Source organism: Brevundimonas vesicularis NBRC 12165 (genome assembly GCF_001592205.1).
GTDB classification, from domain to species: Bacteria; Pseudomonadota; Alphaproteobacteria; order Caulobacterales; family Caulobacteraceae; genus Brevundimonas; species Brevundimonas vesicularis.
The window spans coordinates 1-90,611 of the sequence record NZ_BCWM01000016.1 but is presented as its reverse complement, the minus strand read 5'-3'; the positions used below and the strand labels follow the sequence as shown (position 1 = coordinate 90,611).

The 90,611-nt window shown below is 65.1% G+C and carries 83 protein-coding genes and 1 tRNA gene; 34 read left to right on the top strand and 50 right to left on the bottom strand.

Features of this window, described 5'->3' with window-relative positions:
* Positions 1-284 precede the first annotated feature (284 nt).
* Positions 285-1,385 carry a GTP pyrophosphokinase gene (locus tag BVE01S_RS13205; RefSeq protein WP_066628428.1) on the bottom strand — a complete coding sequence of 367 codons (1,101 nt, stop codon included), beginning with the start codon at positions 1,383-1,385 and terminating at the stop codon, positions 285-287.
* 212 nt (positions 1,386-1,597) lie between these two features.
* Between BVE01S_RS13205 and BVE01S_RS13200 the strand changes: the two genes are divergently transcribed.
* From BVE01S_RS13200 to BVE01S_RS13190, 3 genes are all read left to right on the top strand, one after another.
* The gene (locus tag BVE01S_RS13200; RefSeq protein WP_066628425.1) at positions 1,598-3,649 is read left to right on the top strand and encodes an ATP-dependent nuclease; all 2,052 of its coding nucleotides are present in this window, start codon (positions 1,598-1,600) and stop codon (positions 3,647-3,649) included.
* A complete protein-coding gene (locus BVE01S_RS13195; protein ID WP_066628422.1) occupies positions 3,646-5,568 on the top strand; it encodes a UvrD-helicase domain-containing protein in 1,923 nt (640 codons plus the stop codon). The genes BVE01S_RS13200 and BVE01S_RS13195 overlap by 4 nt, the downstream gene beginning before the upstream one ends.
* Before the next feature lie 302 nt (positions 5,569-5,870).
* Complete coding sequence (locus tag BVE01S_RS13190; protein WP_157076463.1) at positions 5,871-10,385, top strand: NACHT domain-containing protein; 4,515 nt, start codon at positions 5,871-5,873, stop codon at positions 10,383-10,385.
* A 31-nt stretch (positions 10,386-10,416) separates the two neighbouring features.
* Here BVE01S_RS13190 and BVE01S_RS13185 read toward each other — a convergent pair whose 3' ends face one another.
* Together BVE01S_RS13185 and BVE01S_RS13180 are read right to left on the bottom strand one after the other, a co-directional pair.
* Positions 10,417-15,789: an NACHT domain-containing protein gene (locus tag BVE01S_RS13185; protein ID WP_066628416.1), complete on the bottom strand. Its 5,373-nt coding sequence runs from the start codon at positions 15,787-15,789 to the stop codon at positions 10,417-10,419.
* Between the two features lie 402 nt (positions 15,790-16,191).
* Entirely contained in the window at positions 16,192-17,025 is an 834-nt protein-coding gene (locus BVE01S_RS13180) for an NAD(P)H-hydrate dehydratase (protein ID WP_066628414.1), read from the bottom strand.
* A gap of 114 nt (positions 17,026-17,139) precedes the next feature.
* Between BVE01S_RS13180 and BVE01S_RS13175 the strand changes: the two genes are divergently transcribed.
* Together BVE01S_RS13175 and glnA are read left to right on the top strand one after the other, a co-directional pair.
* On the top strand, positions 17,140-17,478 hold the full coding sequence (locus BVE01S_RS13175; RefSeq protein WP_008261682.1) for a P-II family nitrogen regulator: 339 nt from the start codon (positions 17,140-17,142) through the stop codon (positions 17,476-17,478).
* Positions 17,479-17,558: 80 nt separating this feature from the next.
* Positions 17,559-18,965, top strand: coding sequence for a type I glutamate--ammonia ligase (gene glnA / locus BVE01S_RS13170; protein WP_066551526.1), 1,407 nt, complete (start codon positions 17,559-17,561; stop codon positions 18,963-18,965).
* Positions 18,966-19,064: 99 nt separating this feature from the next.
* Here glnA and tatC read toward each other — a convergent pair whose 3' ends face one another.
* Genes tatC through BVE01S_RS13155 form a run of 3 tightly spaced genes read right to left on the bottom strand, consistent with a single transcriptional unit; the run spans position 19,065 to position 20,760 of the window.
* Entirely contained in the window at positions 19,065-19,955 is an 891-nt protein-coding gene (gene tatC, locus BVE01S_RS13165; RefSeq protein ID WP_066628413.1) for a twin-arginine translocase subunit TatC, read from the bottom strand.
* Positions 19,952-20,518, bottom strand: coding sequence for a Sec-independent protein translocase protein TatB (gene tatB, locus BVE01S_RS13160; RefSeq protein ID WP_066628410.1), 567 nt, complete (start codon positions 20,516-20,518; stop codon positions 19,952-19,954). The genes tatC and tatB overlap by 4 nt, the downstream gene beginning before the upstream one ends.
* A 23-nt stretch (positions 20,519-20,541) precedes the next feature.
* On the bottom strand, positions 20,542-20,760 hold the full coding sequence (locus BVE01S_RS13155; protein WP_017503863.1) for a twin-arginine translocase TatA/TatE family subunit: 219 nt from the start codon (positions 20,758-20,760) through the stop codon (positions 20,542-20,544).
* A gap of 110 nt (positions 20,761-20,870) precedes the next feature.
* On the opposite strand from BVE01S_RS13155, the gene rnhA reads away from it, so the two are divergent.
* Entirely contained in the window at positions 20,871-21,323 is a 453-nt protein-coding gene (gene rnhA / locus BVE01S_RS13150; protein ID WP_066628408.1) for a ribonuclease HI, read from the top strand.
* Here the strand turns inward: rnhA and BVE01S_RS13145 are convergent.
* The 7 genes from BVE01S_RS13145 to kdsA all read right to left on the bottom strand — a co-directional run bounded on the left by BVE01S_RS13145 (position 21,320) and on the right by kdsA (position 28,729).
* Positions 21,320-22,717, bottom strand: coding sequence for an MFS transporter (locus BVE01S_RS13145; protein WP_066628406.1), 1,398 nt, complete (start codon positions 22,715-22,717; stop codon positions 21,320-21,322). The two genes, rnhA and BVE01S_RS13145, sit on opposite strands and share 4 nt — an antisense overlap.
* A 30-nt stretch (positions 22,718-22,747) precedes the next feature.
* Positions 22,748-23,206, bottom strand: coding sequence for an NfeD family protein (locus BVE01S_RS13140; RefSeq protein WP_066628404.1), 459 nt, complete (start codon positions 23,204-23,206; stop codon positions 22,748-22,750).
* Between the two features lie 17 nt (positions 23,207-23,223).
* Positions 23,224-24,213 (bottom strand): SPFH domain-containing protein, encoded by a 990-nt coding sequence (locus BVE01S_RS13135; protein ID WP_066551520.1) that lies wholly within the window; start codon positions 24,211-24,213, stop codon positions 23,224-23,226.
* A 75-nt stretch (positions 24,214-24,288) separates the two neighbouring features.
* Entirely contained in the window at positions 24,289-25,380 is a 1,092-nt protein-coding gene (locus BVE01S_RS13130; protein WP_066628396.1) for a DUF3089 domain-containing protein, read from the bottom strand.
* Entirely contained in the window at positions 25,380-26,369 is a 990-nt protein-coding gene (rfaD, locus tag BVE01S_RS13125) for an ADP-glyceromanno-heptose 6-epimerase (RefSeq protein WP_066628393.1), read from the bottom strand. Before rfaD ends, BVE01S_RS13130 begins: the two co-directional genes overlap by 1 nt.
* Positions 26,370-26,377: 8 nt before the next feature.
* On the bottom strand, positions 26,378-27,832 hold the full coding sequence (gene rfaE2 / locus BVE01S_RS13120) for a D-glycero-beta-D-manno-heptose 1-phosphate adenylyltransferase (protein WP_066628390.1): 1,455 nt from the start codon (positions 27,830-27,832) through the stop codon (positions 26,378-26,380).
* A gap of 18 nt (positions 27,833-27,850) precedes the next feature.
* Positions 27,851-28,729: a 3-deoxy-8-phosphooctulonate synthase gene (gene kdsA, locus BVE01S_RS13115; RefSeq protein WP_026108227.1), complete on the bottom strand. Its 879-nt coding sequence runs from the start codon at positions 28,727-28,729 to the stop codon at positions 27,851-27,853.
* A 111-nt stretch (positions 28,730-28,840) separates the two neighbouring features.
* On the opposite strand from kdsA, the gene BVE01S_RS13110 reads away from it, so the two are divergent.
* The 3 genes from BVE01S_RS13110 to sseA are packed head-to-tail and all read left to right on the top strand — an operon-like array spanning position 28,841 to position 32,372.
* Complete coding sequence (locus tag BVE01S_RS13110; RefSeq protein ID WP_084375408.1) at positions 28,841-30,298, top strand: cryptochrome/photolyase family protein; 1,458 nt, start codon at positions 28,841-28,843, stop codon at positions 30,296-30,298.
* A gap of 32 nt (positions 30,299-30,330) precedes the next feature.
* Complete coding sequence (locus tag BVE01S_RS13105; RefSeq protein WP_066628377.1) at positions 30,331-31,551, top strand: SAM-dependent methyltransferase; 1,221 nt, start codon at positions 30,331-30,333, stop codon at positions 31,549-31,551.
* Positions 31,548-32,372 carry a 3-mercaptopyruvate sulfurtransferase gene (gene sseA, locus BVE01S_RS13100; RefSeq protein WP_066628374.1) on the top strand — a complete coding sequence of 275 codons (825 nt, stop codon included), beginning with the start codon at positions 31,548-31,550 and terminating at the stop codon, positions 32,370-32,372. The genes BVE01S_RS13105 and sseA overlap by 4 nt, the downstream gene beginning before the upstream one ends.
* Before the next feature lie 2 nt (positions 32,373-32,374).
* On the opposite strand, the gene BVE01S_RS13095 is transcribed toward sseA, so the two are convergent.
* Both BVE01S_RS13095 and BVE01S_RS13090 read right to left on the bottom strand, forming a co-directional pair.
* Entirely contained in the window at positions 32,375-33,697 is a 1,323-nt protein-coding gene (locus BVE01S_RS13095) for a dicarboxylate/amino acid:cation symporter (RefSeq protein ID WP_066628371.1), read from the bottom strand.
* Positions 33,698-33,730: 33 nt separating this feature from the next.
* Complete coding sequence (locus BVE01S_RS13090; protein ID WP_244878385.1) at positions 33,731-34,822, bottom strand: amino acid ABC transporter substrate-binding protein; 1,092 nt, start codon at positions 34,820-34,822, stop codon at positions 33,731-33,733.
* Between the two features lie 80 nt (positions 34,823-34,902).
* On the opposite strand from BVE01S_RS13090, the gene metC reads away from it, so the two are divergent.
* From metC to BVE01S_RS13070, 4 genes are read left to right on the top strand one after another with little or no spacing between them, the layout of a single operon-like run.
* Positions 34,903-36,081 carry a cystathionine beta-lyase gene (metC, locus tag BVE01S_RS13085; protein ID WP_066628362.1) on the top strand — a complete coding sequence of 393 codons (1,179 nt, stop codon included), beginning with the start codon at positions 34,903-34,905 and terminating at the stop codon, positions 36,079-36,081.
* A 23-nt stretch (positions 36,082-36,104) separates the two neighbouring features.
* Complete coding sequence (locus BVE01S_RS13080) at positions 36,105-37,451, top strand: O-antigen ligase family protein (protein ID WP_066628360.1); 1,347 nt, start codon at positions 36,105-36,107, stop codon at positions 37,449-37,451.
* Positions 37,426-39,510, top strand: coding sequence for a DNA topoisomerase IV subunit B (locus BVE01S_RS13075; protein ID WP_066628358.1), 2,085 nt, complete (start codon positions 37,426-37,428; stop codon positions 39,508-39,510). Before BVE01S_RS13080 ends, BVE01S_RS13075 begins: the two co-directional genes overlap by 26 nt.
* Positions 39,511-39,558: 48 nt before the next feature.
* Complete coding sequence (locus BVE01S_RS13070) at positions 39,559-40,971, top strand: FAD-binding oxidoreductase (RefSeq protein WP_066628356.1); 1,413 nt, start codon at positions 39,559-39,561, stop codon at positions 40,969-40,971.
* A gap of 18 nt (positions 40,972-40,989) precedes the next feature.
* Here the strand turns inward: BVE01S_RS13070 and parC are convergent, their stop codons facing one another.
* The gene (gene parC, locus BVE01S_RS13065; protein ID WP_066628349.1) at positions 40,990-43,191 is read right to left on the bottom strand and encodes a DNA topoisomerase IV subunit A; all 2,202 of its coding nucleotides are present in this window, start codon (positions 43,189-43,191) and stop codon (positions 40,990-40,992) included.
* Between the two features lie 133 nt (positions 43,192-43,324).
* On the opposite strand from parC, the gene BVE01S_RS13060 reads away from it, so the two are divergent.
* Positions 43,325-45,055 (top strand): cytochrome c biogenesis protein DipZ, encoded by a 1,731-nt coding sequence (locus BVE01S_RS13060; RefSeq protein ID WP_066628345.1) that lies wholly within the window; start codon positions 43,325-43,327, stop codon positions 45,053-45,055.
* Here the strand turns inward: BVE01S_RS13060 and recO are convergent.
* The 13 genes from recO to folK all read right to left on the bottom strand — a co-directional run bounded on the left by recO (position 45,052) and on the right by folK (position 55,998).
* Positions 45,052-45,783 carry a DNA repair protein RecO gene (gene recO / locus BVE01S_RS13055; RefSeq protein ID WP_066628341.1) on the bottom strand — a complete coding sequence of 244 codons (732 nt, stop codon included), beginning with the start codon at positions 45,781-45,783 and terminating at the stop codon, positions 45,052-45,054. The genes BVE01S_RS13060 and recO overlap by 4 nt on opposite strands.
* Positions 45,783-46,259: a nuclear transport factor 2 family protein gene (locus BVE01S_RS13050; protein WP_066628337.1), complete on the bottom strand. Its 477-nt coding sequence runs from the start codon at positions 46,257-46,259 to the stop codon at positions 45,783-45,785. Before BVE01S_RS13050 ends, recO begins: the two co-directional genes overlap by 1 nt.
* A gap of 47 nt (positions 46,260-46,306) precedes the next feature.
* Positions 46,307-47,545, bottom strand: a complete 1,239-nt coding sequence (locus BVE01S_RS13045; protein WP_240612097.1) for a serine hydrolase domain-containing protein — start codon at positions 47,543-47,545, stop codon at positions 46,307-46,309.
* A 15-nt stretch (positions 47,546-47,560) separates the two neighbouring features.
* Positions 47,561-48,508, bottom strand: coding sequence for a GTPase Era (gene era, locus BVE01S_RS13040; RefSeq protein ID WP_066628329.1), 948 nt, complete (start codon positions 48,506-48,508; stop codon positions 47,561-47,563).
* Positions 48,505-49,215 carry a ribonuclease III gene (rnc, locus tag BVE01S_RS13035; protein ID WP_066628321.1) on the bottom strand — a complete coding sequence of 237 codons (711 nt, stop codon included), beginning with the start codon at positions 49,213-49,215 and terminating at the stop codon, positions 48,505-48,507. Before rnc ends, era begins: the two co-directional genes overlap by 4 nt.
* On the bottom strand, positions 49,215-50,108 hold the full coding sequence (lepB, locus tag BVE01S_RS13030) for a signal peptidase I (RefSeq protein WP_066628319.1): 894 nt from the start codon (positions 50,106-50,108) through the stop codon (positions 49,215-49,217). Before lepB ends, rnc begins: the two co-directional genes overlap by 1 nt.
* Before the next feature lie 55 nt (positions 50,109-50,163).
* On the bottom strand, positions 50,164-50,565 hold the full coding sequence (gene acpS / locus BVE01S_RS13025) for a holo-ACP synthase (RefSeq protein WP_066628317.1): 402 nt from the start codon (positions 50,563-50,565) through the stop codon (positions 50,164-50,166).
* Positions 50,562-51,302, bottom strand: a complete 741-nt coding sequence (locus tag BVE01S_RS13020) for a pyridoxine 5'-phosphate synthase (RefSeq protein ID WP_066628315.1) — start codon at positions 51,300-51,302, stop codon at positions 50,562-50,564. The genes acpS and BVE01S_RS13020 overlap by 4 nt, the downstream gene beginning before the upstream one ends.
* Positions 51,303-51,306: 4 nt before the next feature.
* Entirely contained in the window at positions 51,307-51,891 is a 585-nt protein-coding gene (gene pyrE / locus BVE01S_RS13015; protein ID WP_066628312.1) for an orotate phosphoribosyltransferase, read from the bottom strand.
* 50 nt (positions 51,892-51,941) lie between these two features.
* Positions 51,942-52,700, bottom strand: a complete 759-nt coding sequence (locus tag BVE01S_RS13010) for an LOG family protein (protein ID WP_066628308.1) — start codon at positions 52,698-52,700, stop codon at positions 51,942-51,944.
* On the bottom strand, positions 52,697-54,856 hold the full coding sequence (locus tag BVE01S_RS13005; protein ID WP_084375407.1) for a RelA/SpoT family protein: 2,160 nt from the start codon (positions 54,854-54,856) through the stop codon (positions 52,697-52,699). Before BVE01S_RS13005 ends, BVE01S_RS13010 begins: the two co-directional genes overlap by 4 nt.
* Positions 54,857-54,990: 134 nt before the next feature.
* Positions 54,991-55,350 (bottom strand): DNA-directed RNA polymerase subunit omega, encoded by a 360-nt coding sequence (gene rpoZ, locus BVE01S_RS13000; protein ID WP_066628302.1) that lies wholly within the window; start codon positions 55,348-55,350, stop codon positions 54,991-54,993.
* 84 nt (positions 55,351-55,434) lie between these two features.
* On the bottom strand, positions 55,435-55,998 hold the full coding sequence (folK, locus tag BVE01S_RS12995; protein ID WP_066628297.1) for a 2-amino-4-hydroxy-6-hydroxymethyldihydropteridine diphosphokinase: 564 nt from the start codon (positions 55,996-55,998) through the stop codon (positions 55,435-55,437).
* Here folK and BVE01S_RS12990 point away from each other — a divergent pair.
* Positions 55,997-56,533, top strand: a complete 537-nt coding sequence (locus BVE01S_RS12990; protein WP_066628294.1) for a LabA-like NYN domain-containing protein — start codon at positions 55,997-55,999, stop codon at positions 56,531-56,533. The two genes, folK and BVE01S_RS12990, sit on opposite strands and share 2 nt — an antisense overlap.
* Positions 56,530-57,168: a uracil-DNA glycosylase gene (locus BVE01S_RS12985; RefSeq protein ID WP_066628291.1), complete on the top strand. Its 639-nt coding sequence runs from the start codon at positions 56,530-56,532 to the stop codon at positions 57,166-57,168. The genes BVE01S_RS12990 and BVE01S_RS12985 overlap by 4 nt, the downstream gene beginning before the upstream one ends.
* Before the next feature lie 3 nt (positions 57,169-57,171).
* Here the strand turns inward: BVE01S_RS12985 and smpB are convergent, their stop codons facing one another.
* Positions 57,172-57,645 (bottom strand): SsrA-binding protein SmpB, encoded by a 474-nt coding sequence (smpB, locus tag BVE01S_RS12980; protein ID WP_066628289.1) that lies wholly within the window; start codon positions 57,643-57,645, stop codon positions 57,172-57,174.
* Positions 57,645-58,529 (bottom strand): 4-hydroxy-tetrahydrodipicolinate synthase, encoded by an 885-nt coding sequence (gene dapA, locus BVE01S_RS12975; protein WP_066628287.1) that lies wholly within the window; start codon positions 58,527-58,529, stop codon positions 57,645-57,647. Before dapA ends, smpB begins: the two co-directional genes overlap by 1 nt.
* A gap of 125 nt (positions 58,530-58,654) precedes the next feature.
* On the opposite strand from dapA, the gene BVE01S_RS12970 reads away from it, so the two are divergent.
* Positions 58,655-60,715, top strand: coding sequence for a lytic transglycosylase domain-containing protein (locus BVE01S_RS12970; RefSeq protein WP_174523855.1), 2,061 nt, complete (start codon positions 58,655-58,657; stop codon positions 60,713-60,715).
* Here the strand turns inward: BVE01S_RS12970 and BVE01S_RS12965 are convergent.
* From BVE01S_RS12965 to BVE01S_RS12950, 4 genes are read right to left on the bottom strand one after another with little or no spacing between them, the layout of a single operon-like run.
* A complete protein-coding gene (locus tag BVE01S_RS12965) occupies positions 60,709-61,464 on the bottom strand; it encodes an ABC transporter ATP-binding protein (protein ID WP_066628441.1) in 756 nt (251 codons plus the stop codon). The genes BVE01S_RS12970 and BVE01S_RS12965 overlap by 7 nt on opposite strands.
* Complete coding sequence (locus BVE01S_RS12960) at positions 61,461-62,450, bottom strand: FecCD family ABC transporter permease (protein WP_084375405.1); 990 nt, start codon at positions 62,448-62,450, stop codon at positions 61,461-61,463. The genes BVE01S_RS12965 and BVE01S_RS12960 overlap by 4 nt, the downstream gene beginning before the upstream one ends.
* The gene (locus tag BVE01S_RS12955; protein WP_066628272.1) at positions 62,447-63,247 is read right to left on the bottom strand and encodes an ABC transporter substrate-binding protein; all 801 of its coding nucleotides are present in this window, start codon (positions 63,245-63,247) and stop codon (positions 62,447-62,449) included. The genes BVE01S_RS12960 and BVE01S_RS12955 overlap by 4 nt, the downstream gene beginning before the upstream one ends.
* Complete coding sequence (locus BVE01S_RS12950; protein WP_066628269.1) at positions 63,244-63,873, bottom strand: TetR/AcrR family transcriptional regulator; 630 nt, start codon at positions 63,871-63,873, stop codon at positions 63,244-63,246. The genes BVE01S_RS12955 and BVE01S_RS12950 overlap by 4 nt, the downstream gene beginning before the upstream one ends.
* Before the next feature lie 204 nt (positions 63,874-64,077).
* Here BVE01S_RS12950 and BVE01S_RS12945 point away from each other — a divergent pair, with 204 nt between their 5' ends.
* Genes BVE01S_RS12945 through BVE01S_RS12935 form a run of 3 tightly spaced genes read left to right on the top strand, consistent with a single transcriptional unit; the run spans position 64,078 to position 67,118 of the window.
* Positions 64,078-65,394, top strand: coding sequence for a glycosyltransferase family 2 protein (locus tag BVE01S_RS12945; RefSeq protein ID WP_066628267.1), 1,317 nt, complete (start codon positions 64,078-64,080; stop codon positions 65,392-65,394).
* 18 nt (positions 65,395-65,412) lie between these two features.
* Positions 65,413-66,324, top strand: coding sequence for an RsmD family RNA methyltransferase (locus tag BVE01S_RS12940; protein ID WP_066628265.1), 912 nt, complete (start codon positions 65,413-65,415; stop codon positions 66,322-66,324).
* A complete protein-coding gene (locus BVE01S_RS12935) occupies positions 66,321-67,118 on the top strand; it encodes a TrmH family RNA methyltransferase (protein ID WP_066628261.1) in 798 nt (265 codons plus the stop codon). The genes BVE01S_RS12940 and BVE01S_RS12935 overlap by 4 nt, the downstream gene beginning before the upstream one ends.
* On the opposite strand, the gene BVE01S_RS12930 is transcribed toward BVE01S_RS12935, so the two are convergent.
* Entirely contained in the window at positions 67,115-68,392 is a 1,278-nt protein-coding gene (locus tag BVE01S_RS12930; protein ID WP_066628439.1) for an MFS transporter, read from the bottom strand. The genes BVE01S_RS12935 and BVE01S_RS12930 overlap by 4 nt on opposite strands.
* A 56-nt stretch (positions 68,393-68,448) precedes the next feature.
* The gene (hrpB, locus tag BVE01S_RS12925; RefSeq protein ID WP_066628251.1) at positions 68,449-70,875 is read right to left on the bottom strand and encodes an ATP-dependent helicase HrpB; all 2,427 of its coding nucleotides are present in this window, start codon (positions 70,873-70,875) and stop codon (positions 68,449-68,451) included.
* 145 nt (positions 70,876-71,020) lie between these two features.
* Here hrpB and BVE01S_RS12920 point away from each other — a divergent pair, with 145 nt between their 5' ends.
* On the top strand, positions 71,021-72,595 hold the full coding sequence (locus BVE01S_RS12920; protein WP_066628249.1) for an amino acid permease: 1,575 nt from the start codon (positions 71,021-71,023) through the stop codon (positions 72,593-72,595).
* A 122-nt stretch (positions 72,596-72,717) separates the two neighbouring features.
* Here the strand turns inward: BVE01S_RS12920 and BVE01S_RS12915 are convergent.
* From BVE01S_RS12915 to BVE01S_RS12890, 6 genes are all read right to left on the bottom strand, one after another.
* Positions 72,718-72,802 (bottom strand) — tRNA-Leu (locus BVE01S_RS12915).
* Positions 72,803-72,851: 49 nt separating this feature from the next.
* Entirely contained in the window at positions 72,852-73,214 is a 363-nt protein-coding gene (locus tag BVE01S_RS12910; protein WP_105625214.1) for a hypothetical protein, read from the bottom strand.
* A gap of 68 nt (positions 73,215-73,282) precedes the next feature.
* Positions 73,283-73,798, bottom strand: coding sequence for a Dps family protein (locus tag BVE01S_RS12905; protein ID WP_066628246.1), 516 nt, complete (start codon positions 73,796-73,798; stop codon positions 73,283-73,285).
* Positions 73,799-74,390: 592 nt separating this feature from the next.
* Complete coding sequence (locus tag BVE01S_RS12900) at positions 74,391-75,164, bottom strand: DUF3307 domain-containing protein (RefSeq protein ID WP_035285540.1); 774 nt, start codon at positions 75,162-75,164, stop codon at positions 74,391-74,393.
* A gap of 70 nt (positions 75,165-75,234) precedes the next feature.
* Complete coding sequence (locus BVE01S_RS12895) at positions 75,235-75,891, bottom strand: hypothetical protein (RefSeq protein ID WP_003170290.1); 657 nt, start codon at positions 75,889-75,891, stop codon at positions 75,235-75,237.
* A gap of 19 nt (positions 75,892-75,910) precedes the next feature.
* Positions 75,911-76,294, bottom strand: a complete 384-nt coding sequence (locus tag BVE01S_RS12890; RefSeq protein ID WP_054765707.1) for a hypothetical protein — start codon at positions 76,292-76,294, stop codon at positions 75,911-75,913.
* A 251-nt stretch (positions 76,295-76,545) separates the two neighbouring features.
* Here BVE01S_RS12890 and BVE01S_RS16855 point away from each other — a divergent pair, with 251 nt between their 5' ends.
* Together BVE01S_RS16855 and BVE01S_RS12880 are read left to right on the top strand one after the other, a co-directional pair.
* A complete protein-coding gene (locus BVE01S_RS16855) occupies positions 76,546-77,151 on the top strand; it encodes a hypothetical protein (RefSeq protein WP_157076462.1) in 606 nt (201 codons plus the stop codon).
* 251 nt (positions 77,152-77,402) lie between these two features.
* Complete coding sequence (locus BVE01S_RS12880) at positions 77,403-78,185, top strand: NACHT domain-containing protein (protein WP_003170293.1); 783 nt, start codon at positions 77,403-77,405, stop codon at positions 78,183-78,185.
* On the opposite strand, the gene BVE01S_RS17110 is transcribed toward BVE01S_RS12880, so the two are convergent.
* Positions 78,125-78,367, bottom strand: a complete 243-nt coding sequence (locus BVE01S_RS17110; protein ID WP_174523854.1) for a thermonuclease family protein — start codon at positions 78,365-78,367, stop codon at positions 78,125-78,127. The genes BVE01S_RS12880 and BVE01S_RS17110 overlap by 61 nt on opposite strands.
* Before the next feature lie 157 nt (positions 78,368-78,524).
* On the opposite strand from BVE01S_RS17110, the gene BVE01S_RS12875 reads away from it, so the two are divergent.
* On the top strand, positions 78,525-79,613 hold the full coding sequence (locus tag BVE01S_RS12875; protein ID WP_066628240.1) for a hypothetical protein: 1,089 nt from the start codon (positions 78,525-78,527) through the stop codon (positions 79,611-79,613).
* Between the two features lie 94 nt (positions 79,614-79,707).
* Here the strand turns inward: BVE01S_RS12875 and BVE01S_RS12870 are convergent, their stop codons facing one another.
* The 3 genes from BVE01S_RS12870 to BVE01S_RS12860 all read right to left on the bottom strand — a co-directional run bounded on the left by BVE01S_RS12870 (position 79,708) and on the right by BVE01S_RS12860 (position 81,285).
* Positions 79,708-80,031, bottom strand: coding sequence for a hypothetical protein (locus BVE01S_RS12870; protein WP_003170295.1), 324 nt, complete (start codon positions 80,029-80,031; stop codon positions 79,708-79,710).
* A gap of 494 nt (positions 80,032-80,525) precedes the next feature.
* On the bottom strand, positions 80,526-80,951 hold the full coding sequence (locus BVE01S_RS12865) for a DUF305 domain-containing protein (RefSeq protein ID WP_066628237.1): 426 nt from the start codon (positions 80,949-80,951) through the stop codon (positions 80,526-80,528).
* 58 nt (positions 80,952-81,009) lie between these two features.
* Positions 81,010-81,285: a metal-sensitive transcriptional regulator gene (locus BVE01S_RS12860; RefSeq protein ID WP_040349360.1), complete on the bottom strand. Its 276-nt coding sequence runs from the start codon at positions 81,283-81,285 to the stop codon at positions 81,010-81,012.
* 102 nt (positions 81,286-81,387) lie between these two features.
* Here BVE01S_RS12860 and BVE01S_RS12855 point away from each other — a divergent pair, with 102 nt between their 5' ends.
* From BVE01S_RS12855 to BVE01S_RS17055, 6 genes are all read left to right on the top strand, one after another.
* Positions 81,388-83,742, top strand: coding sequence for a heavy metal translocating P-type ATPase (locus BVE01S_RS12855; protein ID WP_084375404.1), 2,355 nt, complete (start codon positions 81,388-81,390; stop codon positions 83,740-83,742).
* Positions 83,743-83,793: 51 nt separating this feature from the next.
* Positions 83,794-84,384, top strand: coding sequence for a DUF305 domain-containing protein (locus tag BVE01S_RS12850; protein ID WP_244878384.1), 591 nt, complete (start codon positions 83,794-83,796; stop codon positions 84,382-84,384).
* Positions 84,385-84,501: 117 nt separating this feature from the next.
* Entirely contained in the window at positions 84,502-84,864 is a 363-nt protein-coding gene (copC, locus tag BVE01S_RS12845; RefSeq protein ID WP_066628235.1) for a copper homeostasis periplasmic binding protein CopC, read from the top strand.
* Between the two features lie 4 nt (positions 84,865-84,868).
* The gene (copD, locus tag BVE01S_RS12840) at positions 84,869-85,783 is read left to right on the top strand and encodes a copper homeostasis membrane protein CopD (RefSeq protein ID WP_066628233.1); all 915 of its coding nucleotides are present in this window, start codon (positions 84,869-84,871) and stop codon (positions 85,781-85,783) included.
* A 62-nt stretch (positions 85,784-85,845) separates the two neighbouring features.
* The gene (locus BVE01S_RS12835; protein ID WP_157076461.1) at positions 85,846-86,178 is read left to right on the top strand and encodes a hypothetical protein; all 333 of its coding nucleotides are present in this window, start codon (positions 85,846-85,848) and stop codon (positions 86,176-86,178) included.
* A gap of 48 nt (positions 86,179-86,226) precedes the next feature.
* Entirely contained in the window at positions 86,227-86,373 is a 147-nt protein-coding gene (locus BVE01S_RS17055) for a hypothetical protein (RefSeq protein WP_164952583.1), read from the top strand.
* Positions 86,374-86,471: 98 nt separating this feature from the next.
* Here BVE01S_RS17055 and BVE01S_RS12830 read toward each other — a convergent pair whose 3' ends face one another.
* The 3 genes from BVE01S_RS12830 to BVE01S_RS12820 are packed head-to-tail and all read right to left on the bottom strand — an operon-like array spanning position 86,472 to position 88,640.
* Complete coding sequence (locus BVE01S_RS12830) at positions 86,472-86,963, bottom strand: YybH family protein (RefSeq protein ID WP_066628229.1); 492 nt, start codon at positions 86,961-86,963, stop codon at positions 86,472-86,474.
* Between the two features lie 49 nt (positions 86,964-87,012).
* Positions 87,013-87,489 carry a DUF411 domain-containing protein gene (locus BVE01S_RS12825; RefSeq protein WP_084375403.1) on the bottom strand — a complete coding sequence of 159 codons (477 nt, stop codon included), beginning with the start codon at positions 87,487-87,489 and terminating at the stop codon, positions 87,013-87,015.
* A complete protein-coding gene (locus BVE01S_RS12820; protein WP_244878383.1) occupies positions 87,486-88,640 on the bottom strand; it encodes an acyltransferase family protein in 1,155 nt (384 codons plus the stop codon). The genes BVE01S_RS12825 and BVE01S_RS12820 overlap by 4 nt, the downstream gene beginning before the upstream one ends.
* 140 nt (positions 88,641-88,780) lie before the next feature.
* Here BVE01S_RS12820 and BVE01S_RS12815 point away from each other — a divergent pair, with 140 nt between their 5' ends.
* The 4 genes from BVE01S_RS12815 to BVE01S_RS12800 all read left to right on the top strand — a co-directional run.
* The gene (locus BVE01S_RS12815) at positions 88,781-89,047 is read left to right on the top strand and encodes a hypothetical protein (RefSeq protein WP_244878382.1); all 267 of its coding nucleotides are present in this window, start codon (positions 88,781-88,783) and stop codon (positions 89,045-89,047) included.
* Positions 89,044-89,484: a Spy/CpxP family protein refolding chaperone gene (locus tag BVE01S_RS12810; protein WP_066628222.1), complete on the top strand. Its 441-nt coding sequence runs from the start codon at positions 89,044-89,046 to the stop codon at positions 89,482-89,484. Before BVE01S_RS12815 ends, BVE01S_RS12810 begins: the two co-directional genes overlap by 4 nt.
* A 9-nt stretch (positions 89,485-89,493) precedes the next feature.
* Positions 89,494-90,063, top strand: a complete 570-nt coding sequence (locus BVE01S_RS12805) for an RNA polymerase sigma factor (RefSeq protein WP_066628220.1) — start codon at positions 89,494-89,496, stop codon at positions 90,061-90,063.
* 128 nt (positions 90,064-90,191) lie between these two features.
* Positions 90,192-90,611, top strand: a 420-nt coding sequence (locus BVE01S_RS12800) for a multicopper oxidase domain-containing protein (protein ID WP_157076460.1), incomplete at its 3' end; no start/stop codon positions are given.

The window sequence follows — 90,611 nt, the reverse complement described above, 5'->3', positions numbered from 1 at the left end:
TCACGTCACGTGAACACGACATTGCTCGTGTGAACCAAAGCTACGCTCTCGGGTGCGCTACCTACGTCTCAATCCGAGCCGCTGGAGACCTTCGGACATTCCTCTCTGCACAAGGGGCGCGGTGTCGAGACCGACGGATGAAGTTGAAAAGTCACAGCCGCCTCCCTCTTGATGCTTAGATCGCACCTCCACAGGAGGATGTCATGCCGATACCGGCCGCCCAGGTGGGATATATTCACTGATGCTCTACCTGCTCTAGCTGTCTGCTGGTCGAGGCTTTTTGGTCAGCCACCGGCGGCCGCCCCGGTGTCCTGTTCGCGCCGCCAGGTGTCGAAAGTCTCCCGGATGCCTTTCGTCACCATGCCGGAGAACAGGTCGGGGTCGCCTGCGTAGAGGCACAGACGTATCGTCGTATAAGCGTTGAACCCCTTGCTGGCGTCGTCCGCCATCAGAGACGCTCGGTACCTGCGAACAAGTGCAATGTTCTCGCGCAGGTAAAAGTTGAACTTGCCGCGAGTGATGGATGGCTCGTGTAGGATGATCTCCGCGGTGAAGCCGTCCGCCTTGTGAGCTTCGAATTCGAAATCCAGGAAAAAGTGCTGCGCAATCCGCAGGAATTGAAACGTGTTAAGTGTCGCGTGTCGAGGCTCGACGACGGCCGGCAAGGCCGCGCCCTGTGGTGCCGGCATCGCCGCGGCGGCCTCCTCCTGTTCCCCCTCGACGCGCGCTTTTTCGATCTCCGCCAGGGTGGCGTCCCGGACGTGTCGGAACTCCCGGTCGGCAAGCTCGAAGAGCGCTGCAAGGGTGTTGATCCGCCTCTTGAGGGGCGCAGGTATCGACTTCTTATATTTGATCTTGTGATCTAGGGCGCTCCAGGAGTCCTGGATGATCGTGCGGATCTGGAGCTCGAATCTGAACGGCGCGAACAGGCGGTATTCCGGCATGCCCGCGCGAACCGCATCGAGTCTCAGATCAAGGTGTAGACCCTTATATCCAAAAGCGTCCTCGGTGCTTTCGATCTGTGCGATCTTGTCGGTCACGCCGAGGGTCTTGAACTGAGCCCGGATGAGTTCGCCGATCGGCTCGATCTCATCCTCGTAGAGACAGACAAGCCGCAGGCCGATCAGGTCGGTGATGTGGTCCCTGATCTCGTAGGGCGTCTGGGCGTCCTCCAGCTCCGTCTGGTATTTACGTTGAAACTTCTTGATCGACTCTTCGCGATCCTTCACCCGGCCCGTCGCCACGGCGAACCCGTATTCTCCGTCAGCGAGTAGTGAACGGATTAGGGTCAGAAATGACTCGACCGCCCCGTCAAGCGTGTGAGCGTAGTCGTCGTAGAAAACGCGAAAAGCGGCTTTCTCAGCGTCGAAATCCAGCGATGGCATGGCGTGGCGACTTTCCGTCAATCATCCAAACTAGACGCTGATGGTCGTATCCAGACGCTTGGATCTCGAAGTATGTCTTGGCCCACACCGGTCGCCTGAATCGCTAGACTATCGCCTCGCCCTCGACAACCTAGAGTGACTCTCGATTCGTTCAGGTTCTGCAGGGGGGCGAGAAACCGTGCGGCTCTCCGCTTCAAGTCTCGGAAAACAGAATGCATATCGCCAAGCTGAAACTGTGGAACTTCCGAAGCTTCGCATCGACGCAGCCAGACCTGGAAGACCTACTCGGTCCATGCCCGGTCGAGTTCGACCTCGAGGCGGCTACGAACGTTTTCATCGGCCGGAATGGCGCCGGCAAAAGTTCCCTCATCCAGGCTCTCTTGCGACTGTTCGGCGAGACCCGCGACGAGCGCAGCGTGCAGCCTGCTGATTTCTTTGTGCCACCAGGCCAGCGCCTGGAGAGTGCGGCGGAGAGACGTCTGTTCATTGAGGCGACGTTCCACTTCCCGGAACTCGCTGATGCGAGCGTCGACGCCGAAAAGACGGTGCCGCCGACCTTCCGGCATATGATCGTCGACCATGCCGGCGATCCGCCGACTGCGCACGTCCGACTCGAAGCGACCTGGCAAATGGCCGGAACCCTCGACGGAGTCGTCGAAGAAAACCTCTACTGGATTCTCAGTCCGGACCCAGTTGCATTCGGCGACGTGGACCCGCTCCGCAAGAAGAAGGTCTCCGCAAGCGACCGGGGCCAAGTTCTGGTTCGCTACATCCCGGCGTCGCGCGATGTGACCGCTCTGACCCAACTGACCGTTCGGAGCTTGGGCCGAAGTCTGATGAAGGCCGTGAAGTGGGAAAAGAAGGACCAGATCAACGCCTTGATCTCAGAGGCGGCGAAAGAGCTCGACCAAGAGGCCGCGCTGGGTCAGGTCAACGCCGCCATCAACGCATGCTGGTCAAATCTGAATACTGCGGAGACCGGCACGACTGCCTCCCTGTCGGTCCTGGCCCCAGATCTACAGCAGATCGTGAGGGCAGCCACCATGATGCTGACGCCGTCATCCACGGGACGAGTTATGGGTGTGGAAGATCTCAGCGATGGTCAGCGATCGCTCTTCCACTTCGCTTTGGTCAAAGCGCTTCTGGACCTAAAGCTCGACCTCGAGAAGTCGGCTGCAGCAGGTGACGAAATCGCCTTTCAAGCGGAATTCGCTCGCGCGCCTGCCTTGACGGTGTTCGCGTTCGAGGAGCCGGAAAACCACCTAGCGCCTTACTTCTTGTCGCGGCTCCTGACCCAACTGGAAGCGCTGACCGCTACCGGGCGGGTCCAAGGCGTCGTCACTAGCCACGCGCCAGCCATCGTGGGTCGGATCGAGCCGACCGCGATCCGCCACGTCCGACGCATCCAGGCGACTGGTGCGTCGACGATCTCGCGGCTCGTCCTACCTGCAAGCGATACCGAGGCGGCGAAATTCGTGCGCGAGGCGGTGCGCGCACATCCCGAGATTTACTTCGCCCGCCACGCAATCTTCGGCGAAGGCCCCTCCGAGGAGATTGTTATCCCGCGCTTGGCCGAGGCTCTGGGTGTTCCCATCGACCGATCCTTCGTGGCGATCGTCCCAATTGGCGGGCGCCACATCCAGCATTTCTGGCGGCTGGTCGAGCAGTTGGGCATACCGAGCACCACCTTGCTCGACCTCGACCTAGGCCGTAGCAGTGGCGACTTTCAGCAGTTCAAGGCGGCAGCGACGGCCCTGGAGAAGTCTAGCCGCTCACTGACGTCCGTCGAGCAGAACAACGTTGAGACAGCCCTGACGAACTCGCGACCCGACCCATCGCTGGGCGGCGTGATCGATCTCGCGGTGATCAAGACATGGTCCGAGGCTTTCGAGTCCCAAGGCATTTTCATGTCGTCCTTACTCGACCTCGATATGCTGATGCTCCAGGCGTTTCCGACCGCTTATAAAACGCTTCCCCCGGGGGGAACGGGGCCGCGCACGCCCGAAGATCCAACGCGCCAACTCAAAGCCGCGGAGCGCGTGCTTGGCGATGAAGGTCTTGGGCCGGTCGCGTACGCCGGCGTGCCGGAAATGGCGCTGTTCCCTTGGTACGCTTACCTGTTCCTGGGTGACCGAGGAAAACCCGCCGTCCACCTGGCCGCCTTGGGCGAACTCGAAGATCTCGACATTGAGTTTTATTGCCCGCCCGTTCTTCAACGGCTGGTCGCGCACGTTCGCACGTCGCTTGAAGCACCGCTTGCATGATCGAGCGGCGAGACTGGAAGCCGATCGGCGTCGCCGGCCTGGAGAGTGGCGCATTGAACGCCGTGAAGGTCCGCGGCAGCGCTCTGGTCGTCGCTGGGCCTGGGACGGGTAAAACTGAACTGCTCGGGCAAAGGGCAGCCTATCTGTTGCAAACTGGAAGCTCTCAGTTTCCTCGGCGTATCCTCGCCATCAGTTTCAAGCGGGACGCTGCCAGTAATCTGCGGGACCGGGTCGAGCGTCGTTGTGGCCTGGATCTCGCTCGCCGTCTTGACTCGATGACATTCGACGCCTTCGCGAAGCAGATCTTGGATCGGTTCTGGCGAGCCTTGCCCGCCCATCTTTGTTTGAACGGCGCCTATGGCATCGCGCCCTTCGTCGGAAAAGACGCGCTTCTGGACCTTCAGCGCTTCGCCGCCTCCGGATTGTCGTTTGACGGCCATCCAGCACAGTGGGCCAAAGCCTTGATCGGGAAGAATCCGACCGAGAGCGGGATCCATGGCGTGAGTCTCGACGGGTTCAATACGGCTATCCAGGCATTGAGACTGGAGCCGTTGACCATTGCCGACCACGCCCAGTTCCTGCAGCTGGTACAGCTGCGGGCAGCCCTGACCAGTCCCGATCCGCTGCTGGGATTCCCGATGATTGGACGTCTGGCCCAGGCGATCGTCACCACCAATCCGCAAATCCGCAGGGCTCTCTGCGCCACCTACGGACACGTCTTTCTCGACGAGTTTCAGGACACGACGTCGGTTCAGTACGACCTGATCGCGACAATCTTCAAGGACAGCTCTGCCTCGTTAGTGGCGGTCGGGGACGACAAGCAGCGGATCATGGGTTGGGCAGGCGCCAGAGATGACGTCTTCGACGCCTTCTCGGCCGATTTCCTGGGACGTCCCGAGGATCTGGCGCGGGTAGTCCTGTCCCAGAACTTCCGCAGCAACGAGCGGATCGTGAAAATTCTCAACGGGCTCAAACAACGTCTGGCGCCGACCGAACCCGATTTCATCGCGGTCAGGCCGGCACCGGCCATCCCGGACGAAGAAATTTGCGCGATTCTGGTCGCAAGGGACGAGGGGGGTGAAGCGGCCGCTGCCGCCGATCAGGTGGCGAAGGCGATCGCTGCAGGGGTCGACCCACGCCAAGTCGGCCTCTTGGTGCGTCAGAAGGCCGTCGATTGGGAGCGACGCTTGGGGCCAGCTTTCGCGGCTGCAGGCGTGGCCTTCAGGAACGAAGATCGGGATGTCGGCGGCGCGGCCATACAGGATCTCATGACGGAAGCCTATTCCCGCGTCGTGGTCGATTTGCTCGAGCTCCTGACCCGCCGCCATGGCGGTACGCTTTGGACCGTAGCCTTGACGCACCTAGCGACGGTCTCGGGCTCGATCCAGGACGATGACCCCGAAACCGAGCGCACTCAGGCGCTGTCTCTCGCCGCGTTCCACGATGCTAACAGGGTCAAGGGGTTGGCTACCGCGGCGGCCATCGAGAAGAAACTTGAAAAAATCGAAGCCTTCCTGCAGCTTGATCGGCTCAAATCCATTTCGCCCCAGTACGCGTCCGGCGACTTCTTCGACCGAATCCGTAAGGCCACCAAGACCTTCCTACTTGAATGTGCAGCGACCCCGGGTACATGGGTCGAGGTCGCCGAACGGTTCCGCGGCGCAGGTCAGACGCCGCTTCTCACCATCACCAAAAGCAAGGGCCTTGAGTACAGCCTAGTGATCCTGCTGGGGCTGAACGACGATCAATGGTGGAGCTTTTCAAAGAACCCCTCGGAAGGCCGTTCAGTGTTCTTCGTCGCAGCGTCGCGAGCACGCGACCGCTTGATGATGACCCGCTGCGGATATGACCGCAACACCAAGATCGGCGAAATCTTCGAGGCGCTCAAAGAGGCAGGCGTAAAGGAGCAAGCGGTCTAGGTCTGAGCAGAACGGCTGTTACTCCCCGAACGATCAGCGCGCCCGACAAGTCCGTCGCATCCTTGTTGATGTTCAGAGCGTCTTCGTCGGGGTCGAGACGGGCGGAGCGCTTAGTGAGTATATGCGCCAAGAAGCCGTACAGCATCTGCTGGGCGTCCCTTAGAATGATTGAGCAACGCCACGCGTCCGTGGGGGCATTCCTGCGCCGCGGCTTGGTGGCGCGCAACCGGTTCATTTTCACTAGACTGGGTCCGCTGCGACGCCCGATTCTTGGGCGGCGAACCGTCGCTCATTGAGGCCTCATGCCTGTTTCGACCGGACTAGATTTCCAACGCATACGGGCCCACCGAGGCGATCAGAAGCTGGGATTCGAAGAGCTGATGCGCCAAATCTTGGTCGCGAGCCCTCCGAAGGACTGCATTCGCCTGGAGCATAAAGGCCCAGGCGCTGACGGTGGCGTCGAGACCTTGGCGCACCTTCATGGCGGCGTTCAGTGGGGCTACCAGAGCAAGTACTTCCCCACGACATTTGAGGCTGGTCAGATCAGCCAAATCCGTTCCTCGTTCCGGTCGGCTCTCGTGACCTACCCCGACATGATCGGCTACACGGTGGCGATCCCGCGAAATCTGTCTGATGCGGGCAAGCCTGGTGTCAGCACGCAACGCGCCAAATGGGATGCATTCGTCGCGGAGGCCAAGGCGGACGCAGAAGCCGTCGGCCGCGACATTGAGTTCGAGCTTTGGGACGAAACGGGCCTGATCCATTCGTTGTCGACGCCAGGTGCCATTTTCGACGGCATGCGCGCCTACTGGTTCGATGAAGCGGCTCTGACGAAAGCCTGGTTCAAGGACCGCTTTGAAGTCGTGCGCGCCGATCTTGGCGATCGCTACCATTCCGACGAGCACGTCGATGTGACTGCTCAGCGTTCCCTCGAGACCCTCGCGCGTGAGCCGGGCTATATTGCTCTGTTCGCGGAGCACCTCTCGACGTTCGGCCGGCTCAGGTCCGCGTTAGGCAGGTTCGAACCCTTCGTCGAACGCACGGATGGGGCCGATGGCGAACTGGCGGACCTTCGGCGCAAGCTCGATGCCTGTGAACTCGTTGCGTTCGCGCTGCCCTATGCGTCGCCGAGCAGCTTTGATCTCGACCCTCATATCAAAGCCATCGAGGCTGTCCGGGCGCTGCCCGCCTTCACCCGGCTAAAGGACGCCGGTTACCCTCCCGAGGATGAAACGCGGGACGCCAGAGACAGCAGACTTCAAGCCAGTTACGACTTCAGAGAGGCTTTGGAAGACTTCGACGAGGCTCGACGCGCTCTACCGAGCCGAGTGCTCGCGGACCACCGTCTGCTCCTCGTCGGTGAAGCAGGCGCTGGGAAATCCCACTCACTCGCCCATCTGGTGGAGCAACATATCCAGCAGGGCTTCCCGGCCGTCATGCTTCTGGGGCAGATGTTCGCTTCGGGAGATCCTCGCGGACCGATCCTGTCACATCTGAGCCTGCGACTCGACTTCAGCGCCCTCCTCGGCGCCTTGCAGGCTGCGGCGGGCGCGGCCGGCCGCCCCGCCCTCATCGTCATCGACGCCCTGAACGAGAGCCGCGACAAGACGCTGTGGTCGAGTGCCTTGGCCGGACTTGCGGCCGAGATCGGCCAATACAGCCAGCTTGCCCTCATCGTCTCCTGTCGCGACGTCTACGAACAATCCTGCGTCCCGACCGCACTGAAGATTCCGAGGCATGTGCACAAGGGCTTCGAAGGCGACGGTGCCGCCGCCGCGAAAGCCTATCTCGATCGCAATGGCATCGACCGCCCGGGGACGCCGTTCCTCGACGCCGAGTTCACGAACCCGCTGTTTCTGACCACCTGCGTGCGCCGCCTGCGCGCCGAGGGCAAGTCAGCGTTCCCTATGGGCCTGGACGGCATCACCCGGCTGTTCGAATTCTGGCTCGAAGGGGTCGAGCACAGTATCCTTGCCAGCGGCTACTCAAGGATCGGCGCGGGCGACGGCCGCATCCGTCGAGCCCTAGACAAATTCGCCGACCAACTCGCCCTTGAACGTATGGACGCCCTTCCATTTTCGCAGGCAAGGGCGCTCTTCGAGGAAGAGGTCGCGGGCTTCTCGTCGAGCGGACCCGACGATGATCTGGTCCAGCGGCTGATCGCCGAAGGGGTTCTCCGGCGCGTACCGTCCGAAGCCGGAAGCGATGAGGACGTCAGCTTCACGTTCCAGCGCTTCTCCGATTATTTCACTGCGGACGCGCTGCTTCGGCTATTCGATACGCCGTCCAGTCTGGCCGCGGCGCTCAAGCCCGGAGGCGACTTGGAGCATCTGCTTCCGGGGTGGGAGTACGAGGGCATCGTCGAGGCCCTCTGGGTGCAGGCGCCAGAGCAATTGGGCATCGAGCTGGCCGATCTCGAGCCCGGCTTCAGCAAGGCCGTCAAGCTGGGGCTACCCGGGTTCCTGGAGAGTCTTCGCTGGAGGGCTCCAACGGCCGTGACGGCCCGAACCGTGGAGCTGTTCGAGCGGGTGTGGGAACGCCCCGAGGTACGGCGTTCGCCGCTCCTCGAAGTCCTCCTCCAGGTGAGCTCCCAAGCAGGTCATGCGCTCAACGCCGATTATCTGCACAAGCGAATGACGGCGCTGCCGTTGCCGGATCGAGACGCGCTCCTCACCGTAAATCTGCAGATGCACGACGACGGCGGTCCGGTCGACACATTGATCGCCTGGGCCAGCGAGGCCCGTCTCGAACTGGCGGATCGCGAACATGTAAGGCTGGCCGCCACCGCGTTGAGCTGGCTCCTGTCGTCCCCGAAACGGTTCCTCCGGGACCGCGCATCCCGCGCCTTGGCCAGTGTATTCCGTGCCTGGCCGGATTTGGCGTCGGTCCTCATCGCGTCATTCGCCGACGTCGACGATCCCTATGTCCGGGAGCGGGTTCTGGCAGCCGCACACGCCGCCCTGCTGTTCGTGGACCGGGACAATGCTGCACTACCTGCCGCGGCGCTCGCCGCCTGGCATGCGGTTTTCGCGCGCAGTCCCGTCGAGCGCCACGCCTTCATCCGCCACTACGCCCGAGGCATCGTGGAGCTCGCAGCCGCGCACGACCGACTGCCGACTGAAATCGCCCTCGGTTCCGCGCGCCCGCCGTACGCTTCGGCCCCCATAACGCACTGGCCCTCGATCGAAGACATCGCGCGCCTGAAGGAGGACGCCTCCGAAATCGTATCGTCGGTTGTCGGCTATTATCGAGAGGACGAGAAACAGTTCTCCATGCCGGGTGACTTCGGCAACTACACCATGGGGCAACTGGGTTTGGAGTTTACCGCCTCGCTTCAGCGCAACGGGACGCCACAGACTATGGGCGAATGTCGCAAGGCGTTTTGGGACGGCCTGTTGGCGCGCGCCGAACCAGTACAGAGCCTCGCCCGGGCCGCTCTTGATGCGCGACGGGCATATGATGTCGCGGACCATGCCAGAGGTTTCCGGTATTTCGATCTGGATCGTGATTCCAGAGGCGATGAAGAGACCGATGTCGAAGCCCTTGAGGCCGTGTTTCGCGAAGCCGACAATGCGCTGAAGGCCGTATTGCCGGAAGCCGACATGCCGGAAGGCTACCTCTCATACCCGGGACATACCGACAGCAACTTTGTCCCGTTTGGTAAGGGGAAAGCACGGCGTTGGGTGGCCGCCCGCGCTGTCGAACTCGGGTGGAGCAGGGAGAAGCATACCGAGATCGAGCAAGAGCATCTGGGCGGAAGCGGGAGAAGCGAACATGCCGTCGAGCGGATCGGCAAAAAGTACCAGTGGATCGCCTACCATGAGCTGATTGGTTATCTGGCCGACTATCACTGGTTCCTCAGCTCGCGTGAGGAGTCCATGATCTTGGACGATGTGCTCCTGGTCGAGGACCTGGATATCGATCTGTCCTTCGCCGGTCTGGACAGGTCTCTGCTGCCGGTCGGCCTTCCATCATTGGGGCTGCGGCCGACGGATTTCGAGCCTCTGCCTTCTGTTGAGGCGTCCATCGCATGGGCGCAAAGCCTCGACGACCTGCCTGAGGTCCAGAGCGCCGTCGAAGGGCTGGACGACGCCCGTAGGCGTTGGTGGGTCGTGTCGTCTTGGCGGCAGGATGACCACTACATGGACAAGCAGCAGGCAGACGGCCCCATGAGGTCCAGCCAAGCTCAGATCCAGTTGATCGTCATGCGGCGCCCGGATCTCGAAATGCTCTACGATCAAGCCGTAACGGGTCGGACAGATCTCAATGAACTCTCGGAGGACGAGCACGCCAGAGCCAGGCTTTTTGGCGAGTACCGCCCCGAAACCGCCCTTGCTGAGCCTCTACTCAATCAACGCTTCATGGGCTTCGAAGTCGGGCGACTGAGCCACGCGTTCAGCCCGGATCGCGGCGAATACGATCTGGGCGGTGTCAAAGGGGGTAGTTTCGCCGTGGCGCGTGGACCGGTTTTGACGGGCCTCGGCCTGGGTCCCGCAGGCCCTTCGCAGCCGTGGTTCGTCAATGCATCGGGAGAACTGGTTCTCATCGATCAAGACGTTTCTTCGAAGGAGCACCTTCCCGACCTGGTGAACGCTGACCGACTGGAGCCGTGGCTGGCCGCCCAGGGCCTTGTGGTGGCATGGCGATACTGGGGAGAGAAGGACGGCGGCATGGGGTCCGGGGCCGGCTTCTCGAGGCGGGACGGCCCGTTCGCCCGCGAGACCTTTTGTGGGCTCTGGTGGAAGGACGGGGAGACGTGGAAAGGGTCGAACTGGCACGCGACAGGGACAAAGCCCCGATTGGCTGAACGCCTTTAATCGGCTGGAAAGTGTCCGGTGTTCCGCGCCGTCAAGCGCGGGCGGGATCGGCAACGCTCCGGAGCTGGACCTCGCGGAAGGTTTCGCTCAGTTGCATGGCGGCGCTTCGGCGGTCGCCCATATCGACGAGGAAATCGAGGATCCGCAACATGGCCTGCGCCAGGGGCGGCGGCATCGGGGTTTCGCGGTCGGCGAACTGCTGGACCAGACCGGCGGTCCGGGCAGCCAGGAAGGTCCCGTGCCAGTTCTTCAGGGGCTCATCGCGGCCCAGTTCGAGCACGCCGAGGACGGCCTCCGCATACAGCGTCGCTGGATAGGTCGCGCGCGCGCGCTCGCATAGCGTCAGGAAGTGACGCATCACGTTCGGCGCCCAGGCGGCCGCGCGCGCGAATTTATCCACGAGCGGGACGATCAGGGCGACCTCGGTCCAGTCGCCGTTGGCGAACCGCGCTGCGCCGGAAGCATGGGCCACCTGGACGAACATGAAGGCTTCAGCGAGCCGTGGCTGATCGAATCCCGAAAGCTCGCCGGCTCGGTAAGCGCCGCGATCCAGGGCGCGGTCTGATAGGAAGCGATCGAGACAGACATCCAGAACCGGGATCGCGTGAGCGGGCACCACCGCGCTGTCGAAGACGTATCGACAAATAAAGCCGTCCACGAAGGGCGACAGCAGTTGGTAGGCGTTCTCACCCTCCAGCCGGAGCATTGGCTGAAGCAGGGGTGCATCGAAGTCCACGAGATCGACCAAGCCGCACAGACGCGCGAGATCTCCGCCGAGCGCGTGCGTCCATTCATAGATGCGGGAGGACCGGTCGCGCCCGCGCTGCTGGCTCCACGGCGGCGAAAGCTTGTTGATCGTCCAATCGAGCAGGCTGGTCATGAAGGCCAGAAGTTCAGCCTTGCCGGGCGAGGCTAGGATCGGTTCGAACGGTATGCGTCGGATCAGTTCGGCGGCGTACTGATGTTGCCATTGGATCGAATTAGGGCCCCACTGCGCCCCGTCCTCCGGCCCCTCTTCATCGTCGATATCCTCATTGAAGGCGCGTTGGCGTCGAACCGCGTCCGCGATCGGAACCCAGGGCTCGGGCGGCGGCTTGATCGGTCCCCAAACCGCGCCCGCCCGATAGGCCTTGAAGGCGGTCTTGACCGCTTGCCGGACCCGCGCCGGCGTATGGATCGCATCTTGTTGAGGGCCCGGTCGCCGCGGCCGGGGCTGGATGTCGCACAGGTCGAAGGCCAGCCCGAAGGCCGCCCAGGCGAGCGGAGGATCCGACACGAGCAGGCTCATGGCCTCCTCGAAGGCCGCGAGAGACACTGTCTGAAGAGGGTGCGCCACAAGCTCGAGCAAGGGCTTCGCCAAACCTGCGCTCGGTCCCTCCGCACGAATATCCGCCGCAAGCCCGCGAGCGGCGAATACAGCCTGGTGCCAGGGGACCACCATGCGGGACGACCAGAACACCCCTGTCGTCTCGGACGTGCGCGTGGCGCGCTGAATGGTCCGGCGGGCCCATTTGACGTCCTTCGCCGACACCCCTTCGCGATGGATCAACGCCACCGCCGCCGTGGCCGCGACTGCACCGCGGCGCATGCTGCGGGTCTCGTCCTCGTCGTCGGGCTCTTCGAACAGCCCGGAATGATCCAGCCTTCGGGCGGCTTCGATGGCGCCGGCCACGGCGAAGGCCGCGTCAAGAGAACCGGCTTCCACGGTCTTGGAGGCCCAAGACCAGAGATTCAGCTCGAGCAGAACCGCGGCGGCCCTGGCCTGCTTGTTCTGCGCCTCCGCCGTGGCGGCGGATGGCGGCGTATGGACGATGGCCAGCTGGTTCGGATCGTCTGTCCGATAGGCCGTGTAATTGCCCGGGTCGGCCGCCTCGGCGTATTGTTGCGCGCGTTCGTACAGCGCCGCGATCATCTCCGGCGAAGTTCGCTGTTCCTCGTACAGGAACGGCAGGTCTTCCGGAAAGCGACGGATCGTCTGTTTGGTGGGTTCGCTGAGCGCTTCGGCCGTCCAAACATAGCGCTGCGCCAGGCGTTGCAGGTCCGTCCGCCGGATGGCTCGGGCGTTGGCGTGCTCGATCGCCTCGATATGGGCCTGATCCTTGTGCCATTCGAAGCCGATCAGATTGGCGCGAGAATCGACGAAATCCTTTTCAACGCGGGTGCGATCGGCCGCCCAGAGTCGCTGCGAGGTGACGAGCGGAAAGACGGTCCCGGAAATCGTTTCCGACTGGAGCGCGATAGCGACCGCGGCACCGAGCACGGCGACGGACTCATTGCCGTTGACGATCCTCTGGATCAGCCCGTCGGGATCGGCACCTTGGTCCAACTGGGCCATACACCAGTCTTCCAACGCCATGTAGCCGCATGCGATGGCCTTGGGCGCCCACATGCCCCGAGACCAGAGGTACTGGTGCTCACCGCCCCAGAAAATCTGCTGGCCCCACGGAAAGTCGAGCGACAGCGGCAAAGGCGTGCCGGGCCCCTCGTAGTCGAGATCGTGCAGTTGTCTCCAGGCAGTCGTCGCATGGTTCGAGAGGTCCGCGAGCAGGCGAAGCGCTTCGTCCGGCGCGTGCTCGAACAGGGCCTTGAACGGTTCATGAAGCGGCGAGGCCGGGAAGAGGTTTTTCAGATCCCGGTCTACGGCGAGGCTGTCCCAGTCATGGCGGGAAACGGAATGACCCAAGGACATGAACATGCCTTGGGCGGCGAACTGTTCCTCGCGCGTGCGCTCGGCCTCCGGCTTGGCGAGCGCCCGGCACCGCGTTTCGCTGGCGCGCAGATTCTTTTCACGCTCGCGCGCGTCCTTGTCCGCCGGCAGCTCCTCCTTCAGGTGCCTGAGCGTGACATCGACCAACCCGGCCGGATGGGTTTGCGCCAGCAACCAGGAGAAGGCCGCCACCTGCCCGAAGTCGGCGTCGCCGATCTCGGATCGCTGCGTCAAGCGCTGGAGATAGGCCTGCGTATGGTCCGGATAGGATCGCGCCGCCCGGAGCAGAACACGAACCAGCGACGCCCGCAGATCTCCGCCCTCACGGGCGCGACGCCATCGAACGACCGAATCTCCCTCGTCGGCATCCATCTCGGCTAGCCAGCCTGCCACCTCGCCGAGGAGCGCCTCAGAGACTGGATTCCGCATGTCGGCCAGCATGTTCTGCCAGACCTCGAAGACGGCCACGATGTCTGGCCGCAGACGCGCGGGAATCTGGCCGAGCCGGCGGATTAGAAACCAGATCAGGCGGCTCCACGTCATCACATCGGAGGGCCACCCGAGCATGTCGGCGAACCGGACCCGTTCGTCAGCCGGCAGGTCTCCAGCGAGCACATTGGCGTTCGGCGTGGTGCGTTCAGCCTGGAACCAAACCAGCGCCTTCCTCAGGAAGGCGAAATCATCGGCAAACAGGACATCCGCATAGGCCTGGGCTTGCTGATGGAAATTCGGCTTCGAAATAGGTCCCAGCAACCAGGCCCTGGTCCACTGGCTCCTCAGCGACGATCCGTGCAGCCGATCCAGGGTCTTTCGCCATGCGCCGTCTCCAAATTGGGCTTGAGAGAGCAGCTCGACGACTCGAGCCACCGCGGGCGGCTGGCCCGCGGCCGCGATCTCGTCCGGCCAGGTCTCGGCGCTGTCGGCCAGCACATGGAAGAAGGCCCATTCAAAGAAGATGTCGTGCGAGAAGCGAAGCGTCAGGCCCGGTTTCACAGGTTGCAGGACGCCGTCGCTCACCAGGGCGTCGATCACCCGCAAGGTCTCGGGTGACAGCGCCCCGATGGCGATCGGCCGGCTCAGCGCGCGCGCATGCTGGCGCCCCAGGTCGATGATGGCGCGTTGCCGGGTCAGGGCGTCCTGTCCTGCGGCGCTGTAGCCGCCATGCGCCCACCAGTTAGTGAGCAAATCGACTTCCGAGCGGGCTTCGAACACGCCCGCGCCGCCGGTTGTGGCCCGCTGAAGAATCTTCGCGAAAAACGGCCGGCGGACGATTTCCTGGACGGGGCCGCCCGCGAACAGCAACGGTCGCAGATGCGGGTGAGCGGCGGCCAGCGACTCCGCTTCATCATCGTCGAGCTCCCCGACATCGAGGGTGGCGACGCCGAGCGCGGTGAGCGCGTCGTCCAGCCAGTTTCTCAGCGGCCCGATCCCGCTGTCCCGGAGTGACAACACCACGCGCCAGTCGGCCAGGGCGGGCGACGTCATAATCGTCCTGACGAGGTCGAGAACAATGCCCTGATGCTCCTTCTCGATGCGATCGACGCCATCAATGAACAGCAGGGGTGATCCAACCGCGCCGATCTCGACGAGGAGATCGGCGATGGCGACGGCCGAAAGGCCGCAAGCCTTGGCGAAGGTAGCCCAACTGCCTCCTTCGAGCCGATCATGCTTGAGGAACAGGACCGGGCCGTTCGCCAGCTCTGCCTCGACCTCGGAGCGCATGAGTACGGACTTGCCGCTGCCGGGAAGGCCCCGAATCTGGATCAGGCGCGCCTCGGCGAGGCTGGTCCGAAGCCGATGACGCAGCGCTGGCCGCTGCAGGTGCGCGCCGCTGACGTGGTTCTCGATGTCCGCGATCCACAAGGTGGTGAGCTCGGACACCTTCTGCAGATCCGGGGCGAGCGATCGCGCCGCCCTCAGGCGTGTGCTGGCCTTGAGATCCTGGACCAGGCGCCGACGGTCGAAAACGCCCGCGCTGCGCGAGGCTTCGCCGACCAGTTGACAGATTTTGGACCAGAGGAGAGGCGCGTCGGCGGCGCTTTCGAGGGCGATCGCTTCCCGAAGACGGTTCAAGTCTTCAGGCCGGGCGGTCGTCGCCGGCTTCTGGAAGTCAAACTCGATCAGCGTGAAATGGGCCAGAAAGCGGTGAATGTCCGCACTCGAGCGCCGCCCGCCGCTGAACTCCGCCACCAGAGTCTCAATGTCCACCAAGACCGCCCGCACCGCTTGGCTGGCATTGCCGCCCGGCGCGAAACGCGCATCGAAATGCGAGGTCTCCACACTGTTCCGGGCCATGTCGACGAGCCGGCCAATCGCCTTGGCCTTGTCCTTAGCGACCACGCCGACGACGGCGCCGTAACGGTCCACTCCCTGTTTGAAGCCGACCTTGTTCAGGGTCGCCAGACTGTCCCGGACAATGCTGCGGAAATCTGTGTTGCTGGTGGCGCTGCTGATGGTCAGCGAGCTTTTCACCTGCAGGCTGAGGCGTGCGGCTTCCCCGTCCAGTCCGACCGCATCAACAATGAGATCGTCGAGCGGCTCGCCAAAGTCGCGTTGCTGGAACGCGACCTGGGTGACCTGGCGATCGCCTGTGCCCGCGGCATAGCTCTCTGTCAGCAAGGCGGTCAGGTAATGGCCGCCTACCTGGTCTTCAAACCTGAAGCCGGCCCCACTGGCCAGTTCGGATGATTGCGCCACGGAGTTCGCCGCCCAGATTTCAGGATGAGGGCTGACTATGCCGCTCTAGACCTGCCAGTGTCAGCCGATTCTCCGGCATTTGCAGGAGTCATAAGCGACCCAGTCCACCCGCCCCTGCGTCCGCATGAAGCTCTGAAAGCGGACCTTTTGGACGTCCGTTTTTGAGTCAGGAGCCGACGCACTGACGCCGCTGAGTTACCCACAGAAGCGATTGGGACCTTAAATCGGACGAACAACCACCTCCGTGGCGACTGCCTCTGCAACACTAATGGGGTCAGAGATCGCAACGGCCGCCTAGGCAAGGAGCGGAGAAAATCCTATTCGCTACAGCATGTTATTCATGCAACAGATGCCGAACTCGTGCCATCTGCGAAATATAGTGATGAGGACCGGTAGGACGAGCTAGGTCGCCGAAGCCTTCCATTGCTCCAACAACGCCTTCGGCAAAACATCGTAGAGGTCATCCGAGGTCAGTCCAGGACCGAAGCGTTCTGCGGCATCGGAATGGAGCCAGACGGCGGCACAGGCGGCGTCGAAGCTGTCCATGCGCTGCGCCGCCAATCCGCCGATCATGCCGGCCAGCACGTCGCCGGTTCCGGCCGTGGCCAGCCACGGGGAACCGTTTTCATTTCGGCGGATGCGACCATCAGGCGATGCGATCAGCGTCTGGGCGCCCTTCAAAACGATCGTCGCCTGGGCCGCTCGCGCCGCATCTTTAACGGCCGTTTCTCGCCCCTTCGCGAGCAAGCCTGGGAAAAGTCGATCAAACTCACCTTCATGCGGCGTCAGGATATCGTCGCGATCCAACACGGCGAACAGTTCAGCAGTCCGACCTTTGAAGACCGACAGACCATCCGCGTCGATCACCAAAACGGCGCCGGTCGAGCCCAGCGCCTGAATGTTTGCGATCGTCGCGTCGTCTAGGCCTGCGGCCGGCCCGATCACCACGGCGTCGCTACCGGCGGCTTCTCGACTTAAGTTCTCGGGTGAGGAAAAGGGCGTCAACATCACCGCCTGCACAGCCGGCGCGATCACCGACGCTGCATCTGGCGGACAAAGGATTCGCACGATCCCGGCCCCCATCCTGAGACCCGCATGGGCTGCAAGCCGCGCGGCGCCCGTATGATGCGCCTTTCCTGAAACGACCGCCAAACGTCCACGCGCATGCTTGTGCGTTTCGGCGCTCGGCCAAGGCAGAAAATTGCGCCAGATCGCCGGGTCGTTGGTTTCTATCATCCGCGTTCCGATTATCCTTCGCCAGCCTGCGAAAATCGCTTGCTTTGAGCGGCCCTGCTGTGTCCCATTCGCGCCCGAGCGCCGCTGCATTCCGTGCGCCGCTCCGGGGTCGCCATGAAGAAAATCGAAGCCATCATCAAGCCCTTCAAGCTGGATGACGTGAAAGAGGCGCTCCAGGACGTGGGCGTGCAAGGCATGACTGTGCTGGAGGCCAAGGGATATGGTCGCCAGAAAGGTCATTCCGAACTGTATCGCGGCGCGGAATACGTCATCGACTTCCTGCCCAAGATCAAGATCGAGGTGGTCGTCGCTGATGACCTCGCGCCCGCAGTTGTCGAGGCCATTCAGACCTCTGCCCGCACAGGCAAGATCGGCGACGGCAAGATCTTCGTGTCCGACGTCGCCGAGGTGATCCGCATCCGCACCGGCGAAACCGGAGCCCAAGCCGTCTGATTGATCACCCTCCCCGGCCCTCGGCCCTCGGGTCGTTGTCCGGTCTCCTCCCCAAACGACAAGAACAGGACTTTCCGAGAATGAGCGCCAGCAAGATCCTCAAAGAGATCAAGGATGAGGAGGTCCAATATGTGGACGTCCGCTTCACCGACACGCGCGGCCGTCTGCAGCACGTCACCTTCGACGTCGATCTGGTCGACGAGGACTTCCTGAACGAAGGCACGATGTTCGACGGCTCGTCGATCGCCGGCTGGAAAGCCATCAACGAGTCCGACATGCTGCTGAAGCCGGACCTGACCACGGCCTATATCGATCCCTTCTATCAGCAGAAGACGATGTTCCTGTTCTGCGACGTGCTGAACCCGGACACCGGCGAGCCCTACAACCGCGACAGCCGCTCGATGGCCAAGAAGGCGCTGTCCTACGTCCAGTCGTCGGGCGTGGGCGACCAGGTCTTCTTCGGACCGGAAGCCGAGTTCTTCATCTTCGACGACGTGCGTTGGTCCACCCAGCCGCACGACACCGGCTACAGCTACGATTCGACCGAGCTGCCCGCCAACACCGGCGCCGAGTATTCCGAAGGCAATATGGGTCATCGCCCTGGGCCCAAGGGCGGCTACTTCCCCGTCAATCCGGTCGATTCCGGCCAGGACCTGCGCGGCGAAATGCTGGGCGTCATGCGCGATCTGGGCCTTCAGCCCGAGAAGCATCACCACGAGGTGGCTCCGGCTCAGCACGAACTGGGCCTGAAGTTCTCGGACCTGCTGACCATGGCCGACCGCCTGCAGCTCTATAAGTACGTGATCCATAATGTGGCCCACGCCTACGGCAAGTCGGCGACCTTCATGGCCAAGCCGATGTTTGCGGACAACGGTTCGGGCATGCACGTTCACATGTCGATCTGGAAGGACGGCAAGCCCCAGTTCGCCGGCGACCAGTACGCTGGTCTGTCGCAGGAATGTCTGTGGTACATCGGCGGCATCATTAAGCACGCCAAGGCCATCAACGCCTTCGCCAACTCGACCACCAACAGCTACAAGCGTCTGGTCCCCGGCTATGAAGCCCCGGTGAAGCTGGCCTATTCGGCCCGCAACCGTTCGGCCTCGATCCGCATCCCGCACGTCTCCTCGCCCAAGGCCAAGCGTCTGGAAGCGCGCTTCCCCGATCCGATGGGCAACCCCTATCTGACCTTCGTCGCCCTGCTGATGGCCGGTCTGGACGGGATCGAGAACCGTATCGATCCGGGCGCGCCCGCCGACAAGAACCTCTACGACCTGCCGCCGGAAGAGCGCGGCTCGATCCCCGAGGTCTGCGGCTCGCTGCGTGAAGCGCTGGAGAACCTGGACAAGGACCGCGCCTTCCTCAAGAAGGGCGGCGTCATGGATGACGACTTCATCGACAGCTACATCGAGCTGAAGATGGAAGAGGTGATGCGTCTGCAACTGCACCCGCACCCGGTCGAGTTCGACATGTACTACAGCTGCTGATCACCTGATCGCAGCCAAGACAAAGGGCCGGGGATCGCTCCCCGGCCCTTTTTGCGTGGCTTGACTGCTTCGAGCAGCGATCGACACGCCGAGATGGCGCTAAGCGATCTCGGCTTCCAGATCGTCCGACTTCTTGCGGCGCAGCTCGATCAGTCGCACGCACCAGATTGAAATCTCGTAGAGAATGACCAGCGGCACGGCCAGCATCAGTTGGCTGATCGGATCGGGCGGCGTGACGACCGCCGCGACCACGACCACGGCGACGATGGCGTAGCGCCGACCGGCCGCCATGACCTTGGAGCTGATCAGGCCTGCGAGGCCCAGAAGAGTCGTCACCACAGGAAGCTGGAAGCAAAGCCCGAAGGCGAGAAGCAGCGAGGTCACCAGGCTGAGATAGTCGGAAATCTTGGTCGTCTGCGCCACGGATATGCCGTCGGTGGCCACCTGCTGGCTCAGCGAGAACAGCATCACGAACGGCAGCATGACATAATAGACCAGCGCCCCGCCGAGGCAGAACATCACAGGCGCGGCGATCAGGAACGGCAGAAACGCCCCGCGCTCGTTGCGATAAAGACCCGGCGCCACGAACCGGTACATCTGCCACGCCATGACCGGGAAGGTCAGGACCGCCGCACCAAAGGCCGCGATCTTCATCTTGGTGAAGAGCTGTTCCAGCGGCGCCGTGGCGATCAGTTGAACAACGGCGGCGCTCCCTGGCGGATAGGGTTTGATCCCCGTCATCACCGCGATCAGTTCGATCGGATTGGCGTGACCGCCGGTCGACAGGGCGGCGGCATGGATCGCCACGGCGGCCTGATACGGCTTGATCAGCGCAATCTGGATCTGATTGGCGAAGGCGAAGCAGAGGATGAAGGCCAGGAAGAAAGCCACCACACAGATGAGCAGCCGCCCGCGCAGCTCGATCAGGTGATCCATCAGGGGCGCGCGCGACGCCTCGATCTCGGCCTCGTCACGATCGGAAGGCGTCACAGGTCAACGGCTTTCTTGCGCGAGGTCTTGGACTTGGTGGCCGCAGGCTTAGTCTTGGCGGTCTTCGGTTTGGCGGCTGAGCGAGGTTTAGCCGTCGCCGATCCGGAGACACCTGTCCCCGCCTTGGCCTTTGGGGGCGTTCGCTTGGGTTTCGTCGTCGTGACCGGCTCAACCGCCGCCGGCGTATCCGGCCATTCGTCGGGCGCAGGCGTCATGACCGGCGCCTCCGGCTCGGGCGCAGGCAGGGCAGCCGCCGCAGTCGGCCCGGTCAGTCCTGCGTTTATGTCCTTGAATGCGGCGTCCGCCTCGGCGCCCAGGGGATACATGGCCCCCTGCCCCGTCCGCAGCGCCTCGACCTCTTTGCGCAGGTCGTCCAGTTCGGACTGACGCGCCATCTCGTCGAAACTGGATCGGAACTCATTGGCCATGGCGCGCGCCTTGGCCACCATCTGACCGACGCGACGCATCAGGACAGGCAGGTCCTTTGGCCCCACGACGAGCAGGGCCACCAGACCGATCACCACTAATTCGAAACCCCCGATACCGGGGCCGAGCCCGCCCATGCGTCAGCCCTTACAGACGACGACTAGCGCTTCAGCTCTTCCTTTTCCGCCTCGGTGCGCGGCAGCGAACTGACGCCCTCGTGCGGGCCGTCCTTCTTGTCTTCGTCCTTCAGGCCGTCCTTGAAGGCGCGAATGCCCTTGGCGGCGTCGCCCATGATGCCCGACAGCTTGCCCCGGCCACCGAACAGCAGCGCGATGACGACGATGACGATGGCCCAGTGCCAGATGCTCATGGAGCCCATGGCTAATCTCCTCGTGGGGATCGGTCATCCGATCCCATCCACTCTTATTCGACCCGCATATAGGCGCAGTGATGGCCCCGCGCCAAGGGAGGCTGTAGGTCTGCGCGACCATGAGTCCCTCCGATCACGTCATCATCCACACCGACGGCGCCTGCAAGGGCAATCCGGGCCCCGGAGGCTGGGGCGCCGTGCTTCAAGCCGGCGGCGGTCACGAAAAGGAGTTGTGGGGCGGCGAGCCCAACACGACCAACAACCGGATGGAGCTGATGGCCGCCATCATGGCGCTTGAAGCCCTGAAACGGCCCTGCAAGGTCGAACTGCATACCGACAGCAAATACGTCATGCAGGGGATCACCGAATGGATGCGCGGCTGGAAGGCGCGCGGTTGGCTGACCGCGGATAAGAAGCCGGTCAAGAACGCCGACCTGTGGCAGCGGCTGGACGCCGCGCGCCTGCGTCACGACGTGAAATGGCGATGGGTGAAGGGTCACGCTGGCCATGAACTGAACGAACGCGCCGACCAACTGGCGAATCGCGGTGTCGCGGAACTCCCCCGGCGCTAGACCGCCTCGACCTCCTTGTCCGGCTCGGCTGGACGTCGGCGGACCCGCGATCCGCTCATCACCGCGCCAAACAGGGCCGTGACGGCCGCGATCTGGAACCCGTGACCGACGCCGTTAATCGGCGCGGCCGACAGCAGGAAAGCCACCACCACGGCGCCCAGGGATTGCCCGACGACTCGCGCCATGCCCAGGGTGCCGCCCGCTGCGCCGGCGCGATCTTTCGGGGCCTCCGACAACATGGCGCGATTGTTGGGCGACTGGAAAAATCCGAAGCCCGCGCCGCAAAGGGCCATGCGCCAGATGATGTCGAAATGGCTTGAATCGGCATTGAGAAAACTGAGCGCCATCAGGCCGCAAGCAAACAGGCTAAGGCCGATGGCGCCCAGCACGCCCGCCGAATAGCGATCAGACAGATGGCCGGCCAGCGGCGCTGCGATCATGGTCGCCAGTGGCCAAGGCGTCATAAGCAAGCCGGTCTGGACCGCCGTAAGCCCCAATGCTCCTTGGAGAAAGAACGGCAAAGCGACGAACGCCATCATCTGAGCGGTGAAGGATATGACCGATGTTGCGACCGACAGGGTAAACATCGGTCGCGCCAGCAAGTCGAGGGGGATCAGCGGCGACGTCCGTGAGCGCTCGTGGCGAATCAGCAAGATCCCGGCTGCCAGCCCTGCCCCTGTCAGACCGAAACCCAAAACGGCCGCTTCGCCATGCGCCAGCGATTGAAGGCCGGTGATCAGCAGGCCAAACGCGGCGGCGTTCAGCGCAGCCCCGACCCAATTCAGCTTTCGCGGCTGAAGTCGGTTGTGCGGCAGGGTGAAACCCGCCAGCGACACCGCCAGCATGCCGATCGGCACATTCAGTGCAAACAGCCAACGCCAGTGTCCGACAGCCAATATGGCGCTGGCGATGGTCGGCCCCGCCGCCGCCGCCAGCGAAACGATCACCGCATTGATTCCGACTGCACGACCCAGCAGTCGCTGCGGATAGGTGTAACGGACCAAGGCTCCATTGACGCTCATGATGCCCGCTGCACCGAACCCCTGAACAACGCGGGCGAGGCTTAGTGTCTCGATCGAGTTGGCGAACACACAGGCGATGGAGGCCAGGGTGAACACGGCCAGACCCGCCTGTGACACACGCCGATAGCCGACGATCTCGCCCAGCGACGCCAGTGGCAAAAGAGCGACCACGATGGCGATCTGATAAGCGTTGACGATCCAGATCGAGGCGGCCGATGACGCCTGTAAATCCTGCGCGATCGACGGCAGGGCGACATTAGCGATCGCGCCATCCAGAACGGCAAGCGTGATGCCCAAGCCGATGGACACAATGGCCCAATAGCGCCTGGGTGTCGGCAAGCCGTCAGTGACGGCGTTCTGGGGTTCTGTCATGCCTGACGAACGCCGATGCGACCGTTGCGTTCAGACGGGTGATTGCACCGTCAGCAAAGAGCCGTTCACGCGAATCACGACGACATCCTGTCCTTCGACCGGCGCCTCGCCCACGATCTCCGCCGGCCATTCGGCGCCGGAGATAAAGACGCGACCGCGGCCCGAGACGAACGTTTCGACCACCCGCGCCCGCTGGCCGACCAGACGGCTGTCGCGGTCGTTGATGTCGGGACCGTCGGGATTGGCTTTGGAAATCAGACGGCGGGACAGCAGGGTGGCGATGACGGTCAGAACCGCGAAGACGGCGACCTCGCCCGGTAGGCCAAGGCGTACGCCCGCCGCCGTCATGACCGCGACCACGCCGGCTGAAACAGCGGGCCACAGCAGCCATTCGGTCGAGAACATCGCCTCGACCGCCAGCAGCAGAACCCCGATCGCCAACCAAATCCAGAACGGCTGGGCGACATAGAGATCAGCAAGCGACATCATCGGTCAGCCTCCTTCGATCAGGCCGAGGGTGGAACGGAGCCCCCGGCGGGGCGGCGGGGCGGCGCGGGTCGCACGGGCGGCGTCGCAGCCGAGTTCTGATCCTTGGCCAGGCTGACCATCTCGCCGATGCCAGCGATCGTGCCGACCAGGGCGCCCATTTCGGCGGGCACTATGACGGTGCGCTGCTGCGGACTGCGCGCCAGTTCCGCGAAGGCCTCGACGTATTTCTGAGCCACGAAATAGTTGATGGCGTTGACGTCCCCGCGGGCGATGGCTTCCGACACCATGGCCGTGGCGCGGGCCTCGGCTTCGGCCTCGCGCTCGCGCGCCTCGGCGTCGCGGAAGGCGGCTTCCTTGCGACCCTCGGCCTGAAGGATGGCGGCCTGTTTGGCGCCCTCGGCGCGGGCGATGGCGGCGGATTTCTCGCCGTCGGCCTCGGTGATGACGGCGCGACGTTCCCGCTCGGCCTTCATCTGACGGGCCATGGCGTTGGTGATGTCGGTCGGCGGGGTCAGGTCCTTGATCTCGATCCGATTGACCTTGACTCCCCACGGCTCGGTCGCTGCGTCGATGACATGCAGCAGTCGCGTGTTGATGCTGTCGCGCTGGCTCAGCACCTCATCCAGTTCCATTGAACCGACGACGGTCCGCAGATTGGTCATGCACAGCTGCGAAATCGCATAGGGCAGATCGTCGACGCGATAGGCGGCACGGGCGGAATCCATCACCTGGATGAAGACGATGCCATCGACCTTCACCATGGCGTTGTCCTTGGTGATGACCTCCTGGGTCGGCACGTCCAGCACCTGTTCCATCATGTTCATGCGGCGGCCGACGCGTTCCACGAACGGCGTCAGGAAGCCGATGCCAGGGCTCAGCGTCTTGGTGTACTTGCCGAAGCGTTCGACCGTAAATTCACGGCCTTGCGGCACGATCTTGATCACGCTGATCAACAGCACAATGGCCAGCAGCAGCACGACGCCGGCGAAGATGGTGGTCACGTCCATTCAGATCCCTCCCTGACGCGGCAAGCCTACCCGCTGCGCGCGAGCGGCGCCAGACAAACCGAGAGGACGACCGCTTTAAAGGCCGTGCTTGGCCCGCCAGGCCGCGAGACGCACGCTGACGTCACGCTCGATGTCGCCGTAGAAAAGATTGTAGGGGACGATCTTGCGCCGATCCGCCCAACTGCCGCCAGCCGTCAAGAAATCGGCGTCCGGCGCGCTATGCCACAACAGACCGCCACGGCATTCGGTGGAGATCAGCCGGCCAGTCAGGGCCGGTCGGGCTCCCCATTCCAAGCCGGTCGCATTGGTGGCGCCGCTGTGCTGACGTGCTGCGGCACGCGGCTGGCTCGCAGCACCCGTTACCGGATTCACGCAGATGGGGTCAGTGGACAGGTTCACCAGATCGCCGCGATCGTCCCATTCCAGAGCGCGTCTCAGCTTGCGCCGCGCGCCCGTTTCGTCGCCGTCCTGCACCGACGCCCAGGCCACGATACATCCCGTTTGATCGGCGGCGTCGCAGGGCGAGATCGCCTGCCGGAACATCTCGCGCCCGACCAAGGTCTCGATCAGATAAGCGGCGACAAGCCTGTCCTTCAGCGCCGGATTGGCGCGGAGTTGGTCGCGAACCAGACGCGCTGTCAGCTCTCCGCCCTGTTCGACGCCGGCGATAACGATGGGGCCGGCGGGATGCCGTTGCAGCCACAGTTCGAAGGCGGCCTTTACGTCCTCATAAGCGAAGGCACGCGCCTCGCGCGCGTCATCGCGTAAGGTCAGCCGGGTGTAAAGGCTGGCCTGGCGGTACAGCGGCGCGCTGACCCGGCCTTCTCGGGCGAAGGGCGACGCATAATTCGGCAGCACGACGCGCCGCATATAGGCGTTGGCCCGCGCATCGTCGATCGGCCCATTCCACTCGGCCCCGCCGTCAAAGGTGGTCGGCATGACGAAGAAGACCGCCGCCTGGTTGAGTGTGCCCTGATCAACCAGCGCCCAGGAGGATGTCTTTCGATAGTCGGGGGCGGGCGGCGGCTTGTAGGTCTGGAAGGGCACCTGCGGGTCCAACCCTGCCCTCAGAATGTCGCCGCTCCACACCGCAACGGCGGCCGTCAGCACGAAGACGGCGGCGAAGCCTGCATATCCGACCCATTGCCTGAAGGTCAGCCGACGCATCAGCGGTACGGATCAGCCGTGGCGAGGAAGTCCTGTACATAGCGCCGCACGCCCTCTTCCAGCGGCGTGGATTGACCCTCGAAGCCTGCGGCGCGGATACGATCCATGCGGGCTTCAGTGAAATATTGGTAGCGGTCGCGGATCGACAACGGCGTATCGACATAGTCGATGGAGGGCGTCTTGCCGGCGGCGTCGAAGGTGGCGCGCGCAAGATCGGCGAACGACCGCGCCTGGCCCGAGCCGGCGTTGAAGATGCCCGAGACCTGCGGTGACTGGAGCAAAAACTCGATGATATCGACCACATCGTCGACATAGACGAAGTCGCGCATCTGCCCGCCATCCGCGTAGTTCGGATTGTGCGACCGAAACAGGGTCACAGCCTCACCTGCTGCGACCTTGGGCCAGATTTGAGCCACGACCGACTTCATTCCGCCCTTGTGACCTTCGTTCGGGCCATAGACATTGAAGAATTTCAGCCCGGCCCACTGGGGCGGCGCCTGACCCCGATCCGCCTGCCGGATCGCATACTGATCGAACAGCATTTTCGAATAGCCATAAGCATTTAGCGGGCGAAGCTGCGACAATGAGTCTGCATCGTCATCGTCGTTGAAGCCCGTTTCGCCGTCGCCATAGGTGGCAGCGGAAGACGCGTAGATCATCCGCGAGCCTCGAATTGCGCACCAGTCCCACAGGTCGCGCGACAGGGTGAAGTTGGTCCGCAGGATCAGGTCAGCATCCGGCTCGGTCGTCGAAGAAATCGCGCCCATATGAACCACGGCCTCGATCCGCTCGGCGTGGCGCTCCAGCTGTTCGAACAATTCTTCGGGCGACCAGAAGTCAGCGATCGCGTGTTTGGCCAGGTTCTTCCACTTGGCCAGGTCGGCCGTCTCCAACCGATCGCAGACGACGACATCATAGGCGGTCTCGGCTGTCAGCCGCGCAACGATGTTTGAACCGATGAAACCGGCGCCTCCGGTCACGACGATCATTCTCGGCGTCACTGCGCGCTCCCTGTCATTTTCTCGATCGTTCGTGTGGTCGAATAGCCGTCCTTGAAATCCGCCAGCTTGACCTCCCCACCCCAGCTTTCGACCAGATCGCCGCCCACGACGCCCTCTCGCGTATAGTCCGAGCCTTTGATCAGAATATCAGGACGCAGCCGTTCGATCAGGGCGATCGGCGTCGGATCATCGAAGCTGGTGACGCGGTCGACGCTGGCCAGCCCGCCGATGACGACGGCGCGACTATCCAGATCATTCACCGGACGCCCATCGCCCTTCAGTCGTTTGACTGAGGCGTCGGTATTCAGCGCCACGACCAGACGATCGCACCAGCTGCGCGCCTGCGCCAGATAGGCGACGTGACCGCGGTGCAGAATGTCGAAACAGCCGTTGGTGAATCCGACCTTCAGTCCCTGACGTCGCCACCCTTCGACCTCGGTCGCCAGCTCGTCGAGCGGGGTGACTTTGGACACCGCAGCGGTGGCATGCTGACTCAGCTCGGCTTCGATCAGCTCGGCGGGTGTAACCACTGCCGTGCCAGCCTTCCCAACGACCACGCCCGAGGCCAGGATGGCGAACTCGACCGCCATCTCCAGCGACGCGCCGGCGCCCAGCGCCAACCCGATCGCGGCCAGGCCTGTATCCCCCGCGCCAGACACGTCGAAGACCTCGCGCGCCCGGCCGGGGAAGTGCTTCACTGGTTCGCCGCGCCGCGCCAGGCTCATTCCCTTACCCGCACGGGTGACGATGATCGCCTTGGCGGTCGTGGCGGCCAGCAAGGCGGCCAGCGCCGTCTCGACCTCGGCGTCCGTCCCGACCGGCAAGCCGGTGGCGCCGGCCAGTTCCGAAGCATTGGGCTTTATGACATCGACCGCGCCGTAGCGAGCGAAATCCCTTCCCTTTGGATCGACGACAACCGGCGCACCGGATGTCTGCGCCGCGTTCAGCGCCGAAGCCAAAAGCGAATCGCTGACGACGCCCTTGGCGTAATCTGAGAGCAAGTAGACCGAAGCATCTGCAAAAGCGTTCGAATCTTGGATCGCGGTCGGCGCGGCCTCGTCATCTAGCCGCAGCAACTGTTGCCCTCCCGAAACGAAGCGCGTCTTCACGATGGTGGACGCGCCTGCCGGCCTCGCCACGACGTCCTCGATGTGCGGCTCCGCGGCGATCAGTGCGGTCAGTTCGGCCCCGGCCGCGTCGTCGCCGATCACGGCGCCCAGCCGCGCCACCCCGCCCAGGGCCGCGATATTGCGCGCGACATTGCCGACGCCGCCCGGCATGGCGACGGTGCGGCTGGTGCGAAGCACAGGGATCGGCGCCTCGGGCGAGATGCGGCTGACCTCGCCATAAACGTAGCGATCCAGCATCAGGTCGCCGACGCAGGCGATCTTCAGGCCGCGCACGCGCTCCAACAGGCTTTGAAGGGCGCCCAAGTCCAGGGTGTCAGACATGGGCCCGACCTAGAGGATTCAGGCGGCCTGCGCCACCGGCGCCTTGGCCCCGATCTTGATGGCCAGGTCGTCGAAGGCGATCAGTTCGGCGGCCAGGGCTTCGAATTGGCTCAGCGGCACCATGTTGGGGCCATCCGACGGCGCATTATCCGGGTCCTGGTGCGTTTCCATGAAGACTGCATCGACGCCGACGGCCACCGCCGCGCGCCCCAGCACCGGCACGAACTCGCGCTGACCGCCCGACGACGCGCCCTGCCCGCCCGGCTGCTGAACGCTGTGGGTCGCATCGAACACGACGGGGCAGCCGATCTCGCGCAGCACCGGAAGCGCCCGCATATCGCTCACCAGAGTATTGTAGCCAAAGCTGGCGCCGCGTTCACAGGCCATGACGTTGGGATTGCCGGCGCCGACCACCTTGGCGATGACGTTCTTCATGTCCCAGGGAGCCAGGAACTGACCCTTTTTGATGTTGATCGCCTTGCCAGTAGCCGCGGCGGCCAACAGCAGGTCGGTCTGGCGGCTGAGGAAGGCCGGGATTTGCAGTACATCGACGACCTCGCCGACCGGGCCACACTGAACCTCGGAGTGAACATCTGTCAGGGTCGGCAGGCCGGTCACCTCGCGAATCTCGGCGAAGATCGGCATGGCGTCTTTCAGACCGATGCCCCGCGCGGCGCTGGCGCTGGTCCGGTTCGCCTTGTCGAAACTGGTTTTGTAGATGATGCCGACATTCAACCGCTCGCCGATCTCCTTCAGGGCATGGGCCGTCTCCAGCGCGTGCTGGCGGCTCTCCATCTGGCAAGGACCGGCGATGAAAGCGATTCTTGCGCCGCCGCCGATGACGACAGGCGTCCGAAGACCTTCGGACAACGTAATGACAGCGTTGGGTCGGCTCACGAGGCGGCTCTTTCGACGTTCGGTGTTGTGGAGGCGGCTTTTGCCGCAGCTATTGGGCCATCAGGTGGCGCTCTGAAGGGATGAGCGCAAGTTATCACGGAGTTCGCCCGCGTGGCCACCAAACCTGTCATCCTGTGGTTTCGCCGCGATCTGCGACTGCATGACAATCCCGCCCTGAACCACGCGGCGGAGACGGGGCGACCGATCCTGCCCGTCTATATTCTGGACGAGCATTTCGAGCGGCCGATGGGCGCCGCGTCGCGCTGGTGGCTCGACAAGTCGTTGAGGGCGCTGGATGCCGCGCTTCAAGATCGCGGTTCGCGCCTGATTTTGCGCAAGGGCAATGCTCTGACCCAGCTTCAGGCGCTGATCGCCGAAACCGGCGCCGACGTCGTCTTCATGAACCGCCTGTTCGAACCTGAGGCGTTTGAGCACGACGCCGAAATCGCCCACACGCTCAAGGCGGATGGTGTCGAATGCCATGGCTTCAATGGCGCCCTGCTCTGCCGCCCCGGTGACGTCCTGAACGGTTCGGGCCAACCGTACAAAGTCTTCACCCCGTTCTTGAGAGCTCTGCTGGCCACGGCCGAGGCGCCGGCTCACACAACGGGACCTCGCCAGATACAGACGCCCAAAACGGTTCAATCCGACGACCTCGACGGCTGGAAGCTGCACCCCCAGCGTCCGGATTGGTCCAACGGCTTCGACTGGACGCCGGGGGAAGATGGGGCCTCGCAGGCCTTATCCAGGTTCATACCATCCGGCCTGAAGACCTATGCGAAGGATCGCGACTTTCCCGACCGGCAAGGCGCCAACAGCCGCCTGTCGCCGCATCTTCACTGGGGCGAGATCAGCCCTTGGCGGGCGATAGACCGAGCCCAACAGGCAGCCAAAGATGGCAAGGTGTCGTCGGCGGAGTCCGACAAATTTGTTGCTGAGATCGGCTGGCGCGAGTTCTCCGCGCACCTGCTGCACCATTTTCCCTACATCGCCGAGCGCGCGTTCCGTCCCGAATATGACGCCATGCCCTGGCGTAAGGACGACGCCAGCCTTAAAGCGTGGCGACAGGGGCGGACCGGATACCCGTTGGTGGACGCCGGGATGCGTCAGCTCTGGACGACGGGGTGGATGCACAATCGGGTGCGAATGGTCGTCGCCTCCTTCCTGATCAAACATCTGCTGATCGACTGGCGCGAAGGCGAAGCCTGGTTCTGGGACACGCTGGTGGACGCCGACCGGGCCAGCAATGTGCAGAACTGGCAGTGGGTCGCAGGGTCGGGCGCAGACGCCTCCCCCTTCTTCCGCATTTTCAATCCCATCACGCAGGGCGAAAAGTTCGATCCCGACGGCGGCTATGTCCGTCGGTGGGTGCCGGAACTTCGCCGCCTGCCCGACCGCTGCCTACAGTCGCCCTGGACCGCACCCGCTGAAGTGCTGCGTGACGCCGGAATCGTTCTAGGGCGCGATTACCCCAAGCCGATCGTCGAACACGAGAAGGGTCGCGCCCGGGCGCTTGCTGCCCTGAAGACCGTTTCCGGCCGTGGCGACGACCACAGCGACCGTGATTGACCCCCATTGTATTCCGCGTTGAAAGTCAAAAAATGAGCGTCGCACACGCCGATATCGAAGCCGTCGCCAGCCGAACACCGCGCGTGTTCGCCATGTTGCTGCGGCTTCTGGCCGCCAATTGGACCTTCGGGCGCTTGACGGTGCAGCTGCCCAATGGCGAGACCCATGTGCTGCAAGGCAAACAGCCTGGCCCCAGCGGTATGATGACCGTGCGCGACTACCGGTTCGCACGCCGCGTCCTAGCGGCCGGCGATATCGGATTCGCTGAAGGCTATATCGCGGGCGAGTGGGACAGTCCGCACCTGGCAGGTCTGCTCGAGACCCTGGTGGACAACTACGATCACATCCGGCGTCTGTTCGACGGCAATGTGATCATGTGGGTGGTCAACTGGCTGAGCCACCGCACCAATCGCAACAGCAAGACGGGGTCGAAGAAGAACATCCACGCCCACTACGATCTGGGCAACGCCTTCTATTCCCAGTGGCTGGACGGGACGATGACCTATTCATCGGCTCGCTTCAGCCGCGATGCCGAGGCTCTGGAGACAGCGCAGTGTGAGAAATACGCCGCCTTGGCCCGAATGATGGATCTTCGGGCGGGCATGTCAGTGCTGGAAATCGGCTGCGGCTGGGGCGGCTTCGCCGAGTTCGCGGTGCGCGAGATCGGCGCCAAGGTCACCGGGATCACGATTTCCAAAGAGCAGCATGATTTCGCTCGCCAGCGCATGTTCAACGCGGGTCTGAGCGACCGCGCCGATATTCAGCTGATCGACTACCGCGATGTGCAGGGTCGATTTGATCGGGTGGCGTCCATCGAGATGTTCGAGGCTGTGGGCATGGAGTACTGGCCCGCCTACTTCGGCAAGGTCCACGACGTGCTTCAACCTGGCGGCAAAGCCGGACTGCAGATCATCACGATCCAAGATGACCTGTTCGACGAATACAATGCCCGGACGGATTTCATCCAGAAGTACGTCTTCCCCGGCGGAATGCTGCCCTCCGAAGACCGGCTGGCGCCGGTCGTGTCGAAAGCCGGACTGTCATGGCAGTCGGTGGAACGGTTCGGCCTCGACTACGCTGCGACGCTCAAGCTTTGGGATGAGCGTTTCCAAGCGTCCTGGGGCGAGATCAGCAAGCTTTCCGGCTTTGACGAACGATTCCGGCGGCTCTGGCGCTTCTATCTGGCCTATTGCGAGGCCGGATTCCGCTCTCGCCGCACCGACGTCATCCAACTGAGCCTGTCGCGCCTATGAGCCCGCTGATTTCGACAACGGAACTTGCCGCGCGATTGGGCGCGCCGGATTTGCGGATTGTCGATGGCAGTTGGCATCTGGACGGCCGCGAGGCGCGCGCCGATTTCGAACAGGCCCATATCCCTGGCGCAGCCTTCTTCGATCTGGACGCGATATCGGATCGCGACAGCGCTTTGCCCCACATGATGCCGACGCCAGAGGCCTTTGGGGCGGCGGTCGGGACGCTGGGCCTCTCCGTCGATGACCAGATCGTCGTTTATGATACAGCCGGATTGTTCTCGGCGGCGCGCGTCTGGTGGATGCTGAAGACTATGGGCGCGACGAGGGTTCAGGTGCTCGACGGCGGCCTGCCGCGCTGGCGTGACGACGGCCTACCAACCGTCTCCGGGCCTTCAGTCGCAGATGCAAAAGACTTCCATGCCAAGATGGCGCCCGATGCTGTCGCCTCGTTGGATGATGTGCGCGCGGCCTTGGCCCAGGATGCCCAGGTCGTGGATGCGCGCGGCGCACCGCGTTTCAAAGGTGCGGCGCCCGAACCTCGCGCCGGTGTTCGCAGCGGCCATATGCCCGGCGCGCGCAATCTCCCCTATGGTCGCTTGCTAAACGACAATGGCACGATGAAGCGTGGCGCGGCCTTGGCGCATGCCTTTGCGGACGCTGGCGTGGATATCAGCCGACCCGTGATCACGACCTGCGGATCCGGAGTGACCGCCGCAATACTGACGCTGAGCATGACCGAACTCGGTCGTCCGTCGCGGCTTTATGACGGTTCCTGGGCTGAATGGGGCGCCCGAACGGACACCCCCGTCGAAACCGGCTGAGATCAGGCCGGCGGCGCCACGGGGACGACATCGTCGGCGTCGATCGGCTCGTCTTCCTCGCCGCGCGAAACGACAGTCGCCAGTACCAGGTCGCCCGTGACGTTCAGCGTCGTGCGGCACATGTCCAGGAAGCGGTCGACGCCCAGGATCAGGCCGATGCCCTCCGGCGGCACCTTCACCATCACCAGGATCATCGCCACGACCGGCAGCGAACCGGCCGGCACGCCCGCCGTACCGATGCCGCCAAGGATGCAGACCAGCATGACGATGATCTGCTGCGTGATCGTCAGGTCGATGCCAAAGAATTGGGCCAGAAACAGCACGGTCACGCCTTCAAACAGGGCCGTGCCGTTCTGATTGGCGGTGGCGCCGACCGTAAGGACAAAGCGAGCGATCTTGCGCGGCAGCTTCAGCTCCTGCTCGGCCGCCTTCAGCGATACCGGCAGAGACGCGTTGGATGAAGCGGTCGAGAAGGCCACCACCATCGGCTCGCGCACGCCCTTGAAGAAGGCGATCGGCGACCGGCCGCCAAGGATCCAGATCACCAGCGGATAGACGACGAACATGTGGATCGCCATCGCGCCCACCGCGACGCCCACATAGGCCGCGAGGCGCACCAGAAGGTCCCAGCCGAACAGGGCCGCCAGGTTGAACATCAAGCAGGCGATGGCGATGGGGGCCAGTTTGATGAAGAGGTTGATCAGCTTCATCGTGACTTCGAACATGCCCTCGATGACCTGCTGCAAGCGGTCGGTCGCAGGCGACTTGGCCATCACCAGGCCGATGCCGAAGAACAGAGCGAACACCATCACCGGCAGGATCTGGTTCTCGGAGGCCGCGGTGAAGACGTTCGACGGAATCAGATCCAAGAAGAAATCACCCAACTGGATGGTTTCGGGCGCGCCGCTGACGATGCCGGCCGCGCCGTCACGTCCCTGGTCCAGCAGTTGCTGCGCGAGGACCGGGTCCACGCCCCTTCCCGGCTGGAACACATTGACCATCACCAGGCCGATAACCACCGCGATGCTGGACACCAGAATGGTCAACAACAGGGTCTTGATTCCCGCCCGTCCAAGCGAGCTCAGATCGCCCATCTCGGCCACGCCGACCACCAGGGCCGAGAACAGCAGCGGGATCACCATCATGAACAGCAGGCGTAGGAAGATCTGGCCCAGCGGTCCGGTGACGTTGTCTGTCAGCCAGACCACCCAGGCCGTATCCGCTCCCAGCGTCAGATTGACCAGCAATCCCCCGATCAGACCGACCGCGAAACCGATCAACATCAGCCAGTGCAGCGCAAGGCCGCCGCGTTTTGTCTCGGTCATCTGTCCCCCAGGAAGCGATGCAAGCGTCGGCGCTTATCGGATCGGCAGGCCATAGATCAAGCCGGCCGGGCGCGCGTTCCATTGTGCGTTCAAACCGCGCGCCAGGTCGAGCGCCGATTGCGATCCCAGATTTCGTTCGAATATCTCGCCATAATTCCCGACGGCTTCGACCGCGTCCTTCGCCCAATCGTCGGATAGACCCAGCATGGGGCCGAACTCGCCCTCGGCGCCCAAAAGACGCCGCACGCGCGGGTCCTTCGTGGTCTTGAACTGATCTTCGGCATTGGCCTTGGTGACCCCAAGTTCTTCGGCCAGCATCAGGGCGTTCAGGGTCCAGCGGACGGTAGAGGCCCAGCGTTCGTCGCCCGCCTTGATAGCCGGCCCCAGCGGCTCCTTGGACGCCACATCGGACAGGATCACATGCTCGTTGGGATTGGTCAGCACGGTCCGCGCGGCGGCTAACGCAGAGATGTCGGCGCTGAATGCGTCGCAATCTTCACGGCCATAGGCGTCGCGCGCCGCTTCCTCCGTCTCGAACACGACAGGTCGATATTCGATGCCGCGAGACCGGAAATAATCGGCAGCGTTGGCCTGGGACGTCGAACCCGATTGAACGCAAACCCGCGCGCCCATCAGTTCGGTCGCGCTGTTCAGGTTCAGCGAACGCCGGACCAGAAAGCCCTGGCCGTCGTAATAGTTGACGCCGGCGAAGACGAACCCCTCGCCCGCGTCACGGCTCATGGTCCAGGACGAGTTGCGCCAAAGCACATCTATGCGGCCGTCGTTCAGCGCCGTAAAACGATCCGAGGCCGACAGAGGCACGAACCGCACTGCATCGGCATCGCCCAACACCGCGGCCGCCGTCGCGCGACAGAAGTCCACGTCGAAGCCGCGCCACTGGCCGCGATTGTCGGTGTAGGCAAAGCCGACCAACCCCTGATGCACGCCGCAATTCAGGCGACCGCGGCGTTTGATGGCGGCCAGCGTCGGGCTTTTTCCAACCGCAGTCGAAGACGCTTGCGCGGGCGTGGCGGGGCTGGTTTCCGGCGCAGGGCTGGCGTCCTTGCGCCCGCAAGCCGTCGTCATCAGCACAACGGCCATGGCTCCGATCGTCCAGTACCGCATCGCGTTCCTATCCCTCGCCGCTTGCGCCCCGCTGGCTTTAGAGGCCTTTAGGGGCCGATCCGCAACCCATCGGAGGGGCCATGTCGCCGCTTTCGGACCGTACCCGCCTGATCGCCGCCGCCACGCGACGCGGCCAGGGCCGCCGCGGCGTCAATCCGCCGATCGAACGCGCCTCGACGATGTTGAGCGATAGCGCGGCCGTCATGCGCGACGAGACCGACGGGCCGACCTATGGCCTTAGCGGAACCAGCGCCGCCCGCGATCTTCGCCGCGCCCTGGCCGACCTGGAGGGGGCGAAGGAGGCCTTTCTGGTTCCGTCGGGTCTTGCGGCCGTCACGGTTCCGCTACTGGCGCTTTTAAGACCGGGCGACGAGGTGATCACAACTGACGCCGTCTATGGTCCGACGCGCCGGTTCCTGAGTCGGTATCAATCGGCCCGCGGCGTCACGACCCGCTTTTTGTCCGCAGACGCAGACGCGCAGACTGTTCTGGCCGCCATCGGCGAACGCACCCGTTTGGTGCTGATGGAGTCGCCAGCCTCCCTCACATTCGAGATGGTCGATGTCGCCGCCGTGGCCCAGGCCTGCCGCGCGCGAGGTGTGTTGACGGTGGTCGATAATACCTGGGCCGCTGGCATGGCCTATCGCCCGCTCACCCATGACGTGGACGTCAGCGTTCAGGCCGTCACCAAATATGTCGGCGGTCATTCGGACGTGCTGATGGGCAGTATCGCTTCGAGCAATCCCGCCTGCCTGCGCGCCATCGGCGACACGATCGAGGATCTCGGCTGGCATGTGTCGCCCGATGACGCCTGGCTTGCGCTGCGCGGCCTGCGGACCCTGCCGCTGCGCTATGCCGAACAGGCGCGGTCGGCTTTGATCGTCGCGGAGTGGCTGCACGCTCGACCCGAGGTGTCCCGCGTCCTTTATCCACCCCTGCCCGGCTCGATCGGCCATGACGTGTGGCGGCGAGATTTCACCGGCGCGGCGTCCCTGATGGGCGTGGTCATGAAGGGCGGCGACAAGGCGGCGGGCGAGGCCTTCCTGAACGCCCTGACCCTGTTTGGCCTCGGCTATTCCTGGGGCGGGTTCGAAAGCCTGATCACGCACGAGACGCATCAGATGGCCTATCGCGACCATCCGCCCGTGCTGGAGGGCGAACTGATCCGCCTCCACGTCGGGCTGGAAGACCCCGCCGACCTGATCGCCGATCTTGCACAAGGTCTCGCCGCCTTCACCGCCGCGCTCACGGTTCCTTAAGCGCCAAAGGACACTTTGCATCCGTGCGCGAACCGCCCGCTCAAACCCCGGATGATTCGCCGCCGCTGTGGGAGCAGTGGGCGGCCGGTTTTGTCGTCTTCATGCTGACCGGCGCCCTGATCGCACCCGTCATCGCTCCGACCCAGGTCGAGACCCCCATCCTGCGATTCATCTGGTTGCCGGTCTACGCCGTCATCGCGGGCCTGATCGTCTTTCGCTTCGACAAGGTCATCCGCGCCTGGCCCGCCTGGTTGATGATGTTCGCCCTGGTCGCCCTGTGCTTCGTCTCGAAATACTGGTCCATCGACCCCGAAGTCACCGAGCGCCGCGTCATCGCCATGGCCATCAACAGCGCCTTCGCCATCTATCTGGGCGCCCGCTTCCGTGACGACGCCCTGCCGCGCGTCCTGATGTACACCTGTCTGGTGATGGCGATCGGCAGCCTGATCGTGGTGTTCGGCTATCCGAAGGTCGGGGTGCACCAGTTCGACAACGCCGGCCTGTGGCGCGGCCTCTGGTACGAGAAGAACCAGATGGGGCTGGTCATGGTGGTGGGCGCCGTCTCCGCCGCAGCGACCCTGGCCGCCGATCATATCGCGGGACGCAGCCATCGGTTCTGGATATGCCTGCTGACATTAGGTTTGACCACGCTCCTGGTCCTCGCCACCCAATCCAAGACATCTCTTCTATGCTGGGGCCTGGGCCTGGGCATGATCGGTGGGTGGTGGGCGTTGAAACAGGGCGGCGGCGTCATCACCGTCATCGGCATCTGGCTTGCCGTCATCATTGCGGCGGGCGCGACCTGGCTGTGGAACTCCGACTCCGCCGCAATCCTGGAAGCGCTGGGCAAGGACCCGTCGCTGACAGGCCGCACACTGATCTGGGAAGCCCTTATGCGAAAGGTCGCCGAGCGCCCTTGGACGGGATACGGCTTCAGCGCCTTCTGGGGCGTGGACTCGATCCCCGCGCGCGAAATCCGCATCGAGACCCAATGGCCCGTCCCCTCCGCCCACAACGGCTGGATCGATCTGCTCGTGCAACTGGGCTGGCCCGGTGCGGTGGCGGTAGGGGCCATCATGGCGCTCTCTGCGATCTTCGTCATCGCGCGCACGAACGGGCTCGGTGCGCGCGAAGGCTATTGGAGCATCGCCTATCTATCCGCCTTTACCGCTTTGAGCCTGTCAGAGAGCGTCCTGCTGACCCACGCTAACCTGCCGTGGATACTGATGTTGGCGATTATGGCCCGCGCCGTGACCTTCGATCCGGCCCCGGTTCGTGCGCCGCTTGCTCGACCGGCCTCACGGGCCTACCAGACCCGGTCCCGAATCGCCTCAGACTATGTGAATGGCCGCCGACCTCTTCGCTTTTGACGACGAACCCGAAGCTCGCAAACCCGAGCCGCCCAAGCCTGTTGCGGTGACCCCGCCTGCGGCTGCGCCCACTGCTGTCTCAACGCCTGCGCCGCCTCCTGTTCAGGCCACGGCCATGACGGCGGCCGCCACCGGCTATTCCGCCTCCTCCATCGAGGTGCTGGAAGGCCTGGAGCCCGTTCGCAAACGCCCCGGCATGTATATCGGCGGCACCGATGAGCGCGCCCTGCACCACCTGTTCGCCGAAGTCCTGGACAACGCCATGGACGAGGCGGTGGCCAAACACGCCAAGCTGATCACCGTCGATCTGGACGCCGACGGCTATCTGTCGGTGCGCGATGACGGTCGCGGCATCCCGGTCGATCCTCACCCCAAACATCCCGGCAAGTCTGCGCTGGAAGTCGTCATGACCGTTCTCCACTCCGGCGGCAAGTTTTCCGGCAAAGCCTATGAAACCTCTGGCGGTTTGCACGGCGTCGGCGTCTCGGTCGTCAACGCCCTGAGCGAAAGCGTCGAGGTCACGGTCTGGCGCGACGGTTTCGAATGGAAACAAGCCTTCAGTCGCGGCCACGTCCTGGCCCCGATCCAGCAGATCGGCCCGTCTAAGAAGCGCGGCACCCTGATCCGCTTCAAGCCCGACGACGAGATCTTCGGCATGGGCGCGGCCTTCAAGCCCGCTCGTCTATTCCGCGTGGCGCGATCAAAGGCCTATCTGTTCCGCGGCGTTGAGATTCGCTGGACTTGCGCGCCAGAGCGGATCACCGACGCCACACCGGCGCAGGCCAGTCTGCACTTCCCCGGCGGCCTCGCCGACGCCCTGATCGACCGTATCGGTCAGTTGGAAACCGTCACCCCGACCTTCGCCGGCCGCGCCGAGCGCCAAGGCGAAGCGGGCGCCTTCGAATGGGCCGTCACCTGGTCGCCGATTGGCTTTGGTGAATCGGACGGCTTTATCCAGTCCTACTGCAACACCGTCTCCACGCCCGATGGCGGCACGCACGAGGCCGGCTTCCGCGCCGCCCTGGTCAAGGGGCTGAAATCCTACGGTGAACTGACCAACGAGAAGCGCGCCGCGATCATCACGGCCGAGGACGTCATCGCCAATGCCGGCGCCCTGATCAGCGTCTTCATCCGCAATCCCGAATTCCAAGGCCAAACCAAGGACCGTTTGTCCTCGCCTGAGGGTGCGCGCATCGTGGAGCAGCTGCTGCGCGACCCGCTGGACCACTGGCTGACCGAGAGCCCCAAACAGGCCAACGCCCTGCTCGGCTTCGTTGTCGATCGCGCCGAGGATCGGCTACGTCGCCGTAAAGACAAGGAGGTTCAGCGCGCCGCCGCTACCCGCAAGCTGCGCCTGCCCGGCAAGCTGTCGGACTGCAGCCGCCAGTCGGCCCAGGGCACCGAACTCTTCATCGTCGAAGGCGATTCGGCCGGCGGCTCGGCCAAACAGGCGCGAGACCGCACGACCCAAGCCATCCTGCCCCTGCGCGGCAAGATCCTGAACGTCGCGTCCGCCACGGCCGACAAGCTGCGCGCCAATGTCGAACTGTCCGACCTAGCCCTGGCCTTGGGCGTCCAGCCCGGCAACCGGTTCAATATCGACGATCTGCGCTACGAGCGGATCGTCATCATGACCGACGCCGACGTGGACGGCGCCCACATCGCGGCCCTGCTGATCACCTTCTTCTATCGCGTCATGCCCGAGACAATTCGCCAGGGCCGGGTCTTCATGGCCCTGCCTCCGCTCTATCGCATCAGCGCCGGCCCCTTGAGCGAATATGCTCGCGACGACGCTCACCGCGACGAGCTGCTGGCGACCGTGTTCAAAGGCAAAAAGACCGAGATCGGCCGGTTCAAGGGCCTCGGCGAAATGATGGCCTCCCAGCTCAAGGAGACCACCATGGATCCCAAGAAGCGCACACTCGCGCGGATCACGGTGCCCGACGCCGAGACCAGCATCGAAGACCTGGTCGAACGCCTGATGGGCAAGCGCGCCGACGCGCGCTTTCAGTTCATTCAGGAAAACGCTCAGTTCGTGAAAGAAGAACTCGACGTCTAAGGGCCTCGCGGCCCTTCCAACGCACGGCGACGCCTGACAAAAGGGGGCATGCAGACGCCCGCCCCCTCCGCCGCCGTGCTTGACGAACTGAAGGCCGTGCTCGGACCGGGCGGCTGGACCCAGGATCCCGAGGTCATCGCGCCGTCGCTGACCGAATGGCGCAATCGCTGGACCGGCAACACGCCTATGCTGCTGACCCCGCGTTCGGTCGAGGATACGGCGAAGGCCGTGACCATCTGCGCCCGCGAAGGCGTCGCCATCACGCCTCACGGCGGCGGCACTGGCTTGGTCGGCGGCCAGATCCCCTTCGGCGAGGTCCTGCTGTCGACCCGCAAGATGCGCGCCGTCCGCGATGTCACCCCGCTTGACGACGCCATGACGATCGAAGCCGGCCTGACACTGCTGGAAGCGCAGCAGGCGGCGACAGCGGCCGGCCGCTATTTCCCGCTCAGCCTAGCGGCCGAAGGCTCTGCCACCATCGGCGGCGTCATCTCCACCAATGCAGGCGGCACCCAGGTGCTGCGTTACGGCATGATGCGCGACCTGGTGCTGGGTCTTGAGGCGGTCATGCCCAACGGCGAAATCTTCCGGGGCCTGAAGCGGCTGCGCAAGGACAACACCGGCTACGACCTGAAACAGCTGCTGATCGGCGCCGAGGGCACGTTGGGCGTTGTCACCGCCGCCACCCTGAAACTCTTCCCCATCATGCGCTCACGCGCCGTCGCCGTGGTCGGGCTGGAAACCGCCGCCGCCTCCGTCGAACTGCTCGCACGCGCCAAGGCCGAGACGGGCGGCGGGGTGGAGGCCTTCGAACTGATGAAGCGCCTCGGCATGCAACTGGTGCTGAAGAACATTCCCGACACCCGCGAGCCGCTGGACTCGGCGCCCGATTGGTACGTGCTGATCGAGATCGCGTCCGGCACGCCGGGCGGCGCTGAATCCCAGATGCAGGCCCTGCTGGAAGTCGCCTTCGAGCAAGGCCTGATTACCGACGCCGCCATCGCCCAGAACGACGCCCAGCGCACCGCTTTTTGGCGTCTGCGCGAAGAACATTCGGCGGCGCTCAAGCCCGAGGGCGGCGGCTGGAAACACGACGTCTCCGTGCCCATCAGCCGCATCGCCGAATTCATCGACGAAGCCTCGGCCGCCGTGGAACGCTTCCACCCCGGCGCCCGTATCTCGGTCTTCGGCCATGTCGGCGACGGCAATCTGCACTACGACATCCTGCCGGGCGTCGGTCAGGACATCCCCGCCTTCATCGCCCGCTGGAAGGAAGGCTCGCAAGTGGTTCACGACGTTGTCGGAACCTACGACGGCTCCATCTCCGCCGAACACGGGTTGGGACGGCTGAAGACCGAAGAGGTCAAGCGCTACAAGTCCCCGCTCGAGATCGAAACCATGGCCGCCATCCGCCGCGCCATTGATCCCAAACGGGTCATGAACCCGTCGGTCCTGTTCTAGAACCGACGGGCGGGCCGCTTATCTGAACTTCCGCAGGCCTCTGGGGCCTTGGCGACCGGCGCCGGCGCGTTTGCCCAGCCAGTCTTTCCAGTCGGGCCAGTTGCGACGACGTCCGCCGCCGTCGGCCCATTCCGGTCCCGTCTCTGCGTTGAAGACGGTGATGTCGGCGAGGCCGCCCTGTTTGAAGCTTTGCAGCTTTACACCCTTGCCACGTCCCATTTCGGGCAGTTCGGCGAGAGGGAAGATCAGCGTCTTGATGTTCTCCCCGATCGTCGCGACGTGATCGCCGGTCACTCGCAGCACCGCCAGCATTTCGCCGTTCAGCACCTGTTTGCCGCCACGCTTCTGCGCTAGGGTGTCGTCTTCCGGTGCGATGAAGCCGTATCCGGCCTTTGATGCGATCAGCAGCTTGCCGCCCGGCTGGTGCGCCAGGACATTGATGATCTCGGCCTTTTCGTCCAGATCGATCATCAGGCGCAGCGGCTCGCCATGGCCGCGTCCGGACGCCAGCTTGTCCGCGCCTATGGTGAAGATGCGCCCGTCCGACGCCGCCACCAGCAGCTTGTCGGTCGTATAGGCCGGGACGAGGTAGGCGAGTTGGTCGCCTTCCTTGAACTTCAGCTCCGACGGATCCTCGACCTTGCCCTTGGCGGCGCGGATCCAGCCGCGTTCCGACAGGATGACGGTGATCGCCTCGCGCGGAATAAAGGCCTCGGGCGCGACGAAGGCGGACGTATCCACCGCCTCGGCGATCGTGGTGCGGCGCGGCGAGATTAGCGCCTTGCGCACGGCCTCCAGTTCCTTGGAGATCGCCTTCCACTGCTTGCCTTCTGATGACGTCAGCGCCTTCAGGTTGGCAAGTTCTTCGGACAGAGCGTTGAATTCCTTCTCGATCGTCATCTCTTCCAGACGCGCCAACTGACGCAGTCGGGTGTCGAGGATGAAGTCGGCCTGAACCTCCGTAAGGCGGAACCGTGCGATCAGGACGGCCTTAGGCTGCTCCTCCTCGCGCACGATACGGATCACCTCATCGAGGTTAAGGAAGACGATGCGCAGGCCTTCCAGCAGATGCAGACGCTTTTCAACACGCTCGATTCGCCATTGCGAACGGCGGTTCAGCACCTCGCGTCGGTGATCCAGGAAGGCGCGCAGGCAGTCTTTCAGCCCCATGACGCGCGGCGTGCCGCTGGCGTCCAGCACGTTCATGTTGATCGGGAAGCGGACCTCCAGATCGGACAGCTTGAACAGGCTTTCCATAAGCATTTCAGGCTCGATGGTGCGGTTCTTGGGCTCCAGAATCAGGCGGATGTCCTCGGCCGATTCGTCACGCACATCGCCCAGCAGAGGCGCCTTCTTGTGCTCGATCAGGTCCGCCAGCGCCTCGATCAATCGCGACTTCTGCACCTGATAGGGCATTTCGGTGACAATGATACGCCACACGCCGCGCCCCAGATCCTCGGTCTCCCAGCGCGCGCGCAGGCGCACCCCGCCTCTGCCCGTCTCATAGGCGTCCAGGATGGAGGCATGACCTTCAACCGCAACGCCCCCGGTCGGGAAGTCGGGGCCTGGCACATGCTGAACCAGGTCCTCGGTCGTCGCGTCGGGACGCTCCAGCAGTAGTTGGCAGGCGTCGATCAGTTCGCCGACATTGTGCGGCGGGATCGAGGTGGCCATGCCGACCGCGATACCCGACGAGCCATTGGCCAGAAGATTCGGGAAGCCCGCGGGCAGGACGATCGGCTCCTCGTCCTGATCGTCATAGGTGGGCCGGAAATCGACGGCGTCTTGATCGATGCCATCCAACAGCAGGACGGCGGCGGGCGTCAGTTTGCACTCGGTGTAGCGCATGGCCGCGGCGCTATCGCCGTCGATATTGCCGAAGTTCCCCTGACCGTCGACCAACGGATAACGTTGGGCGAAATCCTGAGCCAGGCGCACCAGGGCCTCATAGATCGAGGCGTCGCCGTGCGGGTGATATCCGCCCATCACCTCGCCGACGACCTTTGCGCATTTGCGCGCCGCCGCCTGCGGGTTCAGCCGCATCTGATGCATGGCGTAGAGGATGCGCCGGTGAACCGGCTTGAACCCGTCACGCACATCCGGCAGCGCGCGGTTCGTAATGGTCGATAGCGCGTAGGCCAGATAGCGGCGGCTGAGCGCCGTCTCCATCGGCTCGTCGATGATACGGCCGCCTTCCGGCGGCGGGGCGTGGATCGTCATGGCTCTGCGAATCGGGGATCGGAAGCGGGAAGTCTAGCCCGTGCCGCCGCAGATTGGGGGATAAGCGTGTTGCGGAGTCACCAAACCGCTCTGCCGTGCGTATGTGAGAGACACATCTTCGTCAGGCCGCGCCATGATCCTGTTCCTGCTGTCCTATCTCGCCGGCGTTCTGACTATCGTCAGTCCCTGCATCCTGCCGGTTCTGCCCTTCGTCTTCGCGCGGGCGGATCGACCGTTCATCCGCAACGGTCTGCCGTTGTTGGTCGGGATGGCCGTGACCTTCGCGGGCGTGGCGACGCTGGCGGCGCTGGGCGGCGGCTGGGCGGTTCGAGCCAATGAGGTCGGGCGCTGGATCGCCCTGGCTGTGATGGCGGTGCTGGGCGTCAGCCTGCTGTTTCCGGCCGTGGGCGATCGCCTGATGCGGCCTTTCGTGGCGGCGGGGTCCTGGCTGACCGATCGCGCCGAGCGCCAGGGCGGCGATCAGGGCGACGTGCGCTCGTCCCTGCTGCTCGGCGTCGCAACAGGGCTGCTCTGGGCGCCGTGCGCCGGACCCATTCTGGGTGTGATCCTGACGGGCGCAGCGCTTCAGGGCGCCGGAGTCGGAACGACGGTTCTGCTGCTGGCCTATGCAGCAGGCGCGGCGACATCCCTGGGTCTGGCCCTGTTGGTCGGCGGTCGCGTGTTCAAGGCCATGAAGGGCGCGCTAGGCGTCGGCGAATGGGTAAGGCGCGGCCTGGGCGTTCTGGTGCTGATCGGCGTGGTCATCATCGGCCTGGGGGCGGATACAGGACTGCTGACCCGGATTTCGGCCGCCAGCACGGGCCGGATCGAACAGGCGCTGCTGGGCGGGATCGGGCGCGGCATGCCGACGAACCAGGCCCCGGCCGATCTGGCCAATCTGCCCGTCGAAGGGGTGATGCCGCCGCTGACCGGGGCGACGACCTGGATCAACACCCCGCCGCTCACGACCGAACAACTAAGGGGCAAGGTGGTTGTCGTCGATTTCTGGACCTACTCCTGCATCAACTGCATTCGCTCCATCCCCTACGTCCGCGCCTGGGCCGAGAAGTATAAGGATCAGGGTCTGGTGGTGATCGGCGTGCACACGCCCGAGTTCGCCTTCGAGAAATCCGAGGCCAACGTCCGCCAGAACATCCAGCGCCTTGGCATCACCTATCCGGTCGCCATGGACAATGAGTTCGCCATCTGGCGGGCGTTCAAGAACCAGTACTGGCCCGCCCACTACTTCATCGACGCCAAAGGACAGATCCGTCATCACCACTTCGGCGAAGGCGACTATGCGGGCTCCGAACGCGTGATCCAGCAACTTCTGAAGGAAGCGGGCGCCGCGAACGTCGCCAGCAACGTCGTCACAGTCCAGGCTGAGGGCGCAGAGGCCGCCGCCGACATGGCCCGGGTCGAATCGCCGGAGACGTACGTCGGCTATGGCCGCGCCGAGAACTTCCGCTCTCCCGGCGGCCTGGCCAACGACGTGATCAAGGACTATGTCGCCGCGCCGCTGGAACTGAACGGATGGAGCCTATCGGGCCGGTGGCGCGTGACGCGTGAGTATGCCGACCTGCAGACGGCCGAGGGCCGCATCGCCTTCCGCTTCAAGGCGCGTGATCTCCATCTGGTCATGGGGCCCAGCAAGCCGGGCGCACCAGTCCGCTTCCGTGTCCGGATCGATGGCGCGGCGCCGGGCGCGAACGCCGGCAGCGACATCAACGCCCAGGGCCTCGGCCGGGTCGACGGCGAGCGACTGTACCAACTGGTCCGGCAGACGGGCGCGGTGCGCGAACGGACGTTCGAGATCGAGTTCCTGGATCCCGGCGTTCAGGTCTTCGCCTTCACCTTCGGCTAGATGCGGCCGGCGTCGCCCAGCTTGTCCAGCATCCACACGCGCGCGGGTGGCAGGGGCTTGTTCTGCGGGTGGAAGACGAACTGCTCCAGGAAATGACCCGTCAGGTCGAACCCGGCCCGGACGTCGCCCTCGATCAGACCGGATTGGGCGCCCAGCATGAAGGGCGGCAGGGTCAGCATCTTGTCAGCATAGGGTGCGCCGGCGTCGCGGCTGACCGCCCGGCCGGTGCGAGGACTGACGTAGATCAAGTCGTCGACCGTGCCGGTCGCGGCGCATTTCGACAGGTCCAAGCCGAAGCCCAGGTCTTCCAGCAGCCCTGCCTCGAACCGCACGAAGATCGCAGGCCAGACCGCCGGCATCTCGAACGCCGCCATCAGCGCCTCGAACGCAAGAAAGACGCCGGGATGCGGCTCACGCTCGGGCAACGCCCCTTGTGTCACGCCTGCCGCCGCCGCCAGTCCGGTCAGGGCCAGGGCGTCGTCGAAGAGGGCGCTGGGCCCCTCGCCTACCGGCTCCAGCCGCACGGCGCCGAGGTGATCCGAGGTGCGGGCGCGGTAATCGGCCATGACCCGCGCGCCCGCCTGCAGGAACGGCTTCATCTTGCGTGACGCGCCGCCCGCCACATAGGCAGAGCGCCTGCCGTGGTTCTCGGTCAGCAGATCGACCACGGCGCCCGTATCGCCGTGGCTGCGCGCCGACAGGACGAACGCCTCTTCGTGGAAGTCCATCAGTCCGCCGGATCCTGAGCGATCAGCCCGACCACGCTCTTGGCCTTGTCGTTCGGCACGGTGAAACTGAGCACATATTGCTCGATCTTCCAGCCGTCGTGGGTCAGGCGCAGCACGCCAGAGCCTCGCGTCAAGCCGTAGGCGTCGTTGTCCAGCAACTCATCGAACCAGACGATGCAGCGGCAATCGCCCGGCGCCAGGGTCGCCACCCGGTCATGCGGGCGATAGGTCCAGCCTTTCCCTTGCGAGAAATAGGGCGTGGCGTAGGCGCGAAACTCAGCCAGAGACCAGCGCTCGCTCGCATCCGTGCCGATGAACCGGGCGTCGGGCGTGAATAGATCGAAATAGGCGTCGCCGTCCGCACGCGACGCCGCCGCGTGCATTCGGTCGAGAACGGCGCCGGCCTCGACGACGGGATCGCCCGCAGCCTGCGTTGACGAAGCGGAAAGGACGAGAGCGGCAAGAAGAGCGATCATGGTCCTGTTCTACTCCTGTTCTCCTCGCCGGGAAACAGTCGGATGTCTCAGCGCGCCAGCGTCGTCGGAAACTCGTGGCCCAGGGCCTCGGCCATGGCCTGCTGGCTGATCAAGAAGACCTGGTCACGCAGGTGATAGTTGTTGGACAGGACGATCACCGTCACGTCGGCGTCCGGCTGATAGAGCATCAGGTTGCGGAATCCGCCCCAGCTGCCGGTGTGGTAGATCTGGCGGTCCTGGAAGCTGGGCCGCACTTGATCGCCAAGACGGTTGGCGAAGATGCCGAAACCCCAGTCCCGACGCGGATGGCTGCGTTCGTTCGGTTTTGTGTCGGCCGGCGCGTGATCGGCCAGCATCTGTTGATAGCTGGCGGGGGTCAGCAGGCCGCCGCGGTGCAGCGCCCTTTGCCAGACCAGCAGATCGTCCAGCGTTGAATAGACCGCGCCGGCGCCCGCCACGATAGAGGTGTTGGCGTTCGGCTGGGCCGCCAGACCGCCGGGGAAGTTGGCGTAGCCCATGATGACGCGGTGATCGCCGCCATCGAGATCAAGCCCGCTATCCTTCATGCCGAGAGGCTTGAAGAAGGTCTCGCGCATATAGGTCTGGAAGGGCTTGCCGCTGGCCTTTTCGACGATGGCGGCGGCCAGATTGAAACCGGCGTTGTCGTACTGAACCTTGGCGCCCGGCTCAAACTGAAGACCGAACCGTTTCGAATCCTCAGTCAGTTCGTCCAGCGTCGCCGGCGTCGTGCGGCGCATGCCCCAACCGGGCCGCGCCATCAGATCAGGAATGCCCGAAGTATGCGACAACAGATGGCTGATGCGGATCGCCGCCCAAGCCTCCGGACAGGGCTGGATCCATTTGCAGACCGGATCGGAGACGTTCAGCTTGCCCTCGTCCTGAAGCTTCAGGATCGCCGTCGCCGTGAACTGTTTGGAGATCGAGGCCAGGCGGAAGCGCGAGCCCAGCGCCAGCGGCTGATTCTGCTCGTAGTTCGCCTTGCCATAGACCTGGCGGAACAACACCCGGTCGCCCTTGGCCACCAGAACCGCGCCCATGAAGCGTCCTGAAGCAGCTTCGCGATCCAGGCGCGCCGCCAGTTGCGGCAGGTCCTGAACCACGACCATGGGTGGTCGCGGCGGCGCATCGGCGCGCTCGGTGGCCAGTTCCACATCGGACTTGGGCGCCACGGCCGTGGCGATGCCGCCCCAGACCGCGCCGCCAAGGATCAGCGCCCCAAGGACGCCCAGAACGAGCCGAGGATGCCCTCCGGCGGTACGCGGCACATCAAACACAGGAACTCAGACGTCAAAATCCAGACCGAACTGGGCATAGAGGGCGCGGCTGTCCTGCCACTTCGGATCGACCTTGACGGTCAGGAAGAGGTGGACCTGACGGCCGAGGATTTCGTTCAGCTCCTCGCGCGCCTTCTGGCCGATCCATTTCAGGGTCTGGCCGCCCTTGCCCAGCACGATGGGCCGCTGGCTCTCGCGCTCGACATAGATGGTCTGTTCGATCCGGGCCGAACCGTCGGCGCGGTCCTCGAAACTCGTGGTCTCGACCGCCGCCGAATAAGGCAGCTCCTCATGGACGCGCAGATAGACCTTCTCGCGCGTGATCTCCGCCGCCAGAACACGCACCGGCACGTCGGCGGCCTGATCCTCGGGATACAGCCACGGCCCTTTGGGCATGGACAGGGCCAGACGCTGCTTCAGGTCCTCGACGCCGTCGCCATTGGCCGCCGAGATCATATAGACCTCGGAATAGACGCCGCTCTCGAACAGCTTCTGCGACAGCGCCAGCAGGGTGTCGCGGCGCATGCCGTCGATCTTGTTCAGCGCCAGAACAACCTTCGTCCCAGTGGCCTGCAGGTTGGCGATGATGGTCTCGGTGTCCTCGGCCGAGCGACGATCAGCCGCCGTGCCCTCCCGGCCTTCGGCGTTGATGTGCGACTGGGCGTCGATCAGGTGAACGACGATGTCCGCATCCTGCGCGCCGCCCCAGGCTGAGGCGACCATGGCCCGGTCCAGGCGACGACGCGGCGTGAAGATGCCAGGGGTGTCCACCAGCACGATCTGAGCGTCGCCTTCCATGGCGATGCCGCGCACCGGGAAGCGCGTCGTCTGCACCTTTTGCGTAACGATCGAGACCTTGGACCCGGTCAGCCGGTTCACCAGCGTGGACTTGCCGGCGTTGGGTGCGCCGATGATGGCGGCAAAGCCTGCGCGCTGGTTTTCGATATCGGTCAAATGACGCCTTCACGTTTGAGGAGAGCCGTTGCGGCCGCCTTCTCCGCCTCCTGACGCGAACGCCCTTGCGCGGTCAAGGGCTGCACGTCCTGCACGGACACTTCGACGGTGAATGTGGGCGCATGATCCGAACCTGTCCGATCGGCGACACGATAGGTCGGCAGCGGCCTGCCCTGCCCCTGTGCCCATTCCTGAAGCGCCGATTTGGGATTGGTCAAGGTGCGGGACGGCGGCGCCGACAGTTCGTCGGACCAGGCCCGTTCGAACACGGCCTTGGCGGCATCCAGCCCTCCGTCCAGATAGACGGCCGCCAATATGGCCTCGACCGCATCGGCGATGACGCCGGCCTTGCGGCGTCCGCCGGTCTTGGTTTCGCCGGGCGAGAGCCGCAGCGCAGGCCCCACGCCAAGCGCCTCACCGACGCGGGCGCAGGCGCCCTTGTCGACCAGGGCGTGCAGGCTGGACGACAGTTGGCCCTCGTCCGCCGTCGGAAACTGAGTCGACAGGCGCTCGGCGACCAGCAGACCTAGCACCCGGTCGCCCAGGAACTCCAGCCGCTCGTTGTCGCGTGGACCGTGGATGCCGACCGGCGCGCCCTCGCCCACGCTGGCGTGTGTCAGGGCTCGCTCGAGCAGGGCCTTGTCCTTGAACCTGTGTCCCAGGCGCGTTTCCAGCGCCGCGACCGCTTCGGCTCTGAGATTGGCCATCAGTGAAGGACGTTGAAGAACCGGTCGAGCCGCACGTTCAACCAAGTCCAAGGCTTCACGAACGACGAACCGGGCTTCCACGAGAACAGGATGATCTGCGCCTTGCCGACCAGGTTTTCGGCCGGGACCATGCCCACGCCGCTGGACTGTTCGACGCGGCTGTCGATCGAGTTGTCGCGGTTGTCGCCCATCATGAAGTAGTGGCCGGCCGGCACTTCATAGACCGGGGTGTCGTCCAGATCGTTTCCGGGTCCGAAGTCCTGGGTCATGAAGCTCTTGCCTTCCGGCAGGGTCTCGCGGACCTCCTTCACCGGGCGCGGGCCGAAGATGTCGTTGATCTCCTGCTCGCTGACCACGACGTCCTGGACGGGCTTGTCGTTGATATACAGCTTGTTGGCGATCATCTGGATGCGGTCGCCGGGCAGGCCGATCACGCGCTTGATGAAGTCGGTCTTGTTGTCACGCGGCAGTTTGAACACGACGATGTCGCCGCGCTTGGGCGCCGAGCCCATGATCCGCCCATCGAACAGCGGCGGGCTGAACGGGATCGAGTGTTTGGAGAAGCCGTACGACCACTTGGAGACGACGATATAGTCGCCTTCGTACAGGTTCGGCTCCATTGAGGCCGACGGGATGGTGAAGGGCTGGAACAGGAAGATCCGCAGCACCATCGCGATCAGCAGGGCGAAGACGATGGTCTTGAAGATTTCGCCGGTTTCGCTGGCCGCCGAGGTGGCCTTGTCACCGCCCTTGGGCGTCTTGGCATAGACCTTCTGGGTCGCCGTCGTCGGCTCCTGCACCGACTTGACCGGAGCGTCCGCCTCCGAGGCCGCAAATCGTTCTTCGGGGGTGGCGTCGCGATTGGCGTCGTCGGGCTTTTGGTCTTCGCTCATGCGATCAGGCATCCTCGCCGCGTCCGCGCGGTCATCGCGCACGCCTATAACCTGATTACGACTGCGGCAAGGCTTCGATCACCACGAAGGCGAGCGCATAGGGATGTTCGTCGCTCAGCGTCAGGTGGATTTTCGCCTCGTGTCCGGGCGGCGTCAGACGCGACAGATGCTCACCCGCGTGGCCGGTTAGCGCCATCGTCGGCTGACCCGTACGCAGGTTCACCACCCCCATGTCGCGCCAATAGACATCGGCCCGCATGCCTGTGCCCAAGGCCTTGGCGCAGGCCTCCTTGGCGGCGAACCGTTTGGCGTAGCTCCAGGCCGGGTCCGGCTTCCGATCCGAGCGGGTGCGTTCCAGTTCGGTGAAGCAGCGGGTCTTGAAGCGATCGCCGAACCGATCCAGCGACGCCTGAATGCGACGGATGTCCGACAGATCCGCGCCTACGCCAATGATCATTTGGCCGCATCCATCGCGGCCCGCATCCGGCGGATCGCCCCGTCCAACCCGATGAAGATCGAGTCGCCGATCAGGAAATGGCCGATGTTCAGCTCGCGGATTTCCGGGATCGCCAGCATGCGCGGAGCCGTGTCGTAGTCCAGCCCATGGCCTGCATGGACCTCGAGCCCCAGGATGTCGGCCTGGGCAGCAGCGGCGGCGAGACGTTCGAACTCAACCTCCCGTTCTGCCGGATCGGTCAAGTGGCAGTAGCGGCCGGTGTGGAACTCGACCACATGGGCGCCGACGGCGGCGGCGGCCTCGACTTGCGCTTCAGACGGTTCGATGAAGAGCGAGACCCGGATGCCGGCGTCCGCCAGCGCCTTGACCACAGGCGCGATCCGGCCTTCGTGACCGGCGACCGCCAGACCGCCTTCGGTCGTGACCTCCTCGCGCCGCTCGGGCACCAGACAGGCGGCGTGCGGCCGGTGGCGCAGGGCGATGGCTAGCATCTCCTCTGTCACCGCCATTTCCAGGTTCAGCGGCTTGCCGGCGCGGGCGCATAGGGCGCTGAGCACGTCGATATCGGCGTCGGTGATGTGGCGGCGGTCTTCGCGCAGGTGCGCGGTGATCCCGTCTGCTCCGGCCGCCAGCGCCGCCTCGGCCGCGCGGGCCGGATCGGGGTGCGTCCCTCCCCGCGCATTTCGCACTGTGGCGACATGGTCGATGTTGACGCCCAGCCTGACCCGTTCTCGCATGGCTCTACTTCGACAATCTGCGGCTGCCGGGATCTTCCACCGGAAGCGCGGCCAGTTCAGGCGGAAGAGCGTCGGCTGGGTAGGCAGGCACGTCCAGCGACGCCAGGGCGACCAGCGGCACGCCCACATCCGCCTTGCCGCCCGAGCGATCGACGATACAGGCGGCGGCGATCACCTCGCCCCCGGCGGCTTGGATGGCGGCGATGCATTCGCGCGACGACAGCCCGGTCGTTACGATATCCTCGACCATGACGACCTTTTCGCCCGGCTCGACCGAGAAGCCGCGACGCAGTTTGAAACCCCCGCCCTCGCGCTCGACATACATCGAACGGACCTTCAGGTGTTTGGCCGTCTCGTAACCGGGGATGATGCCGCCTACAGCCGGCGAGATGGCGACATCGACCGGGCCGACCGTGGCGACGATCTTTTCGGCCAAGGCCTTGCACAGCCGCTCGCATCGCGCGCCATCCATGAAGACCAAGTTCTTCTGCAGGAAGACCGGGCTGTGCAGACCCGACGACAGGACGAAATGGCCTTCGCGCAGGGCGCCGGCGTCGCGAAACTCGTTGAGGACGTCTTCAGTGTTCATGACAGGGTTCTAGACCCGGATCGCGCGCGGATGAACCCTGCGGCGACGCTTCATTCGATGTTTTCGTTCGGCCGCAGCCCGCGCGAGAGCAGTTCAGCCCAGACGCCCTCCGCGTCCTCGGCGAAACCGATCAGGTCCAGGTCGGAGGCCGCGATCATTCCATGTTCGACCAGAGCGTCGAAACCGATCACCGAGGTCCAGTAGGCCTTGTCCACCAGAACGACCGGAACCGGCGGCGCCTTCTTCGTCTGGCGCAACGTCAACATCTCGAACATCTCGTCGAAGGTGCCGAAGCCGCCGGGAAACACCACCAACGCATTGGCGCGCATCGCCAGATGCATCTTCCGCATCGCGAAATAGTGGAAGCGGAACGTCAACTCCGGCGTCGAATAGGCATTCGGTTCCTGCTCGTGCGGCAGGGTGATGTTGAACCCGACGGACGGCGCGCCCGCGTCCATGGCCCCGCGGTTGGCCGCTTCCATGATGCCCGGGCCGCCGCCGGTGGCGATGACATTGTCACGAGGTTCTCCGACGCGACCTCGCAAGGCTCCGCCCCGCTCGGACGCCAGTCGACCAAAGGCGCGCGCCTCGTCATACCAACGGTGCCCTTCACGGACGCGCGCGCTGCCGAAGACGACGAGGGTCGAGCGCACGCCCCAGGCCCTCAACGCCTCCTCAGGCTTGGCGTATTCCATCAGGAACCGCACGCCGCGCATCGAATCGCCCAGCAGGAAGTCCTGATCCATCGCCGCCATGCGATAGGACGGCGAGGCCATCTGCGCCGCGTTCGGCTTTATCGGGTCGCTCATTCGCCCCGCGCGCGCTCGACGGAATCGACCGACGGATTGGCCCTCAGCGCCGCCATGATCATTGTCGCATGCTTGGCGTCTTCGACCTCGACATCCACGTCCACGTCGAAGAAGTCCTGCTGACGGTGCGCCATCGACAGATTGATGATGTTGCCGCCAGCCTCGCCGATCAGGGTCGTGACCTGACCCAGAACGCCCGGCGCATTGCGGATCGTCGCGCGAATCCGGGCGGCGGCGACCGCGTCCGTTTCGGCCTGAGGCGTCCATTGCAGGTCATGCCAGACCGAATCGTCATCGGCGAAGGCGGCCAGGGTCTGGCAATCGATGGTGTGGACGGTCAGGCCGGATTCCGGCTCCAGAATGCCGACGATCCGGTCGCCCGGAACGGGCGTGCAGCACTGACCGAAATGAACCGACACGCCGGGCGTCAGCCCGCCGCCGCGCACGAACAGCCGCGCCTTCTCGCCCTCGATGCGCTGCTTCTCGGGCCCGGCCTTCAGCCGCCCCTTCAGCGCGGGGAACAGGATTTCGGCCGCCGTCGTCGGCGATAACCGCCCGCGACCCAACCCTTCGAACAGATCGTCGTCACTCGCGACCGCCAGCAGTTCCAGAACCGGCTTCAGCGACACGTCGGTCAGGGTCTTGTCGACCCGGCCCAGGGTTTGATCCAGCGCGACGCGGCCCAGCTTGATGAACTCTTCGCGCTCGGAGGTGCGGATATGGCGGCGAATGGCGGAGCGCGCGCGGCCCGTGACCGTCAGACTGCGCCAGTCGGCAGGCACTTCCCGCTTGGAGCCCCGAATGATCTCGACCACGTCGCCGTTTTGGAGCGGCGTGCGCATGGGCTTCAACTCGCCATTGACCTTGACGCCGACGGCGGTGTCGCCGACCTCGGTGTGGACGGCATAGGCGAAGTCCAGAGGCATTCCCCCGCGCGGCAGGGTGACCAGTTGCCCCTTCGGCGTGAAGACGAAAACCTGGTCCAGATACATTTCCAGCTTGGCGTGCTCGACCCAGTCCTCGCCGCCCTCGCCGTGCTCGATCACCTGAACCAAGTGTCGCAGGTTCTGAAGCGGGTCACGCCCGCCGCCCTGTTCCATCGCCTCGCGGTCGAAGCCGTAGGAATGGTTCTTGTAACGCCAGTGGGCGGCGACCCCGTCCTCGGCGATCCGGTCCATGTCCTCGGTGCGGATCTGCATCTCGATGCGCAGACCCCGGGGGCCGACGACGGTCGTGTGCAACGAGCGATAGTTGTTCGACTTAGGCGTTGAGATGAAATCCTTGAACCGCTCGGGCACCATCGGCCATTCGCGGTGGATCACACCCAGCGCGCGATAGCAGTCGTCCTCCGCCTCGACGATGACGCGGAAGCCGTAAATGTCCGACAGGGACGAAAAGCCGACCGACTTGCGCTGAAGTTTGCGCCAGATCGAATAGGGCGTCTTCTGCCGGCCATAGACATTGGCCTTCAGGCCCGCCTCGGACAGGACGCGCTCGACCTCGCTCGCCACCCCGTCGATGGCGCGACCGTGCTCCAGCTTCAACGCCTCCAGCCGCCGCTCGATGGCGGTCTTGGCCGTTGGATTCAGATGGGTGAAAGCCAGCTCTTCCAGCTCGGACGCGATCGAGTGGATGCCGATCGACCGGCCCAGGGGCGCATAGACTTCCAGCGTCTCGCGGCTGATCCGCTCGCGCTTCTCCGGCTTCACGAACTGGAGCGTGCGCATGTTGTGCAAGCGGTCGGCCAGCTTGACCAGCAGCACCCGCACGTCCCGGCTGATGGCCAGGATGAACTTGCGCAGGTTCTCGGCCTGGCGCGTGTGTTCAGCCTGAAGCTCCAGCCGCGACAGCTTGGTCACGCCCTCGACCAGGACCGCGACCTCTTCACCGAACATGCCGGCGATGTCGTCACGCGTCGCGGAAGTGTCCTCGACTACGTCATGCAACAGGGCGGTGACGATGGTGGCGGTGTCGAGCTTATAGTCGGTCAGGATCCCCGCGACCTGGATCGGGTGGGCGAAATAGGGATCACCAGAGGCTCGCAACTGCGACCCGTGCATTTTCATCGCATAGACGTAGGCGCGGTTCAGAAGCGCTTCGTCGGCGGTAGGGTCGTAGGCCTTGACGGCCTCGATCAGCTCGAACTGGCGCAGGATCGGCGCGCGCTTGGGCTGCGGCGCCGGATCGACGAGCGCCGTCTGAGGGTCATTTTTGTTTGCAGCTTGGGGCGCCGGCGGAACCGTCTCGGTCCGCGCCGGCAGGATAGTGACGCCAGGGGCTCCCTCGGGCGTCAGTACCGCTCCTCCTGACCGCCGTCGCGGTCGCTTTGCAGGGCGCGGATCAGTTCCGCCTCGGCCATGTTCATGTGCTGCGGCGAGGCCAGCAGGGCGACCGTTTCCGCCTCGTCCTCGGCTTCCGTCCGCTCGTCGACGCGTTGCAGCGTGGTGATGATGGTTTCGCGCAGTTCGTCCGGCACGACGGTGTCGTCGGCGATTTCGCGCAAGGCGACGTCAGGGTTCTTGTCGTTGTCGCGGTCGATCGTCAGGGCGGCGCCATTGGCGATGCTGCGGGCGCGGTGGCCAGCCATCAGCACCAGACCAAAGCGGTTCGGAACCTTCTCGATGCAGTCTTCGACGGTGACGCGGGCCATGAAATTCCTCGAACGCGGGGGAGAACCGCGTCAAATACAGATGAGGACGGCTTTTTGCAACGCCACAGGGGCGGAAGTTGGGCGTCAGGTCGGGCGGGCGTCGGCGCCAACGGTGGCGGAAGCGGCCAGATCGCTCGCGGCGCCGCCATGCGGATGCACCCAACTCGGCGCGATCTCGGCGATGGGCCCCATGACAAACCGCCGCTCGGCCGCGCGAGGATGGGGCAGGATCAGCCCTTCCATGTCACCGCTCAGTCGTCCGTAGGCGATCAGGTCCAGATCCAGCGTCCGCGGCGCATTGCGAACCGACCGCTCGCGGCCGAACGCGTCCTCGATCCGGCCAAGCGCCGCCATCAGCGAATGCGGATCATGGTCGGTGCGGACGATGACCACGCCATTCACAAAGGCTGGATCGTGCGGATCGGGCCACGCCATTGACGACCACCACGACGAGCGTGCGACGACATCAATCCCTTCGCTGCGAAAACGCGCGAGCGCCGCCTCCAGCGCTTCGGTGCAGGACGACCATGCCCCCTTGTCATTGCAGCCCAGGGCCACGATGACTGCATCATTCAGGTCGAACCCGTCATCGATTCCGACGGCGACCGCGCGATCCGATTTTTCATCTTTTTCGACGGCTTCGACCATGTTTCATCCCAACGACCGGCTGGCGATCTTTATCGATGGCTCCAACCTCTACTCCGCAGCCCGAGCCTTGCAGCACGACATGGATTTCCGGCGGATGCTGGACTGGTTCCGCGAGAGGTCCATCCTGACGCGTGCATACTACTATACGGCCGTGGTCGAGGGCGAAGAATTCTCGCCGGTGAAGCCGCTGGTGGACTGGCTCGACTACAACGGCTTTTCGGTCGTCACCAAGCCGGTGAAGCGGTTCACGGACAATAGCGGCCACAGCCGGATCAAGGGCAATATGGACATCGAGATCGCGGTGGACATGCTGGAGCTGGCTCCGCACATCGACCATGCGGTGCTGTTCTCCGGCGATGGCGACTTCCGGCGGGTGGTTCAGGCGATCCAGGCCAGGGGCGTGCGGGTCACGGTCATCTCGACCCAGAAGACCCAGCCGCCGCATATCGCCGACGAGCTGCGTCGTCAGGCCGACGCCTTCCTGGACTTGAACGATCTGATGGCCGACTTCGGCCGCCCGAAGGCCGCCCAATGACAGTTACGCCCGAACCGCCCCGCGACTGCCCCCTATGTCCTCGCCTCGTCGCCTATCGTCAGGAGAATGCGCGCCAGAATCCAGACTGGTGGAACGGGCCGGCCGCCTCGTTCGGCGATCCGAACGCGCGTCTGCTGATCGCCGGCCTTGCGCCCGGCCGGACCGGCGCGAACCGGACGGGACGTCCCTTCACCGGCGATCACGCCGGCTGGCTGCTGTACGACACCCTGAAGAAGGCCGGCTTTGCGCAAGGCCATTACGATCCCAACGGCGACGATGACCTGACGCTGACGGACTGCATGATCACCAATGCGGTCCGATGCGCCCCGCCCGGGAACAAGCCTCTGCCGATCGAGGAAACGACCTGCCGTCCCTTCCTGATCGACCGGCTCAAACTGCTGCCCAACCTGAAGGTGATCGTGACCCTGGGCGACGTCTCGCGCCGCAATATCCTGAAAGCCTTCGGGCGGCCTGCGTCAGCGATGCCGGCGGGCCACGGGGCGCAGGGCGAAGCCGGCGGCTACGTCATTCTGAACAGCTATCACTGCTCCCGGTTGAACACGAACACCGGTCGCCTGACGCCGCAGATGTTCGAGGACATCTTCGCGCGCGCCCGAACCCTGATCGAGGCCTGAACCTCAGCCCTTGTCACGCATCAGGCGGGCCTTGTCGCGCTGCCAGTTGCGTTCGGCCGAAGCCTCGCGCTTGTCGTGCAGCTTCTTGCCCTTGGCCAGCGCGATCTCCAGCTTCGCCTTGCCTGCATCGTTCAGGTAGAGCTTCAGCGGAATGATGGTCTGACCGTCGCGCTGGACCGCCCCCATCAGCTTGTCGATCTGCTTTCTGTGCAGCAGCAGCTTACGCGGTCGGCGCGGCTCGTGGTTGAAGCGGTTTGCCTGTTTGTACGGCGGGATATCGGCGTTGATCAGCACGATCTCGCGCCCCTCCACCGCCGCATAGCTTTCGGCGATATTGGCCCGGCCGTCGCGCAGCGCCTTGATCTCGGTGCCCAGCAGCTGGATCCCGGCCTCGATATTGTCTTCCAGGAAATAGTCGAACCGCGCGCGGCGATTTTCGGCTATGACCTTGGATTTCGATTGCGGCTTGGGCGCCATCAGATGACGCCCGCCGCCGCCATGGCGCGGTCGATGAAAGGTTTGACCGCATCGGAGGTCGGCGACAGCGGCAGGCGCGCCTCCTCGTTGCACAAGCCAAGCTTGGCCAGGGCGTATTTCGTCGGCGCGGGCGAGTTGTCCAGGAACAGCGCCTTGCAAAGACTGATCAGTCGGTCCTGCCAATCCCGTGCTGTGGCATAATCTCCGGCAGTCATCGCATTGTGCAAGGCGACCATGGCCTCGGGCGCGACATTGGACGCCACCGAGATCAGGCCGACGCCGCCATGGGCGTGGTAGCCGAGATAGCTGGGGTCGTCCCCCGAGATCAGGTCGAACTGGCCATCAATGTTCGCGCGCATCCAGCTGACGCGGCTCATGTCGCCCGTGGCGTCCTTGATGCCGACGATGTTGGGGTGGGCCGCCAGCCGCGCCACTGTCTCATTGGACAGATCGGCTCCCGTCCGGCCCGGCACATTGTAAAGCAGGATCGGAAGCTGCACGGCGTCGGCCACCGCTTCGAAATGGGCCGCCATGCCCGCTTGCGACGGGCGAATATAATAGGGCGTCACGATCAGCGCCCCATCCGCGCCCACCGTCTTGGCGTGGCGGGTCAGGTCGATGGCTTCCTTGGTATAGGGCGATCCGGTGCCGGCGATGACGGCGACGCGCCCGGCCGTCAGACGCACGCACAGCTCGATGACGTGCTTGTGCTCATCCAGGTCCATGCTGGCGCCCTCGCCCGTCGTGCCCATCGGGACGACGCCGTGAACCCCTGCGGCGATCTGACGCTCAAGCAGTTTGGCGAATGCGGCTTCGTCCACGTTTCCGTCACGAAGTGGTGTGATCAGGGCGGTGATCACGCCCTTGAACAAGGGGGCGTTCATGAGACTAAGCTGGCCTGCGTGGGGAGTGACGATGGACGGATGTTCATCGCCTTTGCAATGAGCGCGGGACGTTAGGTCGCCAGCGGCTCCGCCGCAACCGGGATTGAATGGGAACAGGACAGATCATGATCGCGACCAGTCTGGCGGCGGCCCTCGCCGTCCTTGCGCCGAACCCGCAGGACGTCCTACCCACCCAGCCTGTGCCCTATGCCTCGGCGTCCTCGTCCGTGCCCGGCTATTCGGCGACCTATCAGGGCCGCGTGCTGAACGATCAGGACACGGCGCTGTTTCGTCAGGGGCTGGCGGCGGCTCGTGCGCGCGATGTGTTCGGCGCCCAGTCCGCCATGTCGCAGATCAGGGACGCCTCGGCTCGCAAACTGGTCGAATGGGCACTGATCGACACCTCGGGCGAGCAGCTGTCCTACTCGGACCTCGCGCGCGGTCAGTCCGATCTGGCGGGATGGCCGCGCGGCGAATCGCGACGCTCCGCCGCCGAAAAGGTGCTGGACCGCTCCGGCATGGGCGCGGACGCCGCCTTGGCCCTAATGTCTGACGGAAAGCCGACGACCGTCGAGGGGGCCATCGCCTACGCCTCCGCGCTGCAGCAGCGCGGCCGCCAGGATGAGGCCCGCGCCCTCGTCCGCGACTGGTGGCGCACCCGCTCGTTCGACGACGCGCCGCAGTCGCGTATCCTCGGCCAATGGGGTTCCTGGCTGACGCCCGCCGATCACGAGGCCCGGCTGAATATGCTTCTGCTCGGTCCGCACGGGCCGGCGACGCGCAGCATGATCAATCTGGTCTCGCCCGATCGCGCCGCCATAGCCAACACGGTGATGACCCTTCGTTCGGCCTACAGCCCCGACGCCGTCATCGCCAATCTGACGCCGGCCCAGGCCGCCGATCCGGCGGTCGTGCTGGAGCGCGTTCGCCTGCTGCGATCGCAAAACCGGCAATCCGAAGGCTTTGCGCTGCTGGCCAATCTTCCGCCGGCGCCGGGCCACACGACCGGCGACAACACCCTGTGGAGCGAGCGCCGCAACTACTTCCTCGACGCCCTGCAACAGGGCAACTGGCGCGCGGCCTATGACGCCATGAACGGCCACGGCTTCACCTCGGGCGACCGGATGGTGGACGCCGAGTTCTTCGCCGGTTGGGTCGCCTTGACCAAGCTGAACCAGCCCGAAGTCGCTGCCCGCCATTTCGAAGCCCTGCGCACCGCCTCGTCCACGCCGATCACTCAAGGCCGCGCCTTCTACTGGTTGGGTCGCGCCGCCGAGGCGCGCGGCGAACGCGACGCCGCCCTTGCCTACTATCGCAACGGCGCCCAGCATTGGCAGACCTTCTACGGTCAGCTGGCGGCCGAGAAGGCGGGGATGACCACGCTTCAGCTGCCGGTCGAGCCTGTGCCGTCCCAAGCGGACATCGCCCGCTTCGAAGGCAATGAGATCGTCCGCGCCACGCGCATTTTGGGCGAGACCGGTGAGATGAGCCTGCTGCGCGTCTTCGCCTATCAGCTGGACAACGACCTGCCGACCATCAACGACCTGGCCCTGCTGATGGACCTGTCGCGCGGCTATGGCGAGGGCTTCACCGCCATGATGGTGGGGCGCGCCGCCAGCCAGCGGGGCTTCGTCATGCCCGAGCGGATGTATCCTGTCCGCGTCCCGCCCCAGGTCGCCGGCGCCGCGCCGCTTGAGTTCACCCAGGCGATCACGCGCCAGGAATCCAGCTTCGATCCCCGCGCCCGCTCCGGCGCCGACGCGCGCGGCATGATGCAGTTCCTGCCGTCCACCGCCTCCGGCGTCGCCCGCCGTCTGGGCATGAGCTATTCCGCCGAGCAGTTGTGGGATCCCGACTACAACATGACCCTGGGCAGCTATCACCTGGGCGAGCTGATGGCCGCGAACAACGGCTCCATGCTGCTGGCGACGGTCGGCTACAACGCCGGACCGGCACGCCCCAGCCAGTGGATCGCCCGTTGCGGCGACCCGCGCGGCGATGCGATCAAGACCATCGACTTCATCGAGTGCGCGCCCTTCACCGAGACGCGCAACTATATGATGCGGGTGATGGAAAACATGGCGGTCTACAAGGCGCGCCTGAACGGCGGCACGGCGCCGCTGACGCCTTCGGCCGACATCTCGCGCGGTTCGGCGGCCGGCGCGCGGCCCTATATCGCCTACTGAGCCCGGCGGGCCGCCAGCAGCGGCCCGTTCGGCCCCTCGATCCACTCGCCGTCCAGCCCGAACACCTCGCGCAGGACGGCGGGCGACAGGGCCTGGATCGGTGGGGCGTCGGCGACGACTCGCCCCCGATCCAGCACGACGATGCGATCCGCCACGGCTGCAGCCAGGGTCAGGTCGTGAAGACTGACCAGCACGCCTGCTCCGCCGTCAGCGCGCGCCCTTAGGCGCTCCAGCACCAGACGCTGCGCATCCGGGTCCAGCCCCGCGATCGGCTCGTCAGCCAGCAGCAGCGGCGCATCGACGACAAGGGCGCGCGCCAGCAGAACCCGCGCACGCTCGCCGCCTGACATCTCTGCAACGCCGCGGTCCGCCAGATGACCAGCGCCGACTTCTTCCAGAACGGCGCGCGCTCGCGCCAGCGCATCCGCGCCTGACAGAAACGGGGCGCCGAGCGCCGCCACCTCTGCCGCCGGCAGATTCCAGGCGATGCGCCGTTCCTGCGGCAAATAGGCGACGCGTTCCGCCCGCTGGCGATGGGACAGATCGACGATGTCCGCGCCGCCCAGCCTGATTTGTCCGCCGGTCGTGGCCAAGAGGCCCGCAGCGGCGCGGATGGCGCTGCTCTTGCCCGCTCCGTTTGGTCCGCACAGGGCCACGACCTCGCCCGCCGCGACCGACAGGCTCACCCCATCCAGCACGACGGCCTTGCCCAACCGCGCCTGAACCTTTGCTAGCGACAACAGGCTCACAGCCGCCACTCCCGCGCCGCGCGCCAAGCAATCAGGGCGAACAGAGGTGCGCCGATCAGGGCTGTGAACACGCCCAGCTTCAGCTCCTGATCCGCCGGCGTCAGTCGCGCCAACAGGTCCGCCACGATCAGCATCAGCCCGCCCGCCAGCGCCGAGGGCGCCAGGATTCGCTTCGCATCACCCCGCACCGCCGCCCGCACCAGATGCGGCGCGGCCAGGCCCACGAACCCGATCACGCCCGCCACCGCCACCGCCGCCCCTGTGGCCAAGGCCGCGGCGATCAGGGCGAAGACCCTCGACCGCCCCATATTCAAGCCCGAGGCCGCCGCACCCTCGTCGCCCAGGGTCAGCATCCGCAGACCGGCGCCCGACCAGGCAGCGAAGACGCCCGAGACGATCAGGGCCTGCGTCACCCAGGCCACATCGACCCAACTTCGGTTCTGCACCGATCCCAGCAGCCAGGACATGACCTCGGCCGAGGCGATCGGCGACGGCGACAGGTTGAAGATCAAGGCCGTCGCCGCGCCTGCGAAACTGGACAGCGCCACCCCGAACAGGATCAGGGCCTCGGGCGCCCGCATGGCCCTGGACGCCACGATCAAGAGTCCGCCCGCCAACGCCGCGCCTGCCAATGCCGAAAGCTCGATCAGTCCCGGCACAGCCGCAGCGCCAAGGACGATCGCCAGCGCCGCGCCCAGCGCCCCCGTCGCCGACACGCCCAGCACGCCGGGATCAGCCAGCGGGTTACGCAACAGCCCCTGCATCACTGCGCCCGCCAAACCCAGGGCCGCGCCGACAATCAGGGCGCACACCGCGCGCGGCGCCCGCACCTGCCACAGCACCTCGGCCGGGCCGGATGTCGGATCGCTGAATGCAGCCGCGTACTGATCGACGCTGAACGCCGTCTCGCCGGCCAGCACAGCCAGGGCCAGCGCCGCGACGATCAAGCCGATCAGAACCAGGCACAGCCGAACCGTTCTGTTCACGGCCGCCCCTTGGCCATCATCTCGACCGCGTCGGCGGCGAACCACGCGGGGCAGGTCAAGGTCGCGGCGGGCAGGCGCGCCGCCGTTCGACCCTCGGCCGCTCGCGCGACAACCGGATGCCGCCCCGGTCCGCGCAGGTCGGCGCGCAGCTGATCGAAGAAGCCGAGCACGAATCGCACCGGAGGATTCATCGCGATCCGCTCGACGCTGAGTGCGCCAAAACCGGGCGCGGCCGACAGATTTGAAAATCCGGCCGCCCGCATCATTGCATCGATCAGCGTGCCTGGCCCCGCGGTGAAGCCCCCCGATGTCAGATAGACTGCCCCCGGCGCCTCAGCCGCGCGCTTCACCGGCGCCGCTTTGGCCAACTTCCCGTCCATCTGTCGCTCTAACGCCTGTCCGCGCTCAGCCTGTCGCAGATCCCGCGCCACAGTCCGTATATTCCGTCGTACGCCCTCCAGATCAATCGCATCATCTATTGTGACCACCTTGACGCCGCGCTGCGTCAGCGCGGACAGCAGGCGCGGCTCGCCGCCCCAGTAGCGCACCACGACATCAGGCTGAAAGCCCACGGCGGCCTCAAGTGTCGGACGCAAACGCTTGTGACCGACCGCCTGCTGACGCAGCCAGGCGTCCGGATCGTCGGCGCGGGGCGACAGCGCGAGGTCCGCGTCCGGCGCCAAGGCCAGCACATATTGATCCGCGCATTGATCCAGCGCCATGATCCGCAAGGGCCTGGCCTGAGCCGTGCTGCTGCTGAACGCCAGAGCCGCTAAGGCGACGCAGATACGCTTCATCCTTCGATCAGACCGGCGAATAGGGCGTCCAAAGTCGTGCGAACCAGCGCCTGCCGATCGGACCACGGGAAGTAGGGCTTTGTGATCATGAGCGACACGATCCCGTGGGCCGCAGCCCAGATCGCCTGCGCGATCGTGGCGGGATCGCCCTTCATACGTCCGGCCGTCACGGCGTCGCCGACGGTCGCTTCCAATGTCGTGAACAGGCTGGCGCCCAGCTCGCGCGCCGCGTCCTGGGCGCCCTCTCGCGCCTCGACAGGTCTTGTCAGATAGATCAGGCGATAGGCATTGGGATGAGCGAAACCGAAGTCGATATAGCCCTCGATCATCCGCCGCAGGCGCTGTTCGGGCGGCGCGGCCTCATCGGCGACGGCGGCGTTCGACGCGATCAACCGGGCGAAGGCGTCACGGCAGATTTCCTGCAGGATCGCGCCCTTGTCCGGGAAATGCATATAGAGCGCCGTCGACGACAGCCCGACCTCGTCCGCGATCTTGCGAATCGTCGCGCCTTCATAGCCGTGCTCGACGAAGATGCGCTCGGCCGCCGCCAGGATTTCGCCCCTACGCGAATGGCCTTCGCCCTTGGGCTTTCGGGTCGTGCGCGAGGCGTTCGAGGGTTCAGACAAGCCGCTGCTCCGGGTGAGGCGCCATGAATAGCGACAATCCGTCCCGGACGCCAACCGACTTGCAGAACACGGTTGTTTCAATTAGCGATTGGGGGTTGTGGTGCTTTGGGGGCGCTTGCGGTGAAGGATTGGGCGCATCCGGGGATCAGGCCCCGCCGAAACGGCGCCTCACGACGCACGCCGAGCGGTTTCCAGGTCACGACCTTGATCCTGCTTACGCTGACATCCGCCGTGGCGCTAATCCGCTGGCCCGCCGTCGCGATCGACTTGGGGCTGATTCTGTTTCAGGCCGCATTCGTGATCTGCGCTTTGTGGAAGGCCGTCATCGGCATCGCCAGCCTGCGACGCCCTGCGCCCGCTGCTCGTCCGGTCGAATGGCCGCGCTACACCATTCTGGCGGCGCTTTATGACGAGGCGGCCGTGGCGCCGCAGTTGATCGCCAACCTCAGCCGGATCGACTATCCGGCGCACAGGTTGGAGGCCTTTATCGTGCTGGAGGCGCATGATGAGGCCACGCTGGCTGCAGCCCAGGCGACGCCCAAACCGCCGTGGCTGAAAATCCTGATCGCCCCTCCGGGCAGTCCTCAAACCAAGCCGCGCGCTTTGAACTACGCCCTGGGTCACGCGCGGGGCGATCTGGTCACCATCTATGACGCGGAGGATCGACCGCATTCGCAACAACTCCGTCAGGCGGCGGCGCGCTTCGTGGCCCAGCCCCGGTTGGGTTGTCTTCAGGCGCCGCTGCGCATCCGAGCATCCGGCAAGCCTGGCTCCTGGTTTCTGGATCGGCAGTTCGCCTTTGAATATGCGGCCCTGTTCGAAGTGACTTTGCCGGGCATGGCGCGGCTGGGCCTGCCCTTCCCGCTGGGCGGCACCAGCAACCATATCCGCATGACGGCTCTGCGTGGCGCAGGCGGCTGGGATGCGCACAATGTCACCGAGGACGCCGACCTGGGCTTTCGCCTGTGGTCGCTCGGCTGGAAGCTCGACGTCATCGACAGTCCCACCTGGGAGACGCCGCCGGGCGCGATGGACCGATGGCTGCCGCAGCGCACCCGGTGGCTGAAAGGTTATATGCAGACCTGGGGCGTGCATACGCGGCGTGCCAACGCCTTGGGCCGGCGCGGGAGCTTGTCGCTGGTCATGACCTTGGGCGCGGCGATCCTGTCGGCGGCCGCCCATGCCCCGACGCTGGCCTGGCTGGTTCTGGCCATCGCCGTCTGGGCGCTGTCGGGCGTCCTGCCGTCCCTGCCCGGCGGCTCGCTGGGCGTGCTGGCCCTGGGCGTCATCGCCGCCTGGATGAGCTGCGCGGTCGGAGCACGACGCGCCGGGCTCGATTATCGGCTGGGCGATGTGCTGGCTGCGCCGGCCTACTGGGCGTTGCTCAGCCTCGCCTTTGTCCATGCAGCCTGGCGGCTGGCGGTCGAACCGCATGTCTGGGACAAGACCCCGCACGATTGCGACGATCAGATGCCGGAATTGACCGTCGTGGCGCTGGACGCTGGACGCGAGGCGGCCTGAGCGCCTATCAGCCCGACGATGGCGCCCGTCCTTTCCAAAACTCCCGAAACGCTCGTGACCTCCGGCTGGTCCGACTATGCCCTGCTGGACAGCGGCGACGGCAAGAAGCTGGAGCGGTACGGCCGCTACACCGTCGTTCGGCCCGAGCCGCAGTGTTTCTGGTCGGCCCGCGATCCGAAAGCCTTCGAAAACGCGACAGCGACGTTCGATCCGCAGCAGGAAGAGGAAGACAGCGGTCGCTGGCGGTTCGACGAGCACGGCCCCATCGACGCCTTCCCGTTGAAGTGGCGCGACGTCAAGTTCACCGGCCGCTTCACCCCCTTCCGCCACCTCGCCTTCTTCCCTGAACAGGCGGCCAACTGGGAATGGCTGGACGGACGGGTGCGTGACTTCACACGTTCAGCCGGCCGCGCGCCGAAGATCCTGAACCTGTTCGGCTATACCGGCGTCGCCAGTCTGGCCGCGGCCGCCGCAGGCGCAGAGGTCACCCATGTCGACGCCTCCAAGAAGTCGGTCGCCTACGCCCGCGAGAACGCCGAACAGTCGGGCCTAGCCCAGCATCCGATCCGGTGGATTGTCGAGGACGCGCGCAAATATGTGGCGCGCGAAGTTCGTCGCGGCTCGAAGTATGACGGCATAATCCTGGACCCGCCGAAATACGGGCGCGGCCCTACGGGTGAAGTCTGGCGCCTGTTTGAGGACATGCCGGGCTTGCTCAAGGACTGCGCCGCCCTTTTGTCGGACGATGCCGACTTCCTGCTGCTGAACGCCTATGCGGCGCGCGTGTCCGGCCTGTCCCTGGCGCATCTGATGGTCGAGGCGACCCAAGATCGCGGCGGCCGGATCGACTGGGGTGAGCTGGCCCTGTCCGAAGACGGCCCTGACGCCCGCGCCATCGGCCTGTCCTTCTTCGCGCGGTGGAGCCAATGACCGAACGCGTCATCACCTCCTTGACCAACGACACGGTCAAGGGCGTCCGCGCCCTGCATATGCGCAAGGAACGCGACCTGACCGGCACCTTCCTGGCCGAAGGTCTGAAATTCATCGGCGAGGCGCTGGATCAGGGGCGCGCGCCCCGGATGCTGCTGGTCGGCGAGGACGCCCGGCCTCATCCGTTGCTTGACCGCGCCAAGGCCGCCACGCTCAAGGCCGGCGGCGATATCATCGTCGTCACCCACGCCATCCTTGAAAAGATCAGCCGCCGCGACAATCCGCAGACCGTGCTCGGCGTGTTCGAACAGGCCTATTCGGCTCTCGACAGCCTGAACCCCGCCTCGGCGCCCTGCTGGGTCGCGCTGGAGCAGGTGCGCGATCCCGGCAATCTGGGCACCATCATCCGCACTGCGGACGCGGCCGGTTGCGGCGGAGTCATTCTGCTCGGCGATTGCGTCGATCCCTATTCGGTCGAGGCCGTGCGCGCGACCATGGGCTCGGTCTTCGCCGTCTCGATCACCAGGACGACGCCCGAAGCTTTTCTGACCTGGCGCAAGACCTGGCCAGGCAGCGTCGTCGGCACACGACTGGACGCCAAGGTCAGTCACCGCTCAGCCGTCATGCAACGACCGTCGCTGATCCTGATGGGCAATGAACAGGCCGGCCTGACCGACGCCCTGGCCGCCGCCTGCGACGTCAACGTCAAGATTCCGATGCGCGGCCGCGCCGACAGCCTAAACCTGGCCATCGCCACCGGCATCATGGTCTATGCCGCGACGGACGAAGCCTAGCGCTTCTCCTCCGGGGCCACCCGCCCCATGCCCCACAGAGCGGCGATGGTGACCAGGGCTGAAATCGCCAGATAGCCGCCGACGGCCCCCGGCCCGAACCGCTCGGCCAGCTTCAGCGCGATATAGGGTGCCAGCGATGCGCCCAGGATGCCCGCCAGATTGAAGGCCATGGACGCGCCGGTGTAGCGCACCGCCGTCGGGAACGGCCGCGCCATGGCCGCGCCGATGGGGCCATAGGTGCAGCCCATCAGGGCGAACCCCAGCGCAAAGAAGATCAGCAGGCCGCTGAGGCCGCCCCCGAACAGCGGCGCGAACAGAAAGCCGAACAGGCCGATCCCCACGGACGAGGCGATCAGCACCCTGACCTGCCCGTATCGATCCGCCAGCAACGCCGTCACAGGGATGAAGGCGGCGAAGAACAGCACGCCGATCAACTGGATGGGCAGCACATCGGCCCGGGCCAATCCCATCCCTGTCGTCGCCCACCCCAACGCGAACACCGTCATCAGATAGAACAGGGTGAAGGTCGTCACCCCGCTGAACGTCCCCAGAACCAGCGCCGCCTTGTGATGGGCGAACAGGGTCACGGCCGGCGCCTTGACCCGCTCGTCGCGGTCCACCGCCTTCTGGAACTCGGGCGTCTCGGTGATCTTCAGTCGCACCCAAAGGCCGACGAACACCAGGATGGCGCTCGCCAAGAACGGGATGCGCCAACCCCAGCCCTCGAACGCGGTCTCGCTCATCGTCGACGTCAGAACGATGAAAGATGTGGTGGACAGAATGAAGCCGATGGGCGCGCCCAGTTGGGGGAACATGCCGAACCAGGCCTTCTTTCCGGGCGGCGCGTTCTCTGTCGCCAGCAACACCGCCCCGCCCCATTCGCCGCCCAGACCCAAGCCTTGCCCGAACCGACACAGGGCCAGCAGCAAGGGCGCCAGCAGGCCGACCTGCTGGTGCGTCGGCAACAGGCCGATCGCCACGGTCGACAGACCCATCGTCATCAGCGCCGCGACCAGCGTCGCCTTGCGTCCCACCCGGTCCCCGAAATGTCCGAAGGCCAGGGCGCCGATGGGCCGCGCGAAGAAAGCGATGGAAAAGGTCGCGAACGACGACAACAGCGCCGTTCCCGGATCTTCGCCGGGGAAGAACAGCGTCGGGAACACCAGCACGGCCGCCGTGGCGTAGATATAGAAGTCGAAGAACTCGATCGTCGTGCCGATCAGGCTCGCGAACAGCACGCGGCCGGTGGAGTTCTTCGGCAGGACGTCGGACATCTTCTTCTCCCGGTTGTCCCAGCGATGCCCGTTTCCCAGCCGCCGCGTCAAGGCGATCAAGTCCCGCGCGGCTTGGCCCTGTTCGTCGCTTGCGCTTCGGCCGGGTTTTCTGGCCACGGATGACGGGGATAGCGGCCGCGCATCTCCGCACGCACCGCCGCCCACGACCCCGACCAGAAGCGCGGCAGGTCCTTGGTGACCTGCACCGGCCGTCGCGCCGGCGACAACAGGGCGAGGGTCAACGGCACGCCACCGACAGTCGGATGCGTCGTGACGCCGAACAGTTCCTGCACCCGAATATCCACGCGCGGCCCGCCCTCGGCGGCATAGTCGATGTTCGCTGAGCCCAACGGCGTGACCAGACGCGGGGGCGCCAGCTCGTCCAGCCGCCGATGTAGGTCCCAAGGGATCAGTCCGCGCAGGGCCTCGGCCAGACGACCGTCAGCTATCCCATCAAGCGATTTTGCCCCCTCCAGGAGAGGCCACAGCCAGTCCTCACGCGCCGCCAGCAGGGCGTTATCCGACACATCAGGCCAAGCCGGGTCGCGCGCGTGCAGGAAGGCCAGCCGTGCGCGTAAACCCGACGCCTGCTCGCCCCATTTCAGCGCGCCCAGCCCATCCGCCTCGATCTCGGCCCGAAGGGCGGCAGTCAGGGTCTTCGCATCCGGCGCGCCGACAATCTTTTCGTCCAGCACGATTGCCCCGATGCGCCGCGAGCGCCGGATCACCGACCGCCCCGACGGTTCGCGCGCCAGCCGGTCCTCCGTCGAGATCAGGCCCGCCAAATCGCTGTCGATCCGGTCCGCCGCCAGCGCCGCCGCCAGTCGCACCCGGTCGCGCGTATCGCCGCCGCCAAGATCGGCGATCGCCAACCAAGGCTCACGCGCCAAATGGTCGGTCGCCTCCAGCACGGCCCCTCGCCCGCTGGCGAGAAGGTATTCACCCGTCTTGCCCCGCGCCCTTGCGATCCGCTCGGGAAAGGCCTCGGCCAGCAGCAGTCCTGGATCGATCGTCCATCCCGATCCGCCGCCCGCCGCGCGCGCCCAGCGCTCCGCCAGCTTCATCGAATCGCGCGCTCTCTGCGTCCGATCGCGCTCCAGCCCGATCAGGCGATCCGCCAGATCGATGCTCGATCCGCCCAGACCCGGCTCGCTCAACACCGCCGCGATCCGTGCGCCTGTCATCGCGTCGCCGGCGTCGGACGCCACGGCTACCATATGGGCCAGCCGCGGCGACAGCGGGATCTTCGTCAGGCGCAGCCCATGTTTCGATAGTCCGCCATCGGCATCTAGCGCCCCCAACCGCGTCAGCACCTTGCGCGCCTCCGCCATCGCCCCGGCCGGCGGCGGATCCAACAAGGCCAGCCCATCGACCGAGCGGGCGCCCCATCGGGCCAGGTCCAGCGCTAGGCCTGTCAGATCCGCCTCCTGGATTTCCGGCCGCTGATGTGGAACCAGCCCGCGCGTCTGTTCCTCATCCCACAGGCGGTAGCAAACGCCCGGCTCGGTGCGCCCGGCCCGGCCGCGCCTCTGTTCCGCGGAGGATCGGCTGACCTTGACCGTCGCCAGCCGGGTCAAACCGCTGGAGGGTTCGAATCGCGGCACGCGCGACAGGCCGCCGTCTATCACGACCCGCACGCCTTCGATGGTCAGACTGGTTTCCGCGACCGAGGTCGCCAGCACCAGCTTGCGCCGCCCCACAGCCGCCGGTTCGATAGCCCGGTCCTGTTCGGCCCGGTCCAGTCCGCCGTACAGGGGCACGACATCGATGTTCGGTAGCCGCAGCCGCTCGTTCACAAGCCGAGCGACCCGATGGATTTCGCCCTGTCCCGGCAGGAAGATCAACACCGACCCCGTCTCCTCGCCCAGCGCTGTCAGGCAGGCGCGCGCCACAGCCTCTTCGAACCGTTCGGACGGATTGCGGCCCATATACCGGGTCTCAACCGGCCAGGCCCGTCCCTCGGCCTCGATCACCGGCGCGCCGTCGAGCAGGCGCGAGACCCCGACCACATCCAGCGTCGCGGACATGACCAGCAGCCGCAGGTCCTCGCGCAGCAGCTTTTGCGTGTCTCTCGCCAACGCCAGCCCGAGGTCGGCGTCCAGGCTGCGTTCATGGAACTCGTCGAACAAGACTGCGCCCACGCCGTCCAGCCCCGGATCGTCCAGAATCATTCGCGTGAAGACGCCCTCGGTGATCACCTCGATGCGTGTGTTCGGGCCGATCCTGCTCTGCAGTCGGGTGCGATAGCCTACCGTCCCGCCCGGCTGCTCGCCCAGAGTCGTCGCCATCCGGTCTGCCGCCGCCCGTGCGGCCAGGCGTCGCGGTTCCAGCACCAGCACCTTGCCGTCCAGCCAGGGCTGATCCACCAGGGCCAGTGGCACGACCGTCGTCTTGCCCGCCCCCGGCGGCGCCGCCAGCACGGCCGTATTGCCCGCGCTCAGGGCGACTTTCAGCGGTTCCAGAACGGCGTGGATGGGCAGCATGCGTCGCCTCTAGCCTGCCGACGTGTGATCACGAAAGCGTCGTCGCGCCTTAACCACCCCGTCATGCGCGTTGCGCGCCGCCTCATCCGTCGCTAGCGTCCGCCCCAAGCAGCCGAGGGGCTGCATCAAAACGTGGGGGTATTTTATGTGGCGCGTTAAGTCGCTCGACGCGATCCTTGCCACGGCCGAGAAGAAGTCGCTTCACCGGTCGCTTGGTCCTATTCAACTAACGCTTCTGGGGATCGGGGCCATCATCGGCACCGGAATTTTCGTCCTGACCGCTTCGGCCGCCCAAAAGGCCGGACCGGGCATGATGATCAGCTTCGTCATCGCCGGCGCCGTCTGCGCGGTCGCAGCGCTCTGCTACTCCGAACTGGCGTCGATGGCCCCGGTTTCGGGCTCGGCCTACACCTACACCTACGCCGTCATGGGCGAACTGCTGGCCTGGACGGTCGGTTGGGCGCTGATTCTGGAATACGCCGTGGCCGCCTCGGCTGTGTCGGTCGGTTGGTCGGGGTATGTGCTGGGGCTGATAGAACAGGGGCTCGGATTTGATTTCCCCGACCTCCTATCCGCCGGGCCGACCTGGTCGATGAACGGCTTCATCCCCACGCCTGACTTCTCGGCCGGGATCGTCAACATCCCCGCCATCGTCGTGGCCCTGCTGGTGACGGCTCTGCTGATGGTTGGCACCACGGAATCGGCCCGGGTCAATGCAATCCTGGTCGCTATCAAGGTCGTCGCCCTGACGGTCTTCATCATCATCACCCTGCCTGTCATCAAGTCGGCTAACCTGTCGCCGTTCGCTCCCAATGGCCTCTTCGGCCAATACTCGGGGATGGGCATCGTCGGCGCCGCGGCCTCGATCTTCTTCGCCTATGTCGGCTTCGACGCCGTTTCTACGGCGGCCGAAGAGACCAAGAACCCACAGCGCAACGTGCCCATCGGCCTGATCGGCTCTTTGGCCATCTGTACGGTCTTCTATCTGCTGGTCGCGCTCGGCGCCGCCGGCGCCATCGGCGCTCAGCCGGTTCTGGGCGCCGCCGGTGAAGCTGTTCAGCCGGGCTCGCCCGCCTTCGTCGCCGCCTGCGCCCTGCCTTCCAACGCCGAAATGCTGGTCTGCTCCAACGAGGCCCTGGCCCACGTTCTGCGCGTCGTTGGTCACCCCCAGATCGGCAACGCCCTTGGCACCGCCGCCCTGCTGGCCCTGCCGTCGGTCATCCTGATGATGATCTTCGGTCAGACCCGCATCTTCTTCGTGATGGCGCGCGACGGTCTGCTGCCGGAGGGCCTGACCAAGATCCACCCCAAGTGGAAGACGCCCTATATCGTGACCGCCGCCACCGGCATCGCGGTCGCCATCGCCGGCGCTCTGTTCCCGGTGGGTCAGCTGGCCGACATCTCGAACTCGGGCACCCTGTTCGCCTTCTTCATGGTGTCGATCGCGGTGCTGGTGCTGCGGGTCAAGGATCCGCACCGCAAGCGTCCGTTCCGCACGCCGCTGATCTGGGTGTTCGCGCCCCTGTCGGCGTTCGGTTGCGCCTTCCTGTTCTGGAACCTGCCGCACGACGCCAAGATGGTGCTGCCGATCTGGGGCGGCATCGGCCTGCTGATCTACTTCGCCTACGGCTATCGCAAGAGCCACCTGGGTCGCGGTCTGGTCGAGGTTCACGAAACCGACGGCGACGTTCCGCCGCCGCCCGTGCCGCCGATCCGCTAAGACGAAATGCGAGGCCTGTCGCACCGATCGCGGCAGGCCCATCTATCGGCCTCAAGTAGCCCCAAGGGCGATAGGCCAGGAATAAAGAAAGGCCCCGGAGCAATCCGGGGCCTTTTTTGTCTTGGTGCGGATGAGAGGACTCGAACCTCCACGCCTCTCGGCGCTGGAACCTAAATCCAGTGCGTCTACCAGTTCCGCCACATCCGCATCGGGTAGGCGGTCGCCTCTAGAGGGTGACGCCGCTCAGGGCAAGACCTCAGCGACGCCCGGCGACCAGTTCGTTGCGAATGGAGCGTCCCAAGGGATCGCGGGCGCGCCAAGTGTCGCCGACATCGGCCTCCACCATTCGGCTACAGAAGCGCGGTAGGATTTGGCGCGGGCTGAACCCGCTCAAGCAAATCTTGTCGCCCTCGGCCGACCAGCGGGCCGCCACCCGTCGCCCGTCCGAGAACTGCGAGGTGTAGCGTCCATCCGGCTCGAAATAGTGCCTGACCCACTGTCCGTTCGGATAATGGGACACGATCGTATTGCCGAACGCCTTGGACATATCGGCTGAGGCGGGCGAGGCCGCCAGCACACCCACAATAGCCAAGCCGCAGATCACCGCACCCTGCTTCACACGCCCCTCCTGCGCCGTCCATAATCGACTATCGACGATACATAAGACGGCGCAAGCGCTGCGGTTCCTCAGCCGTTACCGCGACGACCCGATTCGAACAGGAACCAGACGCGCTTCTCGCTCTCGTCGATCCAGTTCTCCAGCAAGCTGGCGGTCGCGACGTCGTTATGCTCGTCGCACAAGTCATGCACCTCGCGCATCCGGCCGATCAGTTCACCGTTGTCGTCGCGAAGCTCGGCAAGCATATCCAGCGGGTCGACATAGTCGGCGTCATTGTCGGCGATGCGTGATTCCTTGGCGATCTGACCGATAGAGCGCAGCGTGGTCCCGCCGATCTTGCGCGCCCGCTCGGCCATCGGATCGGTCATGGCCAGGATTTCCGCCGACTGCTCGTCCAGCATCAGATGATAGTCCCGGAAATGCGGGCCTGAGACGTGCCAATGGAAATTCTTGGTCTTGATGTAGAGAGCGAACGTATCGGCCAGCAGCCCGGTCAGAGCGGCGGAAATGCTCTGGGTCGCCTCCTCCGACAGGCTCGTCGGCGTCCTCAGGGGCGCCAGGCGCTTTTCTTTGGCGGTAACCATCTTCGTTCTCCTCAGCAGTAGTCTGCGGTCAAGCTAGGTAGCCGGGCATCCGAACGGAAGCCCTGGCGCAGATGATAATGCTGAAGCTGTGAAGTGGTTCGGCGGCGCCGACCTTTGTCGGCGGATGGCTGGGGAACTAGGACTCGAACCTAGAATGACGGTACCAAAATCTGAAATCTCTGAAGAAGAAACAGACACTTAGGCTGTAAAACCCCGGCTATCCGAACCTAGTGAAATCAATGACTTAGCAAGACGATGTAAAACGCCATGAGCGGTCAGATTTTACGATTTGGCGGCGCGGAGAGGACTCGGTGGTCCTCTCAATCGCGAAACTGGCGCGGGCCCGTAGAGATCAGATCACCGTCCGACCGCTTCCTGAAGGAGCGGTTTGCCCGTGGAAGCCAGCCACTCCCGGAATGTCTTCAGCGACCCGAACTCGGCGTTCAGCGCCGCTATATCGGCCGCTGTCCCTATACGACCTTCGTCAAACAGTTCGGCAGTCCGACCGAAAAAGACATCTGAGGCGAGGATCTCCGGCGCAAAACGCTCGTAGACGATAAGGCGCCCTGCCGCCGCGGTTAAGGCTGCGATGTCAGCCCTTGGGCAACCAGTGCAGCACAGCGGCCTGGGTCGCCAGGGCGACGGCCAGCGCCCAGCCGAAGCTCAGGAAGGTGCCGATGATGATGTACTCCGCCTGGTGGCGATCGTTCTGATCCTGGACGTCCCTGAACCTCAGGATGGATTTGGCGGCGAGCAGAAAGCCGACCCCCTCAGGATGGCCGATGAGGATAAAGGTCAGCGTCAACCCGCGCTCCAACCAGCCGATATATTTGCCGGCGTTGGGCATGCCGACGATCGGGCCTGAGGCGACGCCGGTCGTCAGAAGGGTGTTGGCGGCGCGCCCGGCCGGTGAAAGCGGCTCGACGAGCTTTTTGATGACGACGCCACCCACCCAGACGGCGACCACGCCCCCGCACAGCACAGCGAGCGCGGCGTAGATCTGGACCTGCACCGGCGAGGGCTGGAGCCCCCACAGGCTTTGCGAGGCCATGGCCGGCCAAGCGACGGCGAGACCGACCAGCACGGCGATATGGACGGCCTGATCCAGGCCGAACGCCCACAGCCGGTCGCCCAGCCGGTGGACCTTTAGCCAGTCCATGGCGAAATGGCTGGCGGCCATGATGGCCACCGGGCCGAGTATGGACAGCCGGGTCGGCGCCAGCATCAGCAAGGTCAGGACCGTGACGATGGCCACATGGTCCGCCAAGCCCCGCAAGGTCTGTTTGCGGGCAATCAGGGCGTCCGACTGGAAGACGAAGTCGCCAAGCAGATGACCGGCCAGCAACAGCAGGAAGGTTTCGATCACCGTGCTACGCTCCCGCGCTTTGTAACAACCCATTTGGGTTGTAGGCGACGATCACAACCGAATTGGGTTGTCATATCAGTCTCACCCGGTTCCAGGTCAACGCCTCGCTATAGTCGACGGCGCGCAGCAAGGCGGTGATCTTGGCGGCGGAAAGCGCCTTGCTCACAGCCTGCTGCGAGACCCCAAGCATCTCCGCCATGCGCGCCTGGGTCGGCGCCTCCGGCGCCAGAGCCAGCCTGGCCGCCTGCGCCTGCTTCTGGCTCCAGTCATCCATCAGCACGCTGCAGAGGTGAGAGAGCGGACCCAAGGCGCCCCACTTCAGACCCGTTTGAGGACCTCGAACCGTGATGTCGACCGTGTCGCCAAGATCATCCAGGGCGCGACCGGACAGGAGAAAGGCTTCGCCTGAGGACAGGGAGGTCCGCTGTTTGTCGATGCGATCAACCTCGCCGTAGCCTATGGCGATGCGCGTATCCCACTCGGGGTCCCCGGCCTTCAGGCTGGCGCGAATATAGAGCGCCGCGCGCAGAGCGAACCCGGGCTGCGTCAGCAGCATCTGCCAGCTGTCGCCGCGAAAGAAGTCGGCCGGCGCTCCGACCAGCTTGGCCCGCCAGGTTTCGATCTCCGTGGCTGCGGTCGCGAAAGCGTCCCGGGCCCCCTCAAGAGAAGCGGGGGTGAGCCGGCTGGAGCCGACGAGGTCTCCGGTCAGAACCGCGCGCGTGGTCATGAAAGGCTCTCCGGCGTGATCACAGGCGCGGCCCCGTCTCGTCTTTCACACAGCGCCCCGTCTGGCGCACCGCCGTCGCGCCGTCCCCGATTGTCCGCAGGATCGTGGCGTCGTAGCGGTTCACACGCGCATGGACTGGGGGCGCGTCTTCCAGAGCCGGAAACTCAATCCGGTACTGATGAGACGAAACCGACGCGCTCCCCTCTCTCGGAGCCGGCAGATTCATCCACCGGGCGGTCCGCAGGCCGGTGTCGATGACCATGGTCATCGGGGCGGCCGGCTCGAAGCTGCACGTGAACTGGACCAGGGTCGGCGGCGCGACATCGGCTTGGCGACTACAAGCGCTCAAGCTCGCCGCCACGACGACCGCGCCTCCTATCATCTCGACGGCGCCAAACTTCATTGACCCTGACCCTACGCTTTGACGATGACCATACAACTGATTTTGGTTGTATCAACAGTTAACAACCAAAATCAGTTGTAGATACCCCCTTTATGAGGACACGACAGCGCGCCCTCTAGCGCCCCCGATCCACGCCGTCCCGTTCGCGAAGCTCCGCGTTTCGCCGTTGGAGCGCCTCCTCACGTGTCTGCGGATCCGCTCGCGATCGGACAAATCGTTCGACGAGCGCCCCCAAAAGGCGCTCCTCCGATGTGGTCGAGCTTTTGAGCCTCAAACTCTCGGCGACCAGCAATTTACGGATTTTCGCCTCCCTGTTCCCCCGTTCGGCATCTCGTCTTCAACAAGTGCTGAAGGAAGCCGGCATCGAGAAACGGGCTGACAACGGTCAGGGCGTCCACCATTTCGGGCAAGATCGGAAGGCTCCATTCGCTCTGACCCCGGCTGATCCGGAGGCGATCTACACGCACCCCGTCGGGCGCCCGCCACTTCAGCGCAGAAACCTCCGTCGCCAAGCGGCTTGGCGACAAACCGCCCAGACCGGCCCTCTCGGCCAGGCGCCGCGCGATATCGTCCGCCCCTGGCACGAGGCGGCCCTTGGCTTGCTGGCCGCTGACGAGAACCAGACCAAGGTCCCGGTTTTCCGGCGCGGTGAGATTGCGGCTTCCGACCCACAATCGCCACTCGAAGGCCTTTTCCGACCGCATCCGAACAAGGGCCGCCTTGGGATGCCAGCTCTGGTGACGCTCATCGAAGGGCACGTCCCTCACGAACTGATCCAGAAGCCCCGTCAGTCTGGGAACCCTGGCCATCTTCGCCAGACGCCCGCGCTGAATAATGACCCGGGTCTTGCCGCGTAGCGCTTCAATGGCGTCCGCGAGGTCGCGACGGGACGCCGGACGGTCTTCATCGTCTCGCCCGATAAGCGCCAAGAGCGCGGCGACGATCGAGATCGGATCAGCGGAATAGGCGGCCAGAAGCGCCAGTTCGGTCTTCCACCCGGGAGGCGGGCGAAGCGCATCGAGATAGCCTGTGATCGGCCACCCGGTCCGACCTAGTCACCATCTGGGCCGACTATAGCGGCATCGTCCAGAAATCCGCGCCGGCCACTTTGCTGGTGATCACGCGCCAAGGTCTGTCTACGGACGCCCAGGCCTATGTCGATGAGCAGGCAGGCCTGCGTCATCAGACCATTTGGGAACTTGAGAACGAGATCCTGGGGCTGACCGACTACGTCCGCTCCCTGACCGGCCTCTTCCACCAGGATGGCCTGAGCGATTATTACATTCCCGGCCGCGCGCGCCTGGCCAGATACGAAAGTGATCACCGCACCCTGTCCGAGACGGACACCCTGCTGTTCGAAGCCGTCACGACCTGGATCGACGGCGAGGACTATCAACCGATCGCGATCTTGGGCGGCTACGGTGCCGGCAAATCCAGCTTCATCAAGCGCCTAGTCGCCAACCAGGCCGAACGGGCCTTGTCCGATCCCTACGCACGCCGCCCGATCCTAATCGGTCTCGGTGAGTACGCGCGATATTCCAGTTTAGAAGGCCTGTTGGGTGGCAAGTTCACCCACGACTTCCCGGTGGACGGCTTCAACGTCCATCACTTCCTGGAACTCAGCGACAAGGGCCGGTTGTTGGTGGCCCTCGACGGGTTCGATGAGATGAAGCATGCCATGACGTGGGGCGACTTTCGGGCCCAGATCGCGAGCTTGAACCGGCTCACGCACGGCAAGGCCAAGGTCGTCCTATCGGGGCGGCCGAGCGCCTTCACCTCGACGGAGGAGCACGTTCATGTCCTGCGCGGCCTGAAGCGTTACCAGGAGGGCTATCGGCGCCTTGGCGCCTGGGCCGCCAGCCGATTGGCGGACAGCCGCCCGCAGGCATAGGCCCTGCCCTGCGCATCGTCGCAGACCTGCCGGCCCTCGGGCGCATCCACACCCCACAGCCGGATGCGGACGCCGTGGACTTCCAGGGTGTCGCCATCGATGACCGACGCCCGCCCTTCGACAGTAGGCGGCTCCGGCGCGCAGCCGACGAGAAGTACCAATGCGGGAATCAGAACGCGCATGACCCTCATAGCCCAAAGCCTGAGCCCGGACCGACCTCCCAGCGGCTATATCAATCTCGCAGAGCCGAACCCCGGGACATCACGCCGGACGAGGGAAAGGACATACGGACTTAGCCCTGTTCGTCCGATCGCGGGCTTCGACATCGCGCCCGCCGATATGGAGTTTCTGCATATCGGCGCCCATCTGCCAGGGATGCCTCTGCTTAACGAGCTTCTCGCGCTGCGCCGCGTCGACACCCGCCATTTCGACCCGGAAGTCTGGGCCTTCACCGATCAGATCGATCTGTCGAAGTCGGGGGTGAGTCGGTTGGTCAATGTGGACGACGCCGCGCTGCAGAAGCGGTTGGATTCGATCGAGACCAACATCCAGTATCTCGACACCGGCCAGCCCGTCTCCGCCGGCCACACGGCGTTCAGCGGATGGAAGAGCCCGTGGTGGTGGTGGCGGGCGCGTCACCTGACGCTCCTGGAGTTCGAGCGTCGCGGTTTGACGCCCGTGCCGGCCCCAGTCATCCCGCCGCCCATCGTGCTCGCCCCGGCCCTGCGCGGCGTCAACACCGGCGGCGGGGAACTGCTCGTGCGCCTGAGCCAGAAACGATACCTGATGCAGATGCTTCAGGCGGGACAGCTTCGCTTTGCGCCGGCGGCCTCCTATGACGACTCCCGCCTGGACGCCGCCCGCGCCGACGACGAGATGGCCAAGGCCTACCAGAGACCCGGACAGGTCCTGCGGATCACCACCGAAGACGGTCGCGCGATCGAGGCGATCGGAGACGTGAGTTTCGCGCGACAACGCCGGTCCGAAGACGCCGGCGCGCTGGTCGATCATCCCTACTGGATGATGTCCTTCAGCTCCGATCTCGACCCGCGATTGCTCGACGCCTTCGCCAGCGCGGACCCTGACGAGGACGCCTTTCTGGTCGTCTTCGATGTTCGGGCCTTTTTCGAACGCGTGGCGCCCGTCCTGGCTGATGCTGCGCCCGGCGGGACGTACAGTCTCGTCCAGAACGACTACTTCGACCCCTACTATCCGCCCGGGGACGGCCTGCAGGCGATCCGGTCCAAGCTGATGGCCTATGCCTACCAACGGGAGGTCCGGTTCGCGGTGGACCCTTTGGGATATCTGAAGACCGCAGCGGACGGCTGTCTCTATGTCGAGATCGGATCGATCGAAGACATCGCCGGCGTCTATGGCCGCGATGGGTCGAAGATCGCCGGCATCGGCCCCGCCACCTGGTCAGATTGAGGCCGGATCGCATTTGGGCGGCAATCCGCTCATAGGCGGCAAAGACTGGGCATCACCCATTTTCTCCTGCCGGGGGCGAGGTGACGCGCTGACCCTAGCCCCCCCCGCCCGACGAAATTCTTTCCGCCCGCCTTACCGTGACGACCGGCGCCCGCGATTGGATGGTCGAAAGGCGGGATCCGGCGCGGGACGCCTTGTAAAGGTCGCGCTCAGACACCGGATGATCGTCACGGGCTTTTTCGCTGGTTTGATCGAGCACCGCGCGCAACCGGGAACCTTCAAACAACAAGGCCTGCACGGCGTCAGGTCGACAGCGGATCCACCGCAGGCCTTCACGACGGGCGGCCTCGAAAGACCGGCCGGACAGCCAGCGCGGATGGAGGCGTCCGTCCGCCTCCAGCACGATCAGATAGACCATTCCCACTCGATTACACAAATTACCCCAAGCCGCTGATCGGCTTGGGGTTTTTCTCGCTTATCGGCCGCCGGACCGATTGAACAACCGACAGACGGGAAGTATTCTGAAAACATTCAGAAAATTCTAAGCAATAACATTTGCGTGAATTCGTCATCTTTTGCGGTCTATCGGACTTTCTGAGCACTGAGCTGCAATGCAACGAGTTCGATTCGCCTTGCCACCCGGCACCATCACTTGGACGTACACTGTATCTCATCTGCACGTTCGTCGTCGAGCTTACGGGCTCGATCGTGTGCCGATACCGACTAGCGTCGTCGACGCCTGTCATGCCGCGCTCGACGACCGGAATGCAAACGCCGCACTGACTTTGCGGCCGACGGCGTCCTGATATTCGACGAGGGCGGGACTGGCCGATCGGTCTTTCGCCACGAGGACAACAGATAGCGGATTACGCACATCTGTTGGTTCTCGGACTCGGTTCGCTGATCTCGCGATCAGGCGGGGGGTGTCGCCGACGCTCCCTTCTGGGCGAGCCAGGCGTCGATCAGGGTGATTTCGCGCTCCTGCGCCGTGATCACCTCCTGGGCCAGGTTCCGCGCTTGGGCGTCCTTGCCTTGCGCGAGCTCCACACGGGCCATCGAGACGGCTGCGACGTGGTGACCTCGCATCTGCTTCATGAAGTCGATGTCCGCGTCCCCGGTGAAGGCGGGCATCGCCTCCATCATCGTGTTCATCGAGGCCTTGTAGCCTTGGGTGGCGACGGAGTCGCCGGGCGCAGGCGCAGCCATGCCGCCCTCCATTCCGCCATGGACGTCCGCCGCTGCGGCGGCCTCAGGCGCGGCTACGGCGGGCTCTTCGGCTTGCGGGGAACAGGCCGTAGCCAAGGCGCAGGCGGCGAGGACGAGGCTGATGCGTTTCATGACGGCTCCTTGGGATCCCGACGTTAGCGACCAGGAGGGCCCATTCGTTCCGCCAACTCTACCGTCCGGCCCGCGCCAAGAGCTCGATCAGCTCGCCGGCCTTGGCCTTGCGATCCTCAGGATCGTCGCCGGTCATGGCGCCCATGACGCAGTGGTCGAGGTGATCCCGTAGCACTTCGGTCTCCACGCGATGGAGCGCGGCTCGAACGGCCTGAAGTTGGGTCAGCAAGTCGACGCAATACCGGTCATCTTCAACCATGCGGGAGATTCCCCGCACCTGGCCTTCGATCCGGCTGAGCCTGTTGAGGACTTTGGGTTTCGTGTCGGTTTGCATGCGGCCTGTCCTCCTGAGCACCCCCATATACCCCAGACGGGTATCTTGCGATATACCCCTCATGGGTATATGTGAGCCCTTCGGTCAGCCGGAGAGAGCGACATGTCCACGCATCCTCACAATCATGCTTCGGGTCACGCCTGCTGCGGGGCGAAGGCCTCGGATGGCGCGGCAACGGTCAAGGATCCCGTCTGCGGCATGTCGGTCGATCCGACGACTACCGCTCACCGAGCCAGTCATGGCGGTCAGGACTATTTCTTCTGCTCGGCGGGGTGCCGGACCAAATTTATCGGCGATCCGATGCGTTACCTGAACCCTCGCGTGGAGGCCGAGCCGGCCATTCCCGGCGCGATCTACACCTGCCCGATGCACCCCGAGATCCGGCAGGAAGGCCCAGGCTCCTGCCCGATCTGCGGCATGGCGCTTGAGCCGGAGACGGTCACGGCGGAAGCCCCGCCCAACCACGAGCTGATCGACTTCACCAGACGCTTTTGGGTCGGGCTGGTCCTGACCCTGCCGGTCTTCGCCCTGGAAATGGGCGGACACCTGACCAACCTCCACATGTTCATCCCAGGCCAGATGTCGAACTGGATCCAGTTCGCTCTGGCGACCCCCGTGGTTCTCTGGTGCGGCTGGCCCTTCTTCGAGCGCGGCTGGACATCGCTGCGCACCCGTCGGCTGAATATGTTCACCCTGATCGCCATGGGGGTCGGCGTGGCATGGCTTTACAGCGTCGTGGCCGTCGTCGCGCCGACCCTGTTCCCGCCCGCCTTCCTGAAGGCCGACGGCAGCGCGCCGGTGTATTTCGAGGCGGCGGCGGTCATCACCGTGCTGGTCCTCGTCGGGCAGATTTTGGAACTGCGCGCCCGCGAACAGACGTCGGGCGCGATCCGCGCCCTGCTGGACCTCACGCCCAAGACCGCGCGCCGAATCCGGGCGGACGGCGTCGATGAAGATGTCTCGCTTGACCAGATCGCCGTCGGCGACCGTCTGCGGGTAAGGCCCGGAGAGAAGATCCCGGTCGATGGCGAACTCCTGGAGGGTCGGGTCGCTGTCGACGAATCCATGGTGACCGGCGAGTCCATGCCGGTGACCAAGGACGTCGGCGACCGCGTCGTGGCCGGCGCGCTCAACAAGACCGGATCCTTCATAATGCGCGCCGACAAGGTGGGCGCCGACACCCTTCTGGCGCAGATCGTCCAGATGGTGGCCCAGGCCCAGCGCAGTCGCGCCCCGATCCAGCGGCTGGCCGATACGGTCTCCGGATGGTTCGTTCCCACAGTGATCGCGATCGCCCTGCTCGCCGCCGTCGTCTGGGGCCTGGTCGGTCCCGAACCCCGCCTGTCCTACGCCCTGGTCGCCGCCGTTTCGGTGCTCATCATCGCCTGTCCCTGTGCGTTGGGTCTGGCCACGCCGATCTCGATCATGGTCGGGGTGGGACGTGGCGCCCACGCCGGCGTCCTGATCAAGAACGCCGAGGCGCTCGAACGCTTCGAGAAGGTCGACACTCTCGTTCTGGACAAGACCGGCACCCTGACGGAGGGCCGTCCGTCGGTGACGGCAATCCTGCCCGCCCAAGGCTTTGTCGAAGCCGACATCCTGCGTCTTTCGGCCAGCCTCGAGCGAGGCAGCGAACATCCGTTGGCCGACGCGATTGTCCGGGCAGCCAAGGACCGGGACATCCCCCTTACCGAGGCCGTGGACTTCGACAGCCCGGTCGGTCGCGGCGTCCGCGGGACGATTGAGGGCCGCCAGGTCGCCTCGGGCAACACCCGTTTTCTCGGCGAGCTTTCGATCGACGTCTCCGCGCTGGAGCCGAAGGCGGAGGCCCTTCGCCACGACGGCGCCACCGCCATATTCGTGGCGATCGACGGAAAGGCGGCCGGGGTCATCGGCATCGCCGATCCCATCAAGGCCACCACGCCGGCTGCGATCCTCGCGCTGAAAGCGGCCGGTCTGCGGCTGGTGATGATGACCGGGGACAACCGGACGACGGCCGAAGCGGTCGCGCGGCGCCTCGGCATCGACGAAGTCCAGGCGGAGGTTCTGCCGCAGGACAAGGCGTCTGTGGTTCAACAGCTTCGTTCGCAGGGTCGGATCGTCGCCATGGCGGGGGATGGCGTCAACGATGCCCCTGCCCTCGCCGCAGCCGATGTCGGCGTCGCCATGGGGGCGGGTTCGGACGTCGCCATCGAGAGCGCCGGTGTCACGCTGCTGGGCGGTGATCTGCACGGCATCGTGCGCGCACGGCATCTGTCCCGTGCGGTGATGGGCAACATCCGCCAGAACCTCGTTTTCGCCTTCGGCTACAACGCCCTTGGCATCCCCGTGGCGGCCGGCCTGCTTTATCCCGTCTTCGGCTGGCTTCTCTCGCCTGCCCTTGCAGCGCTCGCAATGGCGCTCTCCTCGGTCAGCGTCATCGGCAATGCGCTGAGACTGCGGGCGGTGAAGCTTTAGCCAGGATAGCCAATCAACAGTCCGCCCACCCACCGAAGGGAGGAACCGGCTGTGACGGGCCGGATTGATTCAGACGGTGACCGCAGTCTCCAGGCATTCGCAGCGGCAGGCGATGACGAACTGAAATTTCTGAAGAGGATACGGACGATGTCTCATCAACAGATGGACCACGGCGGGCAAGGCAACGCTCGTGGACTCGGCCCTTATCGGAGCCTGTACCTCGAGTTGGCGATCGATTTCGTCATCATGTACCTGGTCATGTACACGATGATCGCCACGCTCGGTCACTTCTATCTCAACCTGAACAACGTCTACATGACCCTGATGATGGTCGCGCCGATGGCGGTGCTCATGCTCGTCTTCATGCGGTCCATGTACCCGTCGCGCAAAACGAACCTGGCCATTGGCGCGGTCGCGGCCGTAATCTTCGTCGGCAGCTTCATCGGCATGCGCACCCAGGCGTTCGTTGGCGACGACGAATTCCTGCGATCGATGATCCCGCACCATTCCGGGGCCGTGTTGATGTGCGAGCAAGCCTCCCTGACCGATCCGGAGATCATCGCCCTGTGCGACGGCATCGTGCGTGGTCAACAGGAGGAGATCGCCCAGATGCAGGCGCTCCTCGAGAAGCGTCGCCGCTGACCCCGGCGTGCGGGGGAAGGCCTCACCCGCCGCCCGCTTCTTCTTCATGAGGGACGCGGTCGTTTGGCGCGTAGAGAAGCAGAAGGCCGGGACCGGCCAAACGTCTGGAGACTGAGTATGCGTTACTTCCACCCCGCGCCCTTCATCGCCGTCGCGGCGGTCGTGGCCTTCGCCGCCGGACCGGCGGCGGCCCACGCTCGCCTGGTCAGCGCCACCCCGGCGCCCGACTCGACCGTGGCCGCGACCCGGACGCTGACCCTGACCTTCAGCGAACGCAGCGTTCCCGCGTTTTCCGGCTTCGACGTCGTCAATGCGGCGGGGGAGAAGATCGCGATCCGCACCTCGGTCGCCGAGGACGGCAGGACCCTCACGGGCGCGCTGGCTCGCCCGCTGGCCGCCGGCGCCTACCGTGTCGACTGGCGTATCGCCTCGAGCGACGGCCACCGCATGACGGGATCCTACACCTTCACAGTGCGCTGACGCCGTGCTGGAAGTCGCGGTCATCGCGCTTCGTTGGCTTCAATACGGCGGCGGCGTCGTCCTTCTCGGCGCGCCGCTGTTCCTTCTCTACAGCTTCAAGGACGCCGACGCGCCGAACTTGGAATGGTCGCGACCGACATTGCGCCTCGCCGCGATCATCGTCGCGCTCGGCTCGCTCGCCGCCCTGGTGGCCCAGACTGCCGTCATGGCGGGGTCGCTGAGCGAAGCCGTGAAACCCGCGTCCCTGTCCTTCATGATCACCGGCACGGCCCTGGGCATGGCGATGGTCGTGCGGGCCGCCGCCGCCTTGCTTGGGCTTGTCGCCTTGGTCGCCCTGAAACCCGGTCGCGCGCTCTGGAGCGTGACGGCCGCCTTGGGTCTGATCGTGGCCGCAAGCTTCGCGTGGACGGGTCATGGCGCGGCCACCGAGGGCCCTGGCGGGCCCATACATCTCGTCGCCAACATCATTCACGCGGTGGCAGCAGCCTTGTGGCTGGGCGCCCTGGCGGCGTTGACGGCCCTGCTTCTGCGCCGAGCCGGTCCGGACGATCTTGCAATCCATCGCGCCCTGCATGGCTTCGCCGGTCTGGGAACGCTGGCGGTCCTGTTGCTGGTGCTGACCGGTCTCGTGAACAGCTGGTTCCTGATCGGTCCCGAGCGCGTGGCGTTGATCGCGGGCAACCTCTACGGCCAGCTTCTGGTCGCCAAGCTCGTCCTCTTCGGTTTGATGCTGGCGCTGGCGGCGAGCAACCGGTTCCGGCTGACGCCGACACTGGGCTCTGCGCTGGAGACGGGCCAACCCTCCCTCGCCGCCATGAGCGCGCTCCGGCGCAGCCTGTTGGTCGAAACGGGTCTGGGACTCGCCCTGATCGGCGTCGTGGCGGTCATGGGAACCCTGCCGCCCCCGGCGTCTCTGTAGCCGCGATCGCGATGATCTGAATGAGGTCGTCGCTCCGCCGGCCATTGAAGTATGATCAGACGATGCCGTTCCTGCGTCATGACCTCGTCCGACTGACGACCGCGCTGCTGGCGGCGTTTGCCGTGCTGTTCGTGTCCACCGCTTCGATCGCCTGCGAAGCTCCGGTCGATCAGGATATGGCGTCCATGTCGATGAGCGGCGACGGCGTCCCGTGCGAGCCGAAGACCGTCAGGATCTCGTGCCATAAGGCGTGTCTGGCCATCTGCCAGGGCCTAATCCCTCAGGGCGGTGAACCCACCCCCGCACGGGTCTATGCGTCTGTCCTCTATCCATCCCTTGATGCGCGGCATGCCGATTTCACCGTGGAGGCGGACGACCCGCCCCCACGACGCTGATCCTGTTGAAGATGACCGGACTCATTCAATCAAACAGAGATCAAAACCATGAAACGCACTCTCACCCTCGCAGCCCTGGTGCTGCTGGCTTCCGGTTCAGCCGCCTTCGCGGCCGCGCCGGACGCCGTGGCGCAGGCCGTATGCGCTTGCTGCGACGCTATCGCAGCCTGCGCGGAAGCCTGCACCTGCTGCTGATCGTATTATCGGGGACGCCCGCCCGCGAGGGCGGGCGTCTTCCCGATGTTCCTCACCGACGTCGCAGGGCCGGCGACCCGCTGGCGCGGGCCTGAGCGTCAGCCGGGCGCGCGCGACGACCAGTGAATGTGGTGGATGCGCCAGCCGTCGGCATGGCGTTCGAGGACCATGGTTTCGGTCGTCAGGCGGTCTACGGCGCGGCCGTTGAATTGGCCCGTGGTGCGGCCTTCGCTGGTGATCCAGGCGATGTCCCCGTCGGCCCATCCCGATCTGCGCGTCACCGTCGCTTCAGAGGCGGCGGCGAAGGCGGCGTCCGAGCCCAGGTGATGGGACGCATACTCGTCGCGCGATCGCTCCGCGCCACCCTCCTCGAAGATCATCACATCCGGCGCCATAATTGCCAGGGCGACGTTCGTGTCGCCGGCCTTCAGGGCGACGTGAAAGGCGTCGACGGCCGCCGCCGCGTCCGCAGCTTCCGCGGCGACCGAGCCGGCGGCTTGGGCATGCCCGTGGGCGTGGTCCTGGGCGAAGGCGGGTGTCGCCGAAAGAACGGCGAGCGACAGGTCGAGGGCGAGAGAGGTGCGGGACATGGCGAACTCCGGATTGTGGGTGATCTGAACGGGCTGAGCGCGATCTGCGTCAGGCCGGCGGGTTGTGGCGGGCGAACACGCGGGTCGCGCCCGAGCGAAGCACCAGCAGGGTGTCGTAGGGCTCCTTGCGCCCCTGCGGCGTCTCCATGCCGGGCGAACCGAGCGGCATGCCCGGGACCGCGACGCCCACCGCCGCCGGTCTCTCGGTCAGCAGTCGAATGACGTCCGGAGCCGGCACATGACCCTCGACCAGATAGCCATCGATCAGACCGGTATGACAGGAGGCGAGCGCGTCCGGCATGCCCCGGCTGCTCCGGACCGATTGAAGGCTTGGAAGGACGGTGATGGTGGTGGTGAAGCCCGCCTGGCGCATGTGCGCGATCCAGGCGTCGCAACAGGCGCAGGTCGGCGTCTTGAAGACCGTGAGGTTTCTGGACGGACGGGTCTGGGCGCAGGCGGATCCGCCCATGCCGATGAAGACGGCCGCGCCCATTAGCAGACGACGGTTCAGATTGGCGGGATTCAAAAGGGTTCTCCCTGATCGCTGTGGACGGATCGCTGCGCCTCGACAGGGTCTGCGCGCTCCGGCGCCAGCCGCGCCCGCGACCACCGTCGGCCAGGCTGCTCGACGAAGACATGGATGGCGGCCGCGGCGGCGAGCGTCAACACAAGCATGGCGGCCAGTTCAACCAAGCCCATTCGATAGTCGGAACCCCAGCCGGCGAACGCCTGCGCCGCGTTGCGCCACACCATCAGGATGGGAATGTGGACGAGATAGAGGGCGAACGAAGCCTCGCCGGCGAACAGAAGGACGGGGTGAGACAGGAAGGTCTGGACCGGAGCCTTGGCCAACAGGGCAAGCGACAGGATGAAGGGACCGGCCGCCGCCACGATGACCCGGTCGTCGGCGCCGATCTGCATGAGCGTCAGCAGCAGGGTCGTGGCGACCAGGGCGCCCATCAGGGACATTCGCGGCGAAGGCGTCCAGCGCCGACCGAGATAGTAGAGGCCAATGCCGTAAAGGAATTCGGGAATGATGCGCAGGATCCCGAGGCTGTCCTCGGCCCGAGGCAGCATCCGGCCGAACCAGGTGCGGTAGAAGGCGTCGAGGGCGACGAACAACAGCATGGCGAGGGCTATAAGGACCCACGGCCTGGCCCGCAGCCGGAGCGCGAGGGCGGCATAGGCGGGAAAGGCCAGATAGGCGAACCACTCCGCCGACAGCGACCAGGCCGGTCCGTTCCAGAGCGCCATGCTCTCGCGCGGGAACCACGCCTGGATCAGCAGAAGGGTTCCCGCGAAGTCGACGAGATTGAACCGGCCAGGCTCGAGCCCGACGCCGAACACACGCGCGATCAGCACCAGCCCAAGCATGGCCAGGAGGATGAACAGGTGAGCCGGATAGATCCGGGCGAGGCGCGCCGCCAGGAATCGACCGTAGTTCGGGGCCCGGTCTCCCTGCAGGTAGACGTGGGTCAGGATGAAGCCCGACAGGATGAAGAAGACATCCACGCCCAAGCGCGCGCGGTTCAACAAGCCCGCGCTCTCCGCCGGGAGCGTCCAGTAGAGCTGGAAGTGGAACAGCACGACGCCGAGGGCGAGAAAGAACCTCACGCCCGTGAGCGGATCGAGCACGTCGGGGAATGGAACCCGCGTGGGCCCTGCTCTGTCGCTCACGTCTTTTCCCCGGACGACAGGGCGCGTCCCGGTCGTTCTCTGGTATCTACGCGGGCGATGGGCCGTCCCCTCGTGAGGGGATGGGAAGGCTGGCGCGTATGGCAGATGGGGTGTGACGCAGGTGCGCAATGACTGACGACATGAACGAACTGATCGCAACGGTCGCGCCGGGCGACTCCGCCCGACTGGCCGGCGTCGAAGACGCGGTCTGGGCGCGGATCGGCGAGCGCCGGGACCGCGCTCGCATGGGACAGGTCCGGGTCGCCGCCGTCGCGCTGGCCCTGGTGATCGGCGTCGCGAACGGAGGCCTGATGCTCATGGCCCCCCGGCCGGAACCTTCCGAGATGGGGATCTTCACCGTCTCGGCGGGCTTGTCGCCTCTCTCCGGCCTGAACGTTCGGGGATGAGGGCCGCCTGGAAGTCGATCGTCATCACGGCCGTCCTGGCCGCGCTGGCCAGCGGCGCGGCGACCTGGGCGAGCGCGACCTGGGTCATGCGGGAGCGGCAGCCGCCAAGCCTGCACAGCGTGGTCCATGAGAAGCTCGACCTGACCCCGGAGCAGGATCGACGACTCGACGTGGTCGAAGCCCGGTTCGCCGCCCAGCGGCCGGCGCTCGAAGCGGAAGTCCGCGCGGCCAATCGCGAACTGGCGGCCGCCATCGCCGCCAGTGACGGCGACACGCCCCAGGTCCAGGCCGCGGTCGATCATTTCCACGCGGCCATGGGCGATCTGCAGAAGGCGACGATCACCCACGTGTTCGAGATGCGATCCGTCCTGACTCCGGCGCAGGCCGAGGTGTTCGACGGCGCGGTCGTCGAGGCCCTGCACGACGACGCCGGCTAAGCGTCGCGCGTGGGTGCCGAGCAGAGCATCGAGGCCCGTGCGGCGACCGGAGACCGGGCCGCCTTCACCGCCTTGATGGCCGCCACAAAGGCCGATCTCTACCGGTTCGTGCGCCGCTATGTCGGCGACGAGTCCGAAGCGCATGACGTGCTTCAGGAAAGCTATGCGTCCGCCTGGCTCGCCCTGCGGCGGTATGATCCGGCGCGGCCGTTCGACGTCTGGCTTCGCTCTATCGCCCTCAACAAATGTCGAGACTGGGGCCGGCGGCGCGCGGTGCGCAGGGTCGTGCGCGGCGTCATGGGCCTGGAGGCGCCCGAGGCGGCGGCGGTGGGCGACGATGCGCCCTCACCCGAGACCCGGCTGGACGATCAGCGCAGGGCCGAAGCTCTGCAACGCGCCTTGCGGGACCTTCCCGACGCCCTGAAGGGGCCGCTTCTGCTCGCCACGCTCGAGGGACGGTCTCACGCCGAGATCGCCTCGATCCTCGGCATTACGCCCAAGGCGGTCGAGACCCGCGTCGCCCGCGCTCGCAAGACCTTGACGGCGGCTCTGGGCCAGGCTTCCGGCGGAGACGCTTGACCTTGCCATGATGGGAAGGTGCACAAGCTGCGATCCCGACGTCTGTGGCGTCCTGACGCAAGGGGTACGCCGCCCGGCTGCGTATCTGAACGAAGGGCTGAATAGCCCGACCAAGGAATTTCTCGCCTATGTCCACGCCCCGCCTCGATCGCCGAACGCTTCTCCGTGGCGCAGCCGCCGGCGGCGGGCTGCTGGGCCTGCAGGGTCTGCTCCCCGCCTGGGCGCAAACAGGATCGGCGGGACTGCGGGCGGATCTTCCGACGCTGACGGGACCGAACATCGACCTGACCGTCGGACACACGCCCTTCACCGTGGGCGGCCGCACCGGCCATGCGGTGACCATCAACGGCGTTCTGCCGGCGCCGCTGCTACGCCTTAGAGAAGGTCAGAACGTCCGGCTATCAGTCGCCAACACCCTGGACGAGGACACCTCGATCCACTGGCACGGCCTGCTCGTCCCGTTCCAGATGGACGGCGTGCCCGGCATCAGCTTCCCCGGCATCCGGGCGCGTGAAACCTTCGTCTACGAATTCCCGATCAAGCAGTCG

Coding starts and splice junctions, on each gene's coding strand:
- BVE01S_RS13205 (WP_066628428.1), bottom strand. CDS start 1,385: ATGCCATCGCTGGATTTCGACGCTGAGAAAGCCGCTTTTCGCGTTTTC.
- BVE01S_RS13200 (WP_066628425.1), top strand. CDS start 1,598: ATGCATATCGCCAAGCTGAAACTGTGGAACTTCCGAAGCTTCGCATCG.
- BVE01S_RS13195 (WP_066628422.1), top strand. CDS start 3,646: ATGATCGAGCGGCGAGACTGGAAGCCGATCGGCGTCGCCGGCCTGGAG.
- BVE01S_RS13190 (WP_157076463.1), top strand. CDS start 5,871: ATGCCTGTTTCGACCGGACTAGATTTCCAACGCATACGGGCCCACCGA.
- BVE01S_RS13180 (WP_066628414.1), bottom strand. CDS start 17,025: ATGATAGAAACCAACGACCCGGCGATCTGGCGCAATTTTCTGCCTTGG.
- BVE01S_RS13175 (WP_008261682.1), top strand. CDS start 17,140: ATGAAGAAAATCGAAGCCATCATCAAGCCCTTCAAGCTGGATGACGTG.
- glnA (WP_066551526.1), top strand. CDS start 17,559: ATGAGCGCCAGCAAGATCCTCAAAGAGATCAAGGATGAGGAGGTCCAA.
- tatB (WP_066628410.1), bottom strand. CDS start 20,518: ATGGGCGGGCTCGGCCCCGGTATCGGGGGTTTCGAATTAGTGGTGATC.
- BVE01S_RS13155 (WP_017503863.1), bottom strand. CDS start 20,760: ATGGGCTCCATGAGCATCTGGCACTGGGCCATCGTCATCGTCGTCATC.
- rnhA (WP_066628408.1), top strand. CDS start 20,871: ATGAGTCCCTCCGATCACGTCATCATCCACACCGACGGCGCCTGCAAG.
- BVE01S_RS13145 (WP_066628406.1), bottom strand. CDS start 22,717: ATGACAGAACCCCAGAACGCCGTCACTGACGGCTTGCCGACACCCAGG.
- BVE01S_RS13140 (WP_066628404.1), bottom strand. CDS start 23,206: ATGATGTCGCTTGCTGATCTCTATGTCGCCCAGCCGTTCTGGATTTGG.
- BVE01S_RS13135 (WP_066551520.1), bottom strand. CDS start 24,213: ATGGACGTGACCACCATCTTCGCCGGCGTCGTGCTGCTGCTGGCCATT.
- BVE01S_RS13130 (WP_066628396.1), bottom strand. CDS start 25,380: ATGCGTCGGCTGACCTTCAGGCAATGGGTCGGATATGCAGGCTTCGCC.
- rfaD (WP_066628393.1), bottom strand. CDS start 26,369: ATGATCGTCGTGACCGGAGGCGCCGGTTTCATCGGTTCAAACATCGTT.
- rfaE2 (WP_066628390.1), bottom strand. CDS start 27,832: ATGTCTGACACCCTGGACTTGGGCGCCCTTCAAAGCCTGTTGGAGCGC.
- BVE01S_RS13105 (WP_066628377.1), top strand. CDS start 30,331: ATGAGCGTCGCACACGCCGATATCGAAGCCGTCGCCAGCCGAACACCG.
- sseA (WP_066628374.1), top strand. CDS start 31,548: ATGAGCCCGCTGATTTCGACAACGGAACTTGCCGCGCGATTGGGCGCG.
- BVE01S_RS13095 (WP_066628371.1), bottom strand. CDS start 33,697: ATGACCGAGACAAAACGCGGCGGCCTTGCGCTGCACTGGCTGATGTTG.
- BVE01S_RS13090 (WP_244878385.1), bottom strand. CDS start 34,822: ATGCGGTACTGGACGATCGGAGCCATGGCCGTTGTGCTGATGACGACG.
- metC (WP_066628362.1), top strand. CDS start 34,903: ATGTCGCCGCTTTCGGACCGTACCCGCCTGATCGCCGCCGCCACGCGA.
- BVE01S_RS13075 (WP_066628358.1), top strand. CDS start 37,426: ATGGCCGCCGACCTCTTCGCTTTTGACGACGAACCCGAAGCTCGCAAA.
- BVE01S_RS13070 (WP_066628356.1), top strand. CDS start 39,559: ATGCAGACGCCCGCCCCCTCCGCCGCCGTGCTTGACGAACTGAAGGCC.
- parC (WP_066628349.1), bottom strand. CDS start 43,191: ATGACGATCCACGCCCCGCCGCCGGAAGGCGGCCGTATCATCGACGAG.
- BVE01S_RS13060 (WP_066628345.1), top strand. CDS start 43,325: ATGATCCTGTTCCTGCTGTCCTATCTCGCCGGCGTTCTGACTATCGTC.
- recO (WP_066628341.1), bottom strand. CDS start 45,783: ATGGACTTCCACGAAGAGGCGTTCGTCCTGTCGGCGCGCAGCCACGGC.
- BVE01S_RS13050 (WP_066628337.1), bottom strand. CDS start 46,259: ATGATCGCTCTTCTTGCCGCTCTCGTCCTTTCCGCTTCGTCAACGCAG.
- rnc (WP_066628321.1), bottom strand. CDS start 49,215: ATGGCCAATCTCAGAGCCGAAGCGGTCGCGGCGCTGGAAACGCGCCTG.
- lepB (WP_066628319.1), bottom strand. CDS start 50,108: ATGAGCGAAGACCAAAAGCCCGACGACGCCAATCGCGACGCCACCCCC.
- acpS (WP_066628317.1), bottom strand. CDS start 50,565: ATGATCATTGGCGTAGGCGCGGATCTGTCGGACATCCGTCGCATTCAG.
- BVE01S_RS13020 (WP_066628315.1), bottom strand. CDS start 51,302: ATGCGAGAACGGGTCAGGCTGGGCGTCAACATCGACCATGTCGCCACA.
- pyrE (WP_066628312.1), bottom strand. CDS start 51,891: ATGAACACTGAAGACGTCCTCAACGAGTTTCGCGACGCCGGCGCCCTG.
- BVE01S_RS13010 (WP_066628308.1), bottom strand. CDS start 52,700: ATGAGCGACCCGATAAAGCCGAACGCGGCGCAGATGGCCTCGCCGTCC.
- rpoZ (WP_066628302.1), bottom strand. CDS start 55,350: ATGGCCCGCGTCACCGTCGAAGACTGCATCGAGAAGGTTCCGAACCGC.
- BVE01S_RS12990 (WP_066628294.1), top strand. CDS start 55,997: ATGTTTCATCCCAACGACCGGCTGGCGATCTTTATCGATGGCTCCAAC.
- folK (WP_066628297.1), bottom strand. CDS start 55,998: ATGGTCGAAGCCGTCGAAAAAGATGAAAAATCGGATCGCGCGGTCGCC.
- BVE01S_RS12985 (WP_066628291.1), top strand. CDS start 56,530: ATGACAGTTACGCCCGAACCGCCCCGCGACTGCCCCCTATGTCCTCGC.
- smpB (WP_066628289.1), bottom strand. CDS start 57,645: ATGGCGCCCAAGCCGCAATCGAAATCCAAGGTCATAGCCGAAAATCGC.
- dapA (WP_066628287.1), bottom strand. CDS start 58,529: ATGAACGCCCCCTTGTTCAAGGGCGTGATCACCGCCCTGATCACACCA.
- BVE01S_RS12970 (WP_174523855.1), top strand. CDS start 58,655: ATGATCGCGACCAGTCTGGCGGCGGCCCTCGCCGTCCTTGCGCCGAAC.
- BVE01S_RS12955 (WP_066628272.1), bottom strand. CDS start 63,247: ATGAAGCGTATCTGCGTCGCCTTAGCGGCTCTGGCGTTCAGCAGCAGC.
- BVE01S_RS12940 (WP_066628265.1), top strand. CDS start 65,413: ATGGCGCCCGTCCTTTCCAAAACTCCCGAAACGCTCGTGACCTCCGGC.
- BVE01S_RS12935 (WP_066628261.1), top strand. CDS start 66,321: ATGACCGAACGCGTCATCACCTCCTTGACCAACGACACGGTCAAGGGC.
- BVE01S_RS12930 (WP_066628439.1), bottom strand. CDS start 68,392: ATGTCCGACGTCCTGCCGAAGAACTCCACCGGCCGCGTGCTGTTCGCG.
- hrpB (WP_066628251.1), bottom strand. CDS start 70,875: ATGCTGCCCATCCACGCCGTTCTGGAACCGCTGAAAGTCGCCCTGAGC.
- BVE01S_RS12920 (WP_066628249.1), top strand. CDS start 71,021: ATGTGGCGCGTTAAGTCGCTCGACGCGATCCTTGCCACGGCCGAGAAG.
- BVE01S_RS12905 (WP_066628246.1), bottom strand. CDS start 73,798: ATGGTTACCGCCAAAGAAAAGCGCCTGGCGCCCCTGAGGACGCCGACG.
- BVE01S_RS12895 (WP_003170290.1), bottom strand. CDS start 75,891: ATGACCACGCGCGCGGTTCTGACCGGAGACCTCGTCGGCTCCAGCCGG.
- BVE01S_RS12890 (WP_054765707.1), bottom strand. CDS start 76,294: ATGAAGTTTGGCGCCGTCGAGATGATAGGAGGCGCGGTCGTCGTGGCG.
- BVE01S_RS17110 (WP_174523854.1), bottom strand. CDS start 78,367: ATGCGCGTTCTGATTCCCGCATTGGTACTTCTCGTCGGCTGCGCGCCG.
- BVE01S_RS12875 (WP_066628240.1), top strand. CDS start 78,525: ATGGAGTTTCTGCATATCGGCGCCCATCTGCCAGGGATGCCTCTGCTT.
- BVE01S_RS12870 (WP_003170295.1), bottom strand. CDS start 80,031: ATGGTCTATCTGATCGTGCTGGAGGCGGACGGACGCCTCCATCCGCGC.
- BVE01S_RS12865 (WP_066628237.1), bottom strand. CDS start 80,951: ATGAAACGCATCAGCCTCGTCCTCGCCGCCTGCGCCTTGGCTACGGCC.
- BVE01S_RS12860 (WP_040349360.1), bottom strand. CDS start 81,285: ATGCAAACCGACACGAAACCCAAAGTCCTCAACAGGCTCAGCCGGATC.
- BVE01S_RS12855 (WP_084375404.1), top strand. CDS start 81,388: ATGTCCACGCATCCTCACAATCATGCTTCGGGTCACGCCTGCTGCGGG.
- copC (WP_066628235.1), top strand. CDS start 84,502: ATGCGTTACTTCCACCCCGCGCCCTTCATCGCCGTCGCGGCGGTCGTG.
- BVE01S_RS12835 (WP_157076461.1), top strand. CDS start 85,846: ATGCCGTTCCTGCGTCATGACCTCGTCCGACTGACGACCGCGCTGCTG.
- BVE01S_RS17055 (WP_164952583.1), top strand. CDS start 86,227: ATGAAACGCACTCTCACCCTCGCAGCCCTGGTGCTGCTGGCTTCCGGT.
- BVE01S_RS12830 (WP_066628229.1), bottom strand. CDS start 86,963: ATGTCCCGCACCTCTCTCGCCCTCGACCTGTCGCTCGCCGTTCTTTCG.
- BVE01S_RS12815 (WP_244878382.1), top strand. CDS start 88,781: ATGAACGAACTGATCGCAACGGTCGCGCCGGGCGACTCCGCCCGACTG.
- BVE01S_RS12810 (WP_066628222.1), top strand. CDS start 89,044: ATGAGGGCCGCCTGGAAGTCGATCGTCATCACGGCCGTCCTGGCCGCG.